Origin of the sequence: Terrabacter sp. 2TAF16 (assembly GCF_052115065.1) — a bacterium.
Classification (GTDB): domain Bacteria; phylum Actinomycetota; class Actinomycetes; order Actinomycetales; family Dermatophilaceae; genus Terrabacter.
This window is the reverse complement of sequence record NZ_JBFRFZ010000016.1, coordinates 1-90,629: the sequence shown is the minus strand read 5'-3', so window position 1 is coordinate 90,629 and position 90,629 is coordinate 1. Positions and strand designations below refer to the sequence as shown.

The window sequence follows — 90,629 nt, the reverse complement described above, 5'->3', positions numbered from 1 at the left end:
GCGGGGATCAACGGAGCGGGGATCAACGGAGCGGGGATCAACGGAGCGGGGATCAACGGAGCGGGGATCAACGGAGCGGGGATCAACGGAGCGGGGATCAACGGAGCGGGGATCAACGGAGCGGGGATCAACGGAGCGGGATGGTCCAGGGCCCGACCGGCGGCACCCCGCGCGTGGCGGCGCACGACATCGCGGGGTCTGAGAGCGGCCGTGCGCCGGAGGCCGGCCGCACCTGGACATCGCCCCCGCCTTTCGCTCGCCACCTGGTCCCGCCGAGCAGGGATCATCGCTACCGGAATGGACCCGGGACCATCCCGTGCACGCGCCCCGGCCCGCGACGCGTCAGGGTCGTCGATGCTGGCGAGGTGGGTGCCAGATGGCCTCGTCCGGCGTGACGACCGCGCTCAGTCCGAGCTGGTGGACGATCGTGTGGTGCCGCCCGCAGAGGAGGGCGCCGTTGGAGAGGTCGGTCGCACCACCGTGCAGCCAGTGCACGACGTGGTGCGCCTCGCACCACTGCGGCGGGACGGTGCAGCCCGGGTAGCTGCAGCCGTGGTCCCTCTGGGCCAGCGCCAACCGCTGGGAGGGCGTGAAGTAGCGGTCCTCGCGGCCGATGTCGAGCGCCTCGGACCGACCACCGAGCACCACCGGGATGACCTCCGCCTCGCAGGCCACTCGGCGCACCGTGCTTGCGGACAGAACCTCGTCGTTGTCGGCCAGCCCGGCACCCCGCAGCCGGTCGAGCAACGCCTCCAGCGACATCGTGACCACGAGCTTCGTCCTCGGCGTTCGGGTGACGCCTTGGGGCGCCGCGACCGCGCGTCCGATCAGCTCGAGCAGGGCGTCGGCACGGCGCGTCGCCGCCGACCGGGGATCGACGGACCCGCGCTGGACTCTCGCGCCGTCGCCGTCGCCGTCGCCGTCGCCGTCGCCGTCGCCGTCGCTGTCGCAAGCGGCAGACGCGCCGCTGCCAGGCTGTTCGAGCCAACGACTCCAGTCCAGATCAGGGCGCGGCCGCGCCAAGCCGTCGATCGCGGCGTCGACGATCGCCGACCCCTCGGGGTCGAGCCTCCAGAGGTACTCCGTCATCCCGGCGCACCGGCCGATCTTCGTCAGCGAGCGTGCCGCGCGGAGGCGCTGGTCGTCGTCCTCGACGACCGACGGGGCGCGCAGGCTCGCCCGGCCGTGCGCTGCCAGTCGCCGCAGCTCCTTGAGGCCGAGCGCCGGCGCACCCTCGACCATCGCGTCGACGACGCTGTCGACCTGGGCTGCATCGGCGAACCGGATGACGTCGTCACGGAAGCGCACGATGACCGCAGCCTTGTCGACCGAGAGCGAGCCGTCGCGGACGCCTCCTGACAGCGCACCCCACCGGGGCTCGTTCATGGCCGCGCCCACGGCGGTCAGGGCGGCTGACGCACCTGCAGCCAGGCCCGGAGCGTGACCCGCGACCCAGTCGTTGCGGGAGAGCCCGGAACGGTCGGGAAGTCCTCGCGCGCTCACCTCGGCGGCCAACACGGCCGACAGGTTGTGCGCCATCTCGCGAACCGCCTGAGCCTGCTCGATCGCGTCACCGAGCCCCGTCTCGGCCATCGCCCAGAGCGGCGTGGTGCGTGCGACGAGCCGGAGCTCCGCAGCCATGGACGCCAGTCGTGCCGCGAGCCCCGGGAGGTCGGTCAGCCCCATGACCTCCGCGACAGCTGAATTCCGCTCGCCCACGGGACCCGGCTGCCGATCGGGGTGGGCGACACCCTCATGGCGCGCGCCACCCCCGGGACGCTCCTTGGTCGCTGCGATCATGATTCGATCATACGTTCGAACACCTACAGCGCCCCTCGGCTGTCCACAGGCCCACACACGCCCAGACCCGCAGGCCGTCGACGAGCCGTCGCGAGCCGTCCACGCGAATCGGTCGGCGCCGGGCTCGATCCCTCAGCGGGTCGGCTTCGGCCAGACGAGCGTCGTCGAGGTGATGGGTCGCACCGTCGTGCCGGGTCCGGGTCCGGAGCCGCCCACGGTCACAGTGTGCGTGCCAGGGGGAAGGTCGTCGAAGGTCGCGACGCCATGGCCCTTCCGCAGGGTCGGCTCGACGCTCGCGAGCACCGTGCCCTCCTCGCTCGTGATGGTGACGGTCACGGCCTTGCGCGGCGGGTCGGCCCCGGGGTCGTCCGCCTCGAGGTCGAAGGCCACCTTGAGGGCCTGGCCCTGCGTCACGAGGTCGGGCACGACGGCACGCACGTTCGTGTCGGTGATCTCGCGACGACGGACCGGCTTGGCGGTGAGGATCTCCTGCACCTGGTCGAGGACGAGCTGGTTGCACTGGAGGTTGGTGTGCTGGTCGGGCACCCGCACGGCCAGGTTCGTGTCGAGCGCCTCGCCGAGACCGACGGCCCCGGTCAGGGGCACCGTTCCGTCACCGAAGTCGTTGTCGGTGCCGAAGTCCTGGTAGGCCGTGGCCGTGCCACCCGACAGCTGGACCGTGGTCGCGGTCGGCTGCCGGATGCCGACGATCATGTGCGAGGAGGTCCGGCTCCCCGGGCGGCCGGACTCGGCGGCCTGGAGATCGGTGTGGAAGGCCATCGCGTCGGCGACCATCGCGGTGCTGACGTTGGGCACCGGCACCTCGGTCGTCTTCGCGTAACCCCCCGCGTTGCCGATGCAGGCGAACTCCGGCAGCAGCTGGAAGAGCGAGGGCATGCTGCGCGAGAAGTCCGTGAGGTCGATCGACAACGGACCGATGCCCTTCTTGACACCGTTGACGAGCTGCGTGAGCGCGTCGGTCGCACCGCGCCACGGGGTGCCGAGGGTGATGAGCTTGCGGGTCACCTCGGCGCCGCCGCACTTCTCGATGTACCAGCGGGCGACGAGGCCACCCATGGAGTGGCAGACGAAGACGACCTTCGCGTCGGCATACGCCCCACCCTGCGACCGCAGCTGCTCGAGCGCCGGCTCGACGACGGTCTTCAGGCGAGCGCCGTTGTAGCGGTTGGAGAGGCGCCAGTCGTACGCGTACGTGATGAGCGTCGCCGGCTTGCCGCCGGTGCCCCGCTGGTAGCCCTGCTTCTCGAGGGCGGTGACGAGCACGTCGTAGCCGCGGATCGGCGTCCAGATGCCCGGCAGGACGTGGACGTCGGGCATGAGCGCGACGGGCTCGACGCCGTCGCCCGGGTGGTCGTCACCGATCCCCTCCGGCAGGACCTTCTTGAGGATCGACCGGCCGCCGGTCAGCAGCTTCCAGACGGCGCCGGCGCTCGGAGCCCAGATGAGGTTCTCACTCGCCGGTGAGCCGTCGTCACCCCGGACCCCGAGCGTGCTGCCGGTGATCCCCGGAAGCACCACGACCAGGTCGTTGCTCGTCATGCGGACCCACCACCCATCCCTGCGTCGATGAACTGCGCCGGTGAACTGCGTCGATGAACTGCGTCGGACACTCCCGACCAACCAACGGTGGCACCAGCGGGCCCCGCTGATACGCGAAACGGCCAAGCCCACGACGGCATCGGGTATGGATGCGGCACAGTGGTTCCGGAACCCGCCGGACGACAGAGAGGCCTTCCGTGGACATCACCGACGTCATCCTCCGCCAGCACGACGAGCAGCGACGGATGTTCGCCATGCTCGAGGAGTGGCCGCGCGACGACCACGAGGGCCTCGCCGCCGTCTGGAAGCGGCTCGAGATCCTCCTCGAGACGCACGCCGAGGCCGAGGAGCTCTACTTCTACCCGGAGCTGCTGCGCATCGGCACGGGCGGCGCCGACGCCGAGTCCGTCGACGAGGAGGTCGAGGACGCCGTCAAGGACCACAACGACATCCGCAAGTCCGTGCGCAAGGTCGGGCGCTGCCGCACCGGGTCCGACGCGTGGTGGACGGCGGTCGTCGACGCCAACGTCCACAACAGCGACCACATGGGCGAGGAGGAGCGCCAGGACCTCGCCGACTTCCGCCAGCGCGCGAGCCTCGAGCTGCGCCACGAGATCGCGGTCCAGTTCCTGCGCTACGAGGCGGTCCGCTGGGCCGAGGGGATCACCCCGAAGGACAAGGATCCCGAGCGCTACGTCGCGGCCAAGAAGACCACCAAGGCGTCTGCCACGGCGAAGAAGGCCGCCCGCGACGCAAAGAAGGCGGCCACGACCGACCCCGCGAGGACGGCACGGTCCACGAAGGCCTCGCCCGAGGCCGTCGAGGGCTGACCCCCGCAACCGAGCATCTGCCCCACCAAGGCTCCCGGTTTCGCGCGCTCATGCGTTGAGCGCGCGAAAACGGGCTTCGGGCGCGTGAACTCTCGCGCGCCCGACGGTCACATCGCGCGCTCGGAGGACGAGCGCGCGAAATGTGGTCCGTCACGGGGTGGTGGGGTGCCGGCGCTGACGGGGACCGGTCCGCGCGAGGCGGAGGGCGACGAGGACGAGCACGCCGGCGACCAGCCCCCAGAAGGCGGCGCCCACTCCGGCGATGGTGATGCCCGACGCGGCCACGACGAGGGTGACAGCGCCGGCCTCGCGGTTCGAGGCGTCGGTCAGCGCGGCCGCCGCAGCACTCGCGAAGGTGCCGAGCAGGGCGAGGCCGGCGATGGTCTCGATGAGGCCAGCGGGCGCCGAACGCGCTGCGGCCGTGACGATCCCGGCGAGCGGGCCGAAGGCGAGGTAGGTGACGCCGCACGCGACACCCGCGACCCAGCGCCGGCTGCGGTCCGGGTGGGCCTCGGGACCGGCGGCGAGCGCCGCGGAGATCGCGGCGAGGTTGATCGCGTGCGCGCCGCCGACGGCGCCGAGCGCGCTCGCACCACCGGTGTAGAGCAGCGGACCGCGGATGCCGGGCCGGTAGCCGAAGGACGCGAGCACGGCCATGCCGGGGATGTTCTGGCTCGTCATCGTGACGATGAAGAGCGGGATCGCCACGGCGAGAAGGGTCGTCGCGTCCCAGGTAGGTGGGACGAGGACGACGGACGGCGCCGCCGCCCCGAGATCGAGCTGCCCGAAGACCCCCTGCGCCGCCATGACGACGAGGGCCGCCCCGAGCGCGCCGATGACCGCCCACCGCCGCGCGACCGCGACGAGGACGAGCCACGTCACCATGACCGGCGCGATCGCGGCCGGCGACGCGACGACCGCCCGGAACGGGGCGACGCAGAGCGTCAGCAGCACCCCCGCGAGCATGGCGCTCGCGAGCGGCTTGGGGATCGCCTCGACGAGCCGCTCGAGCGGTCGCACGAGACCGCACAGTGCGAGCAACAGTCCACAGACGACGAAAGCGCCCACGGCAGAGGCGAATCCACCGGAGGGCACCGTCGCCGCGGCGAGCAGCGCCGCACCCGGCGTCGACCAGGCCATGGTGACCGGCATCCGCAGGCGCCACGAGAAGAGCACGCAGCCGAGCCCCATCGTCACGCAGAGCACGAGCAGGCCCGAGGCCGCCTGCTCCGGGTCGGCGCCGACGGCCCGCAGCCCCGTCAGCACGACGGCGAACGAGCTCGTGAAGCCGACGAGCCCGCAGACGACACCGGCCAGCACCGCGTGCGCCGTCGAGCCGGGCGAGCCGGACGAGCCGGGCGAGCCGGGCGAGCCGGACGGACCGGACGGACCGGACGGGCGGGTGTGCGACGTCACCGGCGGATCAGGACAGGTGGGCGCTCGACGCGAGCGCACGGCATACGCGGTCGTATGCGGTGGGGCTGCCGGCGGCAACGAGCCCCGGGGGCGCGATGTCGCGAGGTGAGTACGTGACGCCCGCGGTCGTGCCGAGCAGGCCGCCGGCCTCGGAGAGCAGGAGCGAGCCGGGCACGTGGTCCCACGGCGCGGCCTTGGCGTAGACGATGTAGTCGGCCGCGCCCTCGACGAGCTTGGGGTAGTCGATGCCGCACGACACCCACGTCAGGGTCATCGGCTCGAGGCCGCCGAGCGACTGGCCGATCCACGCTCGGCGGGAGGTGCGGCCGCGCAGGGCGCCCTCCGGCCGCTCGGGGACCGTCAGGCGACGCGACCCCTCGTCGTCGTGGCGCCACGTGCCGGCCCCGCGCTCGGCGACGAAGCCGAGCTCGTGCTGCGGCTGCCAGATCCACGCCCGCACGGCCTCGCCGGCGACCGTCTCGGCGACCATGACGGCGTGGTCCTTCGAGCCGTGGACGAAGTTCTTCGTGCCGTCGACGGGGTCGACGGTGAACGCGTGGTCGGCGGCGGCATACCGCTCCATGAGCGCGGGGTCGCCCGCGAACGTCTCCTCCCCGAGCACGACGGCGTCGGGGTAGGCGCCGACGAGGGCTGCCGTGATGAGCACCTCGGCCTCGCGGTCGGCGTCGGTGACGAGGTCGCCGGGTCGCTTCTCGTGGATCTCGCCGGCGGCGAGCGCCCGGAACCGCGGGTTGATGACCTCCTCGGCCACGTCCTTGAGCAGGCTCAGCACATCGTCGGTCTCCACGCCCCCAACCTAGCGAGCGACGGTCGGCCTCAGCGGAGCGGTCTCAGGTGCTCAGGAACGTCGAGCCACCAGACGAGGGTGGCGCGAGCCTGCTCGGCCATCGCCAGCGGGTCGGGCCCCGGCTCGGGCAGGGCGTGCACGAGGGCCGAGACGAGGTCATGCCGCCCTCGCATGCCGAGGGCGTAGACGAGGCCGCGGAGCAGCTGGACCTCGGGCTCGTCCCGGCCGGTGGCGACGATCTCGGCGATCCGACGGGCGACGGCCTCCTCGCGCTCGTCGCGACGCCGACCCCGCGGCTCCATCGTGTTGCCGACGACGTAGCCCGCCTCCTTGGCGACGTCGGGCGCCGAGGACGGCGACAGCGCGACGCGCTCGAAGAGGTCGAGGTCCTCGACCTGGGCCATCCACGTCAGCACGGTCATGCTCTCGTGCGCCGCCACGGTGTCGTGGCGCGCGAGGGCGTCGGCGAAGGCCGCGGCGTGGACCCGGCCGATGATCCGGCTCTGCGGCGACAGCATGAGGATGCCGAGGGCGTAGGAGCGGTCCTCCTCGTTCGTCTCGCCGAGCGCCGTCTGCAGCAGGTCGCCGAGGATCGGCTCGTGGGCGGTCGCATGCCCCTCGGCTGCCTCGAGCTCGCCCCGGATGCGCAGGTGCGCCTCACGGATCGCCTGGGCGGTGATGGCTCGACCGTTGCGGATGATCGAGGCGGCGGCCCGACGGTCCTCGGCCGTGAGCCCCGTCGCGACGCGGTGGCCGTCGGGACCCAGCGTGCGCACGAGGTTGGCGGCGCCGCGGTGCACGAGATAGGGGTGCGAGGGGTCGCGCAGGTGGTCGACCGCGAGCCGGACCGCCTCGAGCCGGGTCTCGGGGTCGAGACCGGTGCCGCGCACGAGCGTCGTCAGCACGCTGAGACAGGCGCGCAGCGAGCTGGAGTTGGTGGGCTCGCGCAGCTGGCCGACGAGGACGGCGTAGCCCCGCGGGGCTTCCATGAAGCGCAGCAGGCTCAGGGTGTCGACGTAGAACTGCGCGTCGGGACGGCCCACGACCTCCGCCGCCAGCGAGGCGACGACGCCGGCGCTGCGGGGGTGCCCGGCCAGGCGCGCGATGGCCTCGGCCCGCTGCACGTAGTCGAGGTCGAGCCCGAGGCTGACCTCCTGGAGGAGGCGCCGGATCAGCCCCTCCCAGTCGCCGGCTCGCACCATCGCGTGCGGCATCCGACCGAGGTGGTCCGAGAGCCGGTCCCAGTCGCCGCCGCTCATCCGCTCGTCGGCGAGCGCCCGCTCGAGCAGGACCAGGGTGGCGTCGACGTCGGGCGGGGTCGGCGGAGGGAGCGTGGCGGCCGGGCGTACGGGCTGGTGCGAGCGCGAGAAGAGGTCGACGGCGGCGAGGAGCTGGCCGTCGCGCAGGCCGAGCACCGTCTCGTAGCGGCGCACGAGCGACCGGGTCACCTCGACGCGGCCGTTCTCCCAGCGCCCGACCTGGGCCCGGTGCACCGGCTCGGCCCGACCCGCCCCCTGGGCGAAACCCGCAGCGCTGCGCAGGGCGGGGTCGGCGGCCTGCAGTCGGGCGTTGCGCAGCACCCACTGCACCTGTTCGTTCAACACGGCGACGCCCAGGCGTGGCGCCCTGTTGCGCGTGGCGCCCACGTGCGCAACGAGGACCCGTCACGGCCCTCGACCTTCGTATCGTGACGTCTGGCACCGGTGGGCCGGGGCGGGAGTCGAGGCCAGGGGGAGACTCCCGCCCCACCACCGGCCTGTCGCCGCATGAGCGCCGGGCGTCGCCCGCCCCGCTCGGCCCCTGTCTCCACGGCAACCCTTTCTCGCGTCGCGAGCCGGTCGGCTCCCCCGCATCCTCCCCCGAGGTGCGTTGTCACGGGCTCCTCGCAACGCGTGTTCGTCCGGGCGGCCCATTGGGTACGGTAAGTCTCGGTACGCAGCCTGTGGAGGGGAAGCGGGCCAAAGGACCGGGAGCCAGCACGCTGGCTCCCGGTCCTTCTTTCTTGCGCGCTCGAATCGCGGGTGACGAGGGCGTATGCCGGCTGGCAGGCTGACGCCGTGACCGACGCCTCCCAGCCGCCCGCCGCGACCTCGCCCGAGACCTCGTCCGTGACCTCCCCCGTGACCCCGCCCGTGACCCCGCCCGTGACCCTGCTGACCGACGGCGTCGTGACCCTGCGCGCCCACTCGGTCGACGACGCCGACGCGATCGTCGAGCAGAGCAGCGACCCCGAGAGCCTGCGGTGGACGACCGTCCCGAGGCCCTACGCGCGCGAGGACGCACTCGGCTGGGTCGAGCACAACCTCAGTGCCTGGGGCGAGCCCCGGGGCACGCGGTCCTGGGCCATCGAGTGGACGGACGCTGCGGGCACCCCCCGCTACGCCGGGACCATCGACCTGCGCCCCGGCGCGGCGCCGTCGGCCGGCGAGCTCGGCTTCGGGCTGCACCCGGACGCCCGCGGCCACGGCCTCATGTCACGCGCCGTCCGGCTCGTCGTCGCGCACGCGTTCGCGACGCCCGTCTGGGGCGCACCGGTGACCCGTGTCCACTGGCGCGCCGTCGTCGGCAACTGGGGCTCGCGGCGGACCGCGTGGTCCACGGGCTTCACCTTCCACGGCACGATCCCGGGCAGCCACCCCGACCCCGAGGGGGGCACCGAGGCGCTCGACACGTGGACCGCCAGCATCACCCCTGGCGTTCCGCTCGAGCCGCAGGCGCCGTGGTTCGCCGCGGTGCCGATCGACGGCGAGCGTGTCCGGCTGCGGCCGTGGCGGGCCGAGGACGTCGACGCGATCGAGCCGCGCGACGACCCCGGGCACTGGATGCCGTCGCGGTCGATCCTGCGACCCGAGACCTTCCCGGCGTGGCTGCGCACCCGGCAGGAGCGGATGTCCGAGGGCACGGCGGTCGACTGGTGCGTCGCCGACCTCGGCACCGACCGCGCCCTGGGCAGCGTCACCGTCTTCAGCCGCGGCGGGGCCATCACCGACACGGCGGAGCTCGGCTACCAGTTCTTCCCGAGCGCCCGCGGCCGTGGCGCCGCCAAGGAGGCGGCCCGGCTCGCCGTCGACCACGCGCTGGCCCCGACGAGCGAGGGCGGACTCGGCGTGCGGCGCCTCGTCGCCGAGACGGCCGCCGACAACGAGGCGAGCAACGGCGTGCTGCGGTCCGTCGGCTTCGTGGAGTTCGGTCGCGAGCACGCGGTCGACCGCGTGGCGGACGGCGGCTGGGGCGACGGCCTGCACTGGGAGCTGCTGCCGCCCGGCTCGACCGACTGAGGCCACGCGCTGGACCGAGGTGCTCACCCTGGACACGGGCGCCCCTGTCGGCGGCCGTTCGGGTATGCCACCGTTGACGAAGCGCCGCCGGCCAGCCACCGGGCGGCGCGCCTGACGGAAGGACACGCGATGAGACTCGGGCACGAGCAGGAGCTCGACGCACCGCGGACCGTGGTCTGGACGAACTTCATGGACCTGCGCCGGATCGGCCGCTGCTTCCCGGGTGCCGAGGTCACCGAGGTCGACGGCGACGACTTCGTCGGCGAGATCACGGCCAAGCTCGGGCCGCTCTCGATGTACTTCGACGGCACCGGCTCGATGGTCGAGCGCGACGAGAAGGCCGGACGAGCCCGCCTCACGGCCACCGGCCAGGAGCGTCACGGCCTCGGCAAGGCGACCATCGACATCACACTGACGCTGCACCAGGTGTTGGGCGACGACACCCGCACCCGCGCGCACCTCGTGACCGACCTCGTCTTCCTCGGCTTCCCGATGGACTTCGGCACCGGCCTCGTCCAGCGCGCCTCCGACCCGCTCATCGAGCGCTTTCTCACGTGCATGTCGGTGTCGGGGCCGGTCCCGGACGCCGACGCGGACGACGACAGCCCGCTCGACCTCGTCCGCTCGGCGACCGACCTGTTCGGCTCCTTCCGGCGCGACCGCCGCGAGCGCAAGCGGCGATGAGGGTCGCCGTCGTCGGCGCGAGCGGCTACGTCGGGTCCCGGCTCGTCCCCGAGCTGCTCCGCCGCGGCCACGACGTCGTGGCCACCCACCACCGGAGTCCGGCGACGGCATACCCCTGGTCTGGCGACGTCGAGTGGCGGCGGGTCGACGTGCACGACGAGGACCGCGTCCTCGAGGCGCTCGCGGGCGTCGACGCCGTGTGCTACCTCGTGCACGGCCTCGACGCGGACGACTTCATGCAGCGTGACCGGCAGGCCGCCGACAACGTCGCGTATGCCGCTGGCGTCGTCGGCGCGAGCCGCCTCGTCTACTTCTCCGGCATCGTGCCCGACCTGCCCGACGACGAGCTCTCGGACCACCTGCTCTCGCGGCTCGAGGTCGAGGAGATCCTCGCGACGGCCGACTGTCCCGTGCTGACCCTGCGCGCGTCGATGGTCGTCGGGGCCGGGTCGACGAGCTTCGAGGTGATGCGCCAGATGTCGACCCGGCTCGGGGTCGTGCAGACCGTGCCGGCGTGGATGGGCAGCTCGGTCATCCAGCCCGTGGCGGTCGCGGACGCCGTGTGGTTCCTCGCCGAGGCGCTCGAGCGGCCCGACGTGACGGGACACCTCGACGTCGTCGGCCCAGACCGGCTCAGCTACGTCTCGCTCCTGCGGACGTATGCCGCCCGCGCCCGCCTGCTGCGCGTGCAGGTCCCCGTGTGGCTGGCCCCCGTCGAGACGGTCGCGCGCGTGGCCGGGGCCCTCGTCGACGTGCCGAACGGGACGGTGGAGTCGCTCATCCCGAGCCTCGGGCACGACATGGTCGGTGAGCGCGACGCCGCCGACGTGTTCGGCGAGCCGCCCGGTGGACGGCTCGGCGTCTCCGACGCGGTGACCCGGTCGCTCGCGACGACGCGGGCCGGAGACGGGGCCCCCGACGGGGCCGCGGTCGACGGCGACCCCCAGGCGCCGTCGGCCGGTGACCCGACGTGGTCCCGCCACCGGTCGGTCCTCGACTGGGCGTGGTCGACCGCCCGCGGGCGCTAACGGGCGATGTAGCCCCCGTCGATGTAGAGCTCGAGGCCGGTGACGAAGGCCGCGTCGTCGCTGACGAGGTAGGCCACGCCGGCCGCGATCTCGTCGGGCCGACCGAGTCGACCCATCGGGGTCAGGTCGATCATCGCCTGCTCGAACGGGGTGCCCCGCGCGCCGTCGAGGATCGGGGTGTCGATGAAGCCGGGGTGGATCGAGTTGACCCGCACGCCCTCCGTGGCCCAGTGCAGGGCGACGTTCTTCGTCAGCGTCCGGACCGCGCCCTTGGCCGCGTGGTAGGCGGGAGAGGTGCCGAAGCCGCCGCTCGTGCCGAAGATCGAGCTGATGTTGACGACCGCTCCGTGGCCCGAGGCCTTGAGGTGCGCGGCGGCGGTCTTCATGCCGAGGAAGACCCCGGTCTGGTCGATGGCGATGGTGCGCTCCCAGTCGGCGAGGCTCGTCTCCTCGATGGGGGCGAGGTCACCCAGCCCGGCGTTGTTGACGAGGATGTCGAGCGACCCGAACGCCTCGACCGCCCGGGCGACGGCGGCCTCCCAGTCGGCCTCGCTCGTGACGTCGTGCCGGAGGAACTCGACCCTGGCACCGGAGGCCGTGAGCTCCTCGGTCGTCGTGGCCCCGAGCGCCTCGTTGACGTCGGTCAGCAGGACCACTGCGCCCTCGTCGGCGAGCCGCCGCGCCGTGGCCTTGCCGATGCCGCTCGCCGCGCCCGTCACCAGTGCCACGCGTCCGTCGAGTCGCTTCATGGTGATCACTCCAGTTCAGTGGTGGGGCAGGCTCTCCGCCTGCCCCTCCAGTCTCTGCCGGTGGCGCGGGGGACGCAGTTCCCCACGTCACAGATCGGCCCCCGTGACCGACGAGACAGGGCCGGGGGACGATCCTGGACATTGCCGACATGTCGGTCAGAAGGTTCAGGGGGCCGCCGAGTCAGGGTCGATCGGGGTCGATTTCGGGGTCGACCCCGGTTGCGGGAAACGGGCGCCGGGTATGACTGTGGATGCAGTGAGCCGACGAGGGTCGGACCAGTGCGAGATGAGGAGACACCGTGTCATTCGGTGAGCAGCTGAAGAACAAGGCGGACGAGGTCCACCTGCAGGAGAAGGCCAAGGACTTCGGCGACGCAGTCGTCGAGATGGCCAAGGCCGCGATGTCGGTTGCCGCGAGCTACGCGCACGACAACCGGGGAAAGGTCGACGGGGCCCTCGACAAGGCCGAGGCCAAGATCGACGAGAAGACCAGCGGCAAGCACGCCGACACCGTGACCAAGGTCCGTGCCTCGGTCGACAAGGGCATCGACAAGCTCGTCGAGCACCACGACAAGGCGGCTCCTCCCACCCCCGCCGCCTCTGCCGTGCCCGACGACAAGCACAGCGCCTTCGACGAGGACACCCCCGCCGGCAACCCCACCTGAGCCGGCACCTCCCAGGGGCCGTATGCCGCCGAACCCCCTCGTCGGCATACGGCTTCGTCGTGTGCGGGGTGCCCTCCGGGGGGTCAGCGGTAGTCGACGGCGATGTCGCCGGACCCGGTCCGGATCCGCAGGGTGGACGTGCTGTCCGGGTTGGTCGGGATGCTCACCTCCGCGTCGCCGGACCCCGTCTCGGTGTCCACCGCATAGACGGTGTGCTGCGGCAGGCGCACCGAGACCTCGCCCGAGCCTGTCCTGACCGACACCGGCGAGACCGCGGTCGCGAGCTCGACGTCGATGTCGCCGCTGCCCGCCTCGGCCGTGACCTGGTCGGCACTCAGGTTTGCCGTCGCGATGTCCCCGGACCCCGCCTTGAGCGTGACGTCGCCGAGGGAGCCGGTCAGCGTGATGTCGCCGGACCCGGTGTCGACCGTGACGTCGGCCGCGTCAGGGACGATGACGACGTAGTCCACTGAGCACCAGGCGACGAAGCCGTGGCACTCCGCGTCGACCGTGAGCGTCGACCCGGTCCACTCCTCTCGCGGCGTCGGCTCGCTCGATCCCGGACCCCACGACACGTGCCGGCTGACCTGCACCGTGCCCACCCGGCCGCCGCCCTGGACCTCGACGTCGCCCGCCCCACCCTTGATCGTCAGGGCGCCGGCGGGCCGCTCGTAGGTCTGGTGCTGGTCTGCGCTGCGCCAGAGACCGCCGGTGGCCGCGGCCCACGTCGTGGCACCGGCGGCGCTCGCGAGGACGAGGGTCGCCCCGAGCCCGGCGAGGAGCCACCAGGGGCGTGCCGTCGGGGTGGCGGGTGCGTCACCGCTGCCGTGCGACCCGGCGGGCGGACCGACGGACGGCTCGGTCGTCAGGGTCGGGCGCAGCCAGGAGTCGCCGTAGGGCTCGGCGCCGCGCAGCGAGTCGCCGTGCACACGGTCGTCGGGGACGGACGTCGGCTGGCTCGTCGGCCGGTTCGGCGGCGGGTTCGTCGGTTCGTGCATGGACATGGTGGATCCCCTATTCCGAGAGGTACTGGAGCACGGCCAGGACGCGGCGGTGGTCGCCCGCCGTCGTCGGCATGTCGAGCTTGGTGAAGATGGCGTTGACGTGCTTGGCGATCGCGCTCTCGCTCACCTGCAGGGCGCGGGCGATGCCGGTGTTGGAGCGGCCCTCGGCCATGAGCGAGAGCGTCTCGCGCTCCCGGTCGGTGAGTCGCTGCAGGGGACTCTTGTCGCGGCGTAGCAGCAGCTGGGCGACGACCTCGGGGTCGAGCGCGGTGCCGCCGTCCGCGACGCGGCGCAGCGAGTCGACGAACTCGTCGACGTCGGCGACGCGGTCCTTGAGGAGGTAGCCGACGGCGGAGGTGGTGCTGGCGAGGAGGTCGGCGGCATACCGCTCCTCGACGTACTGGCTGAGGATGAGCAGCGCGACCTCCGGCCACTCCGCTCGGATGACGAGCGCTGCGCGCAGCCCCTCGTCGGTGTGGCTCGGCGGCATCCGCACGTCGAGCAGGGCGAGGTCGGGTCGGTGCCGCTCGACGGCGGGGAGGGCCGCCTCGGCGTCACCGACGGCCTCGACGACCTCGATGCCGTTGGCGGCAAGCAGGCGGATCAGCCCGTCCCGCAGCAGGATCGAGTCCTCGGCGATCACGACCCGCATGGCATCTCCGCCCTGAGCACGGTGGGACCGCCCGCCGGGCTGGTCACGGTTAGGGTGCCGTCGACTGACGCGACCCGGTGGGACAGCCCCGTGAGCCCGGAGCCCGCGCCGGTGGCGGCGCCACCCTGGCCGTCGTCGCCGACCTCGACGACGAGACGCTGGGCGTCCGACGTGACCCGGACCGTGGCCCGCGTGGCACCGGAGTGCTTCGCGACGTTGGTCAGGGCCTCCGACACGACGAAGTAGGCGACGGCCTCGAGGGTGCGCGGCGGACGCTGGGCCAGGAGCACGTGCAGGCTCGTCGGCACCGGCGCGCGGGCGACGATCCCCGACAGGGCCGCGTCGAGCCCTCGCTCGTCGAGCACCGCGGGGTGCAGGCCGCGGACGAAGCCGCGCAGCTCGGCCAGTGCCTGCTTCGCCTCGTCGTGCGCCTCCTCGATGGCCCGTCGCGTCTCGGGCGGCGCGTCGGGCGCCAACGCCGAACGGGCCATCCCGAGGTTGAGGGCGAGCGAGGTGAGACGCTGCTGGGCGCCGTCGTGAAGGTCGCGCTCGATCCGGCGTCGCTCGGCGTCGGCGGCGTCGATGACCCCGGCACGCGTCTGCTCGAGCGCGGTGACCCGCGGCGAGAGCTGCTCGCCCCGCGTCTCGCCGAGCATCGGCCGGAGGATCGCGAGGTCGAGCGCGCCGAGCCGGCGGGCCGCGTGCGGGGCGAGGACGAGGAGACCGAAGCCGACGGCGGTCGAGACCCAGATGCGGCCGACCCCCTGGAGGAGGCCACCGGAGAGAGCGAGCACCTCCGGGCTGATCCGGGCCCAGAGCGGCGACGTCACGAGGACGAGGCCGCCGCCCCAGCAGGACGCGACGACTGCGGCCGAGGCCGCGAGCAGCGTGGGTCCGACGAACGCGTGGTACGCCAGCTGCCGCCACGTCGACCCACGCCCCAGCCGGGCCAGCCAGCCGCGCCATCCCGGTTCGACGGGGTCGGCCGGCGCGTGGACGACGACACCGAGCAGCGCCGCGGCCCGCGCGCGGTGCCAGCGGCTCAGCCCCTCCGACACGAGCAGGAGGAGTCCGACGAACGCGACGCCGACGACGACGACGAGCAGTCCCGTCGCGAGGCCCGCGAGCGTCCACACCACCGGAGCCGCCAGGGCACCGACGACCCCGCCGAGCACGACGTATGCCGTGTGGCGGGGTGCGAGGCGCCGCTCGACGCGGGCACGGATCGTGGTCACGCGACCACGGTAGGGGTCGGCGGGCGCGCCGGACCATGACGTTGGTGACCGACCTGGGGTGGAGAAAAGTACAGGGCGGTCCGGTGTCGTAGGGGCTGCCACGGGAAGCGGTGTCCACCATGCTGGGAGTGAGGCCGGGTCCGCCCGACGTCCACCCACCCTCGGAGGCCACCATGACGCAGCAGCCCGACCAGCCGATCCCCCCGGCACCGCGCGAGATCCCGGCCGGCTGGTATCCCGACCCGGAGGGCAAGCCCCAGTCGCGCTACTGGGACGGCGACTCGTGGACCGACCAGCTCGGCCCGCTGCTGCCGCCCGCCCCGGCTCAGCCCGTCCAGGCCGCACCGTCCCTCGCGGCGGCCTTCGCGCCCGTGGCTCTCGACGCTGAGGGCCTGCCCGTCAGCGACCGGTCGCGGCTCGCGGCGGCGCTGCTCTGCTTCTTCGTCGGCGTCCTGGGCGTGCACCGCTTCTACGTCGGCAAGGTCGGCACCGGCATCCTCCAGCTCGTCACCTTCGGTGGGCTCGGCATCTGGGCGCTCATCGACCTCATCCTCATCCTCGTGGGGACCTTCCGCGACAAGCAGGAGCGGTTGCTCGTCAACTGGTGACCGCGCCGCATCTCACCAATGCGCTTCTGCGTCAATCGAATTGAAGGCAACCGCTCAGCGCCCGTTTTGCCCGCGTCAGCCCGGGTTTGGTCTAGGTAGATCGACTCAACCCGGCCGTCCGGCGTATCTTCCGGCGGTCCTGCTCCTTCTGAGGTCTCGACAGTTCGACCTCAAGGAGCAACCACCATGTCGCAGTTCGTCCTCGACCGTCCCGGAGAGCCCGGGGCCCACCGATCCATATCGTCCGGCCGCCTCGGATCCCTCCGAGGGACCGTCACCGGCGCAGCCACCACGGCCGTGGACCGCCTCCAGGCGTTCCTCGTGGCCTACAGCCTCCAGGCCCTGCGGATCAGCCTCGGGCTGGTCTTCCTCGGCTTCGGCGTCATCAAGTTCGTCCCGGGGCTCAGCCCGGCCGAGGCCATCGCCTCGGCGACGATCGACCGGCTGACGTTCGGCCTCGTCTCCGGCCACACCGCGGTGCTGCTCACCGCCGTGACCGAGACCGTCATCGGGCTGACGCTTGTCACCGGCAAGTTCCTGCGCGTCGGCATCGTCGTCCTCGGCGGAGCCCTCATCGGGATCATGTCGCCGCTCGCCCTCTTCACGGCCGAGCTCTTCCCGCACGGCCCGACGCTCATGGGCCAGTACGTCCTCAAGGACATCGTCCTGGCCGCCTCGGCCCTCGTCGTCGCCGCCTACGCCCTCGGGGCCCGGTTGCACGCCGGCACGGACGACTGACCGAACCGCGATCACGCAGCCGCCGCTGGGTGCACCCTGATGGTGATGGGGTGCACCCAGCGGCCGAGTGAAGGAGTCCACCGATGACCGCACTGACCACGAACCCCGCGCCGGCCCTCGGCGCACCCCGACCCCACCTCGTCGACGTCCCGACGGACCACCGGCTGCAGGTGCGCGGTCGCCGCCGCGACACGCACCGCTTCCCGGCCGCGACCTACCTGTGCCGCAGCGTCGCCCGTGAGGAGCGTGCCGTCGCCCAGCAGGCACTCGAGGCGACGGACCGGTCCGCGTCGCGCCGGATCGGTGGCCTCGGTGGCGTCGTCGCCCTGCTCTTCACCGCCGCCCTCGTGGTGCTCGCGACCGGTCGTGCCGACACGCGGTCCGGCGTCCTGGCGCTCGTCGCCCTCGGCGGACTCCTCGTCGCCGCCATCGTGGCCCTCGTCGCGGTGCTGCGCAGCCACGAGCGCGAGCACGACGTCCTCGCCGAGCGGGTGCGGATGTACGACGCCCGCCTGCTGGAGCTGCGACCCCGACGCTGACCGTGGGGACGGACGGTCGACATACTGACGGCATGACCGAACACGTGACCATCACGACCGACGCCGGCGAGATGCCCGCGCACCTCTGGCTCCCGCCGACCGGGCAGGGCCCGGGCATCGTCGTGCTGCAGGAGATCTTCGGCGTCAGCGACTACATCCAGCGCCGGGCCGCCCAGCTCGCCGAGCAGGGCTACGTCGTCGTGGCACCCGAGATCTTCTGGCGCCTCGGCGTCACCTCGCCCGTCGAGGGCGAGGACGCGCTGCAGCAGGGCATGGGTCTCGTTCAGCGCCTCGACTGGCCGGCGGCCGTCTCCGACGCCGCCGCCACGGTCGAGTGGCTGCGCGACCGTGACGAGGTCACGGCCGGTGTCGGCGCGGTCGGCTTCTGCTTCGGCGGCGGGCTCGGCTTCAACGTCGCCGGCCACCTCGAGTCCGACGGCTCGGTTCCGCTCGACGCGCTCGTCAGCTACTACGGCTCGGCCCTGCCGGGACTGCACGACGTCGTGACCGTGACCGCGCCGAGCCTGCACCACTTCGGCCTCGCCGACTCGTTCATCGACACCGAGACGGTGCGCCGGATCGAGGCGTCCCTGACCGAGCAGCCCGCCACCGTCTTCGAGACGTATGCCGGCGCCGACCACGCGTTCGACAACGACGACATGCCGTGGCACGACCCGGCGTCCTCGACCCTCGCGTGGGCGACGACGAGCGAGTTCCTCCGCGAACGGCTGCCCGTCGACTGAGCGTCTCCCTCCCTCCCGGAGACGTCCTCGTCGAGCCGTGTCGAGGCCGCGCGGCGCCGATCGACGTGGGGGTGAGCCGGCAGCGAGCCGGGACCGCCACACCATCGACCCCAGGAGCACCTCCCATGACGCAGTTCCTTCTCTCCGTCCACCACCGCGAGGGCGACGCCATGCCCTCCGAGGACGAGATCCAGCACATGTACGCCTCCGTCGACGCCTTCAACCGGAAGCTCCAGGAGACCGGGGCGTGGGTCCACGCCGGCGGGCTCACCGACGTGAGCCAGGCCAAGGTCGTCGACGCGTCGGCCGGGGCGGGGTCGGTCACCGACGGGCCGTTCAGCGAGGCCCGCGAGTGGCTCGGTGGCTTCTGGATCGTCGAGGCCGCCGACCTCGACACCGCGCTGGCCCTGGCCCAGGAGGGCTCGGCCGCGTGTCATGGTCCGGTGGAGGTCCGGGCCCTGCAGGGCGAGTGACCTCAAACCGCCCCGACGCGGACGACCCCGGGCACTGGGTGCCGCCGGGGCCGTTTGCGTGTGTTGGTGGCGGTCCGGCACGGGATCTCCCGGGCAGACGTCCGCACACCGGGTGGGCAGGTGCCGGAGCGGGTATGGCCCCGTGGGCTGTTGCTGCAGCCCTGCCCGTGACCGTCGAGGAGTACCCGTGAAGCTGCACCCGGTCGAGGCGGTGGCTCCCGGCCTCGCCGCGCGCATCGCGGGCGCCGAGCGCGGGGACGCCCGACGGTTCGCCTTCCGCGTCGCTCGCCTCGCGTGCGCGGTCGCCGGGGTGCACGACCGCAACGCGCTCGAGGTCGCCCGCGGGGGTCTCGAGCACTACCCAGAGGTCGAGGACCTCGTGGCGCTCTGGGACCTGGAGCGCGACCTCGACTCCGCGTGCGAGGCCCACCTCGGCACGCACCCCGACACGTGCAACCTCGACCAGCTCCGGCTGCACGACGAGTGCGTCGAGGCCCGTGCCGTCGCTGCCGTCATCGCCGCCCTCAAGCCCGACGCGCTCGTCGCCGCCCGGCAGGCCACCCACGAGGCATTCGCCGCCGGGTGCGAGGCCGCTGCCCTCGAAGCCCTCGCCGACCAGCTCCTCGTCAACTGACCCGACTCCGACTCCCACTCGAGTGAGCGCCCCGCCCCACTCGAGTGAGCGCCCCGCCCCACGGGGGCACCACGGGGGCACCACGGGGGCAGGTTCAGGCGTGCCGACGACCCAGCCGTCGCGCCCACCGATAGGCGGGCTCGCGCACGGCGACGACCCAGGCCGGCGGGGAGGTGCCGGCGAGCTCGTTGACGATCGGGTCGAACCGCATGGCGGCGTCAGCCTGCTCGAGGAGCAGCTGCAGGAGCCCCACAGCGCGCCAGGGGCCACCGTCGAGCGATGCCGCCAGCTCGTACTCCCGCGGCACGACCTCGTCACCTCTGGGTCTCGCGAGCAGGGCGAGCGAGTGCTCCCCGGCCCTCGTCGGCAGCAGCGTCGTCATCGACCGGCTCGCGGCCCACCGGACCGGGCGCAGGACGTAGCGGCTGACCCGGCCCGTCCCCGTCGAGGCGAGGAGGAGGTCGGCGGCCCCGCCGGACGTGCCGGCCGCCGGCAGACGCACGGCGAGGCCACCGACGTCCCAGCAACCGGGCCTGGTGCTCATGGCCCGCGAGACGCGGACCGTGCACGGGTGCACACCACGGTCGACGAGCAGCGGGACCCCCAGGTGCGCGGCCGGCGCGTCGATGCGCAGCTCGGCGTCCCAGGTCCTCCCGACGGCATGGAGCGGCTTGCGTCCGGAGGCCCATGCGACGAGCCCGAGTCCCGCGGCGAGCACGACGCCGGCAGCGCGCTCGGGAGGGGTGGGCACGCGGGGCGGAGCGGGTCTCGCGATGGAGGTGGAGGTCACGAGGTCCACGTACCCAGCCGGAGGCGCCTGCGCCGTCCCTGGGGCGGAGCGCTCACTCGAGTGGGACGGGGCGCTCAGTCGAGTGGGGGTCGCGTCGTGTGGGAGGACATGGCGGGTGGGAGGTCGGCGGCGTCGGCGGTGGGCCAGTCCGCCGGATCGGCGCCGAGAGCGGCCAGCTCGGCCACCTGCTCCCGGCACCACGTCGACACGTGGCGCCGGCCGGAGAGGACGTCGGCGGCGAACTCGCGCCACGCCACCCACTCGGCCGCCTCGACCTCGGCGGGGTCGCGGCTTGGCAGGGGTGCCACGCCGCTGACCCGGCCGACGAGGACCGGGCACAGCTCCCACTCGACGACTCCGTCCATCTCGGCGCGGTAGGAGAAGCGGGGCAGCACGAGTCGCAGGTCGTGCACGTCGAGGCCGAGCTCGTCGCGCGCACGCCGGCCGACGGCGTCCTCGACCGGCTCACCGGGCGCCGGGTGACCGCACGCAGAGTTGGTCCAGACGCCCGGGAAGGTCGCCTTGGCGAGAGCGCGCTGCGTCACGAGGAGCGAGCCGGCGTCGTCGAGGAGGTAGACGGAGAAGGCGAGGTGGAGCGGGGTGTCGGCGTGGTGGACCGTCGCCTTGGGCGCAGTGCCGATCGCCTCACCGTCCGGGGAGACGAGGACGACGAGCTCCTCGTCGGCGTCCGGCGTCACGACAGTCACCGGCCGGGCCTCGCGAGCTCGTTGACCGCGCCGCGGAAGACCGGGGGCAGCGTCGCGGCGGCGGGGACGAGCAGCCGCCGGGTCCAGGCCGGTCGCGTGACCTGGACGAGCGCGTGGGTGAGCAGCGTGTAGCGCCGGGTGGCCGCACGCCACGACCGCTCGTAGGACTGCGGGTCGTCGGCGACGACCGCTGCGACCGCCGCCCGCGCGTGGGCGAGGCCGAGCGAGATGCCTTCTCCCGTCAGGGCGTCGACGTAGCCGCTCGCGTCTCCGGCGAGCAGGACGCGCCCCTCGACGCGGTGCGTCGTGCGCTGGCGCAGCGGCCCCGCCCCGCGCACCGACGTCACGACCGGCGCCCCGTCGAGGCGCTCGCGCAGCTCCGGGAACTCGGCGAGGCTCTCGGACAGGGGGTTTCGCTGCTTGCTGAGCACGGCCACCCCGACGAGGTCGTCGGCGACGGGCGTCACGTACGCCTCCCCGTGCGCGCCCCAGTGCACCTCGACGTGGTCTCCCCACGGGCGTATGCCGTAGTGCTGGCGCAGCCCGTAGCGGCGGAGCGGGCGCGTGTCGGCGGTCCGAGCGACGCCTCCGCTCCCGCTGGGGAGGCTGCGGAAGGTGGTGTGGTCGCGGTCGAGCCCGAGGGAGCGGCGGGTCGGCGAGTGCAGCCCGTCGGCGGCGATGACCCACGGCGCGGTGAGTGTCGGCCCCTCACCCCCCGAGTCGTCGGTGCGCACCGTCACGGCGGTGTCGTCCTGCGTCACCTCGGTGGCGCCGAACGGGAGCACCTCGACGCCGGCGGCGGCGACGGCCTCGCTCAGGGCGGCGTGCAGGATGGTGCGCCGGATGCCGCGGCCGGGACCGGCCGTGAAGTCCGCCTCGGCGACCCGGCCCCGGGCGACGTAGCGGATGCCGCGGAGGTCGTGTCCGTCCGGGTCGATCCCCAGGCCGGCGAGCGCCTGGAGACCGCCGGGCATCAGACCCTCGCCGCAGGCCTTGTCGATGGAGCCGGCCCGCGGCTCGAGGACGACGGGAGACAGACCGGAGCGGACGGCATACAACGCCGTGGCGAGACCGACCGGTCCGCCGCCGATGACGATGACGTCGACACTCACGTGGCGGCCCCGCTGGGGGCGTCTGCGGGAGAGGCGATCTCGCGGAGGGCGGCGTTCTCGACGCGGATGCGGACGGTGAGCAGCGCTGCATTCGCGACGGTGAAGACGAGCGCCGTCACCCAGGCGGTGTGCACGAGCGGCAGGGCGAAGCCCTCGACGACGACGGCGACGTAGTTCGGGTGCGGGATGACGCCGTAGGGGCCGCGGCGGACGAGCGGGAGGCCGGGCACGACGATGACCCGGGTGTTCCACTGGTTGCCGAGGGTCGTGATGCACCACCAGCGCAGGGCCTGGCTGGCCACGACGAGCGCGAGCATGACCCAGGCGAGGGCCGGGACGAACGGGCGGTCGGCGAGCCACACCTCCGCGACGGCGCCGACGAGCAGCCCCGTGTGGAGCACGACCATGACGGGGTAGTGCGACTGCCCCCGCTCGACGCCGCCACGCGAGAACGCCCACGCCGCATGGCGTTTCGACACGACGAGCTCGGCGAGACGCTCGACCCCGACGAGCAGGACGAGGCCGGTGAAGAGCCACTGGGAGGTCATCGGCGCCTCCTGTCAGTCGGCCGCGCGGAGCAGGACGAGCTCGAGGCAGAAGCCGGGGCCCATCGCCATGAGCACGCCCCACGAGCCGGGCTCGGGGGTGTGGTCGGCGAGGGTGTCGGCGAGCACGTGGAGCACGGACGCGGAGCTGAGGTTGCCGATGCGGTCGAGCGAGCTCCACGTGACGCCGAGCGCCTCGCGGTCCACCTCGAGGGCCTCCTGCATCGCCTCGAGGACCTTGGGGCCGCCGGGGTGGGCGACCCACCAGCCGATGTCGGCGCGGGTCAGGCCCTCGCCCGCGAGGAAACGGTCGACGTCGTCGCGGACGTTCTCGCGCACGAGGTCGGGGACCTCGGCGCCGAGGACGATGCGCAACCCCGTCGCGCCGACGTCCCAGCCCATGGCGCGCTCGGTCCCGGGGTACAGGCGACTGCGGGTGGCGACGACGCGCGGCTGGCCGGGCGCGAGCGCGGCGGCGCGGTCGGCCCCCACCATGACGACCGCGGCGGCCCCGTCGCCGAAGAGGCCGCTGGCGACGAGGTTCGCGGTCGACCGGTCGTCGCGCTGGACCGTGAGGCTGCACAGCTCGACCGAGAGGAGCACCGCGACGTCGGCGGGGTGGCCGAGGAGGTAGTCGTGGACGCGGGCCACACCGGCGGCACCGGCGACGCACCCGAGACCGACGAGCGGGACGCGCTTCACGTCGTCGCGCAGCCCGATCTCGGCGGCGACCCGGGCCTCGATCGACGGGACGGCGAGGCCGGTGATCGTCGTCGACATGATGAGATCGACGTCCCGCGGGGTGAGACCGCACGCCGCGAGCGCCTTGGTGACGGCGTGCGAGCCGAGCTCGGTGGCGACCCGGATGAACTCGTCGTTGGCCGCCCCGAAGTCCGCGAGCTGCCAGTAGCGCTCGAGTGGCAGGGCGAGGTGACGCTGGCTCACCCCGGCGTTGGCGTGGAACCGCTCGAGGAGCGCTCGGTCGGACCCCGTCGATCCGAGCACGTCGGCGAAGGCCTCCGTGACCTCGGCCTGCGCGTAGCTGTGCTCGGGCAGGACGCCGCGGACGGCCGCTAGGTGGCTCACCCGGCCAGCCTAGGCGTCGCCGACGCACCCGGGGGGCGACGTTGGACAGCGGCCGTCGGGGCGCTCGGCCCCGTGGACACCTAGGCTCGGCGCGTGGCGGTGCGGCGGACGGTGCGAGGACTGGCGCTGGCCTGCCATCCGGGCCCGACCGTGGCCGTCACCGTGCTCACGGCGCTGCTCGCCTGGTCGGCCGGGCACACGCTGGCTCGTGGCGTCCTCGTGACCGCGGCCGTGCTCACCGGCCAGCTGTCGATCGGGTGGTCCAACGACCTCGTCGACGCGCGCCGGGACCGCGCCGTGGGGCGCACCGACAAGCCCCTGGCCGCCGGCGCCGTGACCGAGCGGGTCGTCCGGGCCGCCTGCGCGGCCGCCCTGGCCGCGTGCGTCGTGCTGTCGCTCGCGTGCGGCTGGGCCTCGGGCCTCGTCCACCTGCTCCTCGGCGTCGCGTCCGGCTGGGCCTACAACCTGTGGTTCAAGCGCACCGCGCTCTCCCCGCTGCCGTATGCCGTCGCGTTCGCCGCGCTGCCGGCCGTCGTCACGCTCGCCCTCCCCCACCCCGTCTGGCCGCCGGCGTGGGTGCTCGTGACCGGGGCCCTGCTCGGGGTGGGCGCCCACCTGCTCAACGCCCTGCCCGACCTCGCCGACGACGAGGCGACCGGGGTGCGCGGGCTGCCGCACCGGCTCGGGTCGCGGGTCGTGCGGTGGCTCGCACCCGCGGTGCTGCTCGCGGGGTCGGTCGTGGCGGCATACGGCCCCGGTCTCGACGCCACGGGGCTGGGACTGCTCGCGGCGTGCGTGGCCCTCGCTGTCGTGGCCGTCGTGGGGCGCGGGCGGCTGCCGTTCGTCGCGGCGGTGCTCATCGCCCTCGCGAACGTCGTCAGCCTCGTCGCGCGCAGCTGACCCTCGTCGCGCTCAGTCGGTCGGAGTGATCCGGACGACGACGCGCGTGCTGTTGCCGCGACGCACGACCCACTCGATGGCCATGAAGATGCGGAACTCGACGCCGTACTTGCGGCTGAGCCGGCGGTTGACGGCATCGGAGGCGGCGGAGTCGCGGATGATCTCGGCGCGGCCCTCGACGACGGGCGCGTCGGGTTTGACGTTGCCCCGACGGTCGCACGGCTGCAGCGTGACGCGTGGGTCGTGGCGCAGGCGCTTGAGCTTGCCGGCACCCTCGGGGGTGCTGACGATCGCGGCGCCGGCGTCGGGCAGCACCCACACGGGGGTCGGGACCGGCTCGCCGTCGCGGCGGTAGGTCGTCAGCAGCACGAAGCGTTCGCCACCGAGGTTGTGGAGCGTGGGCGCCTGGGTCATGGGCACGACGTACCCGCTCCGGGCGCGCCGCGAGCAGGGGTGCCCCCGTCGGCACCCTGTGCATTGGGTCACCCCGTGACTCACGGCCGGTTCGTCCGGCTCCCGCGGAACTGAGTCACCCCCTGACCCAATGCACAGCGCGTGGTCCGTCCCGTGGTCGCACCTCGTGGCTACGATCGGCGGGTGAGCGCCAAGCCCGTCGTCGTCGAAGCGCCCAGTCCGTCGAGCCCGTCGGGTGTGCGGGAGGTCCGCGTCTCGAGCCCCGACCGGGTGCTGTGGCCGGCGTCCGGGATGGCCGACGGCCAGCCGGTGACGAAGCTCGACATGGCGCACTACCTCGTCGCCGTCGCCGACCCGATGCTCCGGGCGCTCGGCGACCGGCCGGTGACGCTCCAGCGCTTCCCGGAGGGCATCGAGGGCGAGGAGTTCTTCTCCAAGAACCCGCCCAAGGGCGTGCCCGACGGCACGCGCACCGTCATGTGCACCTATCCGTCGGGCCGCAAGCACCCGCAGCTCGTCATCGACGAGATCGCCGACGCCGTGTGGGCCGCGCAGATGAACACCATCACCTTCCACCCGTGGCCGGTCCGCACGGCCGACGTCGACAAGCCCGACGAGCTGCGCATCGACCTCGACCCGCAGCCGGGGCGCGGCTTCAAGGACGCCGTCGAGGCCGCCGTCGCGCTGCGCGAGGTGATGGCCGAGATCGGGCTGACCGCATGGGCCAAGACGTCCGGCAACCGCGGCGTGCACGTCTACGCGCGGGTCGCGCCGACCCACGAGTTCCTCGACGTGCGCCACGGCGTCATCGGCATCGCGCGCGAGCTCGAGCGGCGACTCCCCGACCTCGTGACGACCTCGTGGTGGAAGGAGGAGCGCGGCGAGAAGATCTTCGTCGACTTCAACCAAGCCTGCCGCGACCGCACCATCGCCTCGGCCTACTCCCCCCGGCCGCTCCCGGGTGCGCCGGTCTCGACGCCGGTGACGTGGGACGAGCTCGGGTCCGTCGACCCCAAGGAGCTGACGGTGCGCACCGTGCCGCAGCTCGTCGCCGACCGCGGCGACGCCTGGGCCGGCATCGACGACGAGGTGGGTGACGTCGCGGCCGCGATCGCCCTGTGGGACAAGGACGTCAGTGAGCGCGGGCTCGGCGAGCTGAACTTCCCGCCCGACTACCCGAAGATGCCCGGCGAGCCGCCGCGCGTCCAGCCGAGCAAGCGCCGGCAGGACAAGGCGGATACGGAGTACATGGCTCCCAAGGCGGAGCGTGACGCCGATCTCCGCACGACGTGGGGCATGCCGGTCGTCCCTCCCGTGTCCCCGATGCTCGCCAAGCCGGTCAAGGACTTCACGGCCGTGAAGGTCGACGTGCTCTACGAGCCGAAGTGGGACGGCTTCCGGTCGATCATCTTCCGCTCCGGCGACCTCGTCGAGATCGGGTCGCGCAACGAGAAGCCGATGACACGCTACTTCCCCGACGTCGTCGAGGCGGTGCTCGCCAACTTCCCCGACAAGTGCGTCATCGACGGCGAGATCGTCCTCGTCTCGCCCGAGTCCGGCGACCGGCTGGACTTCGACCTGCTCCAGCAGCGCATCCACCCGGCGGCCTCACGCGTCAAGAAGCTCGCAGCCGAGACCCCGGCATCCTTCATCGCCTTCGACCTGCTCGCACTCGATGAGGAGTCCTACCTCGACAAGCCGTTCGCCGAGCGCCGGGCCGCGCTCGAGAAGGCCCTCGCCACGGCCGAGGCTCCGGTCCACCTGACCGCCGCGACCGCCGACCGCGACGTCGCCAGGGGCTGGTTCACCCAGTTTGAGGGCGCCGGGCTCGACGGGGTCATCGCCAAGCCGGTCGACATCGCCTACGAGCCCGACAAGCGCCTCATGTTCAAGATCAAGCACGAGCGCACCGCCGACTGCGTCGTCGCCGGCTACCGGGTCCACAAGAGCGGGCCCGACGCCATCGGCTCGCTCCTGCTCGGGCTCTACGGCGAGGACGGGCAGCTCGCCTCGGTCGGTGTCATCGGCGCCTTCCCCATGGCCCGCCGCAAGGAGCTCTTCGAGGAGCTCCAGCCGCTCGTCGCCGAGTGGGACGAGCACCCCTGGAACTGGGCTGCTCCCGCGGAGGACACCGGCGGCGTACGCACTCCGCGGTCGTCGGAGTACTCCCGCTGGAACAACCAGAAGGACCTCTCCTTCGTGCCGCTGCGGCCCGAGCGGGTGGTCGAGGTGCGCTACGACCACATGGAGGGCACGCGCTTCCGGCACACGGCACAGTTCGTCCGGTGGCGTGAGGATCGCACCACCGAGTCGTGCACCTTCGACCAGCTCGACGAGCCCGTCAGCTACGACCTCTCCGACGTCCTCTCCGCCGGATCCGACTGAGCGGCAGCTCGTCTCGGCCGAGTCAGGTGCCGCTTCGGTGCCGCTTCGGTGCCGCGTCAGTGGCGGGGCTGGCGAGGTCGGCGGTCGTGGTGTCGGTCGGCGGCCTCGCGCAGCTGGGACACGACCTTCGTCTCGGCGTCGTTGAGCGCGGCCTTGGTGTCGGTGAGGTGGGAGACGCCGATCACCGTCGGCAGACCGCTGATGCAGACCTCGACGGAGGTGTGCATGCCCGGTTGGCCACGGTCCTTGACCCGCAGCCCGATGTGGACCATCGACGGGTCGAAGCGCTCCAGCTGGGTGAACAGCTGGCTCAGCGCGTGCTCGATGAAGGGAAGGTCGTCCTCGTGGTACCCGTCCTCGAGACGGACCCGATCCATGAAGAGGCTGGACGTGCTCATGCCGAGCTCCTTTGCCGCGTGGGCGCCGGTGTCGACGTCCACCTCGATTCTATCGAGCCGCCTTGGCGTCCAACCGTTCCGGACGTATGAAGGTGGTCACCCGCGGGTCGCTGACGGTTCCCCGCATCGGCAGTAGCGTTCGAGGATGCAGTTCACCCAGGAGGTCGTCGTCCAGGTGCCGCGGGCGCGGTTCATCGAGCTCTTCGACGACCCGGACAACCTGCCGAAGTGGCAGGAGGGCCTCGTCTCGTTCGAGCCGATCCACGGCGAGCCGGGTCACCCGGGGGCCCAGTCGCGGCTGACCTTCCGGCGTGGGCGCGGCACCCTCGAGATGGTCGAGACCGTGACGCGCCGGGACCTGCCGTATGCGTTCGAGGGCACCTACGACGCCAAGGGCGTCCACTCGACGACGCGCAACGAGTTCCACGAGGCCGGCCCTGATGCCACGCGCTGGGTGACCCACAACGACTTCGAGTTCCACGGCGTCATGAAGGTCGTCGGCCTCGTGCTCGCCAAGAGCTTCCCGAAGCAGAGCCTGTCGATGATGGAGGCCTTCAAGACCTTCGCCGAGTCGCAGCCGCGCTAGCGGCCACGACCCGGCCCAGGTCGTCTCAGGGCAACGGGCTCAGAGCAGGTCGGTGAGCTCCGTCCGAGCGGCCTCGCGCACGGCCGTGAGGGCGTCGATGGCGGTGCGCGCACCGCGAGCTGCGGCCGCGAGGTCCTGACACTCGGCCACGGAGTGGAGCGACAGGGCCAGGCGCACGACCGGCACCTTGCTCGGCGCCATCGACAGCGACGAGACCCCGAGGCCGACGAGGACGAGGGCGAGCAGAGGGTCACCGGCTGACTCGCCGCAGACCCCGATGGGGCGGCCGGCTCGGGCGGCCCCCTCGCACGCGAGCCCGACGACGTCGAGGACGCCCGGCTGCCACGGGTCGAGCAGGTCGGACAGCGCGCCCTGCATGCGGTCGGCGGCCATCGTGTACTGAGCGAGGTCGTTGGTGCCGAGCGAGCCGAAGTCGACCTCGCCGAGCACGTCGTGGGCCCGCAGCGCTGCGCCGGGCACCTCGATCATGACGCCGGCCTTGGGCAGCCCGTTCTCGCGGACGCGGCGCGCGAACCACGCGGCCTCCTCCGCCGTTGCGACCATCGGGGCCATGACGCGCACGTCGGCCCCGGTCTCGCGGGCGGCGATGGCGAGCGCCTCGAGCTGGGCGTCGAGCAGGTCGGGCCGCTCGGCCGAGAGCCGCAGGCCGCGACGCCCGAGCGCGGGGTTCTCTTCCGGCCCGAGGTCGGCGAACTTGAGCGGCTTGTCGGCGCCGGCGTCGAGGGTGCGCACGACGACGCGTCGGCCTTCGAACGGCGCGAAGACGCCGCGGTAGATCTCGGTCTGCTCCTCGACCGTCGGTGCCTTCGTCGCCGAGAGGTAGACGAACTCGGTGCGGAAGAGCCCGACCCCCTCGAGGTCCTGGGCGCCGGCCGCGACGGCGTCCTCGACGCCGCCGATGTTCGCGAGCAGCGCGACCTCGGCGCCGTCGGACGTCCGACCAGGACCGGAGAGGTGGGACAACGCCTCGGCGCGACGCGCAGCCCGCTCCCGCTGGGCGGTGACGAGCTCCATGTCGGGGTCGATCGTCACCTCACCGGTGTCGCCGTCGAGCGCGACGGGCGTGCCCGCGGCGATCTCGGTGGCCCCGGCGAGCTGGACGACGGCAGGGATCCCCATCTGCGCGGCGAGGATCGCCGTGTGGCTCGTCCGGCCGCCGGCCTCGGTGATGATCCCGACGACGAGTCGACGGTCGAGCGTCGCCGTCTCGGCGGGCGCGAGGTCCTCGGCGACGATGACGCTGGGCTCGGTGAAGGAGGGTACGCCGGGGGCGGGGACCCCGAGCACCGCGGCGACCGCGCGCGACCCGACGTCCCGCAGGTCGGCGACCCGCTCGGCGAAGTAGCCGCCGAGCGCCTCGAACTGGGCGGCATACGTCTCGACGGCGTTCTCGATGGAGTGCGCCCGCCCGTGCCCGGCGGCGAGCTCCTTGGCCGCGGCCTTGACGAGGCCCTTGTCGCGGGCGATGAGGGCGGTCGCCTTGAGGATCTGCTGGGCCGTGTCGTCGACCCGGGTCGCCCGCTCCTCGAGCGAGACGGCGACCGACTCGAAGGCCGCGCGTACGTCGGCGAGCGCCGCCTCCTCGTCGTCGACCGCGGTCTCGTCGGCCGGCGGCCGGACCGGTGGTGCGACCTGCACCACCGGCCCGTACGCCGTGCCCGGGCTGACACCGATGCCGTGCCTGGTCTCCGAAGAGGGCTCCGAACGGGTCTCCGACTCGGCCATCCTCGTTACTCCGCGTCGAGGTCGCGCGAGAGGAGGTCGACGAGCGAGTCCAGCGTCTCGTCGGCGCCGTCGCCCTCAGCCGTCAGGACGACCTCCTCCCCGTGCCTGGCCCCGAGGGCCATGACGCCGAGGATGCTCGTCGCGTCGACGGGGTCCTCGCCGGGCTTGGCGATCTCGACGTCGAGCCCGGACGCGCTCGCGGCCTCGACGAAGAGAGCGGCCGGGCGGGCGTGGAGGCCCACCGAGGAGGCGATGGTGACGGTGCGGGTTGCCATGGACGTGCTCCTTCTATGGATTCAGAGTGGTCGTGCTGTCGATGTGGATCAGACGGCGATCGAGCTCACGCCCTGATCAGACCGTAGCGCTCGCCTCAACCTCTGCAAGGTGGGTGTCACGCGACTTGAGGGCGACGACGATCGACGCCATGACGAGGACGCCGATCACGAGCGCCAGCAGGAAGAGCAGGAAGTTGCCGATGAGCGGCAGCACCCAGATGCCTCCGTGCGGGGCTCGCAGCGTCGAGCCGAAGACCATGACCAGTGCTCCCGTGATCGCCGAGCCGACGACCGAGCCGGCGATGACGCGGATCGGGTCGACGGCGGCGAAGGGGATCGCGCCCTCGGAGATGAACGACGCTCCCAGCAACCAGGCCGCCTTGCCGTTCTCGAGCTCCGGCTCCGAGAAGAGCTTCGGTCGCACCGTCGTGGCGAGCGCCATCGCGAGCGGGGCGACCATGCCGGCCGCCATGACGGCCGCCATGATCTTCAGCTGCGGCGCGTCGGTGGCGGCACCTGCGGCTGCGAGACCGGTCGTGGCGAACGCGTAGGCGACCTTGTTGACGGGCCCACCGAGGTCGAAACCCATCATCGCGCCGAGGATGACACCGAGGATGATCGCGCTCGCGCCCGACATGCCCGTCAACCACGTGTTGAGCGCGTCGGTCAGGCCCTTGATCGGGCGGCCGAGCACGGTGATGAAGAGTCCGATCGTGATGAAGGACGACAGGAGTGGGATGACGACGACGGGCATGATGCCTCGCACGCCCTTGGCGACGTTCCAGTTCGAGACCCACCGGGCGACGAGACCGCCGAGCACACCGGTGACGAGACCACCGATGAATCCGGCACCCATGGTCGAGGCCACGGCGCCACCGACGATGCCCGGCACCAGACCGGGCCGGTCGGCGATGGCGAAGGCGATGAAGCCCGAGAGGATCGGCACGAGGAAGCCGAAGGCCGCGTTGCCGATGACGAAGAGCAGGGCAGCCCAGGACGTCAGGCTCAACGCGCTGAAGGTCTGCGCGATGTTGTACTGGTCGGTCGAGGTGAGGTTGTACTTCACGATCTCGATCGGGCCCTGCTCACCGATCGCGACCTGGGCGAGCATGAACGACAGGGCGATGAGGATGCCGCCGGCCGCGACGAACGGGATCATGTAGGAGACACCGGTCATCAGCCACTGGCGGATCATCGTGCCCGTGCTCGAGCCGCTCTCGACCTTCGAGACGAGCCCACCGGACGGACCTGCGGCGGCTGCGGCGGCGACGGCGGTCTCGCGCTTGCTCGGGTCGGCGTCCCACTCCGTGACGAGCTGCTCGGCCTGGGAGACGAGGGCCGGGCCGTCGGAGATGCCCTTCTTGACGCCCACGTCGACGAGCGGTTTTCCGGCGAAGCGGCCGGCGTCCTTGACGGGCAGGTCGTGCGCGAAGATCACGGCGTCGGCGGCGGCGATCTCGGCCGCGCTGAGCGGCTTCGAGCCCGCCGAGCCCTGGGTCTCGACCTTCATCGTGTGGCCGGCGGCCTTGGCGGCGTTCTCGAGGCCCTCGGCCGCCATGTAGGTGTGGGCGATGCCGGTCGGGCACGAGGTGACCCCGACGAGGTTGAGCGCGCGCTTGGCCGCCGGCGCTGCGGCGCCGGTGGTGTCCGTGCGGGCAGCACCGGCACCGGCACCGGCTCCGGCGGCCGCGGCCGCCATGACGGGCTGGTCGAGCTCGACCTCGGCACTGACGATGCGGACGACCTCGGCCTCGGTCGTCGCGGCTGCGAGCGCGGCCTTGAAGTCCTTCTTCATGAGGGCGCGGGCGAGCTTGGGCAGCATCTGCATGTGCGCGTCGCCGCCGGCCTCAGGCGCGGCGATGAGGAACACGAGCGTCGCAGGACCGTCCTTGGCGCCCCAGTCGATGCCGTCCGTGCGGCCGAAGACGAGCGACGGCTCGGTGATGGCGGCGCTGCGCGCGTGCGGGATGCCGATGCCGCCGGGAAGCCCGGTCGCCATCGTCTCCTCGCGCTTGCGCACGTCGCTGAGGAAGGTGTCGAGGTCGGTGCACCTGCCGGACGCGACGAGGCGCTCGCCGAGCTTCCGGGTCGCCTCGTGGCGGTCGGCACCGGTGAGGTCGAGGACGACCTGGTCTTCGGTGATGAGGGACATGCGTTTTCCTTTCGGAGGATGAGGCGATCAGGTGTTCGGCATCAGTGGTCGTGCCGTGTCAGGAGAGGACACGGCCGAAGTCGGGCTCGCGCGTCAGCTCGGCGCGTATGCCGTCGAGGTCCTCGGGCTTGGGCACCCGGCTTCCGGGGAGGGTGACCGCCGCGGCACCCCACGTCACGCCCGTCAGGAGCGCGTCGGCCGGGTCCTGACCGGTCGACAGGCCGTGGAGCATGCCGGCCAGCATGCAGTCGCCGGCGCCCACCGTGGACAAGGGCGCCGTGATCGACGCGTGGCCGTGGGCGCAGTCGTCGGCCGTCACGAGCAGGGCCCCGTCGCCGCCGAGGCTGACGGCCACGACGTCGATGCCGCCGGCGACGAGCTCTCGGGCCGCGTCCCGGACGTGGCCCAGGGTGGGCAGGTCGTGGTCGACGAGCTCGGCGAGCTCCTCGTGGTTGGGCTTGATGAGGTGCGGCTTCGCGGCCACGGCCGCGGCGAACGGTGCGCCTGACGAGTCGATGGCGATCCGCCCGCCGCGCTCGCGCACGCGCCTGACGAGGCCGGCGTAGAGGTCGGTCGAGGCGCCGGGCGGGAGGCTGCCGCAGCCGACGACCCACTGCGCGCCGGTGGCGCGATCGAGGGTGGTGGCCAGCAGCGCTTCCACCTCGGCGGCGGACAGGTCGGGGCCGGGCTCGTTGAGCTTCGTCGTCGTGCCGTCCGGCTCGAGGACGCTGATGTTCATCCGGACCGAGCCACCGACCGGCACGGACGCGTAGGCGACACCGGCGCTGTCGAGCAGCTGCTCGAGCAGGTGGCCCTCGGGCCCGCCGCTCGGGATGACCGCGACGGTCGAGCTGCCCTGCGCGGCGAGGACGCGGGAGACGTTGACGCCCTTGCCACCCGGGTCGATCCGGCTGCTCGTGGCGCGGTGCACCTCGCCGGGACGGAGCACGTCGATGAGGACGGCCCGGTCGATGCTCGGGTTGGGCGTGAACGTGACGATCATGCGGTCACCACTTCCGGTCCGGCCGCTCGGATCTCGGCGGCGACGTCGTCGTCGAGGTCGGTGTCGCTGATGACGACGTCGACGTCGGCGAGCTGGGCAAATCGGTGGAGGTGGTCGTCGCCGGCCTTGCTCGAGTCGGCGAGGACCACGCACTTGCGGGCGGCGGTGACCATGGCGCGTTTGACGAGGGCCTCGGACTGGTCGGGCGTCGTGAGGCCCCGGACGACGGACAGGCCGTTGGTGCCGATGACGGCGACGTCGACGACGACGTCGGCCAGGGCGCCGGTGGCCCAGTCGCCGACGGCGGCGCCGGTCGTGCCGCGGACGCGTCCACCGAGGAGGTACAGCGTGATGCCTGGGTGGGTCGAGAGGACCGTCGCCGCGGCGAGGCTGTTGGTGAGGACCGTGAGGTCGAGGTCGGGCGGGAGCATCTCGGCGACGGCCAGGGTGGTCGAGCCGCCGTCGAGGATGATGCTGCCGCCGCTGGGCAGCTCGTCGAGCGCACGGGCCGCGATGCGACGCTTGACGTCGGCGAGGCGGCCGGACCGCGTGGCCAAGGTCGGCTCGACCTCGAGGCGCTCGACGGGGATCGCGCCACCGTGGACCCGGCGCAGGGAGCCGCGGCGTTCGAGGGCGGTGAGGTCGCGGCGCACGGTCTCGGCGGCGACACCCAGCGAGTCGGCGAGGGCGGTGACCTCGACCCGGCCGGCGCGACGCGCCTCAGCGATGATCCGCTGCTGCCGCTCCGCTGCGTACATCGGACTCCTTCGTCCTGTGTGGTTCCCATCGTGCCCTCTGGGGCTCGTCCCACAAGGAAACCACCGGTGCGGCGTGAAGTAAATAGATTCGGGCACCCGTTTCTGTGGTTTCCAGACGGCGATGTCCGCGAAACGGGCAATGCGGGCGGCCGGCCCGACGCCCGAGCCACCTCGTGGGCAGACGCTCCCCCGAGACGCGGCGGACGGCATACGCTGCCGCTCGACGGCCAGTCACCGAGCAGATCGAGGACGATCCATGCAGAGCAGCACGTTCACGCTGACCACGCCCGACGGCACCGACGTCTTCGTCAACCGGTGGCTCCCCGACGGCGACGTGAGGGCGGTCGTCCAGATCGCGCACGGCCTCGCCGAGCACTCGAGCCGCTACGCCCGCTTCGCCCAGCGCCTCACCGACCACGGGTATGCCGTCTACGGCTCCGACCACCGCGGGCACGGCAAGACGTCGAGCCCACGCGGCTCCTTCGCCGAGCGGGACGGCTGGCAGACGGTCATCGACGACCTGCACGCCGTCACCGACAAGGCCCGCGAGGAGCAGCCGGGGCTGCCCGTCGTCCTCGTCGGCCACAGCATGGGCTCGTTCATCTCGAGGGGGTATGCCGCCCAGTACGGTCCCGAGCTCGCCGGCCTCGTGCTGACGGGCACCGCCGGGGGCGCTGGTGCCATCGGCAAGGTCGGCGTCTTCCTCGCCTCGACCCAGGCCCGGCTCCGCGGGCACGAGCACGCGAGCGGCCTGATGAACACGCTGAGCTTCGGGCAGTACAACTCGGCGTTCAAGCCGACCCGCACCGACTTCGACTGGCTCTCGAGGGACCCGGCCGAGGTCGACAAGTACGTCAACGACCCCGACTGCGGATTCGTCTTCAGCGCAGGCGGATTCGCCGACCTGCTGCGCGGGCTCGAGTCGGTCAACACCGACCGCGTGGCCTCGCGCATCCCCAAGGACCTGCCGGTCCACCTCGCCTCGGGCGACCAGGACCCGGTCGGCGCCAACGGCAAGGGCGTGCAGCAGGTCGCCGACCAGCTGCGACGGCTCGGGGTGCAGGACGTCACGGTGAAGCTGTGGCCGCAGGCCCGCCACGAGATCCTCAACGAGACGAACCGCCACGAGGTCGAGGTCGAGATCGTCGACTGGATCGACGCGCACCTCGCCGCTCAGGGCTGACCCACACCGCACGCGCACGGCAGCGCCCACTCGACCACGAGCGGCGAGTGGGCGCTGCCGTGCCGGAGGTCAGCCGCCGCGGGGCAGGTCCGAGCGCGGGCCGACCGGCCCGGTCGCCGGCGAGAGGCGGCGTGTGCCCGCGAGCGTCTGGAGGCTGCGCGTGTAGGTGGGCACGATCGTCGGGACGACGCGCGGGTCGGGCTGGGCGCTCGTCGGCACCGGGGTGTGGTGGTAGTCGGCCTGCACGCGCTCGGGCGTCACGTCGATGACGACGTAGCCGTGGCTGACCCCGTCGATGTAGCGCAGCCACGGGTTGAGCTGCTGCGCCGCGCCGATGGCCTGCCGGGTCACGGCGACGACGACCTCGGGCGGCTGTCCGGCGAGCTGCGGCGTGCGGCCGAGCACCTCGAAGAAGCCGTCGCTCGTCACCGACGGGCAGACGAACTCGACCCCCGCGGAGGCGTATGCCGTCTGGCCGGGTGACGACGTCACGGGCAGGTCGCACGAGAACGACGCGTGGATGTCGCCGGTCAGCACGACCGCGTCGCCGGCGGCCGGGGGCTGCGCGGCGAGGTGGTCGAGCAGGCTCCTGCGGTCGGCGGTGTAGCCGTCCCACTGGTCGGCGTTGACGAAGGTCAGACCGGGGGCGCCGAGCGCGGCACCCGGGTAGAGGACCGGCGCGACCATGACCTGGTTGCCGAGCAGGTGCCACTGGCGCCCCTGCTCGGCGAGGCCGTCCTTGAGCCAGCTCAGCTGCTCCGGTTCGGGCAGGTGCCGGGCCGCCGAGGCGATGGCCCCGTCGATCGCCGGGCTGACCCCGATCGGGACGAACCCGTCGAACGGCACGTCGGGCACGGTCACCTGGGCGCTGCGGTTCTGCCTCGTCTCGAGGATCGACAGGTCGCCGAGGGCTCCGAACGTGAACCGCTTGAAGAAGCGCGTGCCCCGGTGCGGCACGGACTGGTCGGGCATCCGGAACGGCATCCACTCGAGGTAGGCCTGCATGGCCTGGGCCCGGCGCGCGAGGTAGTCGCCCTCGCCCGCCTGGTGGTTCTGGGCGCCGCCGGCCCACGCGTTGTTGGCGACCTCGTGGTCGTCGAAGATCGTGATCCACGGCAGCTTCTGGTGCGCGGCCTGCGCGTCGGGGTCGGCCTTGTGCAGCGCGTGGCGCAGCCGGTACCCGGTCAGGTCGATGGTCTCGGTCGCGGGCTGGCCGTCGCGGACGCCGACGAGCGCGGCGGGGCCGTAGCGGTCGGCGCCGTTGCCGTACTCGTAGATGTAGTCGCCGACGTGGAGCACGAAGTCGAGGTCGTCGCGGGCGGCGATGGCGCGGTAGGCCGTGAAGAAGCCGCCCGTGTAGTTGCTGCAGCTGACGAGGGCCATCCGCAGCGCGTGGGTCTCGCCCGCGATGTCGCCTGCGGTCTGGGTGCGCCCGACGTCGCTGAACTCACCGAGCGACTGGAAGCGGTAGAAGTAGCGCGTGTAGGGGTCGAGCCCGGTGACGTCGACCTTGACCGTGTGGTCGCTGTCGGGCGAGGTCATGACGGTGCCGTGGGCGGCGATCCGCGTGAAGCGCTGGTCGCGGGCGACCTGCCAGCGCACCGGGATCGACCGGCCCAGGCCGCTGCCCGGAGTGGCGACGGGCTCTCCGGGTCGGGCCGGTGGCGTGGCGCGGGTCCAGATGATGACGGAGTCGGCGGTGGGGTCGCCACTGGCGACCCCGTAGCCGAAGATGCCCCGACTGGCCGGCGCCGCAGCGGCGGCCGGGTCGAAGACGCGGGGGACGGCGAGGGCGGCGGTGGCCGCGGCCACACCCTTGAGGAGGGTGCGCCGGTCGAGGGACGGCGTTGTCATGCTCCGGAGGCTATGCCCGCCCGGTGACGGACAGGGGCGTACGCGTCGACCGGCATCGGGCGAGCGCGTGACCGATGGTGGTCGGCGACGGCATACGGCTTCGGTTGGCCGCCGGCGCGTGGGGTGACGGGGCGGGTCCGGCGACGTAGCGTCGGCACATGAGCACCTACCTGCGGGTCCGGTCATGACCCGCCCGGTCCGCGTCATCGTCGGCGTCCTCGTGCTGCTCGTCGGAGCGCTGTGGACGCTGCAGGGTCTCGGCTACGTCGGCGGCAGCGCGATGTCGGGCAACACGCTGTGGGCCGTCATCGGTCCGATCGTCGCCGTCGCGGGTCTCGGGCTCGCACTGTCGCGACCTCGCCGCCCCTGACCGAGGCGGCAGGAGCGCTGCGGCGAGGTCAGCCGGTCAGCTGACCCGGGTGGGGCCGGTCGGGCGGACGGCGTCGTCGGCCACCGGCGGCGGGAGCGTCGGGGGTGGCGGCGGTCCCGGCAGTCCCTGGGGCACCTCGGCACCACCCTCGTCGAGCTGGAACGGCGGGTAGACGTCCGTCATGAGCGCGGCGTAGGCGATGACGCGGTAGACCCACCGGTTGAGGCCGGCGACGAGGTCGAAGAGGGCTCGCGGGTAGTGGCCGGCGAAGAGGAGCGACAGCCCCGCGACGAGGACGAGCAGTCCGAGCAGGCCTCCGCTCAGGATGTTGAGGCGACCGTTCCCGTCGGTGTCCCTCGCCCAGGTCCACGCCCACGAGCCGCCACCGACGAGCAGGCCGACGATGAGGTAGTGCGGGATCGCGAGCAGCCACCACTTGACGAGGACGAGACCCCGCGAGAGCCGCCCCGGGTAGGCGATGTCGAGCCGCGCCGGATAGTCGGGCTCGTCGTCGAGGCTGAACGGCGGGTAGCGGTCGGTGCCGAGGCCGCCGCTGCTCGCGTAGTAGGACACGCGCCAGGTCCACCGGAGCACCCCGAGGTTGAAGTCGAAGAGCCCGCGGGGGTAGCGCCCGGTGACGAGGATCGCGAAGAACGCGAAGACACTGACGACCGAGAACGCGATCCACAGGAAGCCGAGCACGATGACGTGCGGTATCGCGAGGAACCACTTGACGAGCCACAGCCACCGCGAGAGCGGCTCGTCGAGGCGCGCGTCGAGCGCGACCGGACTCACGGCTCGGGGGTGCGTCGGCAGCGACGCCGGTGCGGCGACGGGGGACGCCTCGACGGTCGGGGCGGGCAGGCCGCCGTCCGGCGGCACGATGCCGCCAGGCTGGGGCGGCCTGGTGCCGTTCGCGCCGCGGACGATCAGGGCCACGGCGATCCCCGTCAGGACGAGACCGATCCCGAGCATGACGAGAGCGAGGGGCAGGAGGAAGCCGGCCCGCACCCCGACGGTCGCGGCGACGGCGACCCCGGCGCTCCCGTCGGCGTTCATGATGACGGCGGCCCACTGGCCCCCGGTGACGCGCCAGGACAGCTGCTGCTGGCCGGCACCGGTGGCCGAGGTGGTCCAGAAGGTCTGCGTCGTCGGGGCGGCCACGGTCGAGGCGCCCGGAGTCGCCCGCAGCACCGCGGCGCTCGCGCTCCCGTCGCGGGCCCGCGCGATGCCGACGACCTGCTCGTGGGCGACGCCCTGGAGGTATGCCGTGAGGTCGCCGGACGGTGCCACGCCGAGGAACACGTCCGTCCCGGACGCGAGCGGACGCGCCGTGAGGCGGAGGTCGAGGTCGAGCCGGTCGAGCACCCAGGCGGGCACGTCGGGACCCGTCTCGACGACGATGTCCTCGGCCGTGATGGCCGGCGACTGGCTCGTGAGGGCAGGGAGCGTCAGGGAGAGGTAGCCCGCGTCGTCCCGCCCCACGGCATACGTGATGGCGAGGCCGGCGCCGCCGAGGAGCAGACCCAGCCCGGGCAGGATGAGCAGGCAGCCGATGACGAGGGCCGCGATGTGGCGCCCAGCGGGATGGAACCCACCCGTCGTGCCGGGAGGGGCCATGGGGTTGGAGGGGTTGGGACTGGTGGCGGTCACGACGATCACATCCTCGGGAAGCGGCCCGTGACGAGCCGCACGATGGCCTCGACGATCCCGACGACGCTGCCGACGACGCCGATCGCGAGCAGCACGCGCGCGACGACCTCCCAGCCGGTGCCGATGACGTCGAGCGGGAAGACCTGCCACATCTGCACCAGGGCGATGAGGCCGAAGCCGATGGAGATGATGTCGCCGAAGGCCCGCGGTCGTGGCTCGTCGACGACGACGTTGACGAGGTCGGCGATGGCTCTCGCGATGATCGAGGCGTTGACCGCGCCGATGACGAGGACGGTGCGCGGGGTGAGGAACGGCACGACCTCCCAGCCGGGCCAGACGTTGATGAGCAGGAGCATGACGAGGCTCGTGAGGAGCGACCCGGCGTAGCCCGCACGCCGCCCCCGCTGGGGTACGGGCGCACGGGGGTCGAGCTCGTGGCCGCTCCGGTGGTCGCGAGAGTCGGAGGGCAGGTGTTCGGTCGGCGTGGTCATGACGCGCTCCCCGCCAACGTGGAGTCCGCATGGGTGCCGAGGACGTCCTGGACGTCGAGGGGCAGCGCGGTCCGGAGCGCGGCCGCGAGGCCACCGGGCACGATCTCGCGCAGCTCGTAGCGAGCCCGCACGAGGGGTGCGGGCACCGTCAGCACCCGGGTGAGGTCGATGGGCGTGCCGCTGACGACGGCTTCGCACTCACCCGCGACGACGGCCGACCGGATCGTCGCCTCGAGGTCGCGCACCTGGCCCCCGCCGTAGCCCATGGCCGGCAGGACGCCCCGCGCGTTCGGGTACTTCGCGTAGGTCGCGGCGATGGACCCCACGGCATACGGGGTCGGGTCGACGATCAGGGCGGCACCGGCCGCGCGCGCGCCGACGACGCCGGCGCCATAGGTCATCGAGCCGTGCGTCAGGGTCGGTCCGTCCTCGACGACGATGACGCGGCGGCCGTGGACGGCGGCGGGATCGTCGACGGTGACCGGGCTGTCGGCGCGCAGCACCGTGGCACGGGGGTTGAGGGCGCGCACCGATGCCTCGACCGCCTCGATGTCGGCGGTGCGTGCCGAGTCGCACTTCGCGATGACGACGACGTCGGCCATCCGGACGTTGGCCTCGCCCGGGTGGTAGGCCGCCTCGTCGCCGGGTCGCAGCGGGTCGGCGAGGACGACGTGGAGGTCGGGGACGTAGAAGGGGAGGTCGTTGTTGCCGCCGTCCCAGAGGATGACGTCGGCCTCCTGCTCGGCCTCGCGCAGGATCCGCTCGTAGTCGACACCGGCGTAGACGACGACGCCCGCGTCGAGATGCGGCTCGTACTCCTCACGCTCCTCGATCGTGCAGTCGTGGCGGTCGAGGTCGGCGTAGGTCGCGAAGCGCTGGCACGCCTGGGCGGCGAGGTCGCCGTAGGGCATCGGGTGCCGGACCGCGACGACGCGCTGGCCGAGGTCGAGGAGCAGCCGGGCGAGGTAGCGCGTCGTCTGGCTCTTGCCGACGCCCGTGCGCACGGCGGTCACGGCCACCACGGGCTTCGTGCTGCGCAGCATCGTGCGCCGCGCGCTGTGGAGACGGAAGTCGGCGCCGGCAGCGATGCAGCGTGATGCGAGGTGCATGACCTGTTCGTGCCGCACGTCGGAGTAGGCGAAGACGACGACGTCGACGTGCTCCCGCTCGACGAGGTCGGGCAGCTCGGACTCCGCGACGATCGGAATGCCTTGCGGATAGAGCGATCCCGCGAGCTCGGGCGGATAGCGGCGGCCGTCGATGTCGGGGATCTGCGTCGCGGTGAAGGCGACGACCTCGGAGGCAGGGTCGTCGCGGAAGACGACGTTGAAGTCGTGGAAGTCCCGGCCGGCAGCGCCGAGGATGACGACGCGAGTCCGGGCTGCACGGTGAGTGTCGGTGCTGGGGCTGGTGGTGCTCATGGCCATCTCCACGGCTGGGTCACCGACGTGACCGACACACCTCACCACGGGTAGTCCTGGCTGCGGGACCCGCCTCTCCGAGTGTCCCACCGGGGCGTCGTGGCGGCGATGGTCCGAGAGCGGGATCACCCCGGTTTCGAGTCACATTCGGCCACCACCGAAGCGGTCCGGTGCCACGATCGAAGGGTGAGCGACACGGCGGCACGAACCGGGACCACGCACGAGCACGTCTCCTTGGCGCAGAGCTGGATCGCCAACAACTACAGCCCATTACCCGTCGTCATCGCGTCTGCCGAAGGCGCCTGGGTCACCGACGTCGACGGTCGCCGCTACCTCGACGCGCTGGCCGGCTACTCGGCCCTCAACTTCGGTCACCTCCACCCGACGCTCGTCGCCGCGGCCCGGTCGCAGCTCGACCGGCTGACGCTGACGAGCCGCGCCTTCCACAGCGACCGGCTCGGACCCTTCTGCCGGGACCTCGCGACCCTCGCCGGCAAGGAGCTCGTGCTGCCGATGAACACCGGCGCCGAGGCCGTCGAGACGGCGATCAAGACGGCGCGACGGTGGGGCTACGAGGTCAAGGGCGTGCCGGACGGACGGGCCCGGATCGTCGTCATGGCCGGCAACTTCCACGGCCGCACGACGACGATCGTCAGCTTCTCCGACGACCCGCTCGCGCACGACCACTACGGCCCCTACACACCCGGCTTCGACATGGTGCCCTTCGGCGACCTCGCGGCGGTCGAGGCCGCGATCACCGACGAGACCGTCGCCGTGCTCCTCGAGCCGATCCAGGGCGAGGGCGGCGTCATCCTCCCGCCCGACGGGTGGCTGCGCGACGTGCGCCGGCTGACCCGGGACCGGAACGTGCTCATGGTCGCCGACGAGATCCAGTCGGGGCTCGGTCGCACCGGCACGACCTTCGCCTGCGACGTCGAGGGCGTCGTGCCCGACATCTACGTCCTCGGCAAGGCGCTCGGGGGCGGCATCGTCCCGGTGTCGGCCGTCGTCGCGGACCGTGACGTGCTCGGCGTCTTCACGCCCGGCAGCCACGGGTCGACCTTCGGCGGCAACCCGCTCGGGGCGGCGGTCGGGCAGGCGGTCGTCGGACTGCTCTCGACCGGTGAGTTCCAGCAGCGGGCGCGGCACCTCGGCGCGCTGCTCGACGACGGGCTGCGCGACCTGATCGGGCACGGCGTCGACGCGGTGCGCTGCCGCGGCCTCTGGGCCGGCGTCGACCTCGACCCGGGCCTCATGACCGGGCGCGAGGCGTCGCACCGACTTCTCGAGCACGGCGTCCTCGTCAAGGACACGCACGGCTCGACGGTGCGCATCGCTCCCCCGCTCGTCGTCGGCGAGATGGAGCTCGAGATCCTCCTCGACGCCTTCCGGGCGATCCTGCGTTGAGGGTCGATCCTGCATCCGTCTTGCCACCCGCGTTCCAGCACCGAGAGCTCCACCGTCCCTGAGGAGGGGTCATGGCACAGAAGAAGTGGTCGGACCTGACGAGCGGCCAGCAGCGGGCGATCCTCGTCGCGGGCTGCGTTCAGCTGTCGCTGGCGGCGACGGCCTGGGCCGACCTGGCCCGACGGCCGGCGAGCGAGATCGTGGGGAGCAAGGGAAAGTGGGCCGCGATCATCGCGATCAACTTCGTCGGACCGCTCGCCTACTTCGCGCGGGGACGGCGGGTGGTCGCCACGGAGGCGTCGGCCGCCTGATTCGCGATCGCACGCGCACGGAGACCGCGGCCTACGCCATGGCCGCGCGCTCGGCGCGGTCGCGGATGCCGCGGAGCATCTTCTGGCTCATGAGGGAGCTCGCGGCCGAGACCGGCTCGACGAGGAGCGGCGACCAGCGGTGGGTGTAGGCGAAGCGCTCGCGGGTGATGAGCCGTGTCGCGCGGTGCGGGTGCCGGCGCAGGACGAACGACCACGTGAAGTCGTACGGCGCGGCCTCCGGGTCGCCGGGCACGGCCGGCGCGGCGTGCAGCACGAGTGAGCGCCCGGGTTCGACCGAGGCGACGGCCAGAGCTACCTGCGGGTGGAGGCGCACGAGGTCACCGACGGCGAGCTGCTGCCATTCGGGGGCGATGGCGTCGGCGCTGCGCAGTCGGCAGCCGGCGAGGTTCTCGAGCCGGTCGTAGCTGTAGAAGCCGCCCCGATCGGCACCGAGCTGCACGACCCACGGCCAGACGTCCTCGGGCGGCGCCTCAATGGTGATGGCGCGCGTCGCGACGAGGCCGGCGACCGGGAGGATCTCGTCGCCCGGGAGGTGCTCGCGCGTCTCCTCGGTCGTCGCACCCCAGTGCAACGCAGACCAGCGCAGCGTCACCACGGACAGGACCGCGGCGCCGGCGACCAACGGTGCGACGAGGCGCCTCATGATCTCCACGGTAGTCCGGAAACCGTTGGCGCGCGGCGAGATCCGCGTCACCGTCGAGTCGGGCGCCGAGGCGGTTCCGACACGAAACACCCCGGAAAGTGTTGGAGCCCGGCTCGCGTTCGCGAGTCCGGGCTACCAGTGACGGTTCACGTACCACAACGGGCCAACCGTCGAAGTCTTGGTCTTCCTGGGAACGAGTGTCCCGCCCCAGGGCGACCGCGACAGAGTGACACGCCGGTGTCGGCGCAGTTCGTGGAAATGACGCAAGATGGCACAAACAGACCAGAAGTGACTAGTCCCCCAGCGCCTACTCAGCTGATCGGCGACCCCGTTGCAAGACCGGTGAGCGCGCCGTCGGGGACGACGCGGACGCAGCCCCACTCGAGGCCGAGCCGGTCCATGACGGCCTGGCTCGTGACGTGACGCAGGCGCCCGCCGTCGACGAGCCACACCGGGTCGGCGGACCGCTCGCGCAGCAGGGTCCGGTCGAGCGGCATCTGGCGCAGACCGGTGAGCGACCCCTGCGGGATCTCGCGGACCTTGCCCCAGTCGAGGCCGAGACCCTCGAAGACCTCGGGCGACGGGATCCAGAAGGCCTTGCCGCCGTAGACGACGTGGATCGGGTCGGTGCCGCGCTCGCGGACGAGCGTGCCGTTGCCGGGGTGGGTCGCGACGTGGGCCATCGACCCGGGCTTGGCCGACACGACGGCGTCCCAGCGCAGCCCGCACGCGTCGAACTCCGCGGGTGACGGCACCCAGAACTGGCCCCCGCCGCGGATCATCATGATGCGCGGGTCGGTCGAGTCGTGGATGACGCGGCCGTCGGCGAGGTAGCCCGGCACCTTGCGGGTGTAGCTCTCGACGAAGAGCCCGCGCCACGTCTTGCCGTTGCTGCCGGTGATGGCGCGCTCGGCCGGGTCGTCGACGGTGGTGAGCTTGAGCCGGACCTCCTGGCCCGGGTTGTTGTTGTCGTAGACGAGGACGTAGGTGTAGCGGCTGTCCTGCTCCCAGCCGTACGCGACGACCTGGTGGTCGTTGCCGAGCTCGGTGACCGAGCGGGCCTGGGTGAGGCCGAGCAGGACCGGCTGGCCGGAGTTGAGACGCGCCCTGAGCTTGGGCAGCTCGTCCTCGCGGGTCATCCGGGCGACGCCCTTGCCGCGCAGCCAGGTCGGGTGGTCGAGGCTCGTCGCGTACTGGACGAACTTCAGACCGTTGTCGACGAAGGTGTCCATGAGCCGGGCGTAGATGTAGTCGGCGACGAGCGAGCCGTCCTGCGGCAGAGTGCCGTTCGTCGACATGGCGAGGCCGGCGTACCAGTAGTCCATGGCGGCGGCCGCCATGCCGCCGCAGCGGCCGCGGGTCGTGATGTCGACCCCGACGGCCGGGATCCGGAGGACGTGGTTGGTGAAGCCGTTGCTGAAGGCGAAGCCGTTCTCGGCGGGCGTGAAGCTGATGCGCATGGTCGTGTGTCTCTCCCCGAAGGTTTGTTGGTCGGGGAGAAGAGACACGGGCACCCCTGTCGATACTGGGCACCGGTACTCATACCGGTCTCGTCAGGGCACTCCGGACAGGTCCCACGTCGTGCCGTCGGTCGTGTCGATGAGAGCGGCCCGGTCGCACCGGAGCGTCAGGGGCAGCCGGTCGGACACCGCGTCGACGACGACCTGCAGCCGCGCCCCGGGCACCCCGGTCGTGGCGGAGACGTGCGGCATCCAGTGACCGGGCTCGTAGTGGCGGTGCATCGTCGCGCCGGTGGCCCGGAGCGCCTCGACCGCGCGGGCCTGCCGGGTGGCGAGAGCGACCGAGGCCGAGCCGGCGAGCGCCACGCGTCCGCGCGGGAAGACGACCGTGCCCTGCACCGAGACCTCGACGGGGCCGCCGTCGCCCAGCCCGGCCACGGCGGCGCGGGCCGCCTCCTCGTCCCAGGCCAGCAGGACGGCATACGACAGGTGCGGCACGTGGTGGCCGTGGGTGTGAGAGAGCAGCGTCGGGACGCCGTCCTCCTCGAGCCGCTCCCAGAGTGCGCGGACGGCGCGGTCGGACCTGCGGTCGAGCAGCAGGCAGAGCGCGAGCGCCATGGCCCATTGTGCGCACGCCGCCCGGCGACGGGGGCCGTCGGCACGTATCACCAGCCCGGCTCGACCGTCAGATCAGAAGGGGCACCGTCGAGGCGCCCGGTACGAGGAGGGCGAGCCCGATGCCCGAGCACATGGACCACCACATGACCTCGCAGCCACCGGACCGGACCCGGTGGCGCCGGACCGCGATGCTCACGCTCGCCGCGGTGACGGTGGTCCCGTGGTCGATCACCGCGTGTTCGACGGCACAGCCGGGTGCGACGCCGCCCCTGGCGACCGTGACGGTCACGCGCGCTCCCAAGCCGCTCCCCACGTCGCTCCCCACGTCGGCTCCCGTCCCGACGCCCACCCCGACCTCCAGCCCGGCGCCCGTGCCGGGGGCGACGTCCGTCCCGGTCGAGCTCGAGGGCACGTGGCGCAGCCTCGACCAGGGATCGGCCGAGGTGCTCTACACCTTCCGGCCCGACGGCCGGTTCGAGCGGGCGGAGGTCATGATGCAGTCGCGCTCGAGCGGCACCTTCGAGTTCGACATCGGCACGAAGGGCGTCGTCGACGTGACCGGCTCGACGCTGACACTGACCCCGCAGGGCGGCGTGCAGACCCTCCACGATCCCGACTCGCCGTCCGGCAGCTACGACGGGCGCCCGCTCGACGACCTGTCGAAGGAGACGTACACGTGGTCGCGGGAGGGAGAGAACCTCGTCCTCGTCGGCAGGTTCGGAGCGGTGACCTACGAGCCGATGACGCAGGAGGCACCCCGGTGAACGTCCCCGACTCACCGGCCGAACGCGCCGTCGGCCGTCTGGACGGGTGGGCGGCGCGGATCCGCTCGAACCCGGCGCAGGTCGCCGTCTCGGTCCTCGTCGCGGCGCTGCTCGCCGGTGGCACGTGGCTGGCTGCCCAGGCGGGCGGCGACTGGCTGCAGTCGACCCGGCTCGAGACCCGCTCGATGGCCCTGACCGTCGAGGAGGTGCGTCACCTCTACCAGGACCAGGCTCCGGTCGCGCTCGACCTCGCGCTGCTCGAGGTGCGGGCCGATGCCTTCCAGGACGCGTCCGACGCGGTCACGTCGCGGGGTCTCGCGACGCCCGGCAGCCGGCTCGCTGCCGCGGAGGCGGCGACGCTGCGCAAGACCGCCGGCGAGCTCCGAGCCGGGCTGCAGCAGGCGGGCAGCTCCCTGCTGTCCGCGGACTACGAGCGAGGCGACCACGGGTATGCCGTGAGCTCGCGTCTCGCGGACGCGCTCACCCTGACGGGGGCCGACCCTCAGGGCGTCCAGGACGCCGTCGCCGACGGTGACGCCCGAGCGGCGTGGGCGTTGCGGCTCGCTGCGATGTCGGTCGTCGCCGCGGCCGCCTTCGTCGTCGTCCGCACGGCGGGCCACCGTCACCGGGCGCAGGCAGCGACGCGCCCGCACGCCCAGGGCACGCCTGAGGGCGACGACGACGTCGGGCTCGTGCCCCAGCCGTGGCAGGAGCGGACCCGGGCCCAGCGCCTGGCCGCCGCCGTCGCTCTCGTCGCGTGGCTGCTGCTGCCGGTCCTCACCGCGGCCCAGCTCGTGCTCTCGAGCGGCTCGGCGCGCGACGACGCCGAGTCCTCACGACGGGCGACGACGATCACGGGCTCGCTGCTCGCGAGCCAGCTCTACAGCTCGTTCGCACTCCGGAGCCAGCAGGAGCATGTCCAGCTCGGGATGCTCTCTCTCGCACGGCAGTTCGTCGCCGTCGGAGACGACGTGCCGGGCCAGCCCGAGCTCGCGAAAGCAGACGCCGCCGCGGCGTCGACGTGGGCGCAGGTCGCGGGCGCGATGACGGCGCCTCCCACCGAGTCGGACGGGGTCCCGGCCGACGTCGTCGCGATGGTGACGTCCGAGCCGGCGGACTACGACCGGCTCCTCGCCGCCCAGCACGAGGCGGTCGACTCCTCGCAGCGACGCGGCGACGCGGCGAACCTCATGACCCTCGGCCTCCTCCTCGCCGCGTTCACGGCGACGGCCGCAGCGTTGGCGCGACGACCCGGACGGGCTGGCACGACCGCGACGACGACCGCGGCGCTCATGGCGGCGACGGCCCTCGCCATCGGCGTCGTCGCGGTGGTCCGGTCGCTCGCTTGAGGACGTCGCCGGGCACGTCCTCGGCACGGGCTGGGGGCCGGCGACACGGCATACGCTGACGGCGTGAGCCCCATGCCGAGCGACCTCGACGTCGTCAACGCCAACCGCTACGTGTCGCTGACGACGTTCCGCCGGACGGGAGCTCCGGTGAGCTCGCCCGTGTGGGTCGCCCGCGACGCCGGCGAGCTCGTCGTCATCACCATCGACCCGAGCGGCAAGCTCAAGCGGCTCGCGCACACCGCCCGGGTGGAGCTGCGTCCCTGCGACATCCGCGGGCGCGTGCCCGAGGGGGCGCCGACGTATGCCGGCACGGCCGTCGTCGACCGCAGCCCGGAGGGCGTCGCCGCGGTCAAACGCGCCATGGGCCGCAAGTACGTCATGGCGCGGCTGGGTGACGCCCTGGCCGCAGTCACCGACCGGGTGCGGCCGCGTGGCCCGCGCGCCGGCATCCGGATCACACTCGGCTGAGCCGTCGCAACCCTGTACAGATCGTTTCCGCGCGCCGCTGACCTGCGGTTATGTTGTCGATCATGAGTCCCACGGCAGGAGCCCGGCTGGTCCAGCGCCAGCTCGGCGTCATGCTGCGCAGCAAGGTCGCGGGCGATGATGCGCCCGACCGCGCGCAGCGGATCTGGGGTGCCCAGGGAGAGCGGTGGTTCACGCCCGACGACCCGGTGTGGCGAGTGCACGCGGACGCCTCGATGTTCCCGGCGGGCGTGACGTCGCTGCTGCTCCAGATGCTGCACCCGATGGCGATGGCCGGGGTGGCCGGCCACAGCGGCTACAAGAGCGATCCGTGGGGGCGCCTCCAGCGCACGAGCCACTACCTCGCGACGACGACCTTCGGCACGATCGAGCACGCCGAGGAGGCCATCGCCATGGTCCGCTCGATCCACGAGCGGGTGCGCGGCAAGGACCCCCTCGGCCGGCCCTATCGCGCTGACGACCCGCACCTGCTCATGTGGGTGCACGCCGCCGAGATCGACTCCTTCCTCCGCGGCTACCAGACCTTCGGCGACACGCCCCTGACCGACGACGAGGCCGACGTCTACGTCGCTCAGGCCGGCATCCCGGCCGGACGGCTCGGCGTCATCGACCCGCCCACCTCGGTCGCCGAGCTGCGGGCCGTCCTCGCCTCCTACCGTCCCGAGCTCGAGACGTCGCCGGCCGCCCGCGAGGCCGCGCGCTTCCTCCTGCTCGACCCGCCGCTGCCCTTCTACGCCCGACCTGGCTATGGGACCCTCGCCTCCGGAGGCGTGTCCCTGCTGCCCGGGTGGGCGCGCGAGATGCTTGGTATCCCGCTGCCCGGCGTCGTCTCGACGCTCGTGGCGCGGCCGCTCGGGCACCTCGGCACGGCGGCGGTGCGCTGGGGCATGGCCGGGCTCGCCGAGCGGCGCCCGTCCGACACCCCTCCCGACACCCCGTCGGGCTCCCCCAGACCCCCCGACGAGCCGGATGACCTCGTCGGGGCCCAGGCCGCCAGCTGAGCGGCCACCTTTGACCGGGCCGGGTTGCACTCAAGAAGCGGGTGCACCCGGCCCGGCGCCTACCTCCCGACGACGGACCGATGTCGTCACCCGATGGCGTATGCCGTGGGCTGGCTCATCGGGTGGCCCGACGTCGCGCGGCCTGCCGCGCGAGCGGGCCCCGGTCAGTAGGCTGCGGATGTGCCCAGACTCGTGCTCACCGTCATCGGCGACGACCGCGCCGGCCTCGTCAGTGCCCTCGCGGACGTCGTCACCGCGCACGACGGCAACTGGGAGGACAGCCAGCTCGCGGAGCTCGCCGGCAAGTTCGCCGGCATCGTCGTCGTGGGTGTGCCCGGTGAACGGGTGGACGCGCTGACGGCCGCGCTGCGTGAGCTCGACGGGCTGCTCGAGGTGGCCGCCCATCCGGGCGCCGAGGCCTCGGGCGTTGCTGATGACGCCGACGCGCAGCGGCTGACGATCGACCTGCTCGGCAACGACAGCCCGGGCATCGTGCGCGAGGTGTCGTCGGTGCTGAACCGGCACGAGCTGTCGATCGAGACGCTGACGACCGGGACGCGCGAGGCGCCGATGGCCGGCGGGCTGCTCTTCGAGGCGCACGTCGTCGTGCGGGTGCCGGGCGGGTCGGACTCGGCCGCACTGCGGGCGGACCTCGAGCGACTCGCCACCGAGCTGCTCGTCGACATCGCCGTCGCCTGACGGCGGCCTGCGGCCCTGGCCGCCGCGGCTGTGCATTGGGTCATCAGGTGACTCAGCGCGTCGTGGCGGCTGCCTGGGGATGACGATGGGGCCCGCCTCGCGATGCGAGCTCGGGCCCCGTGACGGTTCACGTACCACAACGGGCCAACCGCCGAAGTCTGCGTCGTCGGTGGACGACTCCCTCCAGTGGAGACCCGCGCACGCGCGCGAATGTCCGAATTCGTGAGACCTTGCGGGACTCTTGCGCGGCTCTTGCGGCGGTGGCGCACGGTCGGGGCGCGGAGGCTTCGGTGCGGCATACGGCCAGGACGGCATACGGGCTCGGAGCGCGGCTCCTCTTGTGCGCAGGGGGGACCACGAGCAGTCTGAGGACATGGACGCTGCAGCCGACGTCGCGATCTCCCACGCCCCGACCGGGCCGACCGGGCACGTGAAGGCGGTCCCCATCGCGGACTACGGGTTCCTGTCCGACGGTGAGGTGACGGCCCTCGTGGCACCGGGCGGTGACGTCGACTGGATGTGCGTGCCGCGCCTCGACTCCCCGAGCGTCTTCGGGGCGGTGCTCGGGCGGCACTCGGGCCGCTTCCGGCTCGGGCCGTCCGACGTCAGCGTGCCGACGGCGCGGCGCTACCTGCCGGGCACCATGGTGCTCGAGACGAGCTGGGGCACCCCGACGGGCTGGATCATCGTCCGCGACGTGCTGCTCATCGGACCGTGGCGCCACGACGAGGACGTGTCGCCGAAGCACCGGCGCACGCCGATGGACTACGACGCGGAGCACACGTTGCTGCGGACGATCCGCTGCGTGTCGGGCGAGGTGCAGACGGTGATGGAGTGCGAGCCGGTGCTCGACTACGGGCGCCAGCCGGTGACGTGGGACTACACCGACCTGGGCTACCACCAGGGCCGCGCGACCGGCGCGGGGTCGGATGTGGTCCTCACGCTGACGACGGACCTGCGGCTCGGCTTCGAGGGCGGGCAGGCCGCTGCGAGAACGCTGCTCCGGGAGGGCGACGTCCGCTACATCGCGCTCTCGTGGGGTGAGAAGGCGCCGCCGACCGACTTCGGGCAGGCGTACCAGCGACTCGTGTGGACGGCCCATCACTGGCAGCACTGGCTCGCCCGCGGTCGCTTCCCCGACCACCCGTGGCGCAGCTACCTCCAGCGAAGTGCCCTGACGCTCAAGGGACTGACGTATGCGCCGACGGGCGCGATCGCCGCCGCGTCGACGACGTCGCTGCCGGAAACCATTGGTGGGGAGCGCAACTACGACTACCGCTACACGTGGATCCGTGACGCGACCTTCGCGCTGTGGGGGATGTACTCGCTCGGGTTCGACTGGGAGGCCGTCGACTTCTTCTCGTTCATCGCCGACATGGCCGAGCGCGACGAGGACCTGCAGATCATGTACGGCATCGGCGGGGAGCGTGAGCTGCCGGAGTTCGAGCTCGACCACCTGTCGGGGTATGCCGGGTCGCGGCCTGTGCGCATCGGCAACGCCGCGCACTCCCAGGTGCAGCACGACGTCTGGGGCGCGCTCCTGGACTCGGTCTATCTCCACTCCAAGGTCGCCGACCACCTCGACGGGCGCATCTGGCCGATCCTCGGCAAGCAGGTCCGGTCGGCGCTCAAGCACTGGCAGGAGCCGGACGCCGGCATCTGGGAGGTGCGCGGCGAGCTCAAGCACTTCACGTCGTCAAAGATCATGTGCTGGGTCGCGGTCGACCGCGGGGCAAAGCTTGCGTCGATGATCGGCGAGGACTCGCAGGCGGCGGAGTGGGAGCTGGCCGCCGAGGGGATCAAGGCCGACATCCTGGAGCACGGCGTCGACGAGCGTGGGGTGCTGACGCAGTACTACGGGGCGGACGCGCTCGATGCCTCCCTGCTGCTCGCGCCGCTCGTGCGCTTCCTGCCGCCGGACCACCCGGTGATCCGAGCGACGGTGCTGGCCATCGCGGACGAGCTGACGGTCGACGGGCTGGTGCTGCGCTATCGCGTCGACGAGACCGACGACGGCTTCTCCGGCGAGGAGGGGACCTTCACGATCTGCTCGTTCTGGCTCGTGTCGGCGCTGTCGGAGATCGGCGAGCACAAGCGGGCGCACGAGCTGTGCGCGAAGCTGCTCTCCTTTGCCGGGCCCCTCGAGCTGTATGCCGAGGAGATCGACACCCACACCGGGCGCCACCTCGGGAACTTCCCGCAGGCGTTCACCCACCTGGCCCTCATCAACGCGGTCATGCACGTCATCGCCACCGAGACGGGCGGCGAGCTGCCTCCCCGCTGACGCCCCGGACCGCGCTTCGTCGCCATACGGAGAACCGATCCGGCCCTCCGGGTCGACAGTAGAGATGTGTCACCGCTCGTCGCTCCCGACGACCAGAGCCTCCTCGAGGCGCTGGCCTCCGGGGACGTCGGCGCCCTCGAGAGGCTCTACGAGCGTCACGCACCGTGGCTCTCGGTCCGGCTGATGCGGCGCTGCAACGACCGTGAGGTCGTGGCTGACGTCCTCCAGGACACCTTCGTCGCCGTGTGGCAGGGGGCCCGGCGCTACCGGGGGACGGGCGAGGTCGGCGCCTGGATGTGGGGGATCGCGATCCGACGGCTCGTCAGTCGTCTCCGGTCGCGCCGGGACGTCGTGCTCCTGCGCGACCCGGGGGCCTCCGGCACTGCCTCGCCCACCGCCGAGGACGAGCTGCTCCTCGGCGTCGAGTACGGCGACCTCGGTCGGGCGATGGCCGCCCTGTCCCCCGAGCTGCGCGCCGTCATGCAGGCGACCGTGCTCGACGGCCTCACCACCCGGGAGGCCGCGCGACTGCTGGGCATCCCCCAGAACACCGTCAAGACGCGGGCACACCGCGCGAGGGCGCGCCTGCGGGCGAGCCTGCTGGAAGGAGCCTCGTCATGATTACGCGCCACGTGCGGCCGGACGACCTGCGCGCCTGGGTCCGCGGCGAGGCCGACGCCGTCACGTCGATGTCGCTCGAGCAGCACCTGCTGCGGTGCCCGCAGTGCCAGGCGGGTGTCGCGGCCGAGCTGCCCCCGATGGCGTATGCCGTCAGCTCCCTTCCCGACGTCACGCCCCCTTCGGAGGCGGCAGGTGCCGAGCAGCCTGAGCCACCAGCGCTTTCCGAGGTTCCGAACGCGCCCGACCTGCCGGACGCGCCCGACCTGCCGGACCTGGCGGCCGTCTGGGGCGCCGTACGCGACGAGATCGAGGTGCCACGCGTGTCGCTGCTGGAGCGGCTCCTCGCGCGCCTCGGCCTTCCGCCCGGCGACGCGATGCTCGTGGCCGCGGCGCCGGCGCTGCGCGGGTCGTGGATCTGCGCGGTCGCCCTCGCCGTCGCCTTCGCGGTCGGCGGGGCCGTGGCGGCGCGCAACGGCAGCGTCATGATCTTCCTCGTCGTGGCGCCGCTCGTGCCGGTGCTGGCCGTGGCGGCGGCCTTTGGCCCGGAGGGCGGGCCGGCGCTCGAGCAGGAGAGCTCGGCGCCGTACCCGCTCGCACGCCTGCTCCTGCTCCGGACCGCCGCCGTGCTCCTCGCGGCCCTGCCCGTCGTCCTCGTCGGCCAGTTCGTCTTCCCGGAATCGGCGGCGTGGGTGTGGCTCCTCCCGGCGCTGGGATTCACCGCGGCGGTGCTCGCTCTCTCGACGTGGTTCGGGCCGTGGCGTCCGGCGAGCGCCATCACCGTCGTCTGGGTCATCGCCACCGGCGCGGCCTCCCGCCTCGACACGATCTGGGCCGTCTTCGCGCCGCAGTACCTCGTCCTCTACGTCCTCATGCTCCTCATCGGGCCGCCCGTCCTCGTCCTCCGAGCCCGGCGACTCGGCACGATCGGAAGGATCGCGTCATGACCGCAACCAGCTCGACCCCGGTCTCCCTGCGCGGTGTCACCAAGCGCTACCGCTCACTCGCGGCCCTCGACGACGTCGACCTCGACCTCGGGCCCGGCATCACCGGACTGCTCGGTCCGAACGGCGCCGGCAAGACGACGATGCTCCGCGTCATGGCGACCGTGCTGCGACCCGACGCCGGCGAGGTGCGGCTCCTCGGCCGCGACCCGAGCCAGCCGGATGCCCGCACCGAGGTCAGGCGGCGGCTCGGCTACCAACCGCAGGAGCTCGGCTTCCCGCGCGGGTTCTCCACCTTCGCCTTCGTCAACTACATGGCAGTCCTCAAGGAGTGGGCCGACCGTGGATCTCGTACCACCGAGGTGAGACGAGTGCTCGACCTCGTCGGCCTCGGCGACGTCGCGACGAAGCGGATCAGTCGTCTCTCGGGTGGGCAGCGGCGCCGGGTCGCCCTGGCCCAGGCCCTGCTCGGCACCCCGGAGCTGTTGGTCCTGGACGAGCCGACGACGGGGCTCGATCCCGAGCAGCGCGCGTCCTTGCGGGGCGTGCTCGCCGACATCGCCGCGACGTCGACGATGGTCATCTCGACGCACCAGACCGAGGACGTCGCCGCGCTGTGCCGCCGGGTCGTCGTGCTCGACGCCGGGCGCGTGCACTTCGACGGCACGGTGCCCGAGCTCGTGTCGCTCGCAGCCGGACGTGTCTGGATGGCCGCGGCCCCGGATGCCGCGGCGCAGGCGTCGTGGCGCACCGCGTCCGGGCGCTATCGCAACGTCGGGGAGAGCGTGCCGCGGGGGGCCGAGCTCGTCGAGCCCAGCCTCGAGGACGCCTACCTGCTGCTCCGGGGCGCAACGGCCGCCGCCACCGCTGACGCCACGACCTCGGCGGAGGTGGCGTGATGACCACCACCCCGCAGGACGCCCTCACCGTGACGACCGCCCTCGCCCCGCATGGCGGCTACCGCAGCCCGTTCGCCGCGCTCGCCCGCATCGAGGCATGGCGCTTCGCCCGACACCCGATGTTCCTCGTGGGCACGGCACTGGGCGTCGTCTTCACGGCCATGGCCCTCAACGAGCAGGCACACCAGGTCACCAGCGACTCGCTCAGCCTGCCCGTCGTCGCCCTGACGGTGGGGGTGGCCTCGATGATCACCGCCTACCACCTGACGCGGTCCTTCCACGGGGCCGGCGAGCTGCTCGAGGCGTCGCCCACCTCCGTCACGACGCGGACGGCCGCGCTCTGCCTGATGGCTGGTGTCCCTGCGCTCGTCGCCTCGGCGTGGCTCGTCCTCTACTACGCCATCGGCCCGTCGGCGTTGAGTGCGCCGGAGTGGATGTACGGCCCCTTGTCGCACGCGGCGGTCGCGGCGGTCCTCGTCGAGAACTCGGTCGCGACGGCCGTCGGCGGCACCCTGCTCGGCATCGCGGCCGGCCGGTGGTGGCGGTTCCGTGGGGCATCGGCGGTCCTCGTGCTGGCGGTGGTCGTCTGGACGATCGGCGTCCTCGGCGCCTTCAGCACCACCGAGGGGGCACCGCCAGCGTGGTTCCGCTGGGTCCGCCTCTTCGCCCCCGTGGGCTACTTCTCGTCGGCATCGGCCGACTACGTCACGGTCACCAGCCTGACCGGGTCGCCGGCGTGGTACCTCGCCTGGGTCATCACCCTCTGCGCCCTCGCGGCCCTCGCCGCACTGCTGTGGCGGTCGGAGGGCCGGACCCGGCGGCGGCTCGTCCGCATCGGCGCGGTGACCCTCGCGCTCTCGGTGATCGCCTATGGTCTCGCCTCCGCCACCGGCCTCAGCCAACCGGTGCGCTCCTACCCCGACGGCCACAGCGTGGTCGTGACGCGATGATCCACTCGCGCGTCCTCGGGCCGGCCGCGGGCATCCCGTGGCGGCCCGTGGCGGCCCTGACCTCAGTGGGACTGCTGCTGCTGGGGGTCGCGGCGACGTGGACCACCAGCGCCGTGGCGGGCACGGCGCTGGTGGTGGGCGTGGCCGCCCTCGCCGCGGCGACGGCATACGTCCTCGACGAGGCGGCAGCCGAGGCAGTGGGGGCCGCGCCCATCTCCCTGCGGAGGCGCAGCCGAGCCCGACTCGTCGTCGCCGGTGGGGTGCTCGTCGCGGGGTCGATGGGGGTCGCCGCTCTGGCGGTCACAAGCGGGTTGAGCGCTCGGTTAGGGGTCATGGTGTGGCTGACCGGCTGCGTGCTTGTGGCCGTCGCCGCGGCCGCTGCCCTGCGTCGGCACGTGCCCGAGCCCGGGGACGCGGTCGGCGGCGCACTGCTGACGGTGGTCATCGCGCTGGCCGTCGTGAACCCGCTCTCGCGCTGGGTCGACGTCTTCCCGAGTGAACCGGACGCACGGTGGGCAAGCTCGTTCGTGCTGTGGGGTGGCGTCGTCGCCGTCTGCCTGGCGGTGCTGACGCGCGCGACCCGGGACCCGCTCGCCTGACGATCGGCGGCGCTGGTGTTCGATTCGCCGGTGGCGATGGGCCGGCGAGCCGTAGCGTGCACCCAGGGGGCCGAGGCGACCGGAAGGCGCACCATGATGCAGTTCGAGGTCGACCCGAGCCGGATGGCCCTGCTCAGCATCGACGTCCAGAACGTCTTCGTCGAGATGGCGGCGGACGCGCCCGCCGTCGTCGAGCGCATCAACCGTCTGGCGGAGGTATGCCGTGTGGCCGGCATCCCGGTCATCCACGTGCGGCACGCGGTGGCCGAGGGCGCCGATCTCGGGATCCTCGGGGAGATGTTCCCGCCGGTGCGGGAGGGGATGCTCGACCGCACGTCCCACACCGCCGCATTCCACGAGTCGCTGGTCATGGACCCGTCCGACCACGTGCTCGAGAAGCCGCACTTCGGCGCCTTCCACGACCCCGACCTGCTGACTCGGCTCGAGTTGCTCGGCGTCGACACGATCATCATCACCGGGATCGAGACGAACGTCTGCTGCGAGACGACGGCCCGCGAGGCGATGGTCCGTGACGTGCGCGCGTTCTTCATCAGCGACGCCACGACCACCGGCGGGGTGCCGGGGATGGAGGTCGCCGAGGTGCAGCGCGCCTCGCTGGCCACGGTCGGCACCTTCTTCGCCCAGGTCGCCACGACCGACGAGATGATCGACTGGATCGGTGCTGCGTCTGAGTCCACCGAGCGATAAGCGGTCGACTCGTCAGTGGGTGGGTGACGGCCGCCGAGGCGAAGGGTGGAGACTGGGGGTTCGGCGACTGCACCACGAAGGAAGCGGATGACTGCCCATGTCTGACCAGGAGACGTTCGTGACTCCGAAATTCGCCCAGCCCTACTGGGCGAAGCACGCCTACGAGGTACTCGTGGAGACCGCGGGTCGCTACAACGCCGTCATCACCTACTCCGAGCTCGCCGAGGAGGTCCAGCGTCGCTCGTCACTGCGGACCAAGTCGCAGATGCGCAACTGGATCGGTGCGCTGCTCGCTGATCTGGTCAAGGTCAACCACGTGCGCAACGAGCCGCCACTCGCGTCACTGGTCGTCCGCAAGGACGACGGACAGGTCGGCGCCGGCTACGACGAGGCGCTTCGTGTCGCTGGCGAAGCCCCCATCACGGATCCGCTCGAGCGCGAGAACAGCGCGGCTGCCGCACGGCTCGAGTGCTACCGGCACTGGGGAGCCGACGTGCCCGCTGATGCGGTGCCGACGCTGACGGCCAAGGCCCGCGTCGTCCGGGCGAGCACGCCGCGTGCGACGGCTGCCACGGAGGCTCGACGCGGTGCGGTCTGCCCGACCTGCTTCATGGAGATGCCGGTCTCCGGCCCCTGTCCCAACTGCGACTGACGCGAACCCCTAACGCTGAACTCAGGGCGAACTAAGCCCGGGAGTCCCACGGGATTCTCGGCTCCGGTCGCGTTGCCGCGAGATGGTTCCACACGCGGTCCTCCTGCGCGCCCTGTGCGTCGTCGGATACCTGTTGAGGCTTCTGCGACGCACCGGGTCCGCTCGTCGCTGCGCCATGGGGATCGTGGTGATCTGCCGCAACTCGACCTCATCGCTCCTCAGCGGGGACACCGAGGCCGCCTGCTGCCTGCACTGCTGCGGCTGCACAGGTTCGACTCGGGTAAGCACTCAGGAGGCCATCGGCATGCTGCCGCTAGTCAATCTTCGGCGCGAGTGCACGTCGCCACAGGGTGAGCCGACGGGCGTCGCCCTGCATATCGGTCTCGACCTCGCGGCACACGCCCGCAACCTCTCGGTCGACGTTCTTTACCTCGTCTCCGGGCGACATCGACTTGAGCGAGGCCATCGGTTACCGCGAGCGTCGCCAACCGAAGTCGCCTGCTGGAGCCACAAGTCAATTTTCCCAACGATTTGGACCGCGCCCGGTTGCTCGACCTCGCCCGCTCGACGGTTTGCGACGTTGAGGACCACCGTCGGATACTGCTGCGCGACCACTTCTGGGACCAGGTCGGCCATCGACCGCTGGCGTGTAGACCAATGCGACAGGCATGGCCAACGGACAGGTGTCGTCCGGTCCCCTCATCGGTCTGCCGACGCAGGGCCGGCTGTGGCGGTAGCGCGCGGTTCTCTTGGGTCGAGATTCAGCTGGTGGAGTCGCGGGGTGTCAGGCTCCTCGAACGCGACCCTTGTGCGCAAGTACAAGAGAGCCTCCGCGACTCCGGCAGGGTTCTCGCGTATTGCGCACTCCCAAACACGAGTGACATGCCATCCGGCCTCAATCGCGAGCCTGGTGGATCGCATGTCGCGTTCGGCATTCCTCTGCATCTTCTGCTCCCAGAGAGCCGCGTTTGGCCCAGTCCAGGGGGTGGTGCGGCCGTGGGCTGGACATCCATGCCAGAAGCACCCGTCAACGAAGACAGCCAAGCGTCCGCGCGGAAGTACAAAGTCAGGGGTACAGCCAGTTTGGATCCGGCGGTGGAGGCGGAAACGTCCGCCCGCGGCGTGGATTGCGCGACGCAGCGCCACCTCCGGTGCGGTGTTCTTTGCCTTACGACCCGCTAAGTGGCGACCAGCGCGCGTGGACTCCCACTGAGACATGCCTTCAAGGTATGGGATCGGGGCGAGTACCCCGGCTCATACGCTTGAGACGGTATGCCACCACTGGCGGATCTCGTCCTTGAATGCTTTCGAGGCCTCCTCAGCCGAGACCTCGATTCGACTGTCCCACCGGACTCGCCATACGTCGATGTCCCCAACCCGGAGTGGATTCGTCGGGAGCTGGCCACCAAATCCTACGTGAAGGGCGACCTGCCGCTGATACGCGACGGCAAACGCGATCAACTGGTAGAGGTCGGCTCGAACCCAGGACCCCTCCCAGACCTTGTACTTGACATCGCCGATGGCGGAGTCGCCAAGGAGGAGATCGGGATTGACCGTCAGCGACGTCCCTGTCAAACGACGCCTACCCTTCGTGACGGCGATGCTGGGAGCCAGCGACTCGGCAGCAAGTGCTCGCAAGGCGTTTTCGACGGGCAGGGGTGTAGGGAGAAGGAATGAGGAAACGGGCGTTGGCCCGCTGTCTACGCCAGTGCCGAGTCCTGCGAGGACGAGGCGGGCGAGGGCTATGGCGTCAATGTAGCGTGCAGAGGTACGGTCAGGTTCGGCCCGGAGGTCGGCTGGCTGTAGGGGGCCGATGCCCTCCATGTGATAGGTCGCGACGCGGGCCCTTCGACGTAGGTCCGCGCGCATGACTCGGTTGCGGCCAAGCAGACGAGCTGCGGCGGCGAGGATGCGGTTCAGCGGCGTGTCGACCGTGAACTCCTCGAACTCACACGGGAACCGTAACTGTCCTATGGCTACCGCTATGGCCGACCGGGGCGCATCCATTCGCCCGCGCAAAGTGGTGAGTTCAGATCTCTCGAGTACGTAGAAACTCCTTAGGCCGCCTCTAATGAGGCTCTCGAGCGTATGGAGGTACCAGGACGCTAGAACGTCCTGGAGGCTTTGCGAGTTGGAGATGGGGACCGTGGCGGGTGCTGTCTTCGGGAGAGAACCACCCAGGCGCAGGAGGAAGATCAGGTGGTCGAGCGGAATCTTTGGCCGCACATTGAGTCGCGCCCCCGGGAGGCCGACGACACCTACGGCATTGGCCACACGAACGCGCCAGTTCACCCCGTCTGTGGTCGCGCACTCGATCAGCGTCCGATCGGACTCGTCAGCACTACTGTTCTGGTCGTTGCCGCCCCAGGCGAGCCGTCGCCCGATTGCGCGAAGCGCCACGGCCTGCTCGCGAGTGAGCGGCAACATCGTCGCCGCGGACTCGGTGATCTCTAGGTCCAGTTGAGTTGTCACGTCACGGCCGAGGGCCAGAACGCATCGACAGTGAAGCGTGCCAACTCGTCAGGTAGATCGAAAAGGTACTCCTCGATAAGTGGTCGAATCTGACGAAGCCACACCTGATTCAGACGGCCAGATGTCATCCCGCGCTCGTCCATTAAGAAGGTGTGGCCAATGGTGTGGTGTCGGTCCAAAAGCTGGGTGAGCTGGTCGTTGAGCTCGTTGAAGCCCACTACCAGTTCGGGGACCTCATTGTCATGGTCTTGGTAGAAGGCCTCGAGTGCCTCTCCTGAAGGCGCCAGCTCGAAGATCATGAAGCGACGTCGAACGGCCGCGTCGATACTTCGGATGCTGCGGTCCGCAGTGTTCATCGTGCCGATAAGCAAGATCTGGGGCGGCAGGGCGAATCCAGGCGTATGCAGCAGATCGACTGGTTCACCGCGGCGCTCAATGGCAAAGAGCAGCTCGCCAAGGACTCTAGGCAGGTTGGCCCGGTTCATCTCATCCATGATTAGGACACGCGGCCGCTCGTCCGGCGCGGTACCCGCTGGATTGCACGCTGCTGCCACCCTACGCAAGACGCCCGGCTCCACTTTGAATGTCAACACCCCGGCGTCCGAGGTCGCAGGACGTAGGCCCTCGACAAAGTCCTCATAGCCATATGTCGCATGCAGCTGAACCGTGGTCACCCGTGCGGTATCACCTCCGGTGAGGTAGCCCGCTAGCGCCTGCGCAGTATGTGTCTTGGAGGTACCTGGCGGTCCGGCCAGGATGATTTGTGGCTGGTCTGACTCAAGCACCTCCAGCATGTCGAGCAAGAGATCGTCCACGAGTCCTGTGTGTTGGTGGAGCGATGTTAGGTCGGTTTGCACGTCAGGGGCCGCGGGAGTCGTCTTGGTCGCCGGCGCCTCCTCATCCAGCCCTCGGATCAATGCCACCGTGTGCTTCAGTGCGGGTTCGGTCAGCTCACCCTTGGCGTCCACAGCATCCAACACGTCGAGCAACGCCTCCCACTTCGATCCACCTCGCCCAGACTTCAAGGAATCCTCAAGGCTCTGGCTCCGGAGCGGGTTTGAGACGTAAGGGTCAGTGGAGTTCCCCAGACGGCGAGCAATTGCAGGAAATTTGGCAGTCGTGTATTTGGCGAAACTGCGCGCCGTGAAGTAATCGTCGCCAAGGTCTCGGAGCGCTCGTGAGTCGGGGACGTCCATGATGTGCTTCAGAAGTAGCTGCGTGAGGAGCGCATAACGCTGGGAGACCTGCGCCTCGGCGTCGATGACTATGGCAATCTTTGACCTAATTTCGTTCGGTAGCTGATCCGGCTCGTCCTCGGGCCTTTCCCACAGGTCCGTAAGCGCCCCGATTCCAGCCTGATACGCGCTTTCGCTGTCCACACCATGCCCTTCCCTCGTTGACCCGAGAGAGGCTAGCGCGCCTGGACCGCGACGTCTGCCAAAAGCAAATCATCGAGAGTCTTGGCCCTTCAGAGCACTCGCGACTGCGGACGCGACGTGGAAGGCGAGCATTGGTGGCACGGCATTGCCCACCTGGCGGTACCTGGCACTCTGTGGCCCCTGCCAGTCCATGTCCCGAGGAAACGACTGGAGAGCGGCCGCCTCCTCAACCGTGATACGGCGCATCCGAGCGTGGTCGGGAAGCCCGTCCAGCGGCGGCAGGCCCTCAACGACCACCCGCCGGTGGTACTCAACAATCCATGGCGTCTTCGAGTGTTCGAGCTGGTCGAGGTCGATCACAGGAGTACGGTTGCCGCCCATGGACGCGGGGAGCGTGGGGGCAGGGCGCTCCAGATCTATAAGACGTCCTTGGCCGTTGAACAACATCCCAGCAAAAGGGGAGCGGCGCTTCACTGGGTTTCTGGCAAGGGTCACCTTGGCCGTGCAGACCGACTCGTTTCCAGGTCTCCCGAGCGGGGGCATGCTGCGAAGCACCGCGCCCGCGGCGGGCGGCGCAGACACAGTGGGCGGCGATGAGAAGTCGACTGCGGGGCTGCCCTTCGGCAGCCCAATGAGGAACATCCGTTCCCGAGCCTGGGGCGTACCCCAGTGGGACGCGTTGAGGACAAACAACTCGACGTCATAGTCGCCGCGTGCGCTGTCCTTCATCCTTTGGATGATCTCTGACCACCGGCGATTCCTTGCTAACCCCGCGACATTCTCGAGCACGAAGGCACGCGGGCGCACTCGCGCTACCACATCTAAAAACTCAAAGACGTGCTTGGACCGTGGATCTGCAGGGTTCATGCGACCGGCAACCGAGAAGCCCTGGCAAGGCGGCCCGCCGATAACCAAGTCGGCTTGACCAGCACCGAGTTCTTTGCCAGCCTCCCGCACATCTCCGCAAACGGCTTGATGGCCCTCGAAGCGTTCAGCCGCGGCGCGCCACAGGGGATCTTCCACCTTCACGATCCGGTTGTAGGTATCCACGGCGTGCTGATCGAAATCGTTCGCCCAAACGGGTCGGAACCCGGCCTGGGCGAAGCCAAGGTCCAAACCTCCGCAGCCGGAGTACAACGACACGAAGGTTCCCAAGTCGCCTGACACCCCACGTGCACTATGCGATTTCGTCATGAGCCCATCCTATCTGTCGCTGACACGTCTATGGGACACCGATAGCCTTCGAGCGTGTCGCCTCCGCCCACTGCCGATGGCCCGTTCAACCAGACCCTCGCGGAGCTGCTCCATGACTTGCGCATGACGGCGGGCCTCTCCCAAGAAGTGCTGGCGACCGAACTCCGGTGGGACCAGGCAACCGTCTCTCGCATCGAGACGGGTCGCCGCCGGGTGGAGGTCGCGGAACTCCTGGCGTGGGTGCATGCAACGAATTCGAATCCGAACCTCGTGCTCCGGCAGATCGATGCAGCCTGGAGGCGAACGGCGTACTGATCCGCCGGCCGCAGCGATCCAAGGCGGCGATGGTGCGCTGACATGAAAGCATCCTTATGTAGAGCACCGACAGAGGCGGACCGAGGGGGGCACCTCATGGAGCCGGCCGCACTGCCGGATGCGCCACGTGCGATGGCTGCTCTAGCAAGTCTCAAGTAGTTGGCAGCCCGCCAGACCCGATCCAGCGGTGTCGACAGTCGTCGACGAGGACCAAAACGGGCTCTCGTGTCACAACTGCGGCTGGCGCGGACAGCACCTCGGTCTCCATGCGCACCGAGACCATGGAATGACTGCCTTGCAGTACAAGCTCGACCACGGGCTGCGCCGCTCAAAGGGCTGGTGGCGGCAGCGGTACGCGACAAGCTCGTGGAGCGCTCTTCTGCCCAGCTTGAGAGCCGGTCGGGGTTCCTGGCCAGCCGGGACACCCGCCAAGCCACCGCAGCCCGGATCGCCGATCGGAGGCCACTCTCCCCCGCTGGCGCGGCCGCCTCGGCGGCGGCCGCAGGCCGGCATCGCGGGTCGCGCCGTACCGAGATCGTCGTAGTCGCGCAGAGTCCGAACCCAGGCCTCGGGGAGACGAAACACGAGTCAGGCTTTCACGTGTCGACAACGCTCGAAAATGAGGCAGATCCGACGTTCTAAATCGAGGCCACCGGTTCGTGGTTTCTAGTCTGCCGTGTCCTGGGTTCTGATGCTGGGCAGCGTGTCGATGCCGCGGTTGCGGAGCCGGTAGCTGGCGCCTTTGAGGGTCAGGACGTCGGCGTGGTGCACGACGCGGTCGATCATCGCGGCGGCGACGGCCTGGTCACCGAAGACACCTCCCCAGCCGCTGAACGGCAGGTTGGAGGTGAGGATCAGCGAGGCGTGTTCGTAGCGGGATGAGACGAGCTGGAAGAACAGGTTCGCGGCGTCTTGCTCGAAGGGCAGGTAGCCGACCTCGTCGACGATGATCAGTCCGTAGCGCCGTAGCCGCGCGAGCTCTTGCGGGAGCCGGCCGGCGCGGTGGGCCTCGGTCAGGCGGGTGACCCACTCGGTCGCGGTCGCGAACAGGACCCGATGTCCGTGGTGCGCGGCGGTGATCCCCAGGCCGGTTGCCAGGTGGGTCTTGCCGGTGCCGGGCGGGCCGAGCAGCACGACGTTGCGGGCCTCGGTGAGGAAGCCGCCGGAGGCGAGTGCGGCGATCTGCTGACGGACCGCGGGTTGAGCGTCCCAGTCGAACTCTTCGATCGTCTTCCTTGCGGCAAACCCGGCGGCCCGGATGCGTAGCTGTGCGCCGGATGCGTTGCGGGCTGCGACTTCACGGTCCAGCACTGCGGCGAGGTACTCCTCGTGGGTCCATCCCGCGTCGCGGGCGTGGTCGGCCAGCCGCGCGGCGGCCTCGATGATCCGGGGCGCCTTCAACGCCGACGCCAAGTAGGTCAGCTGCTTGAGCGGCTCGCTGCCGTTGCTCTTCGCCTTGTTGGTCCTGGTGGTCATCAGGCCACCTCACCATCGGCGAGCCCGCCGTCGAGGAGCCCGAACGCGCGGTCGTAGTCGGCCAGGTCCCGCGCCAAGCCCTCTTGGGGATCCGGCGCTGGTCGGGGTCGCTGGAACTGCTCGCGCAGCACCTTGGCCGCGGCGACGTGGACGGGATCGGTGATGGTCATGCCGCGTGCCCAGACTCGGTCGTGAGCGGCGACGAGGCGTCCTTCGTGGCGCACCTCGACCCTGGCCAGGTCCGCGGTCACGTCGACGAACCGGCCGATCACCGCCGGGTCGACCGAGTAGTCCGAGGAGTCGACGCGGACGTAGTAGTCACGACCCGAACGGACCCGGTTAACCCAACCCACGGTCGGCGCCACGGGCGGCAGGGGAAGCATCGCCGCCCTGTCGACATCGAGCAGCTCGACCGGACGAGCCTTGGTGGTGCGCACGATTCGGGCGTTCGCGATGGTGAGCCAGTCGGCGAACTGGGTGTTGAAGTCGGCCGGTGACTCGAAGGTCCGGGCCGGCATGAAGGAGGTCTCGAAGAACCCGTTGCGACGCTCCACCACGCCCTTGGACTCGGGGTCGTAGGGCTTCAACCGCTGCAGCGTGGTAGCCAGTGTGCCGGTGAACGCCCCCACGCCTTCGGCGTGCCTCTTGCCGCGGCCGATGCCGGACTCGTTGTCCCAGATCAGCCTGCGTGGGACTCGGCCCAGCTGCTGGAGCAGCACCCACATGCCGAGCAGCAGATCCTCGGTGTGCCGAGTCGGGATCATCCGGCCGACCATGAACCGTGAGTGGGCCGCGGTGATCACCATGACCGGCAGCAGGACCTTCGAGCCGTCCTCGAGCGGGATCTTCTTGGGCGGGAACCACAGGTCGCACTGCGCCGCGTCCCCGGGCAGCCACGTCAACCGGTCCGCGGGGTCGACCGGCCGATACTGCGGACGCAGTCGTTGGACGTTGTCACGGAACCACGTGATCGACCCGCCCCAGCAGACCCGCTCGGCGATCACCGTGGCCGGCATGTCCGGCGTCGCCGCGAGCAGTTGCCGCACCAGCGACTCGAACGGCGTGAACGACGTCGGCACCGCCGGCCGCTCGTACTTCGGCGGCCGATCCGAGGCCAACGCCCGCGCCACCGTCGACCGTCCGACCCCGAGATCCTTCGCTACCTGGCGCTGCGGAACACCGTCCGCGACCAGCCGCCGGATCAGAGCCCAATCCTCCACTGAGATCACCCAACCAATCTGTCTGGGTGGCCTCGTTTTCGACCGTCGCTATGGCCTCGTTTTCAAGCGTCGTCGACATCACGCCAGATGAGGCGCGGTAGATGCGGAACCACCCCGCGCCGTCGACCTTCGCCGCCTCGTCCAGCTCCTTCGGGATCGAGTCGAAGCACGGGCAGAAGAGGATGACTGTGTACCTCAGCATTCAATCCGTCATCGGGAAGCGACGAAGGCATACGGTCTGACGGGGCCGTATGGCAGCGTCAAACAGTGTGGAGGCACTCGATGTATGTGGAGATCGAAAATGACTTGGCTGAGCTCCTCGAGCAGCACATGCGCCTTGACGAGACCCACGAGGCCATCGTTAATCGGCTGCTGCGTCAGGTCTTGGACGAAAAGGGACGAGGGTCGCAGCTGACACCGCCTGCTCGGACTCGGACCGTGGTGGCTGGTCAGTTGTCGGACTTGTTGCGCGCAGGCCTCGTCAATGCCGATGACGCGGTTGAGTTCACCGAGCGCCGGCGCGGAGTCGTTCACAGGGGCCGAGTAACGGCGGACGGCCTCATTGCCACCGATGGTCAGCCGCCTGCTGCGCCCTCCGGTGCACTGGGACAGATGGTCGGCTACTCGATCAATGGCTGGAAGTCGTGGGTTCACGTGCCCACTGGGAAGACATTGTCCTCCCTGCGCGATGGACTGGCCTCATGACTGAGATGGTCGCCACCGAGGCGGAGCAGGCGGTCCGCAGACCGTTGCTGGTGCGCCGACTGTTCGACGTTCTCCTCTCGGCCACCGGACCGATGCAAGCTGGCGATGTCCTCCAGCGGGTTGCTGATCTCGAACCGCTCACAGCGCGAGAGATGAGCACTACCGGGAGTGGCGAGTCCCGCGCCAACAACTTGCTGCGGTTCTGCTCGAGCTGGGCCCGCGCAATCGGATGGCTGGACAAGTCGGGCGACGGGTGGCAGCTGGCTTCCGAGGGGAGGGAGGCTCTGGCAGCCCTTTCGGACGAGGACGACTTGTACTCCCTGCTCACCAAGAAATACCGCCAGGTCCAGCGGAGCCGTCGTGACGCAAGCCGAGACTCAGCCGAGAGTGAGAAGGTCACGATCCTCAATAAGGCGCTCGACCTGGTGGAGGACGGGCAGTGGACCGCCTACTCAGATCTGGCCGAGCTGACGGGCTTGGCGAACCAGAACGTCGGCACCTTCGCCAAGGACAGCGACCACCCCAACGGCCACCGTGTTCTGCACTCCGACGGCCAGGTCTCCGCCTCATTCCGATGGAGGGACCCCGAGCGGACCGACTCTCCCCGCGATGTCCTGGAGGCGGAGGGCCTGGAGTTTGATGAACGCGGCCGAGCGAGTCAGGGGCAGCGGCTGACGGCACATGACCTCCGGGACATGCTGGCGGAGCTAGCCGGGGAGGAGCGCGAACCCCGAGCATGGCTAATTCGTGGGAGCAGTGTGAACGGCAAGAATCTGGTGCCGACATGGCTTGCCCAGGGCACCTGCTCGATCCCCGCCAGCCAGGTCCGCACCCTGCCCCTCCCGGTCACCCGCAGCGAGATCGCCACGATCGTGGAAGAGGACTACTCGCAGAAGTCCTACTCGACAAGGACAGAGAAGGTCGCCGAAATCGACACCTTCGTCAACCGCGTTCGGGTCGGCGACCTCGTGGCGACCAACTCCGGCGCCGACCTCTATGTTGGCACGGTCACCGGCGAAGCAGCCGCACTGAAGAGTTCGGACGACCGATCAAACGTCCGACGCGCGGTGCAGTGGCACAACGTCGACAAGCCGATCGACTACGCCGCCATCCCAAAGTCTGTGTCCGCCAAGTTGTCCAGCCAACACACGATTGTCGATCTCACGAACGACCTCGCGGCACTGCGGTCCCTGCTCGAGTTTCAGGCGTCCCAATCGGTGGAACAGCCGTTCCCGACAGTCGTCGAGGAGCTGTCCCTGCGACCTGTCTCGGCTCAGTTGGCCGACGACCTATTGGTGAAGGTGGAGTGGCTGCAGTCGTGCGTGGACCTGCTGGAGGACCGTCGCCAGTTGATCTTCTACGGCCCCCCGGGCACCGGGAAGACGTACTTAGCCCAGGCGATTGCCAGGCACTTGACAGCTCCGGAGGCGACGAAGCTGGTGCAGTTTCACCCGGCATACAGCTATGAGGACTTCTTCGAGGGCTTCCGTCCCGTTGCGGCCACTGATGGCAGCGGGACGGTCGGGTTCAAGCTCACCCCCGGCCCCTTCCGCCGACTCGTCGACGCTGCCCGTGAGAACCCTTCCATCCCGTACATCCTCATCATTGATGAGATCAACCGAGCCAATCTGGCCAAGGTCTTCGGTGAGCTGTACTTCCTGCTCGAGTACCGCGACAGCGCCATTGATCTGCTCTACAGCGGCGGTGACGACCTCGGGTTCACGATGCCTCAGAACGTCTTCATCATCGGGACGATGAACACGGCTGACCGGTCCATCGCACTCGTTGACACCGCCATGCGTCGGCGGTTCGCGTTCAAGGCTCTGCACCCGAGCACCGAGCCAACGAAGAGCATGCTGAGCAAGTGGTTGGCCAAGCAGGACCTGCCGCAGACAACCGCGAAGGTGATGGACCACCTCAACGACCTCATCGAGGACGAGGACTTCAAGATCGGCCCCTCCTACTTCATGCGGAGGTCCGTGCATGAGGGCGATGGCCTGTCGGTCGTATGGGAGACGTCCATCTTGCCGCTGCTGGAAGAGCACCACTTCGGCGAGGGTCGCAACGTGTCCAAGGACTACTCGCTCACCCGCATCATCAACAAGGTCAGCGCCCGTGCGGAGGCCGGCTCCGAGACAGAACCGGTACCTGCCGACGAGTTGGCCGTCGTGCGTTCCGAGTCGACAGACCAGTGATCCGGATCGACCTCATCGAGAACGGCTCTCCGATTGAAGTGGAGATCGCCGACCGAGACGGGGTTGCCCTGAGCAGGAGCGGGCTGGTGACGGCGGCACCCGCTCTCGCCCACGGGTGGTGGACCATCGGCCCAGCCGGGAAGGTCGGCGTCGCCCAGATCGCTGACGTGGAACTGTGGATCAAGCCCAAACTTGACATCCGTCGGCTGCTCTTCCTCGTCGGCTTCGCCACAGACCACAAGATCTGGCGCGACGAACACCTCGGACTCACCGAAGAGACCGACCTACTCAGCGCGATGGCCGCGGCCTTCGCTCGTCAGGCGGATAAGGCGACACAACGAGGCCTCCTCCAGGGATACCGAGTCCAAGAGGACGCGCTGCCGGTACTCCGGGGGCGGCTGCGGAGCGCTGAGCAGCTCACACGCCGATACGGCCTTGCCGTTCCCATCGAGGTGCGGTTCGACGAATACGGCGTAGACGTTCCGGAGAACCAGCTGCTCAGAGGGGCGGCAGAAGTCCTCCTCAGGGTGCCCGGCGTTGACTCGAGGACACGACGGCGCCTGCTCCGGCTCGTTCGATCAATGGCCGATGTGACACCCGCTCGGCGGGGCAGGGTCACGCCCGCGTGGCAGGCCTCGAGGCTGAACGCGCGATACCACATCGCTTTGCGCCTGGCTGAGCTGGTACTGCGCAGTGGTTCTGTCGAACAGAAGACCGGCGCCATCATGGTCAACGGGTTCATGCTGGATATGGCCAGGGTATTCGAGGACTTCCTCACTGTGGCATTGGGCGATGCCCTCATGGCTTACGACGGCCACTGCAAGGCCCAAGATCGCTGGCACCTAGACGAAGCCGATGAGATCACCATGCGGCCCGACCTGGTGTGGTACCGCCGGGACGGGGAGCTCGGGGCGGTGGTGGACGCCAAGTACAAGGCGGAGAAGCCCTCGGGCTTTCCCTACGCCGACCTGTACCAGATGCTGGCCTACTGCACGGCTCTCGGCCTGCCGCGTGGGCATCTGGTGTACGCGAAGGGGAACGAGCCCGAAGCGACGCACGTCGTCCGCAATGCTGGCGTCGAGATCGTGCAGCACACCCTGGACCTGGACCACTCGCCCCACCGCCTGTTGGCGCAAGTCGAGCGACTCGCACAAGCCATCCGTTCACCGGCCAGCCAAGGGTGCAAGACCGCGTGAGCGCCTGCTGGACGGCGCCTGTAGAGGAGTTGGGTGCAAGTGCCGCTCGAGCTTGGTACCACGCCTCTCGCACCCATCGAATCAGCGCTCACACCCGAAACACGGTGGCCCAAAACTCGGCCCCCATGCGCACCTAGCTCTTCACTCTCGGTCACTGCGCGAGGCGATAGTGACGCCCTGGCGGCAGCTCCCGGAACCTCTGTCGCCCGACGAGCTCCATGAGCCCAGCGCCGATGTACGGGCCAGGCGGTCGCCGTGCCAAGTGACTGCGTACGGGTCGGTGATCTCACCGATGAACTGGCCTCCGGTCTCGTTGCGGAAGGCGAGGAACTTGGTCTCGCCCGTCTCGCGATCGTCGATGAACTTGCCGACGTAGAGGGTCGGGTCGTCGATCTCCTGAGCGCCGGACAGGTCATACGGCCCCAGCACCGACTCGGCCGACGCGATCCACACCCCGCCCGTGATGCCGGCCGCCCGCGCCGCCTCGGGCATGTCGCCGACCGAGCAGTTGAAGAGCAGCACCTGCTTCCCGTCCACGACGTGCGTCTGGAAGACCTCGAGCTGCCCGAAGCCGGCACCAGGCTCAGACAACGGCGACCGCAGCTCCCAGCTCTCCAGATCCGCCGACCACGCATGCCCGACCACGCCCCGGTCCACCCGATCCGAAGGATCGGAGGCAGGACCCACAGCAGACCGCGCCGTGATCAGCATGTGCCAGCCATCACCAGAGGGGTCAGCCACCACCCACGGGTCGCGGAACGCCTCGTCGTGCCAGTTCCCCTCGGGCGGCGGCGCGTACTTCTCGTACCAGTGACCGTCCGCCTCGAGCACCGGCCCGGGCGCCTTGTCCCACGTGTAGAGGTCAGAGGACACGGCATACCCGATGGACTGCACGTTGGCGCCGTGCTCGTTGAGGCGAGCCCCGGTGTAGAACATGAACCACCGCCCGTCCGGGTGCCGCACGACCGACCCGGTCCACGTCGCGAGCTCGTCGAAGGCCGGCGCGTCCGACCGCACGAGCGCATCGACCACGCGCTCCCAGTGGACCAAGTCAGAAGACACCGCGTGCCCGATCGAGGCCCGGTAGTGCCGGGCGTGCGGGTCGCGCAGCGCCCGCGACGCGTAGAGGAAGAAGAGGTGGTACTGCTCGCCGTCATCGACGAGCCAGAAGTCCCACACCCACGCCTCGGGGAGACGAAACACGATTCAGCCTTTCACGCCAGAGCTGGCGATGGAGTTGATGAACGATCGCTGGAAAGCGACGAACAAGACCAGCACCGGCGCGGTGATCATCGTGGCGTACGCCATGATCTGACCCCACGAGGTGTTGAGCTGCTTGAAGTAGTCGATGCCGACCATGACCGGCCGCAGCTCCTCGGTCTGCACGGCCATGAGCGGCCAGAGGTACTGGTTCCACATCGGCAGGAAGGTGAGGATCGCGACCGTCGCGATCGCCGGCCCCGACAGCGGCATGACGATGCTCCGGTAGATGCGGAACCACCCCGCGCCGTCGACCTTCGCCGCCTCGTCGAGCTCCTTCGGGATGCTGTCGAAGTACTGGTAGAAGAGGAAGATCGAGAAGGCGTTGGCGATGAACGGGATGATCTGCACCTGGTAGGTGTCGAGCCAGCCCTGCGAGATGCCGTCGGGCCCGAGGAAGGGCAGCTGGTTCGACCACCACAGCAGCGGCAGCGCGAGCGTCTCGAAGGGCACGATGAGCGTCGCGAGGATGATCCCGAGCACCGCTCCCGCTCCACGGAAGCCGATGCGCGACAGGGCGAAGGCCGCCATCGAGTTGACGACGATCCCGAGCACCACGGTGACGACCGTGATGACGACCGAGTTCATCATGAACTGCGCGAAGGGCACTCGCCCGAAGACGCCGGTGTAGTTCGCCGTCGAGATGTCCCCGGTCGGCAGGAAGGCCTTGAAGCTGCCGAGGTCGTCGAAGATCTGCAGGTCGGGCTTGAAGCTCGACACGACCATGAAGACCAGCGGCAGACCGAAGACGAGGCACAGCACGATCCGCAGCAGGAGGCCGAGGGCGTGCCGGGCCGGGTGGGGCCGGTCGCCACCGTGGTGCTGCTCGGGGACGGCGGTCTCGGCGACGTGGGCCAGGCCTTCGGTGCCGGTGGTGACGGTGGCGCTCATCGGACGACGTCCTTGTCTCGGGTGACGTAGCGGTTGAGCAGCGTGACGGCGAGCACGAGCACGAAGAAGGCGAGCGAGATCGCCGACGCGTAGCCGGTCTGCTGCTGCTGGAAGCCGGTGCGCACCGCCATGAGCACCAGCGTCGACGTCGAGTCGAGCGGTCCGCCCTGGGTCATGATGTTGACCTGGGTGAAGAGCGCGAACGCCGAGATCGTGATCGTGACGAGGATGAACGTGCGGGTCGCGCGCAGCCCCGGCCACGTGACGTAGCGGAACTTCTGCCACCTGTCGGCCCCGTCGAGGTCGGCCGCCTCGTAGAGGTCGGCGGGGATGGTCTGCAGCCCGGAGAGCCAGATGACCATGTGGAAGCCCATCGCCTGCCACGCCGACATGAGGATGATCGCGAGCAGCGCCGTCTTCGGGTCGCCGAGCCAGTCCGGCCCGACGATCCCGAACTTCAGCAGCACCTCGTTGATGAGCCCGTTCTTCTGGTACATGAACAGCCACAGCATCGACACGACGACCATCGAGGTGACGACCGGCAGGAAGTACACGGTCCGGAAGAAGTTGACCCCGCGCATCTTGACGTTGACGAGCAGCGCCAGCCCGAGCGCGCACGCCGACTGCAGTGGCACGATGACCACGGCGAAGACGATCGTGTTGCGCAGCGACTTCCAGAACGTCTCGTCCTGGAAGAGGCGGACGAAGTTGTCGGTGCCGATGAACTCGGCCGGCCGGGGCGAGATGAGCCGGGCGTTGGTGAACGCCAGCCCGAACGTCAGCCCGATCGGGATGAGCAGGAAGGTGATGAGCAGGACCGCGGCCGGCAGCAGCATGAGCAGTGCCGTCGTGGTCGATGAGCGAGAGCCCTTGGCCGGCTTGCGCTCCCGAAGCGTGGTCGCCGACGCGTTCTCGGCAGCAGTGATGGTGGACATGTCAGTCACTCACTGGAAGTAGCCGTTGGACTTCTGGTTGGCGTCGATGTTCTTGACCGCCTGGTCGAGCGCCTGCTTGGGGTCGGCGCCGTTGAGGATGTCCTGCGCGGTCTTCGTGAACTCCGTCGCGATGAAGGGGTAGCCGGGCGTCACGGGACGCAGCACGGCGAACTTCTTCGCGTAGTCGAGGAAGACCTCGTTCTCCCCGCCCTTCTCGTAGCCCTTGACCTGCGCGGCGGCCGCATCCGTCGCCGGGATGTTGTTCGTGTCCCGGGCGACGCTTGCGACGTACTTGTCCTGCGCCGCGAACTTCATGTAGTCGAGCGCGCCGGCCTGGTCGGAGCAGTTCTGCGAGATGCCCCACTGCCACGAGCCGCCACCGATCTTCGGGCCGGTGCCGAGGTCCGGCGGCGGGAGGAAGAGGGTGTCCTTGCCGAAGGCCTTGCGGGTGTCGACGGCCGTCCACGTGCCGTTGTAGAGGATCCCGGTCTTGCCGTTGATGAAGTCCTTGGCCGGGTCGGCGCCGGACTTGAGCGGGACGAGCCCGTCGGTGACGAGGCTGCGGAACCACGTCGCCCACTCGACAGCCTTGGGCCCGTTGAGCGACCCCTCCGCGGTCTTGTAGCCGTCGCGGTTGATGAGGTCACCGCCGAAGCTCTGGAGCATCGGGGAGTACGCGTAGGGCCACCACTCGCCGGTGAAGCTCGTCGCGATGTCGAGCGGGTTCTGGAAGTCGCCGGACGCCTTGATCTTCTTCAGCGCCGCGTCGAACTCGTCCTTCGTCCACGGGGAGTCGGCGGTCGGGACGCGGATGCCGTACTTGTCGAGGATCGTCTTGCGGGTGACCATGACGAGCGCGACGTCGTAGTAGCCGTAGGAGTACGTCTTGTTGTCCCACTTGCCGAGCACCGTCGGCAGGTACTTCGAGAGCGTGGCGTCGAGGCCGTCGAGCGGCGCGAGGTAGCCGGCCCACGCCCAGTTCGGCACGTTGGGGCCGTCGATGTCGAGGATGCACGGGAGCTTCTTGCTGGCCGCCGCCGCGACGACGGACTGGTTGTAGCTGTCCTGCGGGAAGGCCTGGATCTTGACCTTGTACTTGCTCTGGCTCTTGTTGTAGTCGTTGACGATCGCCGTGATGGCCGCGAGCTCGGCCTTGTTGCCGGCGTTGTGCGTCCACATCGTCAGCTCACCCCCGGCGCCGCCGGAGCTGGAGCTGCCGCCCTTGGTGCAGGCGGCCATGGAGAGGGGCAGCGCCGCGGCGAGCAGGCCGACGGCGACGCGCTTGGTGGTGGGGGTGAGCTTCATCGGGTCCTCCGTGGTGGGAAGGTCAGCGTCAGTGCTAAAACCTTTCAGCCCCGAAGGTAGCGGCTCTGTCCAACCTTCCACAAGAGGTTGCTAAAACCTTTTCACCAGCAGGTATGCCGTGTCGGCGTCCTTACGGTGGGGTACGCTGTCCGCGGGTGCCCTGGGAGGGAGCACCCGGCATACGCGATCTGGCGGACGATGTGACCATGTGCCGATGCGACGAACCGACGGGGGTGGCAGGTGACCAAGCGACCGACGCTTGCCGACGTCGCCGCCCTGGCCGGGATGTCCAAGACGGCGGTCAGCCTTGTGCTCAACGACCGCCCCGGCTCACGCCTGTCCGCCGACGCGGTGGCCCGCATCCACGAGGCGGCACGCGAGCTGAACTACCGGCCCAACCCCGCCGCCCGCTCCCTGCGCCTCGGCACGACCGGCACCATCGGCTTCATCTCCGACGAGGTGACGATCACCCGCTTCGCCTCCGCGATGATCCGAGGCCTGCTCGACGTCGCCGACGAGCGTGACCACGGCGTCCTCATTGCCGAGACCGGTAACCACCCCAAGCAGCTCGCCAAGGCCCTCGAGTTCATGATCGACCGCCAGGTCGACGGCATCGTGTTCGGGTCGATGGCCGCTCGCCTCCTCGACCTGCCACCGCTGCCCGAGTCGATGCACGTCGTCACCGCCAACAGCGCGAGCAACGCCGCCGACGGCACCTACGCGTCCGTGCTGCCCGCCGAGCACGAGGCCGGTCGGGCCATGATGCGCCTGCTCCTCGAGCACGGCCACGGCGAGGGCATCGGCATCATCGGCAGCGCCCCGAGCGCCCCTGCCGACAGACGCTCCTCGGTGACGATCGGCGCGCGCTTCGCCGGAATCGACGAGGCCCTGACCGAGGCCGGCGCGACGCCGGTCGCCGTCGTCGACGTCGGCTCCTGGGAGCCGTGGAACGGCTACGCCGGGACGAAGCAGGTGCTCGAGTCCGGCGCCCCGGTCACCGCACTGCTCTGCCTCAACGACCGCGTGGCGTTCGGCGCCTACCAGGCGCTGGGCGAGCGCGGCCTCCGCGTGCCCGACGACGTGTCGATCGCCTCCTTCGACGACGACGAGATCGCCTCCTACCTGCGGCCCGCGCTGACGACCGCGAAGCTGCCCTACGAGGAGATGGGCCGCAAGGCGATGGAGCTCGTCCTCGGCTCCGACGAGCCGGGCGGGGAGCACCTCGTCGAGATGCCCGTCCAGGTGCGCGACTCGATCCGCCCGCTCGACCGCTCGTCATCCTGAGCGCACGCGCACCGGGCGCGGGGTCGCCTCGTGGCTCGGCGCGCGCTGGGCAGAGACTGGATGTTGACGGGCGTGGGCAGGACGGCGACTGGGTGAGGACTGTGGTTGGGCCGACGTCTCAGGGGCGGCTTGGAGCGCCCCTGATGCGCCGTTTCCGGGCCGGCCCCGGGCTGGCTCCGCGCTGGCTCCGGCTGGCTCCGCGGGACAGGGCACTGTCAGTGGTCGCGTCTAGAGTCTTTACATGGCAGGGGAACCCACGATGCTCGAGCTCCTGAGGAGCCGGCTCACCGACCTCGAGGCGCGACAGCGCGCCACGGGCGGCGCAGCCGAGGGCGGGTTCTGGGAGCGCTTCGCGGGGAGTATGCCGTCTCCTCCGTCCGAGTCCGACGCGCGGTCTGCGCGGGCCGGGCGTCGAGCGCGACGCCTGGCACCCGCTGCTCGTCCTGAGCGCCGAGCGTCGGGCCCGTGGTCGGGCCTGGCGGCTGCCGACGCGGACTCGCTCGAGCAGCTCGACCTGCGACACCCGACGTGGCTCGACGCCGCCGGCTACGAGCAGATGGTCGACGACCCGGCGTGGGTCGAGTCGACCTCCGCTCGCGCCGAACCCTCGGCGAGCATCGACGAGGCCATCGTCGCCGAGGCCAGCGCCGGGCTGGGCCTGACCCGCCATGCCGAGGCCGAGCTGACCGCCGCGGCCGAGCGGGTCGCACGCCAGCGGCGCACCCACGAGGTCACCCTCGTCACCATCGTCTCCGAGCTCGTGTCACGCGGCATCGACGCGCCCGATGGCCTGTCGCGCACCGACTGGCTCCGCAGCCACGACCCGTCACTGACCGCCGGTCAGGCCAAGGCGTTCGTCACCGTCGGCACCGCGCTGGCCGACGCCCGGTGGGCGAGGTTGCGGCTGCTCGTCGCCACCCAGCAGGTCACGGTCGGCCACGCCGCGCAGATCGTCGAGTTCGAGGCGCGCACGACCCTGGTGGCCGACCCTGCCGACCTCACGACTGCGCTGGCCGACCTCACCGAGCAGGCGCCGCGGCTCCGACCCGAGGAGCTCGCCCGTCTGGTCCGGCACCACTCCGAGCAGGTCCGGCCGCCCCGCGACGAGGACCGGCTCGACCGCGGCCGCCTCGAGGCCCGCGGCCTGTGGTTCACGCAGCCCAACGCCACCGGCATGGTGGGCCTGCGCGGCGTGCTCGACCCCGAAGGGGCAGCCGTCCTCAAGGCCGCGATCGACCCGCTGTCGATCCCCTGCCCCGAGAAGGACGAGCACGGCCGTACGGTCACGCCCGACGACCGCACTCCCGCGCGACGCCGGATGGACGCCCTGCTGACCATGGTGCAGCGCGGGGTCGCGTCGGCCGACGGTGTCCCGACCACCGACAAGGCCAAGGTCGTCGTGCTCATCGACCTCGAGACCCTCGTCGATGACGTCCGCGGCACCGGCACGACGCTCACCGGCGACGTCCTGTCGCCCGGGGTCGTACGCCGGATGGCCTGCGACGCCGAGATCATCCCCATGGTGCTCGGCCGCGACAGCGAGCCGCTCGACGTCGGCCGCAGCCAACGCCTCTTCACCCGAGGTCAACGCCTCGCGCTCGTCGCCCGAGACCACGGCTGCAGCTTCGACGGGTGCACGGTGCCCGCCACTTGGTGCGACGCCCACCACGTCGTGCACTGGCGACACGGGGGCTGCACCTCCGTCGACAACGGGGCCCTGCTCTGCCCGAAGCACCACACGGAGGTCCACGACCGCGACCTCACGGCGACGGTCACCGCCACCGGCGTCACCTGGCACACCTGAGGACCACGCCCCACACCCCGCCCACCCCGGCGGGGTGCGGGAGCCTGCTCCCGCGACCTGTCCCTCAGCCGCCGATGACGCCTGCGGTTCCGGTGTTCACGTACTCCTTGCCGCACCGGGCGCAGGCGCGGTAGAGCTTGCCGTCAGACGTGTGGGTCGTCCTCCACACGTGGTGCGTGTTGGTGCGGCACCCCAGCACACGGTGGGGCGCCGGCTCGGGCTGCGGGCCGCCGTCGGTCAGGGCCGCGTGCATCGACGATGCCGAGGCGGCGACCCCGACTGCGTAGCGCCACGCGGCGACGCGTCCGAGCTCGTGCATCTCGGCGACCAGCTCGTCGTGGTAGCGGTTGCGCTCCTCGGAGGGCAGGCCATTGGTCGCCCGCTCCATGGCCGCCACGGCGAACCGGATCGATCCCCGCTGCTGCTTCCTTCTCATGACAACCCCTCCTTGGGCATCACGGCAAAACCGGACTGCGGTCGACGCGCAGATGTCAGGGCGTGCTGCGCCTGCCTGCCGCCGGACTCCGTCAGGCGGTAGTACCTGCGCGCCGGCCGTCCCTCCCTGCTGGGGTCGATGTCCTCCCAGGAGGACTCCAGCCAACCCACGCGCTCGAGGCGCGCCAGGATCGGGTGGACCGTCCCGCTCGGCAGACCCGCGACCTTGCCGATCTGCGAGCCGTACCACTCCGCCCCGAAGTCGCTCATCAGGACGCCGAGGACCAACCGAGTGGCGATGGTCATGCGCGGAGCCATAGTCGTACTCTACCTAGGGGTTGATGAGACGACAAGGCCTCTGCGGCGGCCGTACCGACAGCGGTCGGCCCGACCGCGTCGGCTCCGCGGTCGAGGTCAGGAGACCGTCGGGCGCTCGAGGCTCGGTGCGTCGGTCCGCGACAGCGTGATCATCGCGAGCTCGACGAGCTCGTGCTTCTCGACCTCGTGACCGAGCGCCGCGAGCCGGTCAGCCACCTGGGACTCGGTGTCGTCACCCGTCAGGTCGACGGCCGCGACGAGGAAAACACGCCCCGGGCCGACGAACTCGAGGTGCAGGAAGGTGATCCGCTCGACCTCCGGACTGTCGTGCAGGGCGTCGAACGCACGCGCCCACAGCTCCGGGCGCACGGCCTGCCCGACGAGGTAGTCACGGTTGCGGCTGATGAGGAAGATCGCGACGACGCCGAGCAGCAGGCCGACGAGGATCGAGCCGAGCGCGTCCCAGACGGCGTTGCCCGTGACCTGGTGCAGGAAGATCCCGAGTCCCGCGATGAGCAGGCCGATGAGCGCCGCGGCGTCCTCGGCGAAGACTGCCCGCAGCGTCGGGTTCGACGTGTTGGCGATGAACTTCAGCGGCCGCAGGCCGAGGGCTCGCGCCTCGGACCGCGTCTGCCGCGTCGCCTGCACGAACGAGACGCTCTCGAGCACGAAGGCGATGGCGAGCACGGCGTACGCCCAGGTGTACGACGTCTCCGGCTCCTCGTGCCCGAGCACCGAGATGCCGTGCCAGACCGACACGACCGCACCGGCGCCGAAGAGCCCGAAGGCCGCGAACATCGACCACACGTACGCCTCGCGCCCGTAGCCGAAGGGGTGCGTCGTGTCGCGCTTCTGCCCGGCGCGACGCTCCGCGATGAGCAGGAAGATCTCGTTGCCCGCGTCGGCCCACGAGTGGGCGGCCTCGGCGACCATCGAGGCCGACCCGGTGATGATCGCGACGACCGACTTCGCCACGGCGATCAGGGCGTTCATCGCCAGCGCGATGATGACGGTGAGCAGACTCTCGCTCTTCTGGCCCTGCTCGCGGTCCGCCGTGTCAGCCATGCTCGTCAGTCTTCCGTTCGGGGGTCACCCGCTCAAGGGGCGCTCAGATGGGCGCTCGAGCGGACTGCCTCGACGGCATACCCGATGGGGGCGTATGCCGTTCGCTGCATTCGCAGCCAACGGCACCGCCCCACTCGGCTCAGCTGTGGCGCACGACGTCGAAGCGGGTGCGCGCATGACCGGCATACCCCGGTCCGGCGGTCTCGTGCGCGACGGTCACCTCGCCCGCGGCCCGCTCCACGACGACGGTTGTCGTGAGGCGCTCGGCGTCACCAGCACTTTCACCGCCCGCGACGGTGAGCCCGTCGTCCTCGACGAGCACCGACTCCCAGCGGCCGTCGACGACCGGGTCGAAGACGTGCAGCTCGACCGACTCGGGGCGGTAGCCGTCGGTCGACATCGGCGCCTCGGCCCACATCGGGATCGCGGCGCCGGCCCGGGCGAAGAGCGGGATGCGCTCGAACGGCGTCTCGACGGTGATCCGCTGGCCGCCGGGGTGCAGCTCTCCGGTGTGCCAGTCGTACCAGTCACCCTCCGGGAGGTACACGGTGCGCGAGGTCTGCCCCTGCTCGGTCACGGGCGCGACGAGCAGGTCGCGGCCGAAGAGGTACTCGTCGTCGAGGTCGACGACGTTCGGGTCGTACTGGTGGTCGAGGACGAGTGGGCGCTGCACCGGCTCACCGGTCTCCGTCGCGCGGACGAACGCCGAGTAGATGTAGGGCATGAGCCGGTAGCGCAGCCGCACGGCCTCGCGGGCGAGGTCGTGGATCTCGGGACCGAACGACCACGGGTACTGGTCGATGTTGTTCGTCTCGGAGTGGTTGCGGCAGAAGGGAGTCAGCACGCCCATCTGCATCCAGCGCAGGAACAGCTCGGGGTTCGTGTCACCCTGGAAGCCCCCGATGTCGGCGCCGACGAAGGGCTGGCCCGAGAGGCCGAAGCCGCATGCCATCGGCATGCTGACCCACAGGTGGTCCCACCGGGCCTGGTTGTCGCCCATCCAGTTCGCGGCGTAGCGCTGGATGCCGGCGAACCCGGCCCGCGACAGGATGAAGGTCCGCGCCTCCGGCCGGGCGGCACGCAGTCCCTCGATGGTGCCCATGGCCATGAGCAGGGCGTACTGGTTGTGGAAGCGCTCGTGCTTGGCGCGCCCCTGGTCGAAGAGCATCGCCTGCGGGGCGATCCCGCCGGTCGCGGGCTCGTTCATGTCGTTCCAGATGCCCGCCAGCCCCGACTCCACGTGCGTGGCGTTGAGCGCGCCCCACCACGACCGCGCCTCAGGCGTCGCGAAGTCCGGGAAAACGGTGTTGCCCGGCCAGACCTGGCCGATGTAGGTGTCGCCGCCCTCGGTGCGGCAGAAGACGTCCTGTTCGAGCCCGTCGTCGTAGACCGCGTAGCCGGGGTCGTGCTTGACCCCCGGGTCGACGATCGAGATGACCCGAAAGCCCTGGTTGGCCAGGCCCTTGAGCATGCCGGCCGGGTCGGGGTAGCGCTCCGAGTCCCACGTGAAGACGCGGTAGCCGTCCATGTAGTCGATGTCGAGCCAGATGGCGTCGCAAGGGAACTCGTCGTCGCGGTAGCGCTTGGCGATGACCTCGACGTCCTTCTGCTTGTAGGCGTGCCAGCGGCAGTGGTGGTAGCCGAGCGCCCAGATCGGAGGCAGCCACGCACGGCCGGTGAGCCACGTGTAGCGCTCGAGGATGTTCGCCATCGACGGGCCGGCGAAGACGTACTCGGTCCACTGGCCGCCGTGGAAGGTGACGCGGTACTCGTCGTCGTGGCTGAACTCGTACTCTCCGCGGTAGCCGTTGTCGACGAACGAGCCGACAGCGGAGCCAGTGGCGGCATCGCGCTGGTAGAAGAACGGGATCGTCACGTAGTAGGGGTCGAACTCGATGCTCGACATATCCGCGCGGGGGTCGGCCGGGTCGAGCCCCGCCCGGAACTCGGCGGTCGCGTGCTCGTTGAGGACGTCGGTGTTCCACATCGTGAAGTCGCGGCCGCGCCGGTTGTGGTGGCCGCCCTTCTCGCCGAGGCCGTAGATCGCGTCGTCGCGACCGATCCGGCGGCGCGCCGTCCACGCGTCGTTGAGCGTCGCGTAGGTCCAGTAGCGGCCCTCCGAGTCCGGCATCGACTCGATGACGACCGACCCGTCGGCGCGGTGCACGTCGACGCGGAAGGGGTCGAGCCAGAGCGTCACGACGAGGTCGTCGGTGACGAGTCGCCACGCACCCTCCGCCTGCTCGGCCCGCCATGTGACGTCACCCTCGCCATCCGGAGCAGCGAGCGGGTCGACGCACACGGCATACGTCGGCTTCTCGTCGAAGACGCCGCCTCGGCTCAGCTGGATGCGCACCACGTCGGAGCGCACCGCGTCGATGCGCAGCTGCTCCCCGTGCAGCCGGGCGAGCAGCCCGCGGGGCGTCTCCTCGACGGAGTCGACGCGCTCGAATCGGATGAAGTGGTCGGTCCTCATGCGTCCACCCTGTCAAAGAAGAGGTGACCGCGCGCCGTGCGCCCGGACTCAGCCGACCTGCACTCAACTGACCCGGGCCGGCCCGATACGCGGGTGTCGGATCGCCGCGCCGGTCGCGACGGGCGAGCGGCGGGACTCGCGCAGCACCCTCAGGACGAGCGCCGGGTGGACGAGCGACGTCGGCGGGTCGTCGAGCTGGAGCACCCGGTTGAAGGCCCGCGCGACGGGCACCGACACGTGCGAGGCGCGGATGACGCGCTGGAGGTAGCCGTTGACCTCGGCGGTGCCGAGCGGCCGCGGCCCTTCAGTCGCGGGGTGGCCGAAGTCGCCGCCGACCGCGATCCGCCACGGGGACTCGATGATGCGAGCAGCCTTGCGGTGGAAGCGCTTCGGCAGATCGTCCGAACGGAGGCCCACCTGCGACGCGACCTCGCCCAGCGCCGCTGCCTGGAGCGCCGATGACGTCATGCCCTGCCCGTAGATCGGGTCGAAGCTGCTCGACGCGTCGCCGAGCATGACGAGCCCGGGGAGCAGGTCGCGGACCTTCTCGTAGTGCCGTCGCTGACTCGACGGGAAGCGGTAAGTCGACGCCTCCGAGAGTCGCTCGCACCGGGCGATGAGCTGGCCGACCGCCGGGGTCGGGAGGCTCGCCGCGAACGCCGCGATGCCCTCGTCGTCCGCCGGCGGAGCATCACCGTGGACGCCGGCGAGCGTCACCTGCCACCGGTCCCCCTCGACGGGCAGCACGGCGCCGGCGCGGAACGAACCCGGGTTCTCGATGCACACGACGAAATGGCCCTCGAAGTCGTCCGGAGACCGGCGCATCGTGAAGGACGCGTAGCCGATGTCGATCCCGACGCGGGTCACGGGTGGGTTGAGCACGTGCGACGCCGCGAGGTCGTGCGCGAGGCGCGAGCTGCGCCCGGAGCAGTCGACGACGAGGTCAGCCGGCCGTTCCTGCCCGTCCACGACGACACCCGTGACGCGACGCCCGGACCGGACGACGCCCTCGACGGTCACGCCGTCCTCGACGGTGACCCCGGGTAGCGCCGCCACCCGGGCGCGCACGACGTGCTCGAGCAGGGGGCGGGTCTGCGAGATGGCGGGTCGGCCCCAGTCGCCGCGGGCACGATAGGCGCCACCCTGGTGCACCCACGCGCCGGTGCCGTCGACGCGTACGGCCCCGTGGCCCTCGAGCTCGTCCTCGATGCCGGGGAACCAGTCGCGGAGCAGGTCGAGGCCCGCCGACAGGAGGAGGTGCAGGTGCCGGCCCTGCGGCACGCGGCCGCGGGGGGCGACCGTCTCGGGCAGGTGCTCGCGCTCGAGCACGACGACCGATTCGGCGTGGTCGGCGAGCGCCCGCGCCGCGAGCAGTCCGGCCATGCTGCCGCCCACGACGACGACCCGACCCGAGCGTCCGGCGCCCATGCGTCACCTCACCTCGCCGACGGACCCAACCAAGGACTGAACCAAGGACTGAACCAAGGACACGACAAGGCTAGAGCCGTGGGGGTTTGATGGGGGCATGACCGAGCACAACGACCTGCCGACCGCCGCCGCCGAGCCGTGCAGCCACGTCGCAGGTGACGCCCTCAGCCCGGCCGACCCGACGCCGGGGATGAGCCGACAGGTCGCCCTGCACACGGAGTCGATGTGGTCGGGCACCGTCGACACGGTGGCCGGCGCGGTCTCCGGGTGGCACCACCACGGCGACCACGACACGACCCTCTACGTCGTGTCGGGTCGGATGCGGCTCGAGTCCGGTCCGGGCGGCGAGGTCGTCGTCGAGGCCGGTCCCGGCGACTTCCTCCGCGTGCCGGCCGGCGCCGTGCACCGCGAGTCCAACCCGGGCGACGGCACGTCACGGGCCGTGATCGTGCGCTGCGGTTCGGGCACGCCGACGGTCAACGTCGACGGACCGGCGCCGGCTCCGGCTCCGGCTCCGGCGTCCGCTCCAGCGCCCACCCCGGCCCCGACAGCGCCTGACGGGACCTGAGCAACCATGCCTGACCGACGAGAGAGCTGAGCGATGCGCGCGACGATCACGGCCAGCGGCGGGGCCGGCCCCGCCGTCGCCTGGGCCCGCTACGAGCACCTCGACCTCTGGTCGACGTGGTCGCCGCAGATCCAGGAGGTCATCGCCGCGACGCAGCGGATCTCCCCCGGGCTCAACGGTCTCGTCGTCGGCCCGCTCGGGGTCCGCGTCCCGTTCGAGGTGCTGACCGTCGACGCCGAGGCGATGGAGTGGAGCTGGCACGTGCGCCTCGGCCCCGTGCACGCCACCCTCGACCACGTCGTGCGGCCTGCGCCGGGTGGCTGCACGACGGAGCTCGTCATCGACGGGCCGGCCTTCGCCGTCGTCGGCTACCGGCCCATCGCGGCCCTCGCCCTGCGGCGTCTCGTCCGCCGCGACCTCTAGCCCGCGCGACCTCCAGCCCGCGCGACCTCCAGCCCGCGCGACCTCCAGCCCGCGACATCTCTGGCCCGCGCGACCTCCGGCCCGCGTGATTCCTAGCCGGCAGGAGGCACGGCGCCGCCGGCCTGCGCCCGGGCCGCCTCGCGGAGCCGCGCGGACTGCGCGTCCGCCGCGCGGCACGCGTCGACGATCTCGCGCAGCGCCCCGTCGACGTCGACGGCGTGCTCGAGCGCGGTGACCTCGCGCTCCGGACCGTGGATGCGTATGCCGTGTGGCACTGCCGAGCCGATGACGAGGGGCAGCGGGTCGGCCTCCGGATGGCGCAGCGACACGTCCCCCCGGTCGAGCCGCCCGACATAGACCGGCTCGACGCCGCGGCCGTTGCGGGTGGGGCGCACGACGACGACGTTCACGTCGTCGGTCGCCGGCGCGATGCTGTCGACCTGCTTGGCGGCGGCGAGGACGACGGCGGCCAGCCCGGCGGCATACACCCCGTTGCGCTCCCAGGCCGTGCGTGCCCGCCACGACGTGCGGCCCGACGGGGCGATCTCGCGGCCCTCCTCGGCGACGATGCCGGTGGTCGCGAAGCGCACGAGGACGGTGACGTAGGCGCGTTCCGTCACGGGGTCGGTCCCGGCGTCGAGGCAGGTGACGTCGCTGCCCGACAAGCGCAGCGCCTCGTCGACGACGGCCACGACCGCCGCCGGGTCGTGGGACTCGAGGAGCTGCCACGCGCCCGACGCGAGCGCCTCCCGTCGGTCGGCGAGGACCCGGCGCGCGACGTTGCTCGCGCTGACGAAGGCTGCCGCCCGCGCCGTGGCGAGCGCCTTGAGCTCCGTGCTCTCCGAGCGCGAGAGTCCCTTGGCCGTCGCCCCGGTCGCGGCGAGAACCTGCTGCCGGACGGCTGCCACCTCAGACGCGGTCAGGGGCGCGAGTGGCGTCACGACCGGCGGTCGGATCGCGCTGAACGGCTGACGGTGGAAGGAGCACAGGTCGCGGTCGACCGCGAGCGCCTCCTCGCGGTCGGACTCGCGACGGGCCGTGAGGGCCCGGCCCGCGAGCTCGCGGACGGAGAGCACCGCCGGGCGTCCGCCGACACGTCGACCCGCAGACGTGTCCGTCGGCAGATCGCTCGCCTCGTGCCGGCTGCGCCTGAGCATACGCAGCCGGCCCTGGCGCCCTCCGCGTCCCCCGCGATCGGGGCTGCCGGGAGCCGCGCGCCCCGACGACGCTCCCTGGGTCGGGGTGAGCCCGGGCGTGGCCGCCTCGATGGCGGGTTTCATGACCTCGGCGAGCGCCGCGGCCACCGGACCACCGACCCGGAACTGCACGCGCAGCCCAGAGGGGTGCGCGACGAGCCGCAGGATCGGGGAGAGCCGGATGCCCGGCGTCACCTCGGCCTCCGTGGCTTCCTCGGCGTCCCCGGCCTCCTCGGCCCTGACCGTCTCGGCATCGGCGACGGCCGGCTCCGTCTGCACGAGAAGGCGCCCGGGTGCGGTGGGTGCGGAGCCGTTGAGGACCGACCCGCCTACGGGGGACGAGCCCGCACCGCCACTCGAGCCGCCGCTCGAGCCGGCACCCCAGCCGCGCGGTTCGTAGTACTCGCGACCCGCCTTGGTCGCTCCGGATGCACCCGTCGAGCTGCCGTATGCCGACGCCGCACTCGGGCGACCCCGCTCGGGAAAGAGCGCGGCGAGCGACACCGTCGACTGTGCGGCGACGGTCGCGAGGGGGAAGGACACCCCGCTCCGGCGGCCGCCCCCGGCACGCCGGGACCCGGCCCGCGGCTGCCGCGCGGTCACCGACCAGAAGGTCCAGTCGACCGGCGGCTCGGGCCACTCGGGATCGGGCAGCCACTCGTCAGGCGGCAGCCACGCCGCCGGCGGCGTCGGCCACCCCGGCGGCGGGTTGAAGCACACGGTCACAGCACGGCCCCCCTCGGCCACCCCTCGTGGCCCTCCCCGCCAGGCACCATCGCGCATCGACGGGCCCGCGGTGGAGGGATGGTCCAGAAGTCCGGGCGCCCGCTGTCGCAGCGTAGCGCCGGAGCCCCCGCCGTGGTCGGCTCGCGCAGCCCCGTCTCCCGCCCCAGTCCACCAGCTTCAACCCGTCGAGAGGCCAGAGTTCGCGGGTCCTCACCCGTCGAGAGGCCAGAGTTCGCGGGTCAGGCGTGACCGGTCTCCAGCAGACCGTCGAGTGCCTCGTCGCCGAGCGCGTCGACGCACACCCGCACGATCTCCATGACGTCGGCGTCGGGGGCCACGGCCACGAGGTCGTGCGCCGGCCCGTCGAACTGCATCGGTCGCTCCGCCGACCCGAGCAGCAGCGGAAGCGGGTCCGCGAGCGCCGGGCGCAGGGTGACCGCCTCCCGGCTCAGGCTGCCGACGTAGATCGGCTCGAGCCCCTCGCCGGTCTCGGTCGGTCGCACGATGACGAGGTGGATGTCGTCAGCCGCGACGGCGATGCTGATCGCCCGCCGCGCAGCGGCCAGGGCGAACGAGGCCAGCCCGCCGAGGTAGAGCGCGTTGCGCTCGGAGCGGGTGCGGCGGCGCAGCATCCGACGTCCGCTCGACGAGACGCCGGGGCCGCGCTCGGCGACGATGTCGAGCGAGGGGTAGCGGGCCACGATCGTGACGTAGCCGCGCGAGGTCTCGGCGTCCCACCCGGCGTCGACGCACGTGCAGCCGCACGTCGCCGCGGCGAAGGCGGCGTCGAGCTCGGCGATGACGGCGCAGCGCTCGTGCCCGGCGAGGTCGTTCCACTGGTCGTCGAGGGCGGCGGCGCGGTGCTGGGCGACGACGGCGTGCGCGACGTCGAGGGTGCGGCTGAAGCCGTCCGCCTCGGTCTCGGCGATCGCCTTGGCCTTGGAGCGGGCGGCGCGCTTGAAGACCGACACCTGGGGCAGCGCAGCGTTGAAGGCCTTGCGCTCGAGCAGGCTTCGCTCCTTGGCCGACAGCGCCGTCGTCTCGGGCGGTTCGGGTCGGCGACGCGGCGGGTGGTTCTCGTGGTGCAGGCCCACGAGCGCCTCCTCGATCGAGCGCAGCGCGTTGAGGTCGCCGGACTCCTGGGCCTGCCGCGACCGCACCTCGAGCTCGGCGAGACTCAGCGTCTCGTCGGAGCCGCGATCGGACACGGACGAGACGTCGGTGCGGGCGCCGACGCCGGTGCCGACGCGCGCGCCGGCCGTGTCGTCGAGCAGGGCGCGGAGTCCGGACGTCGAGGAACTGAGCCGCACCTCCGGTGCGACCCTGAGCAGCAGGTCCACCTCAGATGTCCAGCCGGCCTGCAGAGGTCAGCAGGCCGTCGAGCTCCCACGAGCTCTCGGCCACGGCGCGCGTCGCGACCGGCTCGACCGTCCGGCCGGGCGAGGTCGCCACCTCGAGGGCGTCGGACGAGGCGCGGGCGCGCAGCCCGGCGAGCCAGCTCCCGCGGTCGGTGCCGTAAGCGCCGGAGGTGGCGGCGGTCGTGCGGGGCGGCGAGCCGAAGCGCGGCGTGCCGGCCTCGCCCATGGTGCCGGCGGCCCGCTGCTCGACGACCCAGAAGGTCCAGCCGCGCGGCGGCATCGGCCAGCTGGGGTCCGGCATCCAGTCGTCACCCGGAGCCCACGACGACGACGGAACCGGCCATCCCGGAGGAGCATTGAAGCGCACCGACATGTCTACCCCTTTGACCAGAGCTCGACGGGGTCGACCCTGACCTCGACCCCACAAAAGCACGGTACGACCCAAAGAGGGTCAAAGTCTCCGAAATGGACAAAAAGGCCCGCGCGTCCACCCGACCGCTCTCAGGGACCGCTCGGGGACGGCTCGGGGTCGACCCCGATGGGCAGCGTCACCACCGACCGCCACGCTGGAGGCATGACGACGAGCACGCTCTCCCCGGCCCGCGCCGCCGGCTCCCCGAGAGCCCACATCGCACCGGCCGCGTATGCCGTCACGCCACCGAGGACGCACCGCACCCCTCCCCCGTCCGCCACCTCCACAACGGCCTCCGCCATCCCCACCCCCGTTCCAGTCCCCGCCCCTGCCCCACTCCCCGCCACCCCCGTGACCGCGCCGGCCCGCGAGCGGGTGACGACGCGTACGACCACCCTCCCGGGCACGCGGGAGGCGACGGACCGCGTGCCACTCCTGGCGCTGCTCGCACCGCTCCTGCTCTTCACCCACGGCATCGTCGACTGGGTCGACGGGCTCGACTCCCTCGACGGGCTCCGCGGTCTCGGTGGGCTCGGCGGGGTCGCCGCCGCCCGCGACCAGGGCGCGCTGTCGGTGGCCGCGGGCGTGCTCCTCGTCCTGTCGGTGGCGAGCTTCGCGTGGCTGACCGTGGGCCTGGGCGCCCGCCTGCGCCACCTCCCGCTCGCGGTGCCGACGGCGCTCCTCGCGGCGTTCGGGGCCGGTGCGACGGCCGCCGTCTGGGTCGGTCAGGTCACGGGTCTCATCGGCCACGAGGCGCCGGCCGCGCTCTCCTCGGGCGGCGGCGTCCTGACGGCCGTGGCCCTCGCGATGGTGCTCGTGGCCCTCACCGTCGAGGGGCGCCTGCCCGTCGGCTCGCTCGCCCTGGCGGCCGGCTCGGTCGGGATCATGCTGCTGCCCTGGGGCTTGGGCCCGCTCGCCTCGCTCGTGCTCCTCATCGCCCTCGCCCCGCTCACCCGGCCGGTCGAGGCGGACTGAGAGCCTGACCCCCGGCCGGCCCGCCGCGCCCGTGCGTCAGCCTGAGTGCCAGGCCTCCGTGACGCATCTCGACGAGCGGACTGACCGGTAGCCCCCAAGGATGTGGGGACGCGCCCGATCCAGGGCGCCGCCTTTTGTTCCTCACACCACAGGAGCTCACACATGCGTCATCCCAGCCTGACCAGACGCGGCATCGTCGCCGTCGCGTCGCTCGCCCTCGCCTCCACCGCCGCGATCGGTGGCGTCGCCGTCGCCTCGACCGACGCGACCACCGCCGAGCCGGTCTCGACGCCGGTCACCATCAACACCCCCGACGGCCAGCTCATGAGCTACGTCGTCAACGCGCGCATCGCCAACCCCGGCCAGACGCGTCTCGTCGAGACCGCGGTCAGGGCCGCGGGCGGCGTCGTCGTCCAGTCGTGGCCGCAGATCGGCGTCGTCATCGCGCACTCCAAGGTCTCGACCTTCCGCGCCGACGTCGTCGCGAAGGGCGGCAACGCCGTCGACTCCGTCGGCGCGACCCGCACCGTCGCCGTCTCCGAGGGCACGCCCGAGGTCGCGGGGGCGTCCTGGGGCCGCGGCGCGTCCGGCTACAAGCAGGGCGCGAAGAAGGCCGACAACGGCGACCTCGAGTCCGACGCGTCGCCGGCCGCCGCCAGCGACCCGCGCGAGGCCGAGCAGTGGGACCTCAAGATGATCAAGGCCGACCAGGCCCACGCCATCACCGACGGCTCCCGCAACGTGCTCGTCGGCGTCCTTGACAGCGGCATCGACCCCGACCACCCCGACCTCGCCGCCAACATCGACGTCGCCGACTCGGTCAACTGCACCGATGCCGGCCGGCCCGACCTCTCGGCCACCGGCTGGTACCCGACGACGAGCGACCACGGCACCCACGTGGCCGGCACGATCGCCGCGGCCCGCAACGGCGTCGGGATCGTCGGCGTCGCCCCGAACGTGCGGATGGCTGCGGTCAAGGTCGTCAACGACGCCGGGTTCATCTACCCGGAGTACGCCGTGTGCGGCTTCATCTGGGCCGGGCTCAAGCACATGGACGTGACGAACAACAGCTACTACGTCGACCCGTTCGAGTTCTACTGCGAGGACCAGCCCGACCAGTTCGCCGCCAAGGAGGCCGTCCGTCGCGCGGTGACGTGGTCGACGAAGCAGGGTGTCGTCCACGCGGCCGCGGCCGGCAACTCGGCACACGACCTGTCGGACAAGTCCTCGTTCAAGGACACGACGAGCCCTGACGACCAGCCGGCCTCCGGCTTCGTCACGCGCACCCTCAACAGCGGGTGCGAGGACATCCCGACCGAGCTCGACGGCGTCGTGACGGTCAGCTCGATGCAGCGTTTCCCGGCGGGGACGATGGAGAGCCGTCTCTCCTCGTTCAGCAACCGCGGCCTCGGCACGATCGACGTCGCCGCTCCCGGTTCGTCGATCCTCTCGACGATCGTCACGAACAACGGCTACGGCACGAAGAGCGGCACGTCGATGGCGTCCCCGCACGTCGCCGGTGTGCTCGCGCTCATGAAGTCGGTGCACCCGACGTGGACGCCCGCGCAGATGATCGACAAGCTGCGCGAGCAGGCCGACGACAAGGCGTGCGGCGCCGCGACCGGTGGCCCGGTCTGCGTCGGCCCGGTCGAGGACAACAGCTTCTTCGGGGAGGGCGTCGTCGACGCCCTCGACGCCGTCAGCTGACCGACCCCGCACCCGCGGATCACACTCGAGTGAGCGCGCGGTCCCAGTGGCCCCGTGACGGCTGGGTGTTCTGTCCTGTGTGCACGTGGACACTTCTGTCTCGGGTTCGTCCGGACACTGTGACTGGCCTCGGCGGATGCTTCCGCCATGGCGGACAAGGTGGTCGGGATGGACGTTCGGGCGCTGGTCGTCGTGTTCGAGCAGGACCCTGCGCGTGGCGCGGTG

At 71.2% G+C, this 90,629-nt stretch carries 88 protein-coding genes; 41 read left to right on the top strand and 47 right to left on the bottom strand.

Translation table 11 applies throughout. The features are described 5' to 3' along the window. Window positions 1–342: 342 nt before the first annotated feature. Window positions 343–1,800: a DUF222 domain-containing protein gene (locus AB4Z14_RS19725; protein WP_442276698.1), complete on the bottom strand. Its 1,458-nt coding sequence runs from the start codon at window positions 1,798–1,800 to the stop codon at window positions 343–345. A gap of 132 nt (window positions 1,801–1,932) precedes the next feature. Continuing rightward, complete coding sequence (locus AB4Z14_RS19720) at window positions 1,933–3,360, bottom strand: esterase/lipase family protein (RefSeq protein ID WP_442276697.1); 1,428 nt, start codon at window positions 3,358–3,360, stop codon at window positions 1,933–1,935. Window positions 3,361–3,557: 197 nt separating this feature from the next. Between AB4Z14_RS19720 and AB4Z14_RS19715 the strand changes: the two genes are divergently transcribed. Continuing rightward, window positions 3,558–4,190, top strand: coding sequence for a hemerythrin domain-containing protein (locus AB4Z14_RS19715; protein WP_442276696.1), 633 nt, complete (start codon window positions 3,558–3,560; stop codon window positions 4,188–4,190). Between the two features lie 150 nt (window positions 4,191–4,340). Here the strand turns inward: AB4Z14_RS19715 and AB4Z14_RS19710 are convergent, their stop codons facing one another. Genes AB4Z14_RS19710 through AB4Z14_RS19700 form a run of 3 tightly spaced genes read right to left on the bottom strand, consistent with a single transcriptional unit; the run spans window position 4,341 to window position 8,018 of the window. Continuing rightward, complete coding sequence (locus AB4Z14_RS19710; RefSeq protein ID WP_442276695.1) at window positions 4,341–5,606, bottom strand: benzoate/H(+) symporter BenE family transporter; 1,266 nt, start codon at window positions 5,604–5,606, stop codon at window positions 4,341–4,343. A gap of 7 nt (window positions 5,607–5,613) precedes the next feature. Next, complete coding sequence (locus AB4Z14_RS19705) at window positions 5,614–6,414, bottom strand: inositol monophosphatase family protein (protein WP_442276694.1); 801 nt, start codon at window positions 6,412–6,414, stop codon at window positions 5,614–5,616. Window positions 6,415–6,443: 29 nt separating this feature from the next. After that, window positions 6,444–8,018, bottom strand: a complete 1,575-nt coding sequence (locus AB4Z14_RS19700; RefSeq protein ID WP_442276693.1) for a hypothetical protein — start codon at window positions 8,016–8,018, stop codon at window positions 6,444–6,446. A gap of 453 nt (window positions 8,019–8,471) precedes the next feature. Between AB4Z14_RS19700 and AB4Z14_RS19695 the strand changes: the two genes are divergently transcribed. The 3 genes from AB4Z14_RS19695 to AB4Z14_RS19685 all read left to right on the top strand — a co-directional run bounded on the left by AB4Z14_RS19695 (window position 8,472) and on the right by AB4Z14_RS19685 (window position 11,404). Beyond that, complete coding sequence (locus tag AB4Z14_RS19695) at window positions 8,472–9,692, top strand: GNAT family N-acetyltransferase (protein ID WP_442276692.1); 1,221 nt, start codon at window positions 8,472–8,474, stop codon at window positions 9,690–9,692. 129 nt (window positions 9,693–9,821) lie between these two features. Further along, window positions 9,822–10,376, top strand: coding sequence for an SRPBCC domain-containing protein (locus AB4Z14_RS19690; protein ID WP_442276691.1), 555 nt, complete (start codon window positions 9,822–9,824; stop codon window positions 10,374–10,376). After that, window positions 10,373–11,404 (top strand): NAD-dependent epimerase/dehydratase family protein, encoded by a 1,032-nt coding sequence (locus tag AB4Z14_RS19685; RefSeq protein WP_442276690.1) that lies wholly within the window; start codon window positions 10,373–10,375, stop codon window positions 11,402–11,404. The genes AB4Z14_RS19690 and AB4Z14_RS19685 overlap by 4 nt, the downstream gene beginning before the upstream one ends. Here AB4Z14_RS19685 and AB4Z14_RS19680 read toward each other — a convergent pair. Then, complete coding sequence (locus AB4Z14_RS19680) at window positions 11,401–12,153, bottom strand: SDR family NAD(P)-dependent oxidoreductase (protein WP_442276689.1); 753 nt, start codon at window positions 12,151–12,153, stop codon at window positions 11,401–11,403. The two genes, AB4Z14_RS19685 and AB4Z14_RS19680, sit on opposite strands and share 4 nt — an antisense overlap. 299 nt (window positions 12,154–12,452) lie before the next feature. Between AB4Z14_RS19680 and AB4Z14_RS19675 the strand changes: the two genes are divergently transcribed. Then, window positions 12,453–12,818, top strand: a complete 366-nt coding sequence (locus AB4Z14_RS19675; RefSeq protein WP_442276688.1) for an Rv0909 family putative TA system antitoxin — start codon at window positions 12,453–12,455, stop codon at window positions 12,816–12,818. A gap of 83 nt (window positions 12,819–12,901) precedes the next feature. Here AB4Z14_RS19675 and AB4Z14_RS19670 read toward each other — a convergent pair whose 3' ends face one another. Genes AB4Z14_RS19670 through AB4Z14_RS19660 form a run of 3 tightly spaced genes read right to left on the bottom strand, consistent with a single transcriptional unit; the run spans window position 12,902 to window position 15,709 of the window. Continuing rightward, a complete protein-coding gene (locus tag AB4Z14_RS19670) occupies window positions 12,902–13,822 on the bottom strand; it encodes a DUF4097 family beta strand repeat-containing protein (protein ID WP_442276687.1) in 921 nt (306 codons plus the stop codon). Window positions 13,823–13,832: 10 nt separating this feature from the next. Further along, entirely contained in the window at window positions 13,833–14,474 is a 642-nt protein-coding gene (locus AB4Z14_RS19665; RefSeq protein ID WP_442276686.1) for a response regulator transcription factor, read from the bottom strand. Further along, complete coding sequence (locus AB4Z14_RS19660; RefSeq protein WP_442276685.1) at window positions 14,462–15,709, bottom strand: sensor histidine kinase; 1,248 nt, start codon at window positions 15,707–15,709, stop codon at window positions 14,462–14,464. Before AB4Z14_RS19660 ends, AB4Z14_RS19665 begins: the two co-directional genes overlap by 13 nt. A gap of 173 nt (window positions 15,710–15,882) precedes the next feature. Here AB4Z14_RS19660 and AB4Z14_RS19655 point away from each other — a divergent pair, with 173 nt between their 5' ends. From AB4Z14_RS19655 to AB4Z14_RS19630, 6 genes are all read left to right on the top strand, one after another. Continuing rightward, window positions 15,883–16,317: an NINE protein gene (locus AB4Z14_RS19655; RefSeq protein ID WP_082619963.1), complete on the top strand. Its 435-nt coding sequence runs from the start codon at window positions 15,883–15,885 to the stop codon at window positions 16,315–16,317. Between the two features lie 186 nt (window positions 16,318–16,503). Then, window positions 16,504–17,055, top strand: coding sequence for a DoxX family membrane protein (locus tag AB4Z14_RS19650; RefSeq protein ID WP_442276684.1), 552 nt, complete (start codon window positions 16,504–16,506; stop codon window positions 17,053–17,055). Between the two features lie 83 nt (window positions 17,056–17,138). Continuing rightward, entirely contained in the window at window positions 17,139–17,594 is a 456-nt protein-coding gene (locus AB4Z14_RS19645; RefSeq protein ID WP_442276683.1) for a hypothetical protein, read from the top strand. A gap of 32 nt (window positions 17,595–17,626) precedes the next feature. Further along, window positions 17,627–18,337: a dienelactone hydrolase family protein gene (locus AB4Z14_RS19640; RefSeq protein WP_442276682.1), complete on the top strand. Its 711-nt coding sequence runs from the start codon at window positions 17,627–17,629 to the stop codon at window positions 18,335–18,337. Between the two features lie 125 nt (window positions 18,338–18,462). Continuing rightward, window positions 18,463–18,810 carry a YciI family protein gene (locus AB4Z14_RS19635; RefSeq protein ID WP_442276681.1) on the top strand — a complete coding sequence of 116 codons (348 nt, stop codon included), beginning with the start codon at window positions 18,463–18,465 and terminating at the stop codon, window positions 18,808–18,810. 187 nt (window positions 18,811–18,997) lie between these two features. After that, window positions 18,998–19,444 (top strand): hypothetical protein, encoded by a 447-nt coding sequence (locus AB4Z14_RS19630; RefSeq protein WP_056779155.1) that lies wholly within the window; start codon window positions 18,998–19,000, stop codon window positions 19,442–19,444. 94 nt (window positions 19,445–19,538) lie between these two features. Here AB4Z14_RS19630 and AB4Z14_RS19625 read toward each other — a convergent pair whose 3' ends face one another. From AB4Z14_RS19625 to AB4Z14_RS19605, 5 genes are all read right to left on the bottom strand, one after another. Beyond that, on the bottom strand, window positions 19,539–20,234 hold the full coding sequence (locus AB4Z14_RS19625; protein ID WP_442276680.1) for a phosphodiesterase: 696 nt from the start codon (window positions 20,232–20,234) through the stop codon (window positions 19,539–19,541). A gap of 74 nt (window positions 20,235–20,308) precedes the next feature. After that, window positions 20,309–20,941, bottom strand: coding sequence for an isopentenyl-diphosphate Delta-isomerase (gene idi / locus AB4Z14_RS19620; RefSeq protein ID WP_442276679.1), 633 nt, complete (start codon window positions 20,939–20,941; stop codon window positions 20,309–20,311). Continuing rightward, complete coding sequence (locus AB4Z14_RS19615) at window positions 20,938–22,053, bottom strand: NAD(P)/FAD-dependent oxidoreductase (protein WP_442276678.1); 1,116 nt, start codon at window positions 22,051–22,053, stop codon at window positions 20,938–20,940. Before AB4Z14_RS19615 ends, idi begins: the two co-directional genes overlap by 4 nt. Next, window positions 22,050–22,601 (bottom strand): isoprenylcysteine carboxyl methyltransferase family protein, encoded by a 552-nt coding sequence (locus tag AB4Z14_RS19610; RefSeq protein ID WP_442276677.1) that lies wholly within the window; start codon window positions 22,599–22,601, stop codon window positions 22,050–22,052. Before AB4Z14_RS19610 ends, AB4Z14_RS19615 begins: the two co-directional genes overlap by 4 nt. A gap of 12 nt (window positions 22,602–22,613) precedes the next feature. Then, a complete protein-coding gene (locus AB4Z14_RS19605; RefSeq protein WP_442276676.1) occupies window positions 22,614–23,684 on the bottom strand; it encodes a type III polyketide synthase in 1,071 nt (356 codons plus the stop codon). Between the two features lie 93 nt (window positions 23,685–23,777). Between AB4Z14_RS19605 and AB4Z14_RS19600 the strand changes: the two genes are divergently transcribed. Beyond that, window positions 23,778–24,584, top strand: a complete 807-nt coding sequence (locus AB4Z14_RS19600; protein WP_442276675.1) for a UbiA family prenyltransferase — start codon at window positions 23,778–23,780, stop codon at window positions 24,582–24,584. A 12-nt stretch (window positions 24,585–24,596) separates the two neighbouring features. Here the strand turns inward: AB4Z14_RS19600 and AB4Z14_RS19595 are convergent, their stop codons facing one another. Further along, complete coding sequence (locus AB4Z14_RS19595; RefSeq protein ID WP_442276674.1) at window positions 24,597–24,998, bottom strand: PPOX class F420-dependent oxidoreductase; 402 nt, start codon at window positions 24,996–24,998, stop codon at window positions 24,597–24,599. A gap of 183 nt (window positions 24,999–25,181) precedes the next feature. Here AB4Z14_RS19595 and AB4Z14_RS19590 point away from each other — a divergent pair, with 183 nt between their 5' ends. Continuing rightward, window positions 25,182–27,383: an ATP-dependent DNA ligase gene (locus AB4Z14_RS19590; protein WP_442276673.1), complete on the top strand. Its 2,202-nt coding sequence runs from the start codon at window positions 25,182–25,184 to the stop codon at window positions 27,381–27,383. 56 nt (window positions 27,384–27,439) lie between these two features. On the opposite strand, the gene AB4Z14_RS19585 is transcribed toward AB4Z14_RS19590, so the two are convergent. After that, window positions 27,440–27,781 (bottom strand): hypothetical protein, encoded by a 342-nt coding sequence (locus tag AB4Z14_RS19585; protein ID WP_235508532.1) that lies wholly within the window; start codon window positions 27,779–27,781, stop codon window positions 27,440–27,442. A gap of 145 nt (window positions 27,782–27,926) precedes the next feature. On the opposite strand from AB4Z14_RS19585, the gene AB4Z14_RS19580 reads away from it, so the two are divergent. After that, complete coding sequence (locus AB4Z14_RS19580; protein ID WP_442276672.1) at window positions 27,927–28,367, top strand: SRPBCC family protein; 441 nt, start codon at window positions 27,927–27,929, stop codon at window positions 28,365–28,367. Between the two features lie 39 nt (window positions 28,368–28,406). Here the strand turns inward: AB4Z14_RS19580 and ptsP are convergent, their stop codons facing one another. From ptsP to AB4Z14_RS19555, 5 genes are all read right to left on the bottom strand, one after another. Beyond that, complete coding sequence (gene ptsP / locus AB4Z14_RS19575; protein WP_442276671.1) at window positions 28,407–30,113, bottom strand: phosphoenolpyruvate--protein phosphotransferase; 1,707 nt, start codon at window positions 30,111–30,113, stop codon at window positions 28,407–28,409. Window positions 30,114–30,118: 5 nt separating this feature from the next. Further along, the gene (locus AB4Z14_RS19570; RefSeq protein ID WP_256792927.1) at window positions 30,119–30,388 is read right to left on the bottom strand and encodes an HPr family phosphocarrier protein; all 270 of its coding nucleotides are present in this window, start codon (window positions 30,386–30,388) and stop codon (window positions 30,119–30,121) included. Window positions 30,389–30,464: 76 nt separating this feature from the next. Then, a complete protein-coding gene (locus AB4Z14_RS19565; RefSeq protein WP_442276670.1) occupies window positions 30,465–32,540 on the bottom strand; it encodes a PTS fructose transporter subunit IIABC in 2,076 nt (691 codons plus the stop codon). 58 nt (window positions 32,541–32,598) lie between these two features. Next, window positions 32,599–33,543 (bottom strand): 1-phosphofructokinase, encoded by a 945-nt coding sequence (pfkB, locus tag AB4Z14_RS19560; protein ID WP_442276669.1) that lies wholly within the window; start codon window positions 33,541–33,543, stop codon window positions 32,599–32,601. Continuing rightward, window positions 33,540–34,301 carry a DeoR/GlpR family DNA-binding transcription regulator gene (locus AB4Z14_RS19555; RefSeq protein WP_256792930.1) on the bottom strand — a complete coding sequence of 254 codons (762 nt, stop codon included), beginning with the start codon at window positions 34,299–34,301 and terminating at the stop codon, window positions 33,540–33,542. The genes pfkB and AB4Z14_RS19555 overlap by 4 nt, the downstream gene beginning before the upstream one ends. Window positions 34,302–34,557: 256 nt before the next feature. Here AB4Z14_RS19555 and AB4Z14_RS19550 point away from each other — a divergent pair, with 256 nt between their 5' ends. Then, window positions 34,558–35,484, top strand: a complete 927-nt coding sequence (locus AB4Z14_RS19550) for an alpha/beta hydrolase (protein WP_442276668.1) — start codon at window positions 34,558–34,560, stop codon at window positions 35,482–35,484. 69 nt (window positions 35,485–35,553) lie between these two features. Here the strand turns inward: AB4Z14_RS19550 and AB4Z14_RS19545 are convergent, their stop codons facing one another. Further along, complete coding sequence (locus tag AB4Z14_RS19545) at window positions 35,554–37,338, bottom strand: alkaline phosphatase D family protein (RefSeq protein WP_442276667.1); 1,785 nt, start codon at window positions 37,336–37,338, stop codon at window positions 35,554–35,556. A 184-nt stretch (window positions 37,339–37,522) separates the two neighbouring features. Between AB4Z14_RS19545 and AB4Z14_RS19540 the strand changes: the two genes are divergently transcribed. Then, a complete protein-coding gene (locus AB4Z14_RS19540; protein ID WP_442276666.1) occupies window positions 37,523–37,708 on the top strand; it encodes a hypothetical protein in 186 nt (61 codons plus the stop codon). 36 nt (window positions 37,709–37,744) lie between these two features. Here AB4Z14_RS19540 and AB4Z14_RS19535 read toward each other — a convergent pair whose 3' ends face one another. From AB4Z14_RS19535 to AB4Z14_RS19525, 3 genes are read right to left on the bottom strand one after another with little or no spacing between them, the layout of a single operon-like run. Then, complete coding sequence (locus AB4Z14_RS19535; RefSeq protein ID WP_442276665.1) at window positions 37,745–39,361, bottom strand: DUF4389 domain-containing protein; 1,617 nt, start codon at window positions 39,359–39,361, stop codon at window positions 37,745–37,747. 5 nt (window positions 39,362–39,366) lie between these two features. Then, window positions 39,367–39,852, bottom strand: a complete 486-nt coding sequence (locus tag AB4Z14_RS19530) for a hypothetical protein (protein ID WP_442276664.1) — start codon at window positions 39,850–39,852, stop codon at window positions 39,367–39,369. Then, window positions 39,849–41,273 (bottom strand): cyclic 2,3-diphosphoglycerate synthase, encoded by a 1,425-nt coding sequence (locus tag AB4Z14_RS19525; RefSeq protein WP_442276663.1) that lies wholly within the window; start codon window positions 41,271–41,273, stop codon window positions 39,849–39,851. Before AB4Z14_RS19525 ends, AB4Z14_RS19530 begins: the two co-directional genes overlap by 4 nt. Before the next feature lie 186 nt (window positions 41,274–41,459). On the opposite strand from AB4Z14_RS19525, the gene rocD reads away from it, so the two are divergent. After that, on the top strand, window positions 41,460–42,680 hold the full coding sequence (gene rocD / locus AB4Z14_RS19520; protein WP_442276662.1) for an ornithine--oxo-acid transaminase: 1,221 nt from the start codon (window positions 41,460–41,462) through the stop codon (window positions 42,678–42,680). A gap of 71 nt (window positions 42,681–42,751) precedes the next feature. Further along, a complete protein-coding gene (locus AB4Z14_RS19515; RefSeq protein ID WP_056779221.1) occupies window positions 42,752–42,991 on the top strand; it encodes a hypothetical protein in 240 nt (79 codons plus the stop codon). Between the two features lie 31 nt (window positions 42,992–43,022). Here AB4Z14_RS19515 and AB4Z14_RS19510 read toward each other — a convergent pair whose 3' ends face one another. From AB4Z14_RS19510 to AB4Z14_RS19500, 3 genes are all read right to left on the bottom strand, one after another. Then, on the bottom strand, window positions 43,023–43,655 hold the full coding sequence (locus tag AB4Z14_RS19510) for an SRPBCC family protein (protein ID WP_442276661.1): 633 nt from the start codon (window positions 43,653–43,655) through the stop codon (window positions 43,023–43,025). Window positions 43,656–43,966: 311 nt separating this feature from the next. Next, entirely contained in the window at window positions 43,967–45,115 is a 1,149-nt protein-coding gene (locus AB4Z14_RS19505) for a hypothetical protein (protein ID WP_442276660.1), read from the bottom strand. 93 nt (window positions 45,116–45,208) lie between these two features. Next, a complete protein-coding gene (locus tag AB4Z14_RS19500) occupies window positions 45,209–45,733 on the bottom strand; it encodes a 2'-5' RNA ligase family protein (protein ID WP_442276659.1) in 525 nt (174 codons plus the stop codon). Between the two features lie 119 nt (window positions 45,734–45,852). Between AB4Z14_RS19500 and AB4Z14_RS19495 the strand changes: the two genes are divergently transcribed. From AB4Z14_RS19495 to AB4Z14_RS19435, 13 genes are all read left to right on the top strand, one after another. Beyond that, window positions 45,853–46,497 carry a hypothetical protein gene (locus AB4Z14_RS19495; RefSeq protein ID WP_442276658.1) on the top strand — a complete coding sequence of 215 codons (645 nt, stop codon included), beginning with the start codon at window positions 45,853–45,855 and terminating at the stop codon, window positions 46,495–46,497. Continuing rightward, complete coding sequence (locus AB4Z14_RS19490) at window positions 46,494–47,846, top strand: hypothetical protein (RefSeq protein ID WP_442276657.1); 1,353 nt, start codon at window positions 46,494–46,496, stop codon at window positions 47,844–47,846. The genes AB4Z14_RS19495 and AB4Z14_RS19490 overlap by 4 nt, the downstream gene beginning before the upstream one ends. A gap of 72 nt (window positions 47,847–47,918) precedes the next feature. After that, window positions 47,919–48,314 (top strand): PPOX class F420-dependent oxidoreductase, encoded by a 396-nt coding sequence (locus tag AB4Z14_RS19485; RefSeq protein WP_442276699.1) that lies wholly within the window; start codon window positions 47,919–47,921, stop codon window positions 48,312–48,314. A gap of 62 nt (window positions 48,315–48,376) precedes the next feature. After that, window positions 48,377–49,333, top strand: a complete 957-nt coding sequence (locus tag AB4Z14_RS19480; protein ID WP_442276656.1) for an oxygenase MpaB family protein — start codon at window positions 48,377–48,379, stop codon at window positions 49,331–49,333. Between the two features lie 180 nt (window positions 49,334–49,513). Further along, window positions 49,514–50,032, top strand: a complete 519-nt coding sequence (locus tag AB4Z14_RS19475) for a glycine cleavage system protein R (protein WP_442276655.1) — start codon at window positions 49,514–49,516, stop codon at window positions 50,030–50,032. A gap of 373 nt (window positions 50,033–50,405) precedes the next feature. Then, the gene (locus tag AB4Z14_RS19470) at window positions 50,406–52,316 is read left to right on the top strand and encodes a glycoside hydrolase family 15 protein (RefSeq protein WP_442276654.1); all 1,911 of its coding nucleotides are present in this window, start codon (window positions 50,406–50,408) and stop codon (window positions 52,314–52,316) included. Window positions 52,317–52,382: 66 nt separating this feature from the next. Further along, window positions 52,383–52,937 carry an RNA polymerase sigma factor gene (locus AB4Z14_RS19465; protein ID WP_442276653.1) on the top strand — a complete coding sequence of 185 codons (555 nt, stop codon included), beginning with the start codon at window positions 52,383–52,385 and terminating at the stop codon, window positions 52,935–52,937. Then, entirely contained in the window at window positions 52,934–53,881 is a 948-nt protein-coding gene (locus AB4Z14_RS19460; RefSeq protein WP_442276652.1) for a hypothetical protein, read from the top strand. The genes AB4Z14_RS19465 and AB4Z14_RS19460 overlap by 4 nt, the downstream gene beginning before the upstream one ends. Continuing rightward, window positions 53,878–54,777 carry an ATP-binding cassette domain-containing protein gene (locus AB4Z14_RS19455; RefSeq protein WP_442276651.1) on the top strand — a complete coding sequence of 300 codons (900 nt, stop codon included), beginning with the start codon at window positions 53,878–53,880 and terminating at the stop codon, window positions 54,775–54,777. Before AB4Z14_RS19460 ends, AB4Z14_RS19455 begins: the two co-directional genes overlap by 4 nt. After that, window positions 54,777–55,727 carry a hypothetical protein gene (locus AB4Z14_RS19450; protein WP_442276650.1) on the top strand — a complete coding sequence of 317 codons (951 nt, stop codon included), beginning with the start codon at window positions 54,777–54,779 and terminating at the stop codon, window positions 55,725–55,727. The genes AB4Z14_RS19455 and AB4Z14_RS19450 overlap by 1 nt, the downstream gene beginning before the upstream one ends. Next, the gene (locus AB4Z14_RS19445; protein WP_442276649.1) at window positions 55,724–56,326 is read left to right on the top strand and encodes a hypothetical protein; all 603 of its coding nucleotides are present in this window, start codon (window positions 55,724–55,726) and stop codon (window positions 56,324–56,326) included. Before AB4Z14_RS19450 ends, AB4Z14_RS19445 begins: the two co-directional genes overlap by 4 nt. 93 nt (window positions 56,327–56,419) lie before the next feature. Continuing rightward, a complete protein-coding gene (locus AB4Z14_RS19440) occupies window positions 56,420–57,034 on the top strand; it encodes an isochorismatase family protein (protein ID WP_442276648.1) in 615 nt (204 codons plus the stop codon). A 118-nt stretch (window positions 57,035–57,152) separates the two neighbouring features. Beyond that, entirely contained in the window at window positions 57,153–57,686 is a 534-nt protein-coding gene (locus tag AB4Z14_RS19435; protein WP_442276647.1) for a hypothetical protein, read from the top strand. Window positions 57,687–58,385: 699 nt separating this feature from the next. On the opposite strand, the gene AB4Z14_RS19430 is transcribed toward AB4Z14_RS19435, so the two are convergent. From AB4Z14_RS19430 to AB4Z14_RS19415, 4 genes are all read right to left on the bottom strand, one after another. Next, the gene (locus tag AB4Z14_RS19430) at window positions 58,386–58,904 is read right to left on the bottom strand and encodes a very short patch repair endonuclease (protein ID WP_442276646.1); all 519 of its coding nucleotides are present in this window, start codon (window positions 58,902–58,904) and stop codon (window positions 58,386–58,388) included. A gap of 36 nt (window positions 58,905–58,940) precedes the next feature. After that, the gene (locus AB4Z14_RS19425; protein ID WP_442276645.1) at window positions 58,941–60,158 is read right to left on the bottom strand and encodes an McrC family protein; all 1,218 of its coding nucleotides are present in this window, start codon (window positions 60,156–60,158) and stop codon (window positions 58,941–58,943) included. Next, on the bottom strand, window positions 60,155–61,537 hold the full coding sequence (locus AB4Z14_RS19420) for an McrB family protein (protein WP_442276644.1): 1,383 nt from the start codon (window positions 61,535–61,537) through the stop codon (window positions 60,155–60,157). The genes AB4Z14_RS19425 and AB4Z14_RS19420 overlap by 4 nt, the downstream gene beginning before the upstream one ends. Before the next feature lie 69 nt (window positions 61,538–61,606). After that, window positions 61,607–62,731 (bottom strand): DNA cytosine methyltransferase, encoded by a 1,125-nt coding sequence (locus tag AB4Z14_RS19415; RefSeq protein ID WP_442276643.1) that lies wholly within the window; start codon window positions 62,729–62,731, stop codon window positions 61,607–61,609. 54 nt (window positions 62,732–62,785) lie between these two features. Between AB4Z14_RS19415 and AB4Z14_RS19410 the strand changes: the two genes are divergently transcribed. Then, window positions 62,786–63,046: a helix-turn-helix domain-containing protein gene (locus tag AB4Z14_RS19410; RefSeq protein WP_442276642.1), complete on the top strand. Its 261-nt coding sequence runs from the start codon at window positions 62,786–62,788 to the stop codon at window positions 63,044–63,046. Window positions 63,047–63,712: 666 nt separating this feature from the next. On the opposite strand, the gene istB is transcribed toward AB4Z14_RS19410, so the two are convergent. Together istB and istA are read right to left on the bottom strand one after the other, a co-directional pair. Beyond that, window positions 63,713–64,522: an IS21-like element helper ATPase IstB gene (gene istB, locus AB4Z14_RS19405; RefSeq protein ID WP_442276641.1), complete on the bottom strand. Its 810-nt coding sequence runs from the start codon at window positions 64,520–64,522 to the stop codon at window positions 63,713–63,715. After that, complete coding sequence (gene istA, locus AB4Z14_RS19400) at window positions 64,522–65,751, bottom strand: IS21 family transposase (protein ID WP_442276640.1); 1,230 nt, start codon at window positions 65,749–65,751, stop codon at window positions 64,522–64,524. Before istA ends, istB begins: the two co-directional genes overlap by 1 nt. A 273-nt stretch (window positions 65,752–66,024) precedes the next feature. Here istA and AB4Z14_RS19395 point away from each other — a divergent pair, with 273 nt between their 5' ends. The 3 genes from AB4Z14_RS19395 to AB4Z14_RS19385 are packed head-to-tail and all read left to right on the top strand — an operon-like array spanning window position 66,025 to window position 69,838. Then, window positions 66,025–66,447: a hypothetical protein gene (locus tag AB4Z14_RS19395; protein ID WP_442276639.1), complete on the top strand. Its 423-nt coding sequence runs from the start codon at window positions 66,025–66,027 to the stop codon at window positions 66,445–66,447. Continuing rightward, window positions 66,444–68,642 (top strand): McrB family protein, encoded by a 2,199-nt coding sequence (locus AB4Z14_RS19390; RefSeq protein ID WP_442276638.1) that lies wholly within the window; start codon window positions 66,444–66,446, stop codon window positions 68,640–68,642. The genes AB4Z14_RS19395 and AB4Z14_RS19390 overlap by 4 nt, the downstream gene beginning before the upstream one ends. Further along, window positions 68,639–69,838, top strand: coding sequence for an McrC family protein (locus AB4Z14_RS19385; RefSeq protein WP_442276637.1), 1,200 nt, complete (start codon window positions 68,639–68,641; stop codon window positions 69,836–69,838). Before AB4Z14_RS19390 ends, AB4Z14_RS19385 begins: the two co-directional genes overlap by 4 nt. Window positions 69,839–69,979: 141 nt before the next feature. On the opposite strand, the gene AB4Z14_RS19380 is transcribed toward AB4Z14_RS19385, so the two are convergent. The 4 genes from AB4Z14_RS19380 to AB4Z14_RS19365 are packed head-to-tail and all read right to left on the bottom strand — an operon-like array spanning window position 69,980 to window position 74,229. Continuing rightward, window positions 69,980–71,041: a glycosyl hydrolase family 32 gene (locus tag AB4Z14_RS19380; protein WP_442276636.1), complete on the bottom strand. Its 1,062-nt coding sequence runs from the start codon at window positions 71,039–71,041 to the stop codon at window positions 69,980–69,982. A gap of 3 nt (window positions 71,042–71,044) precedes the next feature. Next, entirely contained in the window at window positions 71,045–71,989 is a 945-nt protein-coding gene (locus AB4Z14_RS19375; protein WP_442276635.1) for a carbohydrate ABC transporter permease, read from the bottom strand. After that, on the bottom strand, window positions 71,986–72,924 hold the full coding sequence (locus AB4Z14_RS19370) for a carbohydrate ABC transporter permease (protein ID WP_442276634.1): 939 nt from the start codon (window positions 72,922–72,924) through the stop codon (window positions 71,986–71,988). The genes AB4Z14_RS19375 and AB4Z14_RS19370 overlap by 4 nt, the downstream gene beginning before the upstream one ends. A gap of 9 nt (window positions 72,925–72,933) precedes the next feature. Then, window positions 72,934–74,229 (bottom strand): ABC transporter substrate-binding protein, encoded by a 1,296-nt coding sequence (locus AB4Z14_RS19365; RefSeq protein WP_442276633.1) that lies wholly within the window; start codon window positions 74,227–74,229, stop codon window positions 72,934–72,936. Window positions 74,230–74,469: 240 nt separating this feature from the next. On the opposite strand from AB4Z14_RS19365, the gene AB4Z14_RS19360 reads away from it, so the two are divergent. Next, window positions 74,470–75,513 (top strand): LacI family DNA-binding transcriptional regulator, encoded by a 1,044-nt coding sequence (locus AB4Z14_RS19360; RefSeq protein ID WP_442276632.1) that lies wholly within the window; start codon window positions 74,470–74,472, stop codon window positions 75,511–75,513. A gap of 241 nt (window positions 75,514–75,754) precedes the next feature. Further along, a complete protein-coding gene (locus AB4Z14_RS19355; protein WP_442276631.1) occupies window positions 75,755–77,317 on the top strand; it encodes a DUF222 domain-containing protein in 1,563 nt (520 codons plus the stop codon). Between the two features lie 64 nt (window positions 77,318–77,381). On the opposite strand, the gene AB4Z14_RS19350 is transcribed toward AB4Z14_RS19355, so the two are convergent. From AB4Z14_RS19350 to AB4Z14_RS19330, 5 genes are all read right to left on the bottom strand, one after another. Beyond that, window positions 77,382–77,753 carry a hypothetical protein gene (locus tag AB4Z14_RS19350; protein ID WP_442276630.1) on the bottom strand — a complete coding sequence of 124 codons (372 nt, stop codon included), beginning with the start codon at window positions 77,751–77,753 and terminating at the stop codon, window positions 77,382–77,384. Continuing rightward, complete coding sequence (locus AB4Z14_RS19345; RefSeq protein ID WP_442276629.1) at window positions 77,750–78,058, bottom strand: PadR family transcriptional regulator; 309 nt, start codon at window positions 78,056–78,058, stop codon at window positions 77,750–77,752. Before AB4Z14_RS19345 ends, AB4Z14_RS19350 begins: the two co-directional genes overlap by 4 nt. Before the next feature lie 108 nt (window positions 78,059–78,166). Next, window positions 78,167–79,135: a cation diffusion facilitator family transporter gene (locus AB4Z14_RS19340; RefSeq protein ID WP_442276628.1), complete on the bottom strand. Its 969-nt coding sequence runs from the start codon at window positions 79,133–79,135 to the stop codon at window positions 78,167–78,169. A 139-nt stretch (window positions 79,136–79,274) separates the two neighbouring features. Then, entirely contained in the window at window positions 79,275–81,611 is a 2,337-nt protein-coding gene (locus AB4Z14_RS19335) for a TIM-barrel domain-containing protein (protein ID WP_442276627.1), read from the bottom strand. 63 nt (window positions 81,612–81,674) lie between these two features. Beyond that, a complete protein-coding gene (locus tag AB4Z14_RS19330; protein ID WP_442276626.1) occupies window positions 81,675–83,039 on the bottom strand; it encodes an NAD(P)/FAD-dependent oxidoreductase in 1,365 nt (454 codons plus the stop codon). A gap of 97 nt (window positions 83,040–83,136) precedes the next feature. On the opposite strand from AB4Z14_RS19330, the gene AB4Z14_RS19325 reads away from it, so the two are divergent. Then, window positions 83,137–83,607: a cupin domain-containing protein gene (locus tag AB4Z14_RS19325; protein WP_442276625.1), complete on the top strand. Its 471-nt coding sequence runs from the start codon at window positions 83,137–83,139 to the stop codon at window positions 83,605–83,607. A gap of 33 nt (window positions 83,608–83,640) precedes the next feature. Then, a complete protein-coding gene (locus tag AB4Z14_RS19320) occupies window positions 83,641–84,030 on the top strand; it encodes an SRPBCC family protein (protein WP_442276624.1) in 390 nt (129 codons plus the stop codon). Window positions 84,031–84,122: 92 nt separating this feature from the next. Here AB4Z14_RS19320 and AB4Z14_RS19315 read toward each other — a convergent pair whose 3' ends face one another. The 4 genes from AB4Z14_RS19315 to AB4Z14_RS19300 form a co-directional block, all read right to left on the bottom strand. After that, on the bottom strand, window positions 84,123–85,952 hold the full coding sequence (locus AB4Z14_RS19315) for a hypothetical protein (protein WP_442276623.1): 1,830 nt from the start codon (window positions 85,950–85,952) through the stop codon (window positions 84,123–84,125). A gap of 239 nt (window positions 85,953–86,191) precedes the next feature. Then, complete coding sequence (locus AB4Z14_RS19310; protein ID WP_442276622.1) at window positions 86,192–87,292, bottom strand: hypothetical protein; 1,101 nt, start codon at window positions 87,290–87,292, stop codon at window positions 86,192–86,194. A gap of 1 nt (window position 87,293) precedes the next feature. Continuing rightward, window positions 87,294–87,683, bottom strand: coding sequence for a hypothetical protein (locus AB4Z14_RS19305; RefSeq protein WP_442276621.1), 390 nt, complete (start codon window positions 87,681–87,683; stop codon window positions 87,294–87,296). A 128-nt stretch (window positions 87,684–87,811) separates the two neighbouring features. Continuing rightward, entirely contained in the window at window positions 87,812–88,024 is a 213-nt protein-coding gene (locus AB4Z14_RS19300; RefSeq protein WP_442276620.1) for a hypothetical protein, read from the bottom strand. A gap of 49 nt (window positions 88,025–88,073) precedes the next feature. Between AB4Z14_RS19300 and AB4Z14_RS19295 the strand changes: the two genes are divergently transcribed. Both AB4Z14_RS19295 and AB4Z14_RS19290 read left to right on the top strand, forming a co-directional pair. Further along, window positions 88,074–88,697 carry a hypothetical protein gene (locus AB4Z14_RS19295; RefSeq protein WP_442276619.1) on the top strand — a complete coding sequence of 208 codons (624 nt, stop codon included), beginning with the start codon at window positions 88,074–88,076 and terminating at the stop codon, window positions 88,695–88,697. A 162-nt stretch (window positions 88,698–88,859) separates the two neighbouring features. Then, window positions 88,860–90,404, top strand: coding sequence for a S8 family peptidase (locus AB4Z14_RS19290; protein ID WP_442276618.1), 1,545 nt, complete (start codon window positions 88,860–88,862; stop codon window positions 90,402–90,404). The last annotated feature ends 225 nt before the right edge of the window (window positions 90,405–90,629 follow it).

Bases quoted from the DNA above. Each gene is read 5' to 3' on its own strand.
- AB4Z14_RS19485 (WP_442276699.1), top strand. From the start codon at position 47,919: ATGCCGAGCGACCTCGACGTCGTCAACGCCAACCGCTACGTGTCGCTG.
- AB4Z14_RS19320 (WP_442276624.1), top strand. From the start codon at position 83,641: ATGCGCGCGACGATCACGGCCAGCGGCGGGGCCGGCCCCGCCGTCGCC.
- AB4Z14_RS19640 (WP_442276682.1), top strand. From the start codon at position 17,627: ATGACCGAACACGTGACCATCACGACCGACGCCGGCGAGATGCCCGCG.
- AB4Z14_RS19505 (WP_442276660.1), bottom strand. From the start codon at position 45,115: ATGCGCATCAGCTTCACGCCCGCCGAGAACGGCTTCGCCTTCAGCAAC.
- AB4Z14_RS19470 (WP_442276654.1), top strand. From the start codon at position 50,406: ATGGACGCTGCAGCCGACGTCGCGATCTCCCACGCCCCGACCGGGCCG.
- istB (WP_442276641.1), bottom strand. From the start codon at position 64,522: ATGACCACCAGGACCAACAAGGCGAAGAGCAACGGCAGCGAGCCGCTC.
- AB4Z14_RS19325 (WP_442276625.1), top strand. From the start codon at position 83,137: ATGACCGAGCACAACGACCTGCCGACCGCCGCCGCCGAGCCGTGCAGC.
- AB4Z14_RS19430 (WP_442276646.1), bottom strand. From the start codon at position 58,904: ATGTCTCAGTGGGAGTCCACGCGCGCTGGTCGCCACTTAGCGGGTCGT.
- AB4Z14_RS19350 (WP_442276630.1), bottom strand. From the start codon at position 77,753: ATGAGAAGGAAGCAGCAGCGGGGATCGATCCGGTTCGCCGTGGCGGCC.
- AB4Z14_RS19500 (WP_442276659.1), bottom strand. From the start codon at position 45,733: ATGGCGCTCGCGCTCTGCCTGCTGCTCGACCGCAGGTCCGACCGCGCC.
- pfkB (WP_442276669.1), bottom strand. From the start codon at position 33,543: ATGATCGTCACGTTCACGCCCAACCCGAGCATCGACCGGGCCGTCCTC.
- AB4Z14_RS19395 (WP_442276639.1), top strand. From the start codon at position 66,025: ATGTATGTGGAGATCGAAAATGACTTGGCTGAGCTCCTCGAGCAGCAC.
- AB4Z14_RS19645 (WP_442276683.1), top strand. From the start codon at position 17,139: ATGACCGCACTGACCACGAACCCCGCGCCGGCCCTCGGCGCACCCCGA.
- AB4Z14_RS19495 (WP_442276658.1), top strand. From the start codon at position 45,853: ATGCCCGAGCACATGGACCACCACATGACCTCGCAGCCACCGGACCGG.
- AB4Z14_RS19445 (WP_442276649.1), top strand. From the start codon at position 55,724: ATGATCCACTCGCGCGTCCTCGGGCCGGCCGCGGGCATCCCGTGGCGG.
- AB4Z14_RS19690 (WP_442276691.1), top strand. From the start codon at position 9,822: ATGAGACTCGGGCACGAGCAGGAGCTCGACGCACCGCGGACCGTGGTC.
- AB4Z14_RS19680 (WP_442276689.1), bottom strand. From the start codon at position 12,153: ATGAAGCGACTCGACGGACGCGTGGCACTGGTGACGGGCGCGGCGAGC.
- AB4Z14_RS19555 (WP_256792930.1), bottom strand. From the start codon at position 34,301: ATGTACGCAGCGGAGCGGCAGCAGCGGATCATCGCTGAGGCGCGTCGC.
- AB4Z14_RS19725 (WP_442276698.1), bottom strand. From the start codon at position 1,800: ATGATCGCAGCGACCAAGGAGCGTCCCGGGGGTGGCGCGCGCCATGAG.
- AB4Z14_RS19610 (WP_442276677.1), bottom strand. From the start codon at position 22,601: ATGACCTCCCAGTGGCTCTTCACCGGCCTCGTCCTGCTCGTCGGGGTC.
- AB4Z14_RS19365 (WP_442276633.1), bottom strand. From the start codon at position 74,229: ATGAAGCTCACCCCCACCACCAAGCGCGTCGCCGTCGGCCTGCTCGCC.
- AB4Z14_RS19450 (WP_442276650.1), top strand. From the start codon at position 54,777: ATGACCACCACCCCGCAGGACGCCCTCACCGTGACGACCGCCCTCGCC.
- AB4Z14_RS19330 (WP_442276626.1), bottom strand. From the start codon at position 83,039: ATGGGCGCCGGACGCTCGGGTCGGGTCGTCGTCGTGGGCGGCAGCATG.
- AB4Z14_RS19455 (WP_442276651.1), top strand. From the start codon at position 53,878: ATGACCGCAACCAGCTCGACCCCGGTCTCCCTGCGCGGTGTCACCAAG.
- AB4Z14_RS19390 (WP_442276638.1), top strand. From the start codon at position 66,444: ATGACTGAGATGGTCGCCACCGAGGCGGAGCAGGCGGTCCGCAGACCG.
- AB4Z14_RS19550 (WP_442276668.1), top strand. From the start codon at position 34,558: ATGCAGAGCAGCACGTTCACGCTGACCACGCCCGACGGCACCGACGTC.
- AB4Z14_RS19650 (WP_442276684.1), top strand. From the start codon at position 16,504: ATGTCGCAGTTCGTCCTCGACCGTCCCGGAGAGCCCGGGGCCCACCGA.
- AB4Z14_RS19685 (WP_442276690.1), top strand. From the start codon at position 10,373: ATGAGGGTCGCCGTCGTCGGCGCGAGCGGCTACGTCGGGTCCCGGCTC.
- AB4Z14_RS19305 (WP_442276621.1), bottom strand. From the start codon at position 87,683: ATGTCGGTGCGCTTCAATGCTCCTCCGGGATGGCCGGTTCCGTCGTCG.
- AB4Z14_RS19345 (WP_442276629.1), bottom strand. From the start codon at position 78,058: ATGACCATCGCCACTCGGTTGGTCCTCGGCGTCCTGATGAGCGACTTC.
- AB4Z14_RS19670 (WP_442276687.1), bottom strand. From the start codon at position 13,822: ATGTCCATGCACGAACCGACGAACCCGCCGCCGAACCGGCCGACGAGC.
- AB4Z14_RS19440 (WP_442276648.1), top strand. From the start codon at position 56,420: ATGATGCAGTTCGAGGTCGACCCGAGCCGGATGGCCCTGCTCAGCATC.
- AB4Z14_RS19720 (WP_442276697.1), bottom strand. From the start codon at position 3,360: ATGACGAGCAACGACCTGGTCGTGGTGCTTCCGGGGATCACCGGCAGC.
- AB4Z14_RS19290 (WP_442276618.1), top strand. From the start codon at position 88,860: ATGCGTCATCCCAGCCTGACCAGACGCGGCATCGTCGCCGTCGCGTCG.
- AB4Z14_RS19665 (WP_442276686.1), bottom strand. From the start codon at position 14,474: ATGCGGGTCGTGATCGCCGAGGACTCGATCCTGCTGCGGGACGGGCTG.
- AB4Z14_RS19580 (WP_442276672.1), top strand. From the start codon at position 27,927: ATGCAGTTCACCCAGGAGGTCGTCGTCCAGGTGCCGCGGGCGCGGTTC.
- AB4Z14_RS19530 (WP_442276664.1), bottom strand. From the start codon at position 39,852: ATGACCACGCCGACCGAACACCTGCCCTCCGACTCTCGCGACCACCGG.
- AB4Z14_RS19300 (WP_442276620.1), bottom strand. From the start codon at position 88,024: ATGGCGGAGGCCGTTGTGGAGGTGGCGGACGGGGGAGGGGTGCGGTGC.
- AB4Z14_RS19655 (WP_082619963.1), top strand. From the start codon at position 15,883: ATGACGCAGCAGCCCGACCAGCCGATCCCCCCGGCACCGCGCGAGATC.
- AB4Z14_RS19565 (WP_442276670.1), bottom strand. From the start codon at position 32,540: ATGTCCCTCATCACCGAAGACCAGGTCGTCCTCGACCTCACCGGTGCC.
- AB4Z14_RS19545 (WP_442276667.1), bottom strand. From the start codon at position 37,338: ATGACAACGCCGTCCCTCGACCGGCGCACCCTCCTCAAGGGTGTGGCC.
- AB4Z14_RS19415 (WP_442276643.1), bottom strand. From the start codon at position 62,731: ATGACGAAATCGCATAGTGCACGTGGGGTGTCAGGCGACTTGGGAACC.
- AB4Z14_RS19585 (WP_235508532.1), bottom strand. From the start codon at position 27,781: ATGAGCACGTCCAGCCTCTTCATGGATCGGGTCCGTCTCGAGGACGGG.
- AB4Z14_RS19595 (WP_442276674.1), bottom strand. From the start codon at position 24,998: ATGACCCAGGCGCCCACGCTCCACAACCTCGGTGGCGAACGCTTCGTG.
- AB4Z14_RS19335 (WP_442276627.1), bottom strand. From the start codon at position 81,611: ATGAGGACCGACCACTTCATCCGATTCGAGCGCGTCGACTCCGTCGAG.
- AB4Z14_RS19375 (WP_442276635.1), bottom strand. From the start codon at position 71,989: ATGAGCGCCACCGTCACCACCGGCACCGAAGGCCTGGCCCACGTCGCC.
- AB4Z14_RS19525 (WP_442276663.1), bottom strand. From the start codon at position 41,273: ATGAGCACCACCAGCCCCAGCACCGACACTCACCGTGCAGCCCGGACT.
- AB4Z14_RS19540 (WP_442276666.1), top strand. From the start codon at position 37,523: ATGACCCGCCCGGTCCGCGTCATCGTCGGCGTCCTCGTGCTGCTCGTC.
- AB4Z14_RS19340 (WP_442276628.1), bottom strand. From the start codon at position 79,135: ATGGCTGACACGGCGGACCGCGAGCAGGGCCAGAAGAGCGAGAGTCTG.
- AB4Z14_RS19515 (WP_056779221.1), top strand. From the start codon at position 42,752: ATGGCACAGAAGAAGTGGTCGGACCTGACGAGCGGCCAGCAGCGGGCG.
- AB4Z14_RS19480 (WP_442276656.1), top strand. From the start codon at position 48,377: ATGAGTCCCACGGCAGGAGCCCGGCTGGTCCAGCGCCAGCTCGGCGTC.
- AB4Z14_RS19460 (WP_442276652.1), top strand. From the start codon at position 52,934: ATGATTACGCGCCACGTGCGGCCGGACGACCTGCGCGCCTGGGTCCGC.
- AB4Z14_RS19635 (WP_442276681.1), top strand. From the start codon at position 18,463: ATGACGCAGTTCCTTCTCTCCGTCCACCACCGCGAGGGCGACGCCATG.
- ptsP (WP_442276671.1), bottom strand. From the start codon at position 30,113: ATGGCCGAGTCGGAGACCCGTTCGGAGCCCTCTTCGGAGACCAGGCAC.
- AB4Z14_RS19355 (WP_442276631.1), top strand. From the start codon at position 75,755: ATGGCAGGGGAACCCACGATGCTCGAGCTCCTGAGGAGCCGGCTCACC.
- AB4Z14_RS19510 (WP_442276661.1), bottom strand. From the start codon at position 43,655: ATGAGGCGCCTCGTCGCACCGTTGGTCGCCGGCGCCGCGGTCCTGTCC.
- AB4Z14_RS19570 (WP_256792927.1), bottom strand. From the start codon at position 30,388: ATGGCAACCCGCACCGTCACCATCGCCTCCTCGGTGGGCCTCCACGCC.
- AB4Z14_RS19370 (WP_442276634.1), bottom strand. From the start codon at position 72,924: ATGTCCACCATCACTGCTGCCGAGAACGCGTCGGCGACCACGCTTCGG.